Here is a 115,343-nt window from a genome sequence, read left to right on the forward strand (position 1 = left end):
ACTATGCTGCACGCTTTTTTTAGCGGAAGATCACAGCGAATGTCTCCACTTGATGCCTGGCCATTGAGTGTGAAGTCGGCATCTTCAGGAATGTCTAGAGCGGCCTCGCCTGAGCTGACGCTAATTGCGGCTGTTTCAGCTTTTACCTGTTCAACTTGTAAGTCTCCTGAAGAGCTATCATACTGTAGCGTTGCAAGCTGCAGATATATGCCAAAAAGTTTTTTCATCTTTTGTTCCTCTTTCATATAATCTGTTGGTTTTATCATAGTAAACGGCAGCCGTTTATAAAATGCACCTGCGAATGATTTTTGTCTACGACCTGAGGCGGATAAAAACGCTAACTAGGTATGTGAAAAAATTAAAAATTAAGATAATATAGAAAAAGAGGATGTAATGCTACATAAGGAGGAGACAGTGTGCGAGAAGTAGTCATCGTGGAAGCAGTACGTACACCTCTAGGAAGAAGAGAGTAAAGAGAGGAGACTGGACATGGCGACATTTGATGTGCTGCTTCAACACATAGAGCACCAACCTGAGAAAGCGGTTACGATCTATGAAGGAAAAGAAACGAGCTACCGACAGTTGGTAGAGAAAGCCCGGCGGTTAGGGAGTTATTTTCGCAGTAAAGGCTTGAAGCAGGGGGATGTTGTCGCTGTACTGTTGGGCAATTCCGACCTGTTTATTACGTGTTACTTTGCCTGCCAGGCAGCTGGCGTGAGCGTGCTGCCTATTAATACTCGGCTCGCGCCACGGGAAATCGAGTACATTCTCAACCATTCAGAGGCGAAGCTGCTTATATATGGTCAGGAGTTTAGTAGAACGATAGAAGAGATCGCACCTCTCACTCCCCTCATTAAACATTTTATCCATGTAGGGGGAGATGAGGCGCACCGTGGGATGAGCATACAGCAAGCGATTGCGGAGGCTAGTGAGATGTCGGATGAACCATGCCGCGGTGAAGATACGGCTGTCATTTTCTATACATCCGGTACGACAGGAAAGCCCAAAGGCGTACTGCTCTCTCATAATAATTGTGAAGCGATTGCGAAAATGTGGGCCAAAGCAATGGAATTAGAAAGTACGGAGCGGGTTCTTATCGTCGCACCACTGTTCCACTGCGCTGCCGCTCATGTATTCATGCTGCCGACGATACAGGCAGGGGGTACGCTCGTAATTGAGCATGGCTTTAGTCCACGGCAGACCATGGAAGCAATTGAGCGGTATGATATCACGATATTTTTTGGTGTACCGGCTATGTATACGCTGCTGCTTAATCAGCCTGATTTGCATACGCTGCAGGCGCCGCATCTTCGTATGCTCACTTACGGCGCAGCTCCAATGCCGTATGAATTGATTAAGAAGGTTAAGCAAATATTTCCGCAGGCCAAAGTCCAGAACCTATACGGACAGACGGAGAATGCACCAGGGGCTACCACGCTGAAGGATCCACATGCGCTTGATAAAGTCGGCTCTGTAGGCCAGCCGCTGCCGGGATGTGAGATATGTATTGTAGATGATGAAGGATTCGAGCTGCCTGTCGGAGAGGTGGGGGAAATTGCTGTCAAAGGCCCTCATGTTATGAAAGGATACTTGAGAAATCCGGAGGCGACTGCATTTGCAATGCGAAATGGATGGCTGATGAGCGGGGATCTAGGCCGTATTGATGAAGACGGGTTCTTATATATAGTGGATCGAAAAAAAGATATGATTATTCGCGGTGGTGAGAATATTTATCCAATCGAGGTCGAAGAGGTATTGTTTGAAATCCCGACCGTGTTGGAGGCTGCCGTCATCGGTATACCGCATGAAGTGTATGGAGAGGTGCCAAAAGCCTGCGTTGTTGTTAAAGAAGGGAATACAATAACAGAGGAGGAAGTTATTCACTTCTGCGAGAAGAGGCTGGCTAAATACAAAGTACCTGTGCAAGTTGAGTTCCTCAATGCACTGCCGCGCAACGCAAGCGGAAAAGTACTGAAAACGATACTTCGGGAAGAGCAGGGCAGATAGTATAAAGGAGGCGGCTCTGAAGAATAGAGCCGTCTCTTCTGCTGGTGAAGCCGAATTGATAAGGAGAGATTATAGAATGGAGAAGCCACTGTGCATTGGTATGATTGGACTTGATACCTCTCATTGTGAAGCGTTCACTTCGATTCTCAATGATCCCAGACACCCTTACCATGTTCCGGGTGGACGGATTACAGTAGGATTTCCTGGAGGTTCCCCGGATTTTGAGCTGAGCAGCTCTCGTATTGATTCCATTACGCATACGCTGCATCGAACATATGGAATCAGGATGGCTTCTTCCCTTGAATCTGTAGCTGAGCAATGTGATGCCATTCTTTTGACAAGCGTGGATGGAAGAGCGCATCTTGCACAATTCCAACGCATCGCCCCATACCAAAAACCGGTATTCATTGATAAGCCGTTGGCCGTTGACTTTGCATCAGCTCAACGGATTGCCGAGATTGCAGAAGAATACAACGTCCCGTTAATGAGCTGCTCTTCGCTGCGGTTCTCCTCAAGTCTAGAAATAATTCGTAAGAGAGAGACGAATGCGGACGTAACGGGTGCTTATTGTTTCGGACCGATGCCGCTTCAAGCGACACAGCCAGGATTGTTCTGGTACGGTATTCATTCGGTGGAGATGTTATTCACCGTTCTAGGACCAGAATGTTTATATGTAACAGCGGCTGCAACCGATGACAGTGAAGCTGTGATTGGCGTATGGAAGGATGGTCGTATCGGGACCATTCGTGGCTATCGGACGTGGAACAATGCGTTCGGCGCTGTAATCCATAAACAGGATGGAGCGGAGTTTGTGGATATCCAGGCGGATGCGAAGCCGTATTATGCAGGCCTACTAGAGCATGTCCTTCCATTTTTTAATACCGGTATTCCGGCTGTAGAAATCGAAGAGACACTCCAGATCGTCCGCTTTATCGAAGCCGCCAATAAAAGCAGAGCTACAGGCAGTAGGGTCTTTTTAGAGAAGTAAATAGAAAAAGCAGGAGTTAGAATTAAAGGAGAGAATATATATAATAAGCTAGCGAACGCTCAGTCAGTTTGAAAATGAAAACCGGGGGAGATCTTTTATGCAGAATCGATGGAAAATTCTAAGTTATCCAATGGCAAGCGAACAAAAGGTATTTGATCATGTAAGCCAACAATTGCGAGAGGCAGAACAGAATTCAATCGTTGTACTGCCCGAGTATGTAGCATATACAGAAGCAAATGCAGCCAAAGCATTGGAGATGCTGGTCGATGTATGTCAGACAAGGCAAATTAGCGTAATTACAACATTGAATCTTGTCCCGGTTGATTTGCCGCATGCAGCATCAGGAGTAAATTATAATACATTAACGGTTGTGACAAAAGAAGGGAAGGTGCATACACCGCAAGCAAAGATTACACCTCAATCATTTGAACGTGTACAGTACCAGCCTAATTTTCCGCAGATGAATGTGGGGGATTATGAATACTTAAATCGGGTTACCGTAGAAATTGACGGAGAGCAGTTCCACGTATTTTTTGTTATCTGCTCCGATGTATATTGTCTTATGGCTGGAGTTGAGAAGATAGAAGATATCAAAGCTGATTATTGCATTGTTCCGGGGAACTTCGGTAATGGAGCTGAACAGGCTGCAAGACGAACACTGCAGCGCTTTCGCGAAGCCGGTATATTTGGCACGACGATCTTCTCCAATCCATATCAGGTTGTAAAGGAGGGGCAAATCCCGCTTGTTAGGGAGGCGGTTGAGATGATGACAGCCGAAGCGGATTCACCTATCAACGAGCTTACAGATTGGGATCGAATCCAGCTTGTAAAGAACAATGTCGCCATTTATCCAGATGAGCAGGTGCCAAGCTTTGTTCATATGGCAAAGCTAACGCCGATGGATCAAGGAAGAATGACGATGGGGATGAGCCGTTTCTCTGTTACGGTGCAGATCGGCATCTACCCGGAGACAATTATACTATAATTTGTATTTCGCACTTGAATTCTATGCAGCAATCATGTATGATCAGTCTAACATTAAATGGAAGGGTGACCGGGGCGACGATGAACAACTAATCCTATCTCTAAGAAAACATATGTAAATGAAACAACATAATTTTCTGGAATAGGATTGGTCTACCCTTTTCATATACAAAAAGTTCGGTATCGTAGCAGCGCGAAGCTTCTGATGTCTTCGTTCTGTGTCTTTTTGTGACGAATTGACAGCCTCCTGTCCAGAAAAGTGGATCAGGAGGTTTTTTATGTCTAATTTATTTCGAAATCGATTTGTACAGATTATCTTGCTTTCCGGTTTGTTCTTGCAAGTGGGAATCTGGGTGCGCAATTTTGCAATTCTACTCTATGTTATGGAACGCACAGGAGGCGATCCTATCGCCATCTCTATGATTTCGGTAGCTGAGTTTGCGCCCATTTTTATTTTCTCCTTTATCGGCGGCACATTTGCTGATCGCTGGCGTCCGAAGCGTACGATGATCTGGTGTGATATTCTAAGCGCCGTGTCTGTATTTGTCGTGCTGCTAACGCTTGTATTCGGCACATGGAAAGCTGTGTTTTTTGCTACGCTGGTTTCAGCCATTCTCTCACAATTCTCACAACCGTCAGGGATGAAGCTCTTTAAAATGCATGTACCTGCCGAACAGATGCAGGCGGGGATGTCCATGTATCAGACAATGTTTACGATATTTATGATTCTCGGTCCTATGCTTGGAACGTTTGTGTTCCAAACATTCGGTATTAACATAGCAATCGCTATCATGGGTATCGCGTTCCTGCTTTCAGCCGGTGTGCTTCTATTCTTGCCTCCCGACCATCTGCCGGATACAGAGAAACCTAAGGACACGTTGCGTCAGGATATGGCAAGCGGCATTCGGTATGTGTTATCGAAAAAAGTACTGACGCTGCTTGGTTTATGCTTTATGGCAGCAGGTCTCGGTCTTGGTCTGATTCAGCCGCTCAGTATCTTTCTTGTGACCGAGCGGCTTGGCTTGGATAAAGAGTTTCTTCAGTGGCTGTTAACAATCAATGGGATTGGTATGTTTTTGAGCGGCGCACTTGTGATGATATTCGCTAAATCAGTGGCTCCGCAGAAGCTTTTGATGCTAGGGATGTTCATAGATGTCGTCGGCATTAGTTTATCTGGCTTCTCTACTCAGCTATGGCTTACGCTTGCCGCGCAGTTTATCTGTGGCATGGCTCTGCCGTGCATTCAGATTGGAATCAATACATTGATTCTGCAGCATACGGAAGGCGACTTTATCGGCAGGGTAAATGGCATTTTAAGCCCGCTGTTTGTCGGTTCCATGGTCGTCACGATGAGTATAGCCGGTATGTTGAAGGAGATGCTTTCACTTACGGTTTTGTTCCAGGTTGCAGCACTGCTGTTTGCCGTTGGTCTGCTCTTTATTCTACCGCTATCTCGTTCATATGCACAGAAAGAAGCGATAGAGCCGCTCACTGAAAAAGGAGCATAAGCGATTCTGATTGCCGTTTGTATCAGCATAAAATGTGTATCCTTTCTTTTTGATTCAGAAGAAATAGGGAAGGATAAGTATGTGCATTCAACAAGCGAGCAAAAGGAGCGAAGCAATGGCCTATCATACACCACAGAGAATTGCAGAAATTACGGTAGAAACTGGGATCAAAAAAGCGAACCTGCCTATAGGTCCTGTGCTGCTGCTGGGCTTTTTGGCAGGTGCGTTTATTGCATTTGGTTTTCTGCTCGATATTCGTGTTACCGCTGATTTGCCAAAAGAAGTTTGGGGTTCTTATTCCGCGTTTTTAGGAGGCGCAGTGTTCCCGGTGGGTCTAATTTTTGTCGTGATTGCCGGTGGAGAGCTGCTAACCGGCAATATGATGACGGTTGCGATGGCAAGATTCTCCGGGAAGATTAGAACCACACAGCTTGCCCGCAATTGGGCATTGATTACTGTCAGTAATTTTGTCGGCTCGATTTTTGTCGCCTATTTATTCGGACATGTAGTAGGGTTGACAGAAATAGGTCCTTATCTACATAAAACAGTAGCGATCGCATCGTCTAAGCTTGATGAAAGCTTTGTGCAGGCCTTCATCTCGGGGATCGGGGCAAATTGGTTGGTCTGTCTCGCAGTATGGCTGGCATATGCCGCAGAAGATGTCGTAAGTAAGATTGTTGCCATCTGGTTTCCGATTATGGCGTTTGTCGCCATCGGCTTTCAGCATAGCGTAGCCAATATGTTTGTGATTCCGGCTGCTATTTTTGCAGGTCACTTCAAATGGCTGGACTATATCGGAAACTTTATTCCGGTTTTTTTGGGAAATGCGGTCGGTGGTGCGCTATTCGTTGCAGGGATATATTACATGGCCTATCTACGGACTGCGACAGATTAATATTCGAGCTAAAAGACAAAGCCATTCCAATTAGCGGAATGGCTTTGTTTGCTTTATGGGTTCTAAATAAATTAATCGGTCTGTCCGTTCATCGCGGCCCAATCCGAATACAATCCGCTTCCGCTGCACCCGGGACAATCATAGAGGCTGACGTAGGCGAACTCATGGATGGGAAGTGGATGTAATCCGTTTCCGCGACAAGCGGGGCATTTACCTTGTGCCTTCATCTTTTCCATATTTTTTTCATATCGTGTAGCCCTCCACTCGGTTAGGGCATGAAGAAATCGCATGGAAGTCACCTCGGAGTCTGTTTCTCTTCAGTATGTGAAAAACAGAGAGTTTTCAATCCACCGTTGAAACTTTTCTGTAACGATATGTAACGAATCATTAACCACTTTTTAGAAAAACGACAGTATAGTGGAAATAAATTTGAAAGAAGAGAGGAATTCTTATGAAAAAACAAAACGCTATGCTCGCAGGAATGGTTGTGCTTCTATCGACAGTGACGGGTGCTGCACTTGCAGTCGAGCCTGCAAAGGCAGTCACCGCCATCCAGGGTTCTCAAGCTGCCCCAGTGTCATCCAAAGAAGTGTCCGCGCTTGAATTGCAGGTTTCTTTATTGGAAGCGGCGGTGCTTCCGCAAACGGCAAAAGAAGCGTCCGAGAAGTGGAGCAAAGCTCTCTCTATCCGGAACGGAGCGTTCCAATACGCGTTGTTTACCAAGGAATTAAAGGAAAAAGCAGCACCGTATTTTAAAGAAGAGAAGTGGGTCACAGGTGGTTCAAGCCCATGGATTGTAAGCTATCAGTTTACGAAGGAGCAGAAACTAAGGGACGACCTTTATGAATATACCATCACCTTTGACCTTGCGACATCCACGGGCCATTATGGTAAAGAAAGCGCAGTGATTATGGTGAAGCAAGTGGGAGAAAACTGGTATATTGATCATGTTATGATAGGAGCGGACGCGGTGATAAGTGCTCGCACACCTTATCCGTCCATTCCGCCAAAAATGGTAGACACATTTACATATCGTGCGGCCCCCTATGCATTTTCCCTCCCGAAATCTTGGGATCTGAAGTACCATGCTGTAGAAAAAGACGGGAAGCTGATCGTCAATTACAAGCCCAAAAATAATGCAGTAGCTGAGCGGTTCTTATTGAGTATTGAAAAGATTAAAACAGAAGCTTGGAAAAAAGGAGGGTATGAAGACAGTCTTTATAAGAAGGTTGGAGAAAAGGGAGGGTATGTATACGCCATGCTATGGGCCAGCGAAAACCAGTATGCCGACCGGCCCGATAGCGTGGAGTATAAAGAGTTTCACGAGATGTCCCGTTTAAGCAACGCGATTGCCGAAACATTTCAATTGATTCACTGAGTTAGATGGTCAGAGAAGAAGCGCTGGCGGCGGCTCGATAAGTACAGCGTGATCCCACCGCTGCTCAGCGTGCGGGATAGAGTGGATAACCTGGGTCAATCGGAACTTCGACAAGGATAAGACGTACATCCTGCATAGCGTCCGCTGCCACGACCACTTTCGTATTAGATTCGGCCTGCAGGACGGTAAAGTCTTTTTCTGTAAAAGCAGTGGGTGCAGCATTCTGTCCTTCTTCATACCAGATCCCAGATCCCTTGATTGTTAAGGCGGCCAAGGTATAGCCTGAAGAGAGAGGGGGACGATGCACCTGTCCTGCGGATATATGCACATCCCACATCTTTGCATCTGTCGTCAGTGACACGGGCGAACCTTGACCAATGACGGTTTTGGTGTGTACGCCATGCTCGGAATGCGCCGGAAAATCCTCGTGTTCCATTTGGTGATACGTAGGTGACTGTTTGAATGCTTCCTTTAGATGCGGCTCGAACCAGATCTGGAAGCCCTCTGCATCGGGGCCGATCATTCGTTCCTCGTGATATACACCAGAACCGGTCTGCATGACCTGGACTCCGCCTATACCTACTACGCTTTTGGTGCCGAGCGAATCACTATGCTCGGCTTTTCCGTGTACGACATAGGTAAGGATTTCAAACCCCTGATGGGGATGAGCCGGAATGAATCCTTCTTTCGGAGCGTGAAACCATGACCAGTAGAATAAGGGACCGACACGTTGTACGGCTGAACCTTCTCCAGGGAAGCCGATTGGTTTTTGCTCGGTTATTTTTCCGCCGTCAAATGCGCCGAACGCCTGCTGACTTGGTGGATATACATTGGTTTTCATATGTTCACCACATTTCATAAGGATATAATAAGGTAGATTCATTATAACATCCTTTTCTAACTTTAGTGAAGTAACTATAATTTATTTTGTTGTGTCTTCTTTTAGATTGAGGGGTCCTGCCTTGTGCAGTATTGCAGAGCTTTTTCCCAAGACATAGCGATTCGTGTGATGTCTTCCTCCGTCAGCTTTGTTCCGATCTGTACTTCAATACACTCAAGCGTTGTCAGGGCTTTGACGCCATGCTTAGCGCCACGGGGAATGCGAATGACATCACCTGTTTTCACAGCGAAGCATTGATCTTCTAAGATGAATTCACCAGAGCCGGAAGTAATTGTCCACACTTCGCTTCGTTTATGATGCAGTTGGTAGCTTATATTCTTACCGGGCAACAGTGTAATCTTCTTGGTCAATGTTTCAAGACCGGTATCTGTGACAGAGTAATCCAATACATGATAGCTCCCCCAGCGTTTTTCTTCATAGAGAGGGCGTGTTGGCACTCCAGGAATTAGCTGCTTGATGCGGCTGGCGTTTTTTTTGCTTGCTACAAGAATACCATCAAGGCTTGCTGCCACAATCACATTTGAGACATCGAGTACTGTAATCGGTTGTGACAGCTCATTTACGATATGGGTATGTACCGAGTCCTTTGTTATTTCGCCCGGCCCGATTACTGCTGTACCCAGATGGTTTGTGAAAGCTTCCCAACTTCCAAGATCCTGCCACATTCCAGTATAAGGAACGACTGCCGCACAGCGTGCTTTTTCTACGACCTCATAGTCAAATCCCTGCTCAGACAGATGTTCATAGAGCGGTAACCATTCTTCGTAATTCACGGGCAGTTCTTTATGCTGTAGATGTGCAAGCATGAAGGACTGTCGAAAAGCAAATACTCCGCAATTCCACAATGCCCCTTGTTTAATAAGGCGGCGAGCGTGTCGCGTGTTCGGCTTTTCGACAAAACGATGTACGGGCGCGTAAGCAGCCTCGCTGTGAGGTGTAGGCACAATATAGCCAAATTGGTTGGAAGCGGATGTAGGTGTGGTACCGAGCAGGACAAGGTCAGAGCCGGAAGCAGAGAGGATATCCGGCAGGGAAGCGATTGTTTTGAAGAATGTGCTATCCACAAGCAGATCGGCGGGAATTACACAAATGGTCTCGTCCGCCGGTATATGCATGACAGAATGAAAGTAAGCGGTGGCCAGTGCGACGGCAGCGTATGTTCCTTTCTTTAAGGGTTCGCTAATGATAGGGATGTTCTCTCCGACCTGATTTTTCATGATTTCTACCTGATTTTGGTGCGTTACAATAGAGGTGAACGGAAGAAGACCTGCCGCATCCAACTGTCTGCATATCCGCTCCATCATGGATTCCCTTGTGCCATTCTCATGCGGCAGTAATTTAAGAAAAATTTTTGAGCGAATGTCATTTGAAAGCGGCCATAGACGTTTTCCAGAGCCCCCGCACAATAATACAATTCTCAAGATGACTCCTCCTGAACGGATTAATTGAATAAGGACCATTTACGCCTTTCTTTTTCTGATATACCATTTGCGTGCATGCAGGGAGATGGAACGGTATGTGTGGGCCCATTTTTTGATATAAGGGTCAGACGGATTGGTACGATGACGCGGCAGGCTTTTGTTCAGCGCTCTTCGTATAAGCAGCTCACTTCGAAAACGAGCATAATGGAAATTTCCGTACGTTTCGAATTCGGAGAAAGTGATTTGCTTCGACTTATTAATATTTTTGATGATCGCGTTATACCAACTCATGTTATGCTTGGCTTCAATCTCTCGCTTTAGCGCAGCTACTTTCGTTTTTTCAAAGAGCATATAATGGGTGACAAAGGAGGTGGGACGTGCCGCTTTCTTTCCAAGCAGCTTTCTGTACGTGACAAAATATTCGGCACGGCTCCAGTTCCTACAATAAAATATCGTTCGATTGTTTAAGCGGAATGTATGTGGACGAATCAGCACCGTATCAGCGTCAATAACGAGATAGAAGCGCTGGGAGCATAGAGAATCCCCGCTAAGCTTGATGAGCTGCTGAAACAGCCAACCGGAACGATCCCATGAACTTGTGCGGTACACAATGTGCTTTTTGGTAATTGGAAGCACCGTATTCTCATCGACAAACCGACAGCCTTTACCTCTGCATAATGCTTTGATTCGTTCGCTGTTCGGAGAGACGATAATAATGCTGCCAATCGGATGCAGCACATACTTTCTAACGCTGTCAATAACATAGGGAAGTACCTTTATATCCTTTTCGATGGCAGGGATCAATACATCGATTTTGGTGCGGCTCATGACGGGTCGCTTCGCTTTAGATAACATGGTTTCACCTCCGTTCATGCGTATCTGTACCATACTATGTACAGGCAGTATAAGGTGCTTGTGCGTGAGCGGAGCGCCAAAAAAATGTATAAACTAATATGAGAATGATGGAAATTGAAAGGAATTTTATGAGAAGTGGAGAATATAACTGGTATGACCTGTTCTTTCTTCTCGCCGATCTGTCATATTAAGCTCACTTGCAATTTTGGAGCTTATTCTATTCTCAAGGAGGTTATACATGATGTTTAATTTAAAAGAAAAAGAGTATCTTTTGGTATTTACGGGACCGGATGGAGCAGGTCGTAAAACAATTGCGGAGATGATCTTCCGTAGTCTGCACATTCCTCATGTCATTTCGTATACGACTCGTCCGAAGAAGCCGATGGAAGTAGAGGGGCAGGACTATCACTTTGTTACGGAAGAACAGTTTCTTGAGGCGGAGAATGCAGGTGCTTTTTTAGAAAGTGTTGTGCAGGACGGTTATCATTATGGCATCAAAGAGACTGATTTTGCTGCGTTATTTGCAGAAAGCCAAGGTGTCATAATGGTGTTGAACGCAGAAGGAACGGAAAAAGTGAAGAAGTTATACGGAGATAAAGTGATTCGTTTCTTCATCTATGCCGATAGTGAGACAGTTGTCGAAAGACAAAAGCAGCGCGGAGATTCAGAGAAAGATATTGAGCGCCATCTTGCGCATTACGAAGAAGCGATGGGATATAAAGACGCTTGTGAACATATTTTTGAGAACTTTGATTCCTCCCATACAGCTTTCGAGATTACAAAGCTGCTGGAGAAGTATTTGAATGTGCAGTTCCTTGAAGAGTAATGAAGCTTTTATAATGAAGTGAAGCGGGGCGCATGGGGCCCCGCTTTTTGTATGAAAAAAAAGAGCGTGCGCTAGGAAAGGGGCAGCATAATTTCAACGGTTGTCCCTTTTTTCTCCCTGCTCATAATCCGTATAGTTCCTCGATGTGCCTGTACAATTTTATAACTAATCATCAGTCCCAGTCCTGTCCCCTTTTCCTTCGTTGTATAGAAAGGCTCTCCTAATTTTTGAATCCGGTCTTCGGAAATACCGCTGCCCTGATCTATAATACGAACGCGCTGCGCGTTGCGTTCCTGCGTGAGTTCAACAGTGATGACTCCTCCATGAGGCATGGCTTCAAGCGCGTTTTTCAACACATTAATAAACACCTGTTTTAATTGGTTATCTTCACATTTAATCATAGGCAGATCAGGAGCGAAATCTGTTAGGATCTGTACATTGTTCATAAGGGCCTGACTATTGAGTAGATCAATAACCTGCTGCAGCAAAAAGGAAAGCGACTGATATTTCACATTCATGACCTGAGGCTTGGCAAGCACCAGAAATTCATTGACGATCTGCTCAATTCTGTCCAATTCTGAGAGAATCATAGAGAAATACTCGTCCTTACTATGTCCTTCTCGTATAAATTGGATGAATCCCTTAATCGAGGTCAGGGGATTTCTTATTTCATGTGCAACACCGGCCGCCAGCTTGCCTACTATGGAGAGCTTTTCTGATTTCCTCAGCAGTTCTTCCGTTCGTTTTAGGTCGGTAATGTCACGCCCGATCGTAACGATGCCCTTGCGCTGCCCATCCGTATGAAAAAGAGGAACTTTGATAACGTCAAATACTTTGGGTTCCCCTATCCCTTGTGAAATGACTTCCTCTGAGCGCGTTTTGCTGCCGCCTTGCCATACCTGTTCATCGACCTCCGCACAGTGCAGAAACATCTCGCGATACTGATTGTGTAATACTGCTAATTCGTTGTCATGTTTTCCCTGATAGGAGAGAGTGTCCATCTGTAGTACGCGCAGGCAGAATTCGTTCGCTTCAATCCAGCGTCCTTCGGCATCCTTAAAACAAACGATATCAGGCATCGCATTGATTAAGGTACGTAGCTGTGTTTCTCTTTCTTTCAGTGCTTCTTCCATTCGTTTGCGTTCCGTGATATCACACAATGTGGCGACAAAGGCTACGATGTTTCCTTTTGTATCAGAAATGGGAGAAACAAAAACATTCACATCAATGAGCGTGCCATCCTTATTCTGGCGAACTGTCTCATACGATGTCATATGTCTTGTGGATATAATTTCTTGAAACAATGCAATAAACTCATTGTACAGTGAAGGAGGAATGGTAGGCAGCGGACCTCCAATAATATCCCGTTCATTCCAACCAAACTTTCTCTCAAAAGCCCGGTTTATTTTTACGACATTGAACTGAAGATCAAGCACGACGATGGAATCAACTGTATTACGCAGAAATAAGTCCAATTGTTCCTTCGTTGATTGTAAGTCCTCTTCAAGCTGCTTATGGCGGGTGATGTCTTTGAAAATGCCGTATGCTCCAACGATCCCATGATCTGTGCACATAGGAATGCTCTCCACGCTTACATGAATATCATGTCCTTGTCTATGGAGGATGAGAGTCTCGTACTCTTGAATTTTTCCGCCGGCTGCTTGCATGAAGTGCTGTTTATTTATCGTCTGCTCTTCCGGGATGGCGAGGGAATATGCTGATCGACCCTGAAGTTCTTCTGCGGCATAGCCGAATAGCTTCTCGGCAGCAGGATTTGCCTGCAGTATATTTCCTTCTGCATCAAGGCAGAGGATGCCGTGCGGGTTGTGTTTAAAGAGGGAACAATGCCATTCGCTTGACTCCATCTCTCTTTTTGAAGAAGCTTGTACGATAGAAGTTGTAGAGGCAGCAAGCTGAGATTTTTGCATCGTCTTAGCCGGGTGGTTTTTACATTTTTGCGAGAGAGCGTAAGGCTGTGGTGTTCCCCATACGACGGCTCCAATGGGGGCGCCGCCATACATATAGGGAGTAAGTTCAAAATGCCATGTGTGCAGGCTGCACTCCGCTTTCCATTGTCTACTCGTCAGAATAGGAAAAGAAAAAGTGGGAGCGCCGTGTAAAAAGCGATAAGGGGTAATCCAGCCTTGCTCATAAAGCACAGGGGAGGCTTTGACCACATTTCCACCGCGGTCCATCACCAGGACAGGTGAAGCGATACCTAAAGAAATGATATGGTTAAAGTGCTCCTCAAGTCTGAAACGTTCATATTCTAGCAGCGTATATAGGCTTTGTTCTACTGTATGTACCGCTCCCATAACGACAGATAACAACGAAGGATGCTGGGTTTTCCATAAGCCGGTCAGATTGATTACACCCATAATATCTCGCGTCGCCGGGTCTCGAATTGGTGCCGCAGAGCATGTCCATTTCTGGACCTCTTGACAGAAATGCTCTCCGGCAAAAACCTGAATCGGAACGCCGGTAACCAGGGAGGTGCCGATCGCGTTTGTTCCGGCATGATGTTCTGCCCAGGAAGAACCGATGACGAAGTTCATGTCCTCAGCTTTTACAAGCAGCGGGAGTGGGCCGTCTAAATATACGATATCACCAGAATCGTTAGTGATTGTGACCAATTGGTTTGCATCCGTTTTCGTATCTTTTATATGTGTAAGAATCGGTTTAAGGATAGGATGGAGGGACGTAGAGGTTAGGAACTCTTCCGTGCTTTTCTTAGAAAGGCGTACAGGTACTCTGTTATGGAGGGGGTTAATATTTTGTTCTAAACAGCGCCGCCATGAATCATGCATAAGGGGACGAACAGCTGGTTGAGTGCTGCTTCCGTAAACGAATTGTTCCCATTCTTGCTCGAGTTTCATTCTTTCTACTTTTGTATTCGTATAGGCATCAACAGCAATGAAGTGATTCATGATTGACTCCTCCAAATCAATATACTGATTTTTTATTATTTAATAATAATTCAGTCGATAATTCAATGCTTTACTGTCTCAAAAACTGCATTGCTATATGCGAAAAACATTTCTGCTCTTATAGACGTCTTTCTACGTAAGATAATGAGGAGGAGTGACATTAAGGAAACTACTCGTTCTTTTTCTATGTTGTCAACCTTCTTTTCTACAGATAATATATGATAGGGAGATAGTGAATACAGAAGGAGATACGGTTGAATGCAAGTTGTAAAAATAGAGGAAGAACGTTCGTTTCCTAGAAAACAAAAATATCGTAGAAAAAAAAGGAAATGGATAGGGATCAGCTTTCTATTGTGTATGTACCTGGTTTTCTCATCAGGTGCGCTTGTTTTGTACGGACCTTTTGAGAATGTGCGAAGCACGGTAATCGGAGCGGTATTGACCAGTCGTCATCCATGGTATATTGAATATTTTTATCCTGCAAAGGTGCTCGCTAAATACAAGCCGGTTGGCATGGATAAGATGAGCGAAGGTCTAATGGAATCGGCAAACTTCTCGGACGTGAGCGACACTGGGATTGAAGTGATTCCAATTGAAGCAAAGAAATATAACGGCAGCCTGCTTGTGATTCATGATCCCAAGCGTGTGCATGTTGTTGTAACGAAGCACATTAATAATGTGGGGCAGACGGTTAGCGAGATGGTTAAAGATGCAGACGCGATCGGCGGCATTAATGCTGGCGGATTTTATGACGTGGCCGGGAAGGGAACCGGTGGTATTCCGATGGGAATTACGGTTTCGCGGGGCAGCTACATCAGCGGCGATCAGAGTACGCGTCAGCCGGTGGTAGGAATTACAAAGCAAGGTGCTCTCGTTGTAGGAAAATATAAATATGAAAAGCTGCAAGAGCTTGGCATAGAAGATGCGATTTCCTTCGGTCCTCAATTGGTGAAGAACGGTGAACCGTTTCTTGAGGAGGAAGACGGCTCGTGGGGGATTGCGCCTCGCTCAGCAATCGGGCAGCGAAGTGATGGGTCCATCCTGCTGTTAGCTATATCGGGTCGGGGAAGTGACGGTGTGGGAGCTACGCTGCTTGATTGTGAGAAGATTATGTTGGATCATGGAGCAGAGATTGCCGCCAATTTGGATGGTGGATACAGTTCAGAATTATATTATCAAGACGATTTTTTGGTAGCACCCTCTAATCCCCTTGGAGAGCGCTATGTAGCTACCAGTTTTGTCGTAGACGGAGTGAAGAAGTAGTGGCAGGGATGAAGAAAACACGTAAAGCGCTGTTTTGGATTAGTACCATTATGCTTGTCAGCGTTCTTCAGGTAGGTGTTCTGCAGCAGGTTGATGAATTCCTTGCGCCGCCTTCATTAGAGATGAAGCAGGCGGCGGCTGCGGAGAAGACGGAGCGAACGCTTGCGCCTCCGGAAGAAGTCGTGCAGTCTGCCATGACATCCGATGCGCAGCGGCTTGCTTACGTAATGCAGGATAACGCACATACCATTATGATTCAAGATAAAAACGGGACCGTTGACTCGGTGGAAGAAGAGGGAAACATTACGTATATGAAGTGGCTCGGAAAGTCCAATACGCTGCTTTATATGGTAGAGAAGCGCAAGGGACAGGAGATGCGTCTGCTTCAGATGGCGCATGATGAACCTGTTGTCGTATATGAATGGTCTAGCAAGAAAGAAAAGGTAGAGGATGTTTTCTTCTCTCCGTATCTTGAGTTCTTTTATGTGCATATGAAGGATGAGAACCGAGATGAATTATATAAGTATACGGCTTCACAAGGCCTGCAGAAGCTGCAGATCGGCGCCGTACGTATTGCAAGCATTGACTATGATGAAAAAAACGATATCCTGTATATTTCCAATACAAAGGGAAGGCTATGGGAATTTAAGGACGGGGCGATGCATCGATCATCATTGAAAGTGCAGGAGTTTTCGTAAGAACATTACAGCATGATAGTCTGGATACGTTTTCCTAGCTACTAGGTTCTCCCCTTTATCGTACTTATAGAAAACAAGCTAGCCCGAGGAAAAGGGCTGGCTTGTTTTAGGTTGTATAGGGCAGATTCTATTGATAATCTTTAAACTCAATTTTTGTAATGGTTATGTTCGTTTCTCCGCCGGGAGTGACGAGTACCATCTCTTCGTCTAGCGCATGTAGCAGCAGCTGCCGTCCAACCGGAGATAAAAAGGAAATATAGCCGCGCGTAGGGTCGCTTTGTTCTGGAAAGCAAATCGTGAAATGTTCTATATAATTGTCTTCTTTGAACAATACAGCAACCTGGCAGCCGATAAATACCTTTGAAAGAGCCGGGTAGGTACTTTTTTCGTCATCCGATAGAAATGCTTCAACTTCAGCGACATACCGCTTGAAGAAGTTGAAGTCTCTGTCGTGAACCATAGTAGAGGAGACATATAAATCCAAAAGTTCTGTTGTGTTCTCTTCAATGTAAATGAGTTGTTTAATTAGGCTTTTTCGCAAAGGGTAGTAGGTGAGACTATGGTTCATCGTAGATAGCCTCCTTACCTGGATGTAGCCGCTTGCAAAATTTGTTTTTCATGTCCATGTTGCGCCCTCCTTAATAAATAAAAAAATGGAGATTCCCGTAATCAGGGACCTCACTCACATCTTATCATGCTTTCAACTGCGGAGGAACAGCAGAATAAAAGAAGCCTTCTATATGCAGGATGGCACATATAGAAGGCACGGCTTATTATACGGTGGTATGCGTAGTTTCCTTCAACTGCTTTAATTCCCGTTGGATATCTTCTTGCAGAGAGGGAGAGATGGAGTGATGTGATTGGGTAGGCTGTAAGAACTGGGTAGTGGCGTCTGCCTCAGCTTCTAATCGCATGATTCGTTCCTCCATCCGTGCGAACCCTGTCGCTACCTGTCCCGTATTCCATGAGCTATATACTTGATTCATTTGTGTAATGGATTGTGCTAGATTGCTTCTTGAAAGCAGGAGCAGATGCTTATGCTTATATTCATTGTAGCGTTGGATAAGCTGATCTAGCACCTGGCGCAGTTGCTGGGTTTGCTTTTGTATCGTTTGATGCTGCTCGCGGTAGGCAGCAGCTTTCTGTTCGTACAATAGCTTGTCCTGTAACGCTAAGGCAGCAATGGTCTCTTCTCCCTGCTCGACGGCCAATTTGGCCTGACGGCTTCGTTTTGTTATTGTCTCCTCGGCTTCGTGCAAGAAAGCCTGCTGTCTCCTTTCTAGAAAAAGCTGCTGGGTAAGAGCTTTTTGCCCATTAGCAATTTCCTTCTCCATTTCCCGAATATAGTGATTGAGCATATGGATTGGGTCTTCTGCCCGATCAAGCAGGGTATGGATTTCAGCTGTAGCGATGTCCTTCATTCTTTTCATGATTCCCATGAGATGTTTCCTCCTTTAATTTGGTTTGCTTTCGTTCCCATTCATCTAGAAAATCAGGGGGTGAATACGTTTGTGTATACATGTGCTCATTGTGTGCTGCATCAGTCATCACAGAATAGAGCGGACGCGAGGATCGTCTTTTGCGAATCCATAAAAATACGAAAATACCAACTGACAGCCAAAACACCAAGGATAACAGCGACCCAATGTAATGGAAAAGGCTCATGTGATGAGGCCCCCGCGTCACATGGGGCTGGTGAGGGGAGAAATTGGGTTGCATGGCATGGTGATGGCTGGATGCAAAAGCGTTAGACCCTCCAAAAAATTGGATCACCCATACCGCTGCAAGCATCAGAAGGACGCTAAACAACACTCGTTTCCCTAAGGTTGCTCTTTTTTTACTCACTTTTCTTTCTCCTTTCGTTCTATTTGTTCTTATCTTAGAAGAACACTATGGGAGAAGTACGGAAAAAGTGTGGGAAATTGCGGAGTGCACAGGGGATACACACCTCTATGAAATGCGATAGCTAGACTTTTATTCTTTTTCTGTATAGCTGGCGATTCGGTATTGGTATTGGACGAAATAAAAAATGACCCTATGATTAAGATATACAACAATACCAGTTGCCAAATGAAGATGAGCATGGTTTGAGAGTGGGGAGGCAAGGGGATGGATGTTTTATTTCCTATCGTAGTAAATGTAATTGTGCCGGTATTTTCTCTTATTGTGCTGGGGGGGTTTTTGCACAGAAAGTTTCACTTTGATATGAACACCTTATCGAAGCTTACGACATATTTTCTTTTCCCGGCGGTAAGCTTTGTCAATATTTATCAAAGTAACATGGGAGGCGACATCATCGGCAGCATCATTGGCTTTTTGCTGCTGCAAAGTTTATGCCTGATGATCCTTAGTGCTGGCATTGCCAAAATGGCCGGGTTTGATCGCGGGCTTTCGGCCGCATTTAAAAACAGTGTCGTATTGAACAACTCCGGGAATTTTGGATTGCCGGTCAGCCAGCTTGTTTTTCAGAACAATCCGCTTGGGCTGTCTATTCAGGTTGTGGTCGTTATTTTTCAAAATCTCCTCACGTATACATATGGCATCATGAACTCGGTCTCGGTTAATGCTAACGGTACAAAAGCTTTGCGGGAGTTCTTAAAGAATCCGATCTTCTATGCGTTACTGCTTGGTTTGTTGTGTAATGCATTGGCAATTACCGTGCCGACATTTTTATGGAAACCGATTGAGAATAGTGCTAATGCTTTCCTTGCGATTGCACTCATCACGCTTGGCGCACAAAGCGCATATCTGAAGATCAAGCACTTTTCACTGCCGCTTGTGTTAAGTCTTATTGGACGGCTGCTGCTATCGCCGACCGTTGCTCTTCTCATTATCTTATCGCTTGGACTTGATGGCACATTAGCCCAAGCACTTCTGATTGCCAGCTCGTTTCCTACATCAAGAAATAGTGCGCTGTTTGCACTGGAGTATAACAATCATCCTGAATATGCAGCGCAAGCGGTGCTCCTGTCTACGCTGTGCAGCAGTGTAACCGTAACCGTTGTTGTGTATGCATCCAAGCTTTTGTTTTAGGGGGCTGACTCAAAAGAGTGTGAGTTTGGCCCTTTTTTGTGTACATGGTTGAATAAAGATGCCGCTGGTTCGTTTGGTAGGTACGGCAGTGTGGTATGTCTTTACATGTACAGCCTGAGTTCGCTTCGTTTGTATGAATTACATATGCGAGTCTACTACCTTTAACAGAGCGGAGGAATAAAACATGAATAAAGACCAACAGCCAAAGCCTATTAATGAACACAGCAAGGATGAGCAGCTAGAGGAGTACCGCGTAGACAATAACGGAAAAAAGCTTACAACAAATCAAGGTGTACGTGTATCTGATACGGAACATTCCCTAAAAGCGGGCGAGCGCGGACCTACATTGATGGAGGACTTCCATTTTCGGGAGAAGATGACTCATTTTGACCATGAGCGGATTCCTGAGCGCGTGGTGCACGCCAGAGGATACGGAGCCCACGGGTATTTCGAGGTGTATGAATCAATGGCGGAGTACACCCGAGCGAAATTCTTACAGGACCCGTCTGTGAAGACGCCGGTATTCGTTCGTTTTTCTACCGTGGCAGGTTCTCGAGGTTCCGGTGATACGGTGCGGGATGTGAGGGGATTTGCGACCAAGTTCTACACGGAAGAAGGCAACTATGATTTAGTGGGAAACAATATTCCGATCTTCTTCATTCAAGATGCGATTAAGTTTCCAGATTTGGTACACTCCTTTAAGCCAGAGCCGCATAATGAAATGCCGCAAGCATCTACAGCCCACGATACATTCTGGGACTTCGTTGCCAATAATACAGAGACCGCTCATATGATTATGTGGGCGATGTCTGATCGGGCGATCCCGCGAAGCTATCGGATGATGGAGGGATTCGGCGTTCATACTTTCCGTCTCGTCAATGCGCAGGGCAGAGCGCGGTTCGTCAAATTCCACTGGAAACCAGTTCTTGGCGTCCATTCTCTTGTGTGGGATGAGGCACAAAAATTGGCCGGAAAGGACCCTGATTTCCATCGTCGCGATCTTTGGGAAGCGATTGAAATGGGGAATTATCCGGAATATGAGCTTGGTGTTCAGATGATTGAAGAAGAGGATGAATTCAAATTTGACTTTGATATTCTAGACCCGACAAAACTGTGGCCAGAAGAATTGGTGCCGGTTAAAATCATCGGAAAAATGACGTTAAACCGCAATCAAGATAATGTGTTTGCGGAGACGGAGCAGGTGGCGTTCCATCCGGGGAATGTTGTACCGGGAATTGATTTTACCAACGACCCGCTGCTGCAGGGACGGCTCTTCTCTTACACGGACACCCAACTGATTCGTCTGGGTGGCCCAAACCATCATGAGCTTCCGATTAATAGACCTGTATGTCCGTTCCATAATAATCAGTATGATGGCTACCATCGCATGACGATTAATCGCGGGCCTGTCGCCTATCATAAGAATTCGCTGCAGGGAAATTATCCAGAGCCTGCATCAGAAGAAGAGGGCGGTTATGTCCATTACCAGGAGAAGGTGGAAGGTCGGAAAATTCGTCAACGGAGTGAGAGTTTTAAGGACCATTACTCACAGGCGACGCTGTTCTGGAATAGCATGACGGAAGTAGAAAAGCAGCACATCATCAAAGCCTTCCGCTTTGAGGTAGGAAAAGTGAAAAATAAGGATGTACAGCAGCAGGTAGTAGACATGTTCAGCAATGTAGATCCTTATCTGGCAGAGCAAATCGCTATTGGTGTCGGAGCCAAAGCGCCGGCGGGAGCACAAGGAACGGGAGTGACTGCCTCTTCTCCGGCTTTAAGCCAAGAGAATACGGTGAAGGTTCCGCAAACAAGAAAGGTTGCTCTTTTGGCTGAGAATGGCTTTAATGATGCGGATGTAGCACAGGTTATGGAGGCGCTGCAAAAGGTTGGAGTAACCGCAGAGATCATCAGCAATCATTTAGGTACAATCACGGGTACGAGCGGTCAGCAGCTTGAAGTAACCCACACGTTTCTAACGAGTGATTCTGTCTTGTTTGACGCTGTGTATGTAGCTGGGGGACAGCAAAGTGTTAAGATATTAAAAGGGCAGAAAGAAGCGGTGAAATTCATCGACGAAGCCTTCGGTCATTATAAGGCGATAGGCGCTTCTAATGAAGGGGTGGAACTGCTTGCCGCCGCAGGCATCGAGCCTACAGCCCAGGAGCCTGGAGTAGTAATAGGAGCAGGGCAGGAGGCAGGTTCCTTCCATGAGAAGTTGATTGAGGCGATTACGCAGCATCGTCATTGGGCGAGAGCGGTATAGGTATTTTACTAGCTCGATAGAAAAGCCTGAAATGCAGCTACTTTGGCTGAATTTCAGGCTTTTCGCTGTTTCTATAGTATAATGTAGGTGCAATATCGTAGTGGTGTGGAGGCTTGTATATGGAGGATCGAGATTGGGTTATTTTAAAGGTTTTATATGAGGAGAAGAATATTACGAAAGCAGCGCAGCGATTATTCATGTCACAGCCGTCGTTAACGAAGCAATTGCGGCAAATAGAAGAAGAGTTTGCTCTGCAAATTGTGAAGCGAGGCAGAAGAGGGGTTCACTTTACACCCCAGGGAGAATACTTGGCAAGGTGTGCAAACGATATGACGCAGAAGCTGCGCGAAATCGCCGAGGCGGTTAGGGCAATGGAAAATGATGTGGCAGGTACCCTGCGACTGGGTGTATCCAATTATTTTACAAGGTATAAGCTGCCGAGGCTGTTAAAGCTTTTTCAAGATCAATATCCCCGTGTAGAGTTTAAAGTGAATACGGGCTGGAGCCGTGAGATGGGTGCTCTGGTTGCAAATCATGAGGTGCATGTTGGATTTGTCCGGGGCGAGTACAAGTGGTCAGGTGAGAAGCTTCTATTATTTACGGATATGCTGTGCATTGCATCGAGACATCCGATTGATAAGAATGCTCTTCCGCAGCTGCCCCGAATTGATTATAAAACAGAGTATGGATTTAAAACGATTATGGATCATTGGTGGATGGAGAACTATACGGAGCCGCCATCAATTGTGATGGAAGTGGATCAAGTGGAAACCTGCAAGGAAATGGTCAGACATGGACTGGGGTATGCGATTATGCCGCGTCTGATGCTTGAAGATGCAGAAGATATACATACCATTGATATTATGATTAAAAAAGGACAGCCTGTTCTGCGGAAAACATGGATGCTCTATCATAAGGAATCTCTTGATACGAATGTAGTCCGAGCATTCATACAGTTTATGGAGGAGCTTCATGGGCAAAACGCGATATAAAGTTTGGCGTAACGATCAATTGAAAGAGAGTGGGCTATGGAGGAATTCACAAAGAGAGTCATCAAAATTATCGCAAGCATCCCGCATGGGAGAATCATGACATACGGTCAAATTGCGCAGGAGGCAGGGAGTCCGAGGGGGGCTAGGCAGGTGGTCCGCATTCTTCACTCTATGAGTGCAAAGTATAATCTGCCGTGGCATCGGGTGGTAAATGCAAAAGGGGAAATTGGTTTTACAGATCCAGAATCATATCGAATCCAAGCATTGTCTCTTCAAAATGAAGGGATTGAGTTCAGTAAGGATCAACGTATAAGTCTAAGACGTTATCAGTTCCATCCTAGTGAAGGAGAATAAATAAAAAGCAAGGTACAGTTCATAGTGAGCTGTGCCTTGCTTTTTGGACTTATGCATGAAATGAACAAAATAACTGCTGCTTGCGCTCGATTGTGAGCGTGTTCTCCGCAAAAGGAAACAGCACATTTTCTTCTTTATTAAAGTGAAGCAGCAGCACCTGACAGGCATCCATGAGGTAGATCGCCGCTTTCTTCGGATCGGATTCGGGAGAAGAAGCCAGTTCTTCGAATCGGGCAAGCTGGCGCTTCGCTTCCTCATGCTCAAATTCCATTACATGTACAGGACCGAAATCCGTTCCGACCTCTTCCTTCAGCGCAGTGAACAGTCCTCGCTCTTCCTTTTCAGCATGTATATCAAGCTGCAGCTTGAAGGTTTGTTCGCCCATGAAGAGCGCAAGCAGTGCTCGCAGCGTATCAGGGTGCTGCTTCGGCTTTTTGCTGTTGAAGAGTGTACCGGCATCCTCGATCAAATCGCGTATTTTCTGCCGCAGCAAGCGATGCTCATCAAGCAACTGTTGAATGGCGGGGCAGAAAGAAACAGGATGGGATGCTGTTGGGTGGCAAGCAGACGGTAGGGGTGTAGTTTCTGAAAACACGGGGGTTCCTCCTTATATTTGTACGGTTTCATATCTTTATCATACAAATTTTTGGAGAGCTGCGATGTGATGATCATCACATGGAAGCGAGAGGGGTCTATAATAGTAAAATCGAGGAAGCGATTGGGTTCAATCGTTTCCTCGATTCATGTAATAGAAGCATGTTTCTCTAGGGTTGAATGCTACGGCTGCCAAAGTGAAACGCCTGCAGAGCAGGGCGAGAGGCACGAAGGCTTGCCCGCTGCGCTTTCGTTTTTGTATGGTCAATTTCCATCGTGTTCTCATCAATAATAACGCCATAGGAATTAGCGGCTTTGTCTATGCTGACGAGGCTGCGCAGCACATCCAAACGTACGTTTTCTATTGTGCGGTCCAGCGGATCACCCCAGCCGCCGCTTCCCCCGGTAACGAACAGTAGTTGATCGCCCTTCTCCACCTGTACGTTATCGATTTTGGATTCGAGATGTATTTCCCCGCCATTTTTCTTCCGCAAAACTTTATAGGAAGAAGAGCCGGGCTCCCCGCCATTAATGCCCCAAGGCTGAATTTTTGCCCGGTCATCATGGATGGAAACGATGCCTGACGAGAGGAATGTATACAGCTTTTCGTTACAGTTTCCACCCCGATGCAGTCCCGCTCCTCCTGAGTCCATGCCGGTCCGGTAGTATTCGACACGGAGCGGATAATATGTCTCTAAATATTCGGTTGGAATGTTGACGAATGCGGGCCACCAGGAATGACCGTCCAATCCGTCACCGATAGGGCGTCCGGGGAGTCCGCCGTACATGACCTCCATGAGGTGGAACGGACGACCGCTGTCATCGCGTCCCGAATAAATAAAGTAAGGGCTCGTGCCGTAGCCTGCTGCTGGACTGTTTTGCGGTGCATTGATGGAAAGAGCGCCGCTTAGTACGTCAAACAGACGGCTGAGTACGTGGGTGCGGCAGCCAAGTGCGGCTGGTGCTTCCGGCTTGAGCAGACATTTGTCCGGTGTCGTAATATGCAAAAGATCGTAAAAACCGTCATTAAACATGATTGCCGGGTCAAAGACGGAGATAAGAAATGCGCCGATGAACATCCTGAACATGTTCTCGCTTAGGTAGTAGTTGATCGGACCCGGAGCCTGCGGATCAGTACCTGTCCAGTCAAAGTAAGCTTGATTTCCCTCCCGCCAGATGGTTAATTTCATTTTGAATGGACCGTTGCCTAACCCATCATCATCAATATAATCCTCAAAGGAGACAGGCTTTTCGGGAAGGAAGTTCAAAATGAGGTGTTCCATCATCTTATGTGTGCGTACAAGAAGCGAGTCAAGCGCCCCAAGATATACTTCAACACCAAAGCGTTCACATAATTCTTTTACACGCTTCTCTGCTGTTCGGCAGGAGGCAACGATACCCATAAGGTCACTGTAATTTTCGACGGGGGTGCGGGTGTTCGCTTTAATAATAGAAATAATGGCTTTGTTTAGCGTTCCTCCTTCAAAGAGCTTTACAGGAGGATAGCGTACGCCCTCGGCAAAAATAGTGTCCGCTGTAACAGGCATGCTTGATGGAATAGGTCCGCCTACATCCATAACATGACCAAACATGGAGGAGTAGCCAACTAACACATCCTGATGAAAGATCGGAACGATTACCATCCAGTCATTAATATGGGAGATTGAGCCGCCGCAGCTATATGGATCGCTGAGGAAAATGACGTCACCTTCGTGAATGCCCTCCGGGAAGTGTGCTACTACCTCGGGTACGTGGGAACCGAAATTCCCTACTACCATTTTGCCTTCAGGATCAGTAATCATAGGGAAGCAGTCGTGCTGTTCACGAATGACAGGAGACATAGCGGAGCGGAAGAGCGTGACATCCATTTCTTCCTTAATATTTTTCAAGGCATTCTCGATAATATCCACCGTAATCGAATCAAACTTTGTTTTGATCGCCATGATTATACCTCCTCGCGAAGTAAGAGATTCATATGCCGGTCCACTTCTGCTATATATCCAGGAAGAATAAGGGTCGTGCTGTCTTTTTGCATGACAATAGCAGGGCCGTGGATTTTATTGTTGGGCAGAAGCGCAGCGCGGTTATAGAGCGGTGTAGGTATGAATTCACCATCAAAGTACGCGCGATGACCTGCATCGACAATAGCATGTGAAGCATCTTCTGATCCGGGCTCGCTCTGCGGCATATTCGGAGAGGATACACTTCCGACTGCTACGGCTCGCAGGTTAACCGCTTCCATTTCAACATCCATCTTAAAGCCATACGTCTTCTCGTGAATATCATCGAATGTTTCCCGCAGCACATTAAGACCTTGAGCGGTTACGTCATGCAGATTGACGCGGATCGGAATTTCGTAGCCTTGACGGAAGTAGCGCACATCGACCTCATACATAATGCTGCGTTGATCAACAGGAACGCCTTCTTGTTCGAGCCACTCTTCCGCTTCATCACCAAGCCGTACGAGCTGCGCGATTAATGTATTGGTATCTAACTCACTAAACGTTCGAATGAAGGTTTTGGAATACTCATTACGTACGTCGGATTGCAGAAAACCAAGCGCAGATAATACACCGGGCGTAGGTGGAATCATAATCGGAAAGGAACCGGATAGCTTCCCGAGTGCGTTGGCATGCAGCGGACCGGCTCCGCCAAGAGCGAGAAGAGCGAACTGACGCGGATCATAGCCCTTCTCCACAGAGACAACGCGTATAGCCCCGTACATATTCTCGTTCACGATATCATAAATACCTTTAGCGGCCCGATACGGATCAAGCCCCAGGCTATCTGCTACCTGGCTGATGGCTTGCATAGAGGCATCGGCGTTAAGTATCATTTCTCCACCGATAAGTGAAGGCGGCAGATAACCTAAGACCACATTTGCATCGGTCACTGTCGGCGCTTCTCCTCCAAAATCGTAGCAGGCCGGACCCGGCTCAGCTCCGGCGCTTTGCGGTCCAACCCGCAGTGCACCGGATGGTGGGACGTGGGCGATGGAACCGCCGCCTGCACCTACGGTTACGACTTCAAGTGACGGCGCTTTTACGGGAAAGGTACCAACTTTGGTTTCGCGTGAGACGCGCGGTGTACCATTATATGTTAGCGATACATCGGTGGAAGTGCCGCCCATATCAAATGAAATAACATTGCGGTGTCCCGTCTGTACCCCAATCATTGCCGAAGCGGTTACTCCGCCGGATGGGCCGGACAGCATGGTATGGACAGGCTGGGCTGCGGCTGCTGGAATGCTCATTAAACCGCCGTCCGACCGGACAATACTGACCCGGCTTTTCATGCTTTTCTCCTGCAGCTTATGTTCAATATTGTTCAGGTATCGCTGCATAGGAGGCCGTACATAAGCATTCATCACCGTGGTGAGTGCTCGTTCGTATTCGCGGAATTCGGGTAGAATATCGTGGGAGATGGAGACAGGGATGTCGGGATTGATACGCTGCGCAATCTCTTTAATGCGCTGTTCATGCGCAGGATTAGCATAGGAGTTGATTAGGCTGATGGTTAAGCTTTCGATGCCTTGTGCATACAGTTCTTCGATTTGGGTGCGCACGGCTCCTTCGTCAAGCTCTTGCAGAATTTCTCCAGCAGCGGTCGTGCGTTCCACAGCTCCGCGTGTATACGCTAAATCAGCCAGCGGTTCGGGCTTGATAAATCCGATCCAGGCGCTGATGGGAGCAGGTGTCCAGGAGCGTGCCACATGCAGAATTTGCTCGAAACCGGCGGTTGTAATTAATCCCACTTTGGCACCCTTGCCCTCCAATACCGCATTTGTTGCGACCGTAGTGCCGTGCATGATCGTTCGAATTTGCGATGTATCCACGTCGGCTTCTGCACAAATTTTTTCAATTCCTGCCATGAGACCGATCGATTGATCCGACGGGGTAGAAGGCACCTTTGTTACATAGAGGTCACCGGTTTGTTCATTCTGAAGCACAATGTCCGTAAATGTTCCTCCAACATCAATCGCAATCCGATACATAAATTCTAACCTCCGTTTTTAAGAATGGATGGTATGCAAATACTGAACAGCAGTATCCAGGTTGACGACGTCGCCATATTTTGTTCGGATGTCATATAGGTTAGCCTGATGGGCAGAGGGAGAACGGTCGCCGACGCATTCTTTTGGCACCACGACGCGATAGCCATATTGCAGAGCATCGACCACGGTGGCACGAACGCACCCTGATGTTGTACACCCGGTAATGAGCGTCGTATCTACCCCCTCAGATGTTAATAGCGAATGAAGGTGGGTACCAAAAAACGAGCTGGCAAACTTTTTTGTAATCAATGGCTCGTTCATCTCGTCTCTTTTCAGTGAAGGATCGATCGTACTCCATGCGCTTCCCTCAGTAAGAGCTTTTAATGCAGGGACTTTTTTGATAAAGTGGCCGCCGTCACGCAAATGGGCTTCGTAGACGACGGTGGTGAATACGACCAGAACATTGTTTTGTCTGGCTGCTTCTAGCAAGCGAAGAGTAGCTGCAAGTTCTCGGGTGTAATCAGACCCGAGCTCGCAGCGGGGATCAGTAAAGCCTGTAATGAAGTCTACTACAATGACACATGGCCGGGTTCCAAAGCCTGAAGCATGACCAAACCCTGCAAATGTTTCGTGCACCGCAGTCCCTCCTAAATAATGTTTCTCTCCTTCAGTGAGTGCAGCTGCTCAGAAGTGTAGTGCAAAAGCTTCGTATATACTTCTTCATTATGCTTGCCCATCCGTTCTGCCCCAGCCTCTCGCACAGCACCCGGAGTACGGCTGAGCTTAGGTACAATGCCGGGCATGGGGAATTCTCCGAGTGTAGGGTGTTCCACGGATAGAATCATCTCGCGCGCTTTATATTGTTCATCTGCAAGAATTTCTTTGACGCTGTAGATTAATCCAGACGGAACGCCGTGCTCTTCGAGCGTATGCAAGCATGCCTTTGAATCCATCGTCTTAGCCCAGTCAGAGATAAGGCCTTCCAATTCATCGATGTTTGCGCCACGGGCATGGTGGGTTGCATACTTCGCATCATCGGCCAGCGTCGGCTGTCCCATGGCCTGGCACAAGCGGCGAAACACGGTATCGGCGTTGGCGGCGATTAGGACATATACACCGTCTTTAGCCAGATAGATGTTAGAGGGAACGACACCAGGCAGTACATTGCCCATGCGCTCACGCACATAATCGGTGAGCAGATAATCAGGGACAATGCTTTCCATGACTGCGAAGACCGCTTCGTAAATCGCTGTATCAACAATTTGCCCCTTGCCGGAGCGATTGCGTTCATGAAGAGCCGTCAGACAGCCAATCGTTGCAAACAATGCGGCCAATGTATCTCCGATGCTAATCCCGCTTCGTGTCGGAGGACGATCAGGAAATCCGGTGACATACCGCAGTCCTCCCATCGCTTCTCCTACGCTGCCAAAGCCGGCACGCTTGGCATAGGGACCTGTTTGGCCAAAGCCAGAGGTACGAACCATAATAAGGCGCGGATTAAGATCTGCTAGTTGTTCATAGGAAAGGTTCCACTTCTCCATTGTGCCGGGACGGAAATTCTCGATGATAATGTCTGCTTCTTTGGCGAGGTCTCTAAAAATCTGCTGTCCTTCCTCTTCTCGAAGATTGAGGGTTACCGATTTCTTGTTGCGTGATTGGATCGGCCACCACAACCCCTGGCCATCTTTTTGCTTGCCCCATGCACGCATCGGATCTTCTCGATCAGGTGCTTCGATCTTAATGACTTCGGCACCGAAGTCGGCTAATAATCTGCCAGTAAAAGGACCCGCCAGCAGGGTGCCCAGCTCCAGTACTCTTAGTCCGGAAAACGGAAGACCCTCCTGTGCTTCTATCATTTTCATCCCTCCAAAGTAGAAAAGTTGTTGTTAGGGGGATCGTAACATCTTTGTATACAAAGATTCAACAAAAAATTTAAAAAATTATAAAAAATATAAAAAATGAAAGATAATAAGAAAAAAATAGAGAAAAATAGGGGATGAATGCAGAAAAAAAGAAGAAATAAGCTGATTTTGTATAATTTCAAGATGTAAAAATTCTATTTTGACAAAAATAATAAGAATAGTTGCAACTTTATAAATGTTTGTATACAATAACGAAAAAGGAGATAGAGAGATGAATGCATACGATTTTATTCGAAGTGCCATTATTGAAGGCGACTATGCGCCGGGCCAGCGCCTTACGGAAGAAGCATTGGCGGCGGAACTGCACATAAGCCGTACCCCTATTCGCGAAGCGCTCAAGCGGTTGGAAACAGAAGGATTGATCGTATCCTTGAAGCGGGGTGTTTCGGTTAAAACCTTCTCTAGAGAAAGCATCCGCCAAATTTATGACTTGCGTGCCTTGCTTGAAGGATATACAGCTACTCAAGCGGCCATCAATCATACTACCGAAGACATCAAGAGGCTGTGGCACATACATGAAGCGTATGGACAGGCAATTGAGAGGTTGGATGAACATCATCCTATTAATCTCAAGGAAGTAGTTCGCCTGAACAATAAATTTCATGAGGGGGTGTTGCTTGCTTCAAAAAACGAGTATATGGAGTTTCTGCTCTCAAAAGTGTTTGTGCTTCCGTTGGTGTTCCGTTCGTTTTACTGGTATAACAAAGAAGAAATTGAGCAATCGCAGGGTATGCATCAGACGATTCTTGAAGCGATTGAACAAAGGGACCCGGAACGTTCCAAGTCAGCGATGTCCGAGCATATCTATAGAGGTCGCGATCATGTACTGCGTCACATTATTGAAGAAGGTGGGGACGAAGAGAAGGAGGATTGCTTGTGATTCATATTTGTGAAGTTGGACCGCGCGATGGATTGCAGAATGAAGCGCAGCTTCTTACTACGGAAGTGAAGGTAGAGATGATCGGTCGGTTAATCGAGGCTGGCTGCCAAAAAATCGAGGCGGTTTCGTTTGTGAATCCGAAGGTCGTGCCGCAGATGGCGGACGCAGAAGAAGTGCTGCGGTATGCTCCGCAGTATAGTGACGTGGTCTATGCCGGATTGGTATTGAGCCGTTCGGGGTTAGAGAGGGCCAGTCGCACGAATATTGATATGCTTCATATTGTGATGGCTGTAAGTGATGCGTTTAACCAGCGCAACGCACGCCGCAGCGCTGCTGAGTCGGCGGCTGAATTGAGTGCTGTGATTCGGGAAGCAAGCGCGGCGGGCAAACCTTGCATCGGGGTATTAGGCACTGCATTTGGCTGTCCATTTGAAGGTGAGGTATCGATTGAGAATGTCCTTGCCATTGCCGATCAATTCCTTGAAGCGGGCTGTGAAGGTATTACGTTAGCGGATACGACCGGAATGGCTCATCCCTTGCAGGTTCAGGCATGGGTGCGTGCCTTTACAAAGCGTTTTCCTGATGTAGAGCTTGGTCTTCATTTTCATAATACGAGAGGATTAGGTCTTGCCAATGTGTTTGCTGGTTATCAGGCAGGTGTCCGCATTTTTGATTCCTCGCTTGCTGGTCTTGGCGGCTGCCCGTTTGCTCCGAAGGCAGTGGGGAATGTTTGTACAGAGGATATGGTGAATATGTTCAGAGAGATGGGAGAGGAAACGGGGATGGAGGTGGAAAAACTAATCGAGACAGCTTGCTGGATGGAGGAGAAGATAGGGCGTCGTCTGGATGGAATGTTGATGAAGACAGGTACGGTCAAAATGTGAAACCCACTATAATGAAGGAGGACCCACATGGAAGATGCCGCTCGTACAACTGACACGTATGCATTCTATGTCGATATGGTGGAAAACAAATATTTTGCAAATGTAGATGCGAGGAATCTGGAAGGAATATTGGAGTGCTTCAATGAAGACGCCGTGTTTACCATTCAGTCTGCTCATTCTGTACATCAGGGACGAGATACCGAGATTCGTGCGATGTACGTGGAGCTGTTTCAAAACTATCAGCCGAAGATGGTGCACAAAGATTTTCGACATGTTGTAGACGTTGGAAATAGCCGTTGCTCTGCCCAGTTTAATGTAGAACTCATCTCTACAGAGGGCGGAGAGGAGATCTTTCTTACAAACTGCAATTTCTTCTATTTTGAGAACGGGAAATTTAAAGAAGTGTATGTATACATGAGCGACGGTCAAAATGTGCTTGGATAAATGGTATATTCCTAAATAAAGGCCTGAGGCAAGGGAGATCAATTCCCTGCCTTGGGCTTTTATTTTTGTAAGAAATCATCGGGCCTGCCGTATCTTTTTGTTGGTGTTCGTCGTTTACAGTATAACTATGCAAAGGAGTGATATATGTGACGACAATTCCGGTGGTAATTGAACAGACGAGTCGCGGAGAGCGATCGTATGATATTTATTCGCGGCTGCTTAAGGATCGGATTATCTTTTTGGGCAGCGCGATTGATGATCAGGTAGCGAATTCAATTGTGGCTCAGCTTCTCTTCCTCACAGCGGAAGATTCGAAAAAAGACATTCATCTATATATTAATTGTCCCGGTGGATCGACGACAGCGGGTATGGCCATCTATGATACGATGCAGTTTATTAAACCGGATGTATCAACCATATGTGTCGGGATGGCGGCTTCCATGGGTGCGATTCTGCTCGTGGCCGGAGCGCCTGGAAAGCGGTTGGCGCTGCCAAATTCGGAAATTATGATCCATCAGCCCTGGGGAGGAACGAAGGGGCAGGCCAGTGATATGATGATTCATGCAGAGCGAATCATTAAAATACGAAGCATATTCAATAAGATCTTAGCCGATCGTACGGGACAGCCGTATGAAAAGGTGGAAAAGGATACGGACCGGGATAATTTTATGCTGGCGGAGGAAGCAAAAAAATACGGGTTAGTTGATAAGATCATTGAAAAACTATAGCGTATTGTATTATCAAGGGTGTTGATGATTCAGGGTAAATCGTCACCACACCCTGCCCCAAACGGACGTCGGTTCGTCTCCCACACAGAAACATCGAGGGCCGCTTGTTGCCGAGCCAGTCGGAACAGCAAAACATCTGGGCAGATGCAAGAAGGGAGACTGTTGCTGTTCTCTTTCGCCTGGCTAGGGCAACCGCTCGGGAAGGGAGACGAAAGGCCTTGTTTGTGTCCGGTTGTGGTGCTCTTTTCCTCTTGGAGCCATCCACACCTTTGGTATCCATCGATGGATAGAAAAGATGGATGCGTCCAGCATGCGTCCCCTTTGTTTTGAGGGAACATGCGGACGTATGCAATTTGTTTTTTTCAATATATGGATAATAAACAGGCGTATTGCATTATATAAGAATTAAGAGTACCATAAAGGCAATTGGATACAAGTAACCACTAGGGGAGCCGAATGGCTGAGAGAAATATTTCGACCCTTTGAACCTGATCTGCGTAATCGCAGCGTAGGAAAGTGGCGTGAGGATGCTTTCGTTATGGCTGCAAACCACCCGCTTCGGGTGGTTTTTTGTTTTATAATAAGCACAACCAGAACTGCAATATAACATAAGGTGGAATGTGTATGCACACAAACTCAACACGACGTCTTACGATGATGGCGCTTTTGGTCGCCATCGGAATTGTCGGCTCAAGCTTTCTTTGGTTTCCGGCCGGCGTAGCCAAAGCATATCCCGTACAGCATGCGGTCAATGTGATCGCTGCGGTCACACTTGGCCCTGGGCCGGCTGTAATGATTGCGTTTATGATCGCGCTGCTCCGCAATCTTTTGGGCATCGGTACTATACTTGCGTTTCCGGGAAGTATGGTTGGTGCTCTGTTTGCAGGTTTTTTGTACAGGTGGACGCGCAGAGCCTCTATGGGAGCTGTGGGTGAGGTGGTAGGCACAGGGATCATCGGTGCCTTCATATCGGTACCGCTTGCCTCGATTTTTCTTGGAAAAAGTGCGGGCGCATTCGCATTTATTCCTCCGTTTTTCATCAGCAGTCTAGCAGGGGCAATACTGAGTTTACTGCTTGTGCCGACACTGAGAAGAGCGCTCCGTCAGGAAGAGATTCGCCCATCTTCCTCCATCCAAAAGTAAGAAGAGAACACAACAGCCTGGACTGCGTTCTGGGTTGTTTTTTTATGCGTAAAAACATACGTTTATGCGACCTTGCATACGTGATAGGTAACAAACTGCTTACCTTCTGTCATACAGCATTTGGCAATAAAGTTGCATTGGGTATAATTGTTCACCTAATCACGGGTGAAATGATACGAAAGGAATGGTGAAAATATGAGCCTACGAATGCGAATCTCTCTTTCGGCTGCTCTGCTTGTTCTTCTGGTTGTCGGCATCAGTGCTTTTTTCTCCTATTGGAGTGTGAGTCGGGCCGTAGAACAAGGTATTTCGGCATATAGTGCACAGACCGCTACCAATACGGTCGCCTATGTAGATATAAATACGTACAAAAAACTGCTCGCTCATCCTGAAGAAAATGAAGCATATTGGACGATTCGCAATACACTAAACGACGTACGCGAAAAGCTTGGTGCTCTCTATGTTTATACACTTACAGTTGATGGAGATGCGCTGCATATCATGGTGGACGGACAGCCGAAACATTCGAAAACGGCTTCGCCCATTGGTGAAGCTGTTACGGCTACGGCTTTTGAGGATGTAGCACCTGCTCTGCAAGGCCGTACTGCGTATAGCGGCCTCATTCACGATGAGAAGTATGGCGATTATTTTTCAGCCTTTGCACCGATTAAAGATGAAAACGGTGCCATCATCGGTGTGCTTGGCGTCGATCTGCATGCACCATTCGTTGCCTCCCTTACACAAGACATCCTGGCTTCTAATATTCCAACTTTTATACTTTCTAGCCTATTGCTTTTAGCGTTTTCCATTCTGCTGTTTATGTATGTCGTTCAGAGAAGTTTACGTCCTCTGCATTTGATTAGCAAAACAGCGGAAAAAATTGCAAACGGTGATTTGACATCCACTGTAGAAGCAGAACTTGCGATATCCGCGAACAGAAAAGATGAAGTGGGGCAGCTTGCTCATTCGTTTCAGATTATGGAGACGCGTCTCTCACACTTCATTCGGCAGGTGCAGCATACGGTGGATCATGTAGCGGCTTCCTCGGAACAACTAGCGCATGCTACAGGACAGACGGAGCAGGCATCGCATCAGGTGGCAACGACGATGCAGGAAGTCGCCGCAGGCAGTGTGCGTCAGGCAGAACAGACCCAGCATATTCTGCAGATGATGCAGAATATGACAAACCATGTGCACGAAGCTAAGGCGCAGGCGGATCGTAACCTAGACAATACGGGGGCAGCCGTCCAAATCTCGGATGAAGGCAAAAGAGCGATGGATGAGGCGATTGATTACTTGGCCTATAGTATGTCTACTGTAAAAAAAGCAGCGGAAACCATGCAAAACCTTGGCGTACGATCGAAGGAAATCAGTACGATTATTACAGTCATTACCGAAATCTCTGCACAAACCAATCTGCTTGCTCTTAATGCAGCCATCGAAGCCGCGCGTGCCGGTGAGCACGGTCGCGGATTTGCTGTTGTAGCAGATGAAGTGCGAAAGCTAGCGGAGGAAACAAATCAAGCCGCCGGCAAGATTACAGGGTTAATTCAGTCTATTCAATCAGAGACGCTGGAGACAATGACGATCATAAAGCAAAGCGAAGATGCATTCGAACAGCAGATGGAAATGATAGAACGGGGTGGGATAGCGCTTGTATCGATTGTAGAGCGAGTAAAGCACACGCAGGAGGACTCTGCAAGCATGCAGATTATTCTTGATCATGTCAATGCTCATACACAGCAGGTGTTTCATGCGCTCGAAGAAATCTCTTCGATTATCGAAGAGGCCTCCAGCGCTTCAGAGCAAGTATCGGCAGCGGCGGAACAGCAATTAGCTACAGTGGAGGAGATGGCGGCTAGCGTTGCGGAGACAGGCAGGTTATCTCATCAACTGCATGCCGAATTGCGAATGTTTCGGATCGAGCAGCATGTATGATGCAGTCTACCGCTGAAAGAGTGTGGCTGCTACAATGAAAATATGGATAGGATTCAAGCTGATCGACCCTGTTATGGTCAATCGATAGAGAAAGGAAGAGAGTAGTGGAAGAGAAATCAATCGTGTCGATCTGGATTGGTAGATCGGAGGATGAAGAGAAGGCACAGACCTTGATGGAGTACACATATGATGAAGATGGTGATGCGATAGCGCCTGCGTTTGTACAGGTGTATAACATGGAAGATACCTATATTGACGAGGACTTTGTAGAGGTTTCGTTCCGTCCTCTTTCCTCTTCGCTTACAGAGCTTCTTGAAGGGCATTCCTATTGGGAAAGCATTCTTCCCGCACTGCTTACGCGTATAGGAGAGACGCTGCCATTTGAGGCGAATACGATGGTGCTGCTCTATGATTATGTGTATAACGGTGGAGTGGTCGAAGCTGTGCTCGATGGAGTGAAGCTGCGCTATATAGGCGCGGTCCCTTTTGAAGAAGTATAGGCCTCCTCTCTTATAAGATCATAGAGATGATAAAATCATAGCTTTCTTGTATACCTATTGTTATAATTTGTGTAACAAGTACATATGTATTTCAAGGTGCTGCTAATCACAATGATTGATTCATAGCAGCATAAGAGGGAAGCCGGTGTGAATCCGGCGCGGTCCCGCCACTGTAATGAGGAGAGCTGTCTGCAAGTTATATCCACTGCTTCATGGTAAGCGAAGCGGGAAGGAAGCAGCGGCTTTATGATTCTAAGCCAGGAGACCTGCCTTGAGATGATGACACAACAAGCTCACGAGGATGAGAGATGTGCTGCGCTGCGTATGGTTAATGGGATACTCCATTAAGCTTTTTGCGAATGCGGTAACAAGGGCATCTTTTTCCTATGGAGAACGATGCCTTTTTTGTATGAAAAATATTAGCTGCAAGAGGTGAAACACATGGCTACACGAAATTTGCATGGGGTGAGGCATCATCTTCTACTATGCAACGGAGGGAGCTGCATGAAGCGCGGAGGAGAAGAGGTGACGCAGGGGATACGGGAGCAGATCGCTAATCTGGCTGCAGATGACCTCATTCACACTACACGTACACGCTGCAATGGCAGATGTGCGGATGCTTGTGTCGTGATTCAATATCCAGAAGGAATATGGTATCAGGATATGACGGCAGAGACGGGAAAACAACTAATCAATCGGATTGTTAGCGGGGAAGCGGCATATGATGCTCACAACATCACCTATACGTATCAAAAGGGAGAGTTTCTCCCGGCTCAGCAAGCTGAGATAGGCGGAACAAAGAAACAACCATCCTAAGGGATGCATTCACCGGGTAACGCATCGGTTGGCTTGTTTATAATTTCATAGTTTTGCTTTATGGTGCATGTGTGTAATTCATTACTTTGCATGCGTAATAGGGAAACCGGTGCAAGTCCGGTGCGGTCCCGCCACTGTAAACGAGGAGCAACTCTTATGCAAAACCACTGTTCCATGACGATGGAATGGGAAGGTAGAGAGGAGCAAGGATTCGTAAGCCAGGAGACCTGCCATGAAGAACAGCACTGTAAAACCACGAGGATGGGAAGGTGTTCAAGAGATCGGTGGGTGTCTGAACGTATAACGATCTTATTTGAGCATCTTTTCTTTTAGGAAGAGATGCTTTTTTGTATACAAAAGGAGGATATGAAGATGCATGAATTATTTATAGAAGGAATGCGCGTGGAACGCTTTGACGGAATGAGAGGACAAGTCCTTGGCACGCATGAACTTTTTCTTATTGTGCTGTGGGAGAATCACCAGTTGGGAGAATACCACATTGTGGATGATTTACCGCCATACTATTTGTATCCGATTGAGTGCGAAAAGGAAAGAGGTGGTACGCATGCAGGTAAAGAATGAAGGAGTTACGCTGCTTTCTTTATCTATGGAACAATCATTGCCGTATCCTCTGCATGCGGGCTTATCATGCTTTGGCAAGGCGGATGAACAGCATGCTCGTCTGCAAACAATACTCTCACAAGAACAAACACGCATTTGTATTGCTGTTCATCATGACACGATTGTAGGATATGCTACACTTCTACTGCCGGAGCCTGAAGAACGCTGGGCTTCCCTTCCATATGTCCGCATGATGGGAGCGTTGGAAGTAGCCCCTCCCTATCGCTCTCGCCATATTGCCTCTGCTATTCTACAGAAGCTTTTTCAAAGTGAGATAAATATTGAACAATGTATTGTTCTTGCTTTTGAATACTACTGGCACTGGGATTTACAACACGGCACATTAGATGTCTATGAATACAAGCGTATGCTAAAGCGGTTGCTCGTATCAGCAGGGATGGAAGAGGTCTATACGGATGATCCTGATATACAGGCGCATTCTGCTAATTTTGCGATGGCACGTATCGGAAAAAGTGTCTCATCTGAGCAAATGCAGCAATTCTTCTATACCTTACAGCCGCGGATATGGTGAACAAAAGGAGATATAGCGATTTTTTTATAAAAAGGGTTGCAAAGTTCCATCGTATATCATATATTATTAACAAATAACAAATTGTTAATTTAATTTGATTGAGTGAAGCCTTACACTCTACTCAGGGATACTGCCTGAAGTGGTTGAGGAGGAGTCATCCTAATGGCTAGATACAAAGACGAAGCAGAAGCATTGGCGAATTATGACCCAAAACAATATCGTACGCCGGATGGCTATACGAGTGACATCGCTGTATTCACTATCGTTTCTGATGAGAAAGATGAAATGAAGCGTACCGTAAAAATATTGCTTATTAAACGGGCTGCACTTGATGCCGAAGGTGAACCGAACATTGAAGGTGGCAAATGGGCGCTGCCTGGGGGCTTTATTGTACCGCCGGAGACGGCATACGAAGCAGCTAAACGGGAACTGAGAGAGGAAACAGGCGTCGAGAATATTCATATCCAGCATTATGGTGTATATGATGCATGGGGACGCGATCCGCGCGGCTGGATTATTTCCAATGCACATTATGCGATTGTATCAGAGGAGGCTTTGGCGAGGCGGAGAGCGGCAGATGATGCAGCGGAGGTAGCGTTGTTCGACTTAGCGGAGGTTGGCAATATACAGTTGGCTTTTGATCATCGGGCAATCATTGAGGATGCGGTGAAAGTTGTCAAATCAGATATGCTGACAACGACCGTAGCGAAGAATTTTTTGCCTGAGGAGTTTAAGTTAGAAGAACTACGGACCGTATTGCTTGCGGTCATTGATGACCCTGTGATTAGCGTAAAGTCGGCTTTTTTCAGAAAAGCGCCATCATTACCGTTTATCACAGAAGCGCTTGATGAGCATAACAAGCCAAAGGTTACTACACCGACAGGCAGGGCGAAGAGGCCAACACAGTTGTATCGTTTTGTTGATGTATGGATAACGCCGTCGATCTGGCGGTAATATTGTAAAGGGTGGAGATAAATCCATCACCCTTTTTTATACTTAATAATTAACAATTTGATAATTGATAATTTAAAAGGAGATGTGAAAAATGAAAAGAGCATTGCTTGTCATTGACTACACGAGGGATTTTATTGATGGGGCTTTGCCTGTTGGCCAACCGGGTGCAGCGATTGAGAATCGTCTTGCTACCATCACCGAAGAAGCAATTGTGCAGGGAGATTATGTTGTGTTTGCGGTAGATAAACACCAGGCGCATGATCCTTATCATCCTGAGACGACTTTGTTTCCTCCCCATAATATTGAAGGCACGAGCGGACGCGCGTTATATGGTCGACTTCAAAATATATACACGACCTATCAGGATAGGGGGAATGTGATGTATATGGATAAAACAAGGTACAGCTCTTTTGTCGGAACCAATCTGGAAATTCAACTGCGCGCAAGACAGATTCAAGAGATACATCTTGTAGGCGTCTGTACGGATATTTGTGTTTTGCATGCTGCTGTAGATGCCTATAATAAGGGATTTCGCATTACGGTTCATGAGGATGCTGTCGCAAGCTTTAATCAGGTCGGGCATAATTGGGCGCTGCAACATATGAAGCATTGTCTTGGTGCAACGATTTGCAGCCTGTAGAGAAGACATTCACATTCATCATGGGAGGGATTACGAATGGAGAAGCGATACACTGATGACAGTCTGGCATTGCATACCGATTTGTATCAGATAAATATGACAGAGACGTATTGGGAGGATGGTATGCATAATCGAAAAGCCGTGTTTGAATTGTACTTTCGAAAGCTGCCATTTGGAAACGGGTATGGTGTATTTGCGGGACTTGAACGAATTATTGAGTATATGGAAGCATTTTGTTTTACGGAAAGCGATCTTGCATATCTTCGTGAAGAGGCCGGGTATGGCGAAGATTTTCTTTCGTACTTACAAACGATTCGCTTTACAGGTACGATTCGGGCAATGCGTGAGGGAGAAATTGTATTCCATAATGAGCCGATTCTACGTATTGAAGCGCCCCTTGCAGAAGCACAATTAATTGAGACTGCGCTGCTCAATATCGTAAACTATCAGACCCTCATTGCCACCAAAGCGTCCCGTATCAAGCAAGTGGCCGGAGAAGATCGACTGATGGAATTCGGGACACGGCGCGCCCATGAATTTGACGCAGCCATCTGGGGTACAAGAGCCGCTTATATAGGCGGATTTGATGCGACAAGCAATGTGCGGGCAGGGAAGAAGTTCGGCATTCCTGTCTCCGGTACACATGCCCATGCTCTGGTGCAGGCGTATAGGGATGAATATATCGCCTTTCATAAATACGCTCGCCGTCACAAAGACTGCACTTTCTTGGTAGATACGTATGATACATTGAAGTCCGGTATTCCAACGGCCATTAGAGTAGCGAAGGAACTGGGAGAAAAAATAAATTTTACGGCCATTCGCCTAGATAGCGGAGATCTTGCCCGTCTATCAAAAGAAGCAAGGATCATGCTGGATGCTGCCGGATTTGTAAACACGAAGATTATCGCTTCCAATGATCTCGATGAGCATACGATAGCCGCATTGAAAATGCAGGGGGCAAAAATTGACGCGTGGGGAATTGGAACCAAAGTCATCACAGCCTATGATCAGCCGGCGCTTGGTGCTGTATATAAGCTGGCGGCCATTGAAGATGAAAACGGACATATGATAGATACGATAAAAATCTCTTCCAATCCAAATAAAATTACGACGCCTGGAATGAAGCGGCTGTATCGGATCATTAACTCGATTAATCATCATGCGGAAGGCGATTACATTGCATTGGAGAATGAATCTCCACAGAAAGAACCGAAGCTTCATATGTTCCATCCCGATTATCCGCATATCGGCAAGGTAGTAACAAACTTTGAAGCAAGAGAGCTGCACACAGATATTTACCGCGATGGTCAGCTTGTATATGATAAGCCGACGATCCATCAAGTAAAGGCATTTGCACAGCACAATCTCACGTATTTATGGGAAGAATATACACGTATGATGCATCCTCAGGAATATCCGGTTGATTTAAGCCAGGCATGTTGGGATAACAAGATGCATGCGATCGAAAAAATTCAAGCAAGGGTAAAAGGAATACAATAAAAACGTGAAAAAAGGAGAGCGATACTATGGCTCGTTATGGCATCTACGGTTCTGCATTCGATCCGGTGACCTATGCTCACTTGTGGACGGCAAAAACAGTAGCAACAAGACGCAAGCTCGATAAAATTTTCTTCGTTCCTTCAAGTGATGAACGAGAGGACAAAGACCGGCAGCTAACCTCCGGGAAGCATCGGCTGGCTATGCTTCACCTCGCTGTACAGGGCCATCCTTTGTTTGAGGTGTCGGATGTGGAAGTACAAGCGGAGGGATGGGAGCAATACACGTATTATACGATGGAGCACTTCAAGAAGAAGCATCCGGAAGATGAGTTGTTTTTCATCATGGGTGCAGACAATCTGGCGAGTATCTCTTCCTGGACAAAAGGCGAGGAGCTAATCAAGGAAAATAAATTTATTGTGATGGCCAGAGAGGGCTTCAATATGCTTGAAATTATCGCCAAAGATCCGATGCTGCGAAACCACGAGATGGATACGTTTGATCTGCTTCACAAAGGTCTCCAGATGGAGATTAGCTCGACCTATATACGTGAAGAATTCAGCTTTGGCGGCGATCCGGAGTTCCTGCTTCCCGATGCTTGTTATCAATACATTATTGAGCACAATCTGTATGGTCCCTCCACCCGTATGTAATATAATGAGTGGTGGAAAAGGATGGGGGGAACAACATGAACAGACAGATGCCCGGCTTACTCCTGCTCATACTCGTATGTATGGTGCCGCTTGGCTGTGTTCCGAATGGAGAGGTTGCTCCATCACACCAAACAAACACGTCACATACGGCGGGAGAATTGGAGGTACATTACCTTGATATTGGTCAAGGAGATAGCATCTATATCAAAACTCCAGCGGGAGAGGATATTCTCATTGACGGCGGCAAAAATGCGGCAGGAAAGCGTGTCGTTAATGCCCTCAAAAGCTACGGTGTTGAAGATATTGAGATGCTCATTAGTACACATCCGGACTCCGATCATGTAGGAGGCCTTGATGATGTGCTGAAGGCTTTTCCTGTTAAAGCGGTGTACGCGCCAAAAGTAGCCCATACGACAGAGACGTATATGGATTTTCTCCAGGCGGTAAAAGCGGAGGGAGTGAGAATTACATCAGCGAAAGCAGGCGTCATCCTCCCGCTACAAGATGTGACGGCAGCTTTTGTTGGACCGGTAAAAGAATATGCAAGTACGGATTTGAATGATTGGAGTGCGGTTCTTCATCTAACGTATGGTACGACATCCTTCCTTTTTACGGGTGATGCGGAAATCAAGGCGGAAAAGAACATGGTGGCGACGAAACAGCCAATACAGGCAGATGTAATAAAAGTAGGACATCATGGCGCAAGGACGTCAACAAGTGCGGTGTTTATAAAAGCCGTACAGCCAACCTATGCGATCATCAGTGTCGGAAAGAACAGCTATGGCCATCCGCATCCAGAAATTACGAATCGGTTAAAAGCGGAGAAGATAACAACGCTTCGAACGGATCAAAAAGGCACCATTACAGCTATGAGTGACGGGAAGACGATATCTTTTACAACCGAGCGGTAGGGAGGTAGAGTGATGAGGCATAAGAAAATCATTCTGGATCGTTTTGAAGAAAACATAGCGGTACTTGAGATAGAGGGCGAGAGTCGGGATGTGCCTAGAACCCTGCTTCCCAAAGACGCCAAGCCTGGCGATGTACTTGTGCTAACAGATGGAAAGTATATGATTGATGAAAAAACCACAGATGAGCGAAGGAAAGCTGTGCAAAGACTGATGAATGAGTTATGGGAAGACTAGAAATTGAATGAGTCGTACATAAACAACCGACCTTATTTTGGGTCGGTTGTTTTGTGGATAGGATAAATTTTTTGATTATACATGTAAATTAGCGCAACTTTTTCCTTTTATTTGAAGTATAAAATTGTAAAAAAAGGAAGTGGTTAGATGGAGATGAATGATTCAATCATTTTAATCATTGTTGCTATAAATTTCTTGCTAATTGGTATTCTGCCCTTCTTATCTTCGCTTAAAGCTAAATATTATACGTGCTTGATCTATATAGCGTTCAATCGAGAGGAATATACAAAAATTCAAAGCAAGTTGAAATCGAAAAATGTGTCCTTTTTGGTAAAGACCAGCTCTCATAAGGATTATTCTATCGTGACGGGAGCATCAGAGGACACCAAATGCCAACAATACCACATTTATGTTCAGGAGAGAACTAAATATAAAGCTAAGAAAGCGATCCACAGCACCTAATGCTTCGTATCATTGAAATGCGTTAGTCTTTACTCTTTTGAAGCGATAGCTTTTTCTGCTTCATTAAATACGTAAGTGCATATGAAAAATTTAAAAATGTTTTCAGCTTCTGGTACACCGTTTCTTCTAAATGTATAAGTTCGCGCGCAATGGCAGGAGAAAATCCTGTAAATAAAGTTTGAATCCCCATCAGGCGTAATGTACTTGTCAGCTTCTGAATATAAGATCCGAAGATACCCAGATCTAAGCCCTGTATATGTTCTGTTGTAACACCCGTAAAATCAACAACGATCGTCGTGACGTTCTTATTATAGGGGCTTTCTATGATTGTCGAAATGATCATCTCAAGCCGTTGGGCTGTTAGCTTACCCGTGATTGGCACAAGATTCGTCTCAGGAATAATCGAAGGAATGATAGGAACAGATATATGCTCGATCATCTGTTTATACTCTTCGAGTTCATTCCTAAGTTGAATAATCTCTTCTCTCAGTACATCATTTTCATTTGTACTCATATCCCGTAGTATCCTCACATTTTTATTTTTGGTGTGTAGCAAAGTGTACGATTCATTCTTCCTTGTCTCTTTCTTTATAAATGTACTACTAAGGGGGCCTTTTTAACAAGGTTCTTATTGTAGGTGAGTCATTGTATTTTTGTTTTATACATTGGGACACATCGGCTGCATATAACAGGAGCTGCATCGTTTACAATAGAAATGGAATGTATTTTTATATCGAATTATAGAAAGGAAGAGATGCATGCTGCCTGTGATCCTGGTTATTGATGATGATAAACACATACGTGAGCTGCTTCGCTTTTATTTAAATAAAGAGGGGTATCATGTAGTGGAAGCTGAGGATGGGAGCGAGGCGTCAGCTATTATCATGCAGCAAACGGTTACGCTTGCCATTATTGATGTCATGCTTCCACATAAGGATGGGTTTGCTATTTGCCGAGAGATCCGCGATCTTCTTGATATCCCGATCCTAATGCTAACAGCTAAGGGAGAGACGGAAGATAAAGTCAAAGGGTTCCTGTCGGGAACGGATGACTATATGGTAAAACCTTTTGAAGTTGAAGAACTGCTGTTTCGTGTGAAGGCGCTGCTGCGAAGGTATAAAGTCGTATCGGCTAAGGTTCTTACGATTCACGAGGTAGTAATTAACCAGAATACATATGAGGTACATATCGGAGAAGAAATACTGGTTCTGCCGCTGAAGGAATTTCAGCTTCTTTCTACATTGGCTAGCTACCCCAATCAGCTATTTACACGCGATCAATTGCTTGATGCCGTATGGGGTGCAGATTTCGAAGGTGATGCGCGAACGATTGATGTTCATATTAAGCGTTTGCGGGAAAAGTTCTATCCTAGAACCGACGCATTCAGTATTACAACCATCCGGGGGCTCGGGTATAAGTTAGAGGTGAAGGTGTGATACATAGTTTATACACCCGCATTGTATTTATGGTCATATTGATTTCGATCATGAGCAGTATCCTCGCCTTTTTTATCTCCAATGCGTATTATCAGGCGAACCTGAAGGAATACAATGAACAAAAAATCATGCGGATAGGCGAAGAAATTGTCTCATTATATGGCACGAACTCCACGCTATCCATGGATGAATACTTTAAAAAAATCGCCAACATGAACTTTCAACTGTACGTATTCGATGAACGCTATGAACGAAAAATATACGGGGCAAGGCTGGGCGAGGAGGAGATTAGCCGAAGCGTCATACAAGATGTTTTAGGTGGAAACAAATACAACGGAATTTCTCAATATCAAAGCGGTTTATTCGTTACGGGATTTTTCAAAAGCGATATTAAAAATAGCGTCGGCTTACCCCTGCGCATTGGCGAAAATAAATATGCTGTATTTGTACGGCCGAATATTGAACAGCAGTTTGGTGAAGTGCATATTATCTTTGGTATTCTGGTTGCCTTTACGTTTTTATTTACGCTGATGTTTGTTTTGGTGTTTACCCGCTTTCTTGTAAAGCCGCTTCGTGTGTTGAAGGGGGCAACAAGAAAGATCAGTGAAGGGAACTATAAGATTGCGTTGGATTATACGCGCAGGGATGAGTTTGGCGAACTGGCGAAAGACTTTTCAGCGATGGCCGCTTCATTGGAGAAGCTTGAGAGCATGCGACAGGAATTCGTCTCCAATGTCTCACATGAGATTCAGTCTCCGTTAACGTCGATTAAGGGATTTTCTAAGGCGCTGCAATCCGAAGAGTTGCCGGAGGAACAGCGGATATATTATCTGAAGATCATTGAGAAGGAAAGCACACGTTTATCGGCTCTCAGTAAACAATTGCTTATGCTCGCTTCGCTTGATAAAGGAGCTGTGCCATTAAAAAAGACAACATATCAGCTTGATGCACAAATTCGTGAAGTGCTGCTGCTGACAGAATGGCAATGGAGTGCAAAGCATATTAATGTAGAGCTTGAGATGGATGAGGTATCTATCTATGCCGACTACAATCTTTTACAGCAGGTATGGACTAATTTGATTACCAATAGCATTAAGTTTATGGAGCCGCATGGAAAGCTGACGATCCGGTTGCATAGCGGCAAGCATATTCATGTAGAAATCTCAGATACAGGGGTCGGGATTAAAGAAGAAGACCTTCCCCATATTTTCGAACGGTTTTATAAAGCGAGTAAGTCAAGAAGTCGTACAGAGGGAGGCAGCGGACTTGGTCTTTCTATCGTCAAAAAAATTATTGAGCTGCACGATGGTAAGATTACAATTGCTAGCATTCGCCAAGAAGGCACGACCTTTACGATTGAATTTCCTCATTTGTAATCAATTGTTCATATTCCGTTCATTTTCGCATCTTATCATAACAACGTAGAGAAAATAGGAATGGAGATGAACAGCATGTTTCTTGCAATAAGAGAATTACTCTACGCAAAGTTGCGCTTTGTGTTAGTCGGAGCTATTATAGCGCTGGTGGCATGGCTGGTATTTATTATCTCAGGTTTGGCCAGTGGTCTTTCCTTTGATAATGCGGGATCGCTTCAGACGATGAATGCTGATTACTTTGTGGTCGAAAAAGGAGTCGATAACCGTATTGACCGCTCTGCTATTCCTGTTGTCGATGGCAAAAAGATCGCAGAACGCCCTTATATAGAACAAGCTGCCCCGCTTACGATTAGGATGTCCGCAGTTTCAAACGCTGATGAAAGCAAAAAATGGGATATGGCTGTGTTTGCGACAGATAAGAATAGTTTTATGGCACCAGAAGAGATGGGGCAAGCAGATGGTGTGTATGTGGACGAGTCTGTGCAAGAAGAGGGTGCGCGTGTCGGTGACACAATAAAAGACACTTTGACAGGCACGGAGCTGAAGATTGCAGGATTTGTTGCAGGCCAAAAATTCACCCACACACCGGTTATGTATGTCAGCATGGAGCAGGCAAAGGAATTGAATCCCCTTCGAAAAGACACGGCTGAGTATGTCAATGTGATTGCATTGAAGATGGATAAACAGCATGTAGAGACATTTAAAAATGAATGGACCGGTTATGAGGTATTAACAAAGGATGAAGTATTACAGGGAATTCCAAGCTATACGGCGGAACAAGGATCGCTCCAGATGATGATTGGATTTTTGTTTGTTATCGCTGCATTTGTTCTAGCCGCCTTCTTCTATGTTATGACATTGCAGAAGACCAGTCAGTTTGGTGTGCTGAAGGCGTTGGGGGCGAAAACCGGATTTTTGGCTCGTACTATTATCGGGCAGGTTGTTCTTGTTTCCGCTATCTCGATTGCGGTAGGGGTTGGATGCACCTACGCGACGGCAGCTGTGCTGCCGGAGGGCATGCCGTTTTTGTTAGATACGGCTGTTGTAGTTGTATACTCGCTTATTCTGCTCGCTGTAGCGACGCTAGGCTCTCTATTATCCCTGTATCGAGTGACCAAAATCGATGCCATACAAGCGATTGGGAGGGTGGAATAAATGAAACATAAATTGATACTTGAAAATGTCAGCAAAGTATACGACTCTGGTGAGATGCAGGTAAAGGCATTAGATGATGTGTCTCTGGCAGTGAAAGAGGGCGAATTCATCGCTGTGATAGGGCCGTCTGGGTCGGGAAAAAGTACGTTTTTATCCATCGCGGGTGCCTTACTTTCCCCATCTGAGGGACAGATTTTTATTAATGAAGAAAATATTACGGACCTATCGGAAAAAGAACGGAACGAGGTTCGTTTAAATAAGATCGGATTTATTTTTCAATCATCAAATCTTGTTCCGTATTTAACGGTACAGGATCAGCTTCTTCTGCTCCCGAAGTTAGCGGGAACCTTGAATAAGCAGGCAAAGCAAAAAAGCATAGAGCTTCTTGAACATGTAGAATTAGGACATCGGTTAAAAAACTATCCGGAGGCTCTATCAGGCGGAGAGAGGCAGCGTGTGGCGATTGCCCGCGCATTTATGAACGATCCAGATATTATTCTAGCTGATGAGCCGACCGCCAGCCTAGATTCCAAACGCGGGCGCAATGTAGTAGAAATGCTGGCCGCAGAGGTGAAGTCCCGCAAGAAGGCGGCAATTATGGTTACGCATGATGAGCGAATGCTCGACATTTGCGACCGGGTGATTACCATCCAGGATGGTAAGCTTATCCCGCATGTATAAAAAGCAAAGAAAGAGCCTGACATATATCGATGTCAGGCTTTTTTTATTTGAAAGATATCGAAGTGGTCCCAGGTCTCTTCCAAGCGTTCCAATCGTTCCTGCACATCTTTCGTCTTTTCTTTGCCCACAAATGTAATCAAGGCATTAATCAGACTGAGCGGGGCAACAAAGGAATCGATAAATGTCGGCATCTGACTTGAGGCGGTTAGCGAAACGTCAGCATGCGGGATGAGCGGTGAGAGCAGATTGTCTGTAATAGCAATAGTTGTTGCGCCGCGCTCTTTGGCATACGACAGAATTTGAATGGTGCTTTTTGTGTATCTTGCAAAGCTAATCCCGATAACCACATCTTTTTCGCCTACGTCATACAACCGTTCCGAACTAGTTTCTACAGATTGCAGCAGCTCCGCATTTCCCAGAACAATTTGCAGGTAGTAGTGGAGAAAGACGCCGAGCGACCCCGCACTGCGATTTGCCGCGATGTATACTTTTCGCGCCTGCAAAAGCATAGCTACGGTTTTGTGGAAGGCATCGACATCAAGTTTCTCCATGGTGGATCGAATATTGGCGATGTCATCCTGAAAGATTTCGTTGATCCCTTTTTCTCTGTCGTATACTTGCTCGGACATGCGAAGTCTCTCCGGAGTTGTTAGCTGCCGCTGGACAGAATCCTGCATCTGCTGCTGCAATTCGGAATAACCAGAGTAGCCAAGGTGCGCAGCAAAACGTACAATCGTCGCTTCGCTGACTCCGATCATCTTGGCTAATTTACCTACTGTAAAAAATGGGACCGCATTCGGATTCTCTAAAATGTATCGTGCTATTTTTACCTGAGACTTACTCATATCAGGCATGTTCTCAGCGATATATTGATAGACGTTAGACATATAACAGCGTACTACCTCCTTACACGTGCAAGGGCTTGCTCATGTGTTTCTACGGTGCGACGAATATCTTCTTTACTGTGAACGATAGACATGGAGTAACGGTTCAGCGGCTTTGCGTATATGCCAAGTGTAAGCAATTCATAATCAATCTGTTTGCGCAGTTGGGTATTGGCCTTATTCATGTCACGATAATTAGCAATCGGTTCATCAGTTAGAACGATATTAAATATACTGCCAGCTCCGACGGTCTGCATCGGTATGCCGTGCTGACGGTATACGTCTTCTAGCTGTGTTCTAAGCAGTTGTGTATTGGCAAATAACTCGTCCATCACGCCTTCATGTTCAAGTGCTTCGATGGTGGCGAGTCCTGCGGCCATAATTGTCGGATGCCCATTATACGTACCGCTGTGGAACAGCGCGTCGGTCTTATTCTGGTTCGCGGCACCTGCTGTTAAGATGTCACGCCCCTCTGTCGGTGCGCTGATCATCATGATTTCTTTTTTTCCGCCAATGGCTCCTACCGGAAAGCCGCCGCCTAATACTTTACCAAGCGCCGTTAGGTCCGGTTTGATACCATAGACAGCTTGAGCGCCTCCAAGAGATAATCTAAACCCTGTTTTCACCTCATCAAACATCAGCAGAATGCCAAGCTCCTCGGTGATTTGGCGGAGTCCTGTCATAAATTCAGGCTCTGCCGGGATGAATCCGCCTTGGATGGGTTCAAGAATGACACCGGCTATTTCATGGGCATGAGCTCGGAGAATTTTTTCGGTGGCTTCTAGATCATTAAATGGAAGCATGATCGTATTTTCTACATAATAGTCAGGCACTCCTCGCGATTCCGGTACAACATTTGGATGCTGCGCATCCCCTGCTTTGTCTAGGTCAGGGTTTACACTGAGCAGTACCTGATCGTATCCGCCATGATAATGTCCCTCGAACTTTGCTAATTTTGTTTTTCCGGTATATCCCATCGCCATGCGGATGAGCAGGAGGGTTGCTTCGGTCCCTGAATTTGTATAGCGCACCATTTCAATGCCGGGGTAGTGCTCAATGATTTTTTCTGCCATGCGGATTTCTAGTTCGTGCGGGGTACCAAAAATTGTTGTGCCTGCTTCTTGCATTTGCTTTGTGACCGCATCAAAAACAGCGGGATGTCCATGACCAAGAATGAGAGCGCCATAGCACAACAGATAATCAATATATTCATTTCCATCTACATCATATAATTTGCTTCCGTGTCCTTTTTCCATAACGATAGGGTGTGGCGCAATATATTTGATGTTTGCCGTTACGCCGCCTGGCATCACTTCGCAAGCTTTTTGAAATAAATCTGCTGATGTTTTCGTATTGGAGGATAGGAGTGTATTTGGTATTGTCATGGGAATCACCCTTATTTTGAAATTTTTATTTCCTTTTTTGTATTATATGAAATGAATATTTCTTTTTCAAGAGAGAAATCGCATTTCTGTTCCATCTTTTTCATTTAGCAAATAACGGAGCGTTCGTACACTGATATTCAAGCGGCGGGCGGCTTCTTTTCGATTGCCTAAGGTTTCCCGCAATGTTTTCTTGATAAAAGCATGACCAATGCCTTTCTCTAAATCCTTCACAGCACTCATGACAGAAGGTAGATCGATATCTGTATCTGCATTCCACTGCGAAAGGAGGGTGTTTTTCCATTCGTTCAAATAGCTCTCAAAAGATAGGGCAGCTGATGCATGCTCCTGGTGTGCAGGTGAGCATGCAGACAGAGTGCCTTCATGCTGAATTAATGTGTAGGGAAGGTGCTTTGCAGTGATGGTTGATGTTTCTCCTTCCGCTAAAGTAATCGCACGCATTACAACGTTAGAAAGTTCGCGGATATTACCGGGCCAGTCATACTGCTGCATCGCTGCCATTGCATCAGCAGACATTATCATCCCAGGTGGAGCATGCCGTTTGAGGAGATGGCCTACGAGATATGGAATATCTGTTTTGCGCTGACGCAGCGGCGGAATGTACAGCTTTATTACATCAAGCCGATACAGTAAGTCTTCCCGGAATTTTCCTTGCTGTACAGCGGCGGCCAATTGGACATGGGAGGCGGCAATGATACGTGCGTCGGTATGGAGATAGTGCTCTCCGCCAACCCGCATCAACTCTCTTGTTTCAAGCACACGAAGCAGCTTCATTTGAATGGAGGGGGAGGCATCGCCAATTTCATCGAGAAAGAGTGTGCCTTTGCTTGCAATCTCAAACAATCCTTTTCTTGTATGAACCGCACCTGTAAACGCCCCTTTTTCGTGACCGAACAGCTCACTCTCAAGCAGCGTTTCCGTCAGTGCTCCACAATTAACGCCAATGAAAGGCTGGGGTTGGCGAAGGCTTGCCTGATGGATAAAACGTGCAAGAACCTCCTTGCCTGTGCCGGTTTCTCCCTCAATCAGCACGGTTACATTTTTTCTGGCAATCTTATAGGCAAGCGACAGCATATGAAGCATCTCCGGAGTATGGCCGACGATGAAGCCGGTTTGTGCAGCCAGATGAAGCGCGTCGCTGTGTTGCTGGCTTTGCTTTGCTGTTACGAGCCTGGCAATAAGTGTTTCCAATTCATCAATGTTATCAAAAGGTTTTTCGATATAATCGTCGGCTCCGAGTCGAATGGCTTCGAGCGCTGACTTAACGGTGCTGTACCCGGTCATGATCACGACCCGGCATGCGGGCATTTGTTCCTTGATCGTCTTTAAGATATCGAGTCCATTGATATCCGGCAGCTTGATATCGATAAGCGCTGCATCATATGTTCTCGCTGTAAGCTGTGCCTGTACTTGCGCGGCATTTGCCGCAAAGAAGAGTTCAATGTCTTTTGTACGAAGCAGATAGGAAAAGAAATGCTGTACTTCCCGCTCATCATCCACGATTAATAGACGCTTCATTTCATCATGCCTCCTATGACTCGCTTTGTTCGATAACAGCAGGCAGCATCAGGGTGAATTGACTTCCGCCGTCCATCTGGCTTTGAACCTCGATTCTCCCCTGATGCGCACGCGCAATACCAAGGCTGACAGACAGACCAAGTCCAGTTCCTTTTTGAGCCTCTTTCGTAGTGAAAAAAGGATGAAAGATGTCTTCTTTATGCTTATCCGGGATGCCTTTTCCGTTATCGCGCACATGCAGGCAGAGCATGGACGTACCGTTTGGCTGCATAACCTCCTCGGTACATAGAAAAATTTGTTTAGCCTTGTTTTCATTTTCGCTTACAGCGTCTTTGGCATTAAGCAGCAGATTCAGGAGAATTTGCTCGATCTGCTGGATACTGCCTTCGAAGGGAGGGAGCGCTGCCGCAAGCTCTACTGAAATACAAATACCGCTGCGTTCAATTTGATAGCGCACAAGGCTTAGTACTTGCTCTACGACGAGATTGAGTGAGCATTCGCTAAAGGTATAGTCATCCTGGCGCGAGAAGGTAAGCAGGTTCTGAATGATGCTGCGGCAGCGTTTGCCGCAGAGCAGAATATCTTCGAGTAGGCCCTTTTCTCCGTCAGTTTCACATTCGCGCAGCAGCAGCTGCGTATTGCCAAGAATGGCGGTCAGCGGATTGTTTAGCTCATGGGCAACACCCGCGGCCATTTCACCAATGGCTGCAAGCTTGCCTGATTGGATAAGCTGTGCTTCGATATGCAGCTTTTTCGTGACATCTTTTATATAGAGGATCGCCGCATACATCTCCTTTTGTTCATTGAATACAGGGTAGGAGAAAACATCACAGATTCGATTACCGACCAGGGGGAGCTGATGGTATGCGGTTTGTTTTGTCTGATAGCTTTCCTTGATAGGACAGGGTGCGAGCGGATCGGAAGTTCCCTGAAACAATTCGCAAAATGTTCGGTTGTAAATCTGCTCTTCCGCAAGTCCTACAAACGCGCTCACCGCTTGATTGAAGCGAAGAATACGAGTATCCATATCCACGTACAGCAGCAGATCGGTCACCGCACTAAATGTTTTCTCCCATTCTCTTTTTCCGTGCAGTACAGCGTTGTACAGTCTGGCATTCTCGATGCAGACAGCGAGTTGATCGGCAAGCTGCTGTAGAAAGGTAAGGTCTGAGTAATCATATTCCGCAAGAGCCGTGTCACCGAAGCTAAGCACACCGATAGGGCGATGCTTGCTGAAGAGTGGAACATAAAGCATCTGGGCAATGCCCTGACATTGAAAAACTTGTTCGTCATTTGCCGATAGTTCGCTGATCGGACAGCGAATGGCTTTCTGCTGGTGTATTGTCATCTGATAGAGTGAATTTGCTTTGCTTAGGAAGGTACCCGCGGGAAGGGCGGCATACTGCTTTGGATATACGTTGCTTACAACAAGTTCTTCGCTTTCCACCAAGGCAAGAGCGAGGCGGTCAAACGAGAAAATTTTTGTAAGCTTGTCCATTACATTGTGCAGCATATCGTCCATGGAGGTGTCTACATTAAAGCTTTTGACGACTTGATTGATGATAGCTAGCTGCATATTTTGTTTCTCAATTTTTTGCAGGTTCTTTTTTAGCTCATGGTAGTAGTTTCGCTTGGATGATTTGACTCCGGTCAACAACTGAATGATTTCTCGCTTGTCTTCAAGCATCGATCGCTGATCCCTCCTAGAGTGCTTTTCTAAATAGAGATTCTAGTTCAGTCACTGTCATATCACGCGGGTTGGTAATCAGGCACGCATCCTCGCTTGCGGCCTGGCTCATTTGCAAAATCAAATCCTCAGTTAGACCGATATCTGCAAGACGCTGCGGAATGCCGATCTCTTCTGCAAGCTGCTTCACCTGATAGATGGCCCTCTTCCCTGCTTCGGCAACGGTCATTCCTGCAATGCTTTGCCCCATAAGTTCTGCGATGTGCATGAATCGTTCGGGCGTGGCGAGATAATTGTATTCCATGACATAGGGAAGCAGGATGGCGTTTAATTTTCCATGCGGCATGTCTAGATAGCCGCCTACTGCATGTGCCATTGCATGGACGGCACCGAGTATGGCGTTAGAGAAGGCGAGACCTGCCTGCAGGCTGGCCATTGCCATCGCTGTTTTTGCCTCTTCATTGGTGCGGGACGCGGTAGAGGAGCGAAGGTGCTTAGAGACCAGAGAGATGGCATTTTTGGCCTGTACATCTGTCAGCGGGGTAGCTGCCACGCTAACGTAGGCTTCAATGGCGTGAGTCAGAACGTCCATGCCGGTCTCAGCGGTCAATGCTGCATCCTTGGTAATCAGTGTATGGGGGTCTACAATGGCGATGTCGGGAACGAGTGATTTGGAGACGATGGTCATCTTCAGCAGGCGTGTTGTATCAACAATGACAGAGAATTGGGAGACCTCCGATCCAGAGCCTGCTGTCGTAGGAATCATGACGAGTGGCGGCAGTGGAGCGATAATTTTATCGACCCCTTCATACATGTGGATAGGTCCGCCGTTGCTTACCAATATGGCAATCGCTTTCGCGGCATCGATAGCACTGCCTCCACCCACGCCAACAATGGCGTCACACTCGGTCATCCGGTAGCATTCAGCCCCTTTTGCTACCTCATGATCTTTTGGGTTGGCAGTAATATCATAGAATGTTTCATAAGGAAGGTTGCTTGCATGGCAGGTGGCGATGACTTTTTCTACCCAACCGGCATGCAGGACCCCATGATCGCTAACAATAAGCACTTTGTTAGCTCCAAGTCTGCGGCAGCATTCACCTGTTTGTTGTAAAGCCCCTTTACCAAAAATGATTTCCGGTGCTGCAAATTTAAAAATATCCATGATCCCCTCCATCTGTCCGCTATTTTGGTTCATTGTGCCGAAAATTCGGCTGAAATTGCCAAAGTTATGTATGCGTTTTCGTTTTTTTCTGCGTTCTCTGTTTAGATACGATGTCAAAATCATTGAAAACGCTAACTTTTTATTCATTTTTGTATATTCTGAATCGTTGGCATATGATTTGCTCGTACTTATTGGTGTATCCATACATACGAAAGGGGGACGGTTTTGCCGTTATCGTAACCGAGGTCTATGATTTCTATAGTAGAAGAAGGACAGCGTCGATGCAACAAAAAGAAAGCGCTTTAATCCAAAATGAAGGGGAGAAAGAATATGACAGAACAAGTCTATGGATTCTATATGCCGACAGTAAATCTTATGGGGATGGGCGCAGTAAAGGAAATCGGCGAGCGGATGAAGTCATACGGTAAAAAGAAGGCATTAATCGTAACGGATGCCGGTCTTCATAAATTCGGTGTGGCAGATCAAGTAGCCGCCTATGTGGAAGAAGCGGGGCTTAGCGTTGCCATTTTCCCAGGGGCTGAGCCCAATCCGACGGATACGAATGTTGAAGCCGGACTCATTGTATATCGTGAGGAGGGATGTGATAGTATCATTTCCTTAGGCGGAGGCAGCTCGCATGATTGCGCCAAAGGAATTGGGCTAGTGGCGGCCAACGGCGGACGCATTCACGATTATGAGGGTGTAGATAAGTCGGCATTGCCGATGGTGACGCTTTTTGCAGTAAATACGACCGCGGGTACGGCGAGTGAGATGACGCGTTTTTGTATCATTACCGATACGTCCCGCTCTATAAAAATGGCGATCGTGGACAAGCATGTGACACCGACTGTGTCTATCAATGACCCTATGCTGACAGTCAAAAAACCGTCCTCTCTGACAGCAGCTACAGGTATGGATGCGCTGACCCATGCGGTAGAAGCCTATGTATCCACATCGGCAACTCCAATTACGGATGCATGTGCACTGCAGGCCATCCGCCTCATCAGCCGTAACCTGCGTGTTGCCGTTGCGAATGGGGAGAATCTGCAGGCGCGGGAGAATATGTCCTATGCTCAATTCCTAGCAGGCATGGCATTTAATAATGCATCGCTTGGCTATGTTCATGCGATTGCGCACCAATTTGGAGGCATTTACAATCTGCCGCACGGCGTCTGTAATGCAATTCTTCTGCCGCATGTTGAACGGTTTAACCTTATTTCGAAAGCGGAGCGTTTTGCCGATATTGCAGAAGCGATGGGTGAGAACATCAGCGGACTGTCCATGCGGGAAGCGGCAGAAAAAGCGCTCGAAGCGATTATCGCTCTTTCGCAGGATGTGGGCATTCCAAGCGGTTTTGCTGAGCTTGGTGCAAAGGAAGAGGACATTGAAATACTCGCTATCAATGCCATGAATGATGCATGTGCTTTCACCAATCCGCGTAAGGCTACGCTAGACGAAGTAAAAGATATTATTCGGGCGGCGTTTTAAGCAAGCGTAGATAGAAGCGAGAGGAGAGGGGCTAGGCTTATGAGAGAAGATAGTTTATATCGGCGTTCATATTTTGATAGAATTGCTGAATTGGGGACACTTGTACCGGAGTCGTTCCAAGCATTTATGGAATTCGATAAGCAGGCACTGCGACCGGGTCTTCTTTCTGGGAAGGTAAAAGAATTAATTGCGATTGCAGTTGCCCATATTACCGGCTGCCCGTATTGTATTGAAGTACACGTTACGAACAGCAAGCGCCTTGATGTCACCAAGGAAGAGATGGCGGAGGCTATTATGGTGGCGACTGCATTAAAAGCAGGATCAGCGCTTGCACACAGTGTCAATGCGCTGAACGCCTATGACAATCGGTCGGATGATGAGCTGTATCGAAGCGCCTATTTTCAGCGTATGTCTGAGCTTGCGTCGCTGCAGGCGGACGAGTTCTCCGCATTCCTTGCTTTTGATCAAATGGCACTTCAAGATGGCGTGATTGGGCGCAGAGAAAAGGAATTGATTGCGGTTGCGTGTGCACATGTTACGGGTTGCCCGTACTGCATTGACCTCCATACGAAGGCGGCCAAAAAAGAAGGTATAAGCATTGAGGAGCTTGCGGAAGCGATTATGGTAGCCACGGCACTTAAAGCCGGGTCTGCCCTTGCGCATAGTGTCAATGCAATGCAGGCGTATGGGAGAGTGGAGCAGATCGAGAGCTAGGCGGAGTAAGTATAAAAGAGTGAACAAGGTAAGTGAAAGTAGAGAAGCTGTACATCCTTTTGTTCGTGGATGTACAGCTTTTTCGTGTGAGCAGGCAGTTTCGTTTATCTTTCGTTATCATATTATACATTTTTTCACACGTAAATCTATGTTACCATCAGAAGGGATAAAGTATGATCAAGAGGACAAATGTTTTGGAGGAAGCAAACGGTGAAAACTCTTTATTTTGACTGTATATCCGGAATTTCAGGGGATATGTCATTGGCTGCACTGATCGATCTGGGAGCGGATCTATCCTATATCGTGGATCATTTGAAGAAATTACCCATTGATCCATTCGAAATCGAGGTTCGTCCCATTATCAAGTGCGGCATTGCCGCAAAGAAAGTACATATCCATTTTCCGGCATCCGATCATCATCATGAACACAGCCACGACCATGAGCATCACCATCATCACGAACACAGTCACAACCATGAGCACCACCATCATCACGAACACAGCCACGACCATGAGCACCATCATCATCACGAACACAGCCATGACCATGAGCACCGAAGTGCGGCTGACATTTTAGCGATGATCGCGCAAAGCGAACTTCCACCAAGAGTTAAGGAGCGCAGTCTAGCGATTTTTCAGGAAATTGCCATTGCTGAGGGCAAAATTCACGGAATTGACCCGGCCAGCGTCCATTTCCATGAGGTTGGGGCGATGGATTCGATTATTGATACCATCGGGGTCTGCTTAGCGCTTGAAAGCTTGGGCATTGATGAGCTGTATGCGTCGCCAGTGCCTACTGGGTATGGGAAAAAGAGGATGGCGCATGGTCTCTATCCGATTCCTGCCCCGGCTACGCTGGAGCTGCTGAAGGGAATTCCGCTTGCTGAATTACATGTCAAGGGTGAATTGACGACGCCGACGGGTGCCGGAATTTTACGGGCGCTTGTGAAAGACTTCATCCATCCCGGAGCTTTTACTGTGGAGCATATCGGATATGGAGCCGGGGAGAAAGAATTTGATCACCCTAATGTCCTAAGAGCGCTGCTCATTACACCGCCTGAGCGAAATAATAAAACAAACAATACAACGGCGCAGCGAGAGCGGGAATCGGTGATTGTGCTGGAAGCGCAGCTGGATGATATGACAGGGGAAGGGCTGGGGTATGCGATGGAGCGTTTGTTCTCCGCAGGTGCCCTCGACGTTTTTTATACACCGGTCTATATGAAAAAAAATCGGCCGGGTACGCTGATCACCGTTTTAACATCCCTGGAATTAGCTGACCAGTGCGAGAGTGCTTTGCTGGCGGAGACAAGCACGCTCGGTGTTCGCAGAAGCGTCTGGACCCGCACTATTCTTGAGCGGAGGTTTGTCATAGTCGATACTCCTTATGGACAAATCCAGGTAAAGCAGGCATTTATGGGAGATGACAAGCTGCATCAAGCCCCGGAATATGAGGATGTGGCGAGGGCTGCCAGAAAGCACCAGGTTCCGTTCCAAGAGGTGTATCAGCACGCTATGAAATCATAATAGAGAGGCATATATCATGACAATGTAGGAGTGAGTCGTATGTCAGATTCAACCTTAAAGCGCTTTGGCGTTTCCATGGATGAAACGTTATTGAAGGAATTTGATGAAATGATCAAGCGTAAAGGATATGAGAACCGATCCGAAGCCGTGCGTGATTTGGTACGTGATGCGCTGGTTAAACAGTCCTCTGCGGATGATGAGCAGGATGTAGCAGGGAGCATTCTGCTGTTTTATGATCATCACCAAAGTGACCTTATGCAGGAGATTACACATATTCAGCATACGATGCACCATGCCATTCTAGCCACCACACACTTTCATCTTGATTCTCATCACTGTCTGGAGTTGATTGTTGTGAAAGGGAAGGCGGGGGAGCTTCGTGCGTGCAGTGACCAGATGATCAGCATCAAAGGAGTAAAATACGGAAAGTTTACGGTAGCTCCTCTTAAGTAGGTAGCCATGGTGAAATAAGAAAAGAGAGGGGAGGATACACTCCGCTCTCTTTATTAGTTAGATGATAGCGCTGTGGCATCGGCTCTGTGCTGTAATTGCCTAAAGTCGATAATTTTGTCGCAAATCCGCTGTAAAAGGTGCTGTTCATGGCTGATTACAAGCACTCCGATATTTCGCTTTGAGGCGAGAGCAAGAACGGCATGCCAGATCTGGGCTTGGGTAATCGCATCAAGCATTGTCGTCATCTCATCAGCAATAAGAAACCTTGTTTTCGGTCCCAATGCCCGTGCCACACAGAAGCGCTGCAGCTCTCCGCCGGACAGTTCGTTTGGCCAACGCCGCAGCCATTCCTCTTCAATGCCCAGCGAGGCAAGCAACTCTTCATCGGGCGTGCCGCCTTCAGTAAGAATACGATGCATGCGCCAGCGTCCATTTACTGCTTTCTCAGGATGCTGAAATACCATTTGGACGCATTGATAGCTGGATGCCGGCGAATAACCGGTAAGCATAACACGACCCTCCTGCGGCTGCTCATAGCCTGCAAGTATGCGTCCGAAGGTCGTCTTTCCGCACCCGCTCGGCCCCATAAGACCGACTACTTCTCCAGGTGCAAGCGTTAGATTCACCCCCCGGAATGTCCATGCACCTTTCTCATAACCAAATCCGATATTGTGTGCTTCAAGAAGCATGGATACACCTCACCATTCCACCGTGCAACTCTCGCAATTCCGGCTGTGCCGCAGCGCATTCAGGTGTCGCTCTCTCGCAGCGCGGTTCAAATAAACAACCGGGGGGCAGTGCATTCGGCAGGGGCTGGGAACCTGGGATGGGGGTAAAATCATTTTGGGGCAGTGCGTTCCACAACGCCTGGGTATATGGATGCCGCAATGAGGCCCCTTTGCCTATGAAATCAGCCGCAGGTGCTATTTCAACGGTGGTTCCGGCATAGAACACAGCAATTGTATCTGCAATGTGAAGCGCGGATTCGATATCATGCGTAATGAGCATAACGGCGCTTCCGTTATCAGCCAGCTCCCGAAAATAGCCGAGGGCTTCCCGGATGACAACCGGATCGAGGCCGGGCGTTGGCTCGTCCGCAATAATGACCTTTGCGCCGCTGACCATAGCTGTGGAGACGAGTACCCGGCGGGCCATGCCCCCTGAAAGCTGAAAGGGATACATTGTCTCCACTTCGGGATCTAAATGATATCGCGCAAAGACTTTTCTCTGTGCAGCCGCCGCATCCCCAGTATGCACCGATGTCCGAACTTGTGCACCTACACGCATTAATGGGTCCAGAAAGTTAACGGATTGCGGAACGAGCGCAATCTCCCTGCCCCGCACGGCAGCCTGCCTGGCAGGGGTAAGCTCTTCACCGCGATATATAATGGTGCCGCTGACTTTTGCATGCTCCGGCAAAATCCCAAGGATTGCATGTGCCAGCAGGCTCTTTCCCGAACCGCTAGCGCCGACTACAGCGAGAATTTCTCCTTGATTCATTGTAATAGCAAGATTGGTGATGACTTTATTGGTTTTATGTCGAAGCCCGCCCGTATACTGACGGAAAGACACTGACAAATCACGCACTTCAAGGATAGACATAGACGTGAAACCTCCTCTGGTTAATGATGAGCACGATGAGGATCGATAAGCATTCCCAGATTTTCACCAATACTATGAAAGGTCCGCACGACAATAAGCAGGCAAAGACCGGGGAAAAATGCCAGCCACCACATGCCGATCGACAGGTAGCGCATGGACTCTGACAGAATGATTCCAATAGCAGGCTGGTGGGGGGATAAGCCCAGGCCAATAAAGGTAACCGCCGCTTCATGTAAAATGGCATGAGGGAATAGCAGTAAGAGACCGACCAACAATTGGGGAACAAGATGGGGCAGAATATGTCTTGTTGCTATCCACCAGCGCGATTTGCCAAGATGACGGGACACCTGAACAAAATCAGCAGAGCGCAGCTGCATGACCTCCGCCCGGATAATCCGGGCCAGGCCTGGCCAATGGGTAAGGGCCACGCCGATGACGATCCCTTTAAACCCTCCACCGAGTGTAAAGGCAATGAGAATAAGGGCCACAAGGTGCGGAACACTCAAAAAAAGATCGATCAGCCAAGTAATGATACTGTCTACGACTTTTCCCATAGTTGCTGCTGCCATCCCAAGCATAATCGCAATGGATGTGCTGCAAACCGCAGCGAGCAGGCCGACCCCCATACTTAAGACAAGACCCTTGAGAGTACGGGTCAGCATATCCCGGCCAAGCCAGTCGGTGCCAAAGGGATGAGCGAGAGAGGGAGGCGCATTGCGCAGGGACAAATTCGTTGCAAGGCCTTCGCTGCTGATGAACAAGCCGCCCAGCAAGACACCCAGCAGTAATATAGCGGCAGAAACGGTGACAAACAGGGTTCGCTGTCTGCGATTTATCTTTGACAGAAGAGAAAGGGGTTGTTTCCTGTCTGGTTTTAGCATGGTATTCATACAGACTGTCCCCCTCTCATTCTTGGATCGATGACGCGATAGAGCAAATCCGCCAGCAGATTTCCCGTAAATACAAACAGAGCACTAAAGATAACAAGGCCGAGCAGGAGGGGAACATCTCCCCGCAGACCCGCTTCCACCGTAGCCTGACCGAGCCCCGGATAAGAAAATACCTGTTCAGCCAGCACAGCACCGCCAAAAAGTTCACTAAAAGCCGTAAATTGCAGCGTAATGGCTGGCAGCGCTACGTTGCGCAAGCCATGTCGCCAAAACAAAATCAGTCCCTGCTCGCCTTTTGCCCGGGCAAACAATACATAGTCGCTGGCCAATACATCCATAAGCTTTTGTCTTGTATGAAGCGCTATCGGAGCCACGCCGACGATGCTTAATGTCAAAGCAGGCAGGATCAGGTGCTTCATCCGATCCGTGAGGGTGACATCCTCCGCGAGTATGCCGGCCGGTACTCCCATGCCAATGGGGAACCACTGCAGCCATACAGCAAAAACAATAAGCAGAAGGAGACCCATCCAAAATGTAGGCGTGGCAGCCAGCGTATAGCAGTACCATGTAATACATCGGTCGACCCAGGTGTTTTTTTTCATGGCCGCTACGACCCCAAGAGTAAATCCGATCACTCCTGATAACATCCATGCCACAGTCATAAGGGCCAGAGAGCTAAAGAATCGTTCGCTGATGATATCTGCTACAGGACGGCGAAAAATCATGGATGTGCCAAGATCGCCATGCAATGCGGCGGATGCCCAGTGAAGAAATTGCTGCATGATTGGTTGATTAAGCCCCCAATATTCAACTATCTGTTGGCGCTGCTCAGGACTGACCCGCATCATATCGGCTCCCACATAGGCTTGAATCGGATCGATGGGCGAGCTCTTGATAAGCAAAAATGAAATTAGACAGATAGCGAAGAGCAGAGAGAGGACCCGGACGCTCTTCCTTATCAAAAACATCCATATTGATTTGCTGAAAGTGTCCTTCACATTATTCATTCCATTTCCATTCCACAATGTTATCGGTAACAGGCCAGCCGTGTCCATGAGGATGAATTCGCTGGTTTCCAATATCAAGGCGCTCCTTTACTACATAGACGTGATCAATGTTTACCAGCCAAGCCCATGGTGCGTCCCCTTTGGCGCTTAGTCCTGTTTTTCCGTCCCATTGCGCTTTTTTCCAATAGTTCATGGCCTCTTTTTCATTGGTTGCAGCGAGCGCCTTATCCATGTATTGATCGACGGTTGCATTACGATAAAAACCAGGATTATAGTGCTCGACACCAGCACTTTTGCTGTTGTACAGATTATACATTTCAAGCGGGTCATGGCTACCCCATCCAAATAGAACAGCATTGGCATGCATCAAGGATTCTATCTCGTCCCAGCTTTTTCCTTCGACATGAATCGAAATTCCGATGGGTGCTATCATGTCCGCGACGGCAATCGCCAGAGATTGTCGTATCACATCGCCGGCTGGATAAAGGAGGGTAAATTTTGCCTGTAACGTATTTTTCTCGAGAATCGCATCTCCATTCGTATCCTTCCATCCGGCATCGGCAAGGATTTTTCTCGCCCCTTCCGGATCTGCATCCTTAATGACTGTATCGGGATTCCACCAGGGAAGCTTGTCGCTTATCGTGTATGCCGGTGTTCCGTAGCCTTCCAATATACCATCCACCAGTGCCTGACGATCGACCGCTATATTAATGGCCTTGCGGATCGCCGGATCGGCTGTCACATCGTTACCGATCGGCAACCCTTCTTTTGTTTTTTCGCCGGCCTTTACAGAAGGAAACATCATTCCCCGGTTATCTACGCTGTGTACAGCTTCTAGACGCATTCCCGGTATCGGCTGATGGCTAAGCGAGGCAGGAATATACGCTGCATCGACACTCCCGGCTTTTGCAGCAGCAAAAGCAGCATCCTCCTGTAAGAATAAAAATGTGATTTTTTGAAAATAAGGCTTTGTATCATAATACTCCGGATTTGCCTTCACGATCAGCTGCTGCCCCTTGTCCCATTGCACCAGTTGGTAAGGACCCGAACCAATGGGTTTTTCCGCATAATCCTTTCCATGAACATGTTTAGGTACGATGCCTGTTGTAACCAAGCTGTTTATAAAAGTTGATTGAGCTTCCTTTAAAGTGAACCGTGCGGTAGTAGGGTCTAGCGCCTCTACTTTTTGTAAAATATGGAGATCGACCACAGAGCCGCTCGCGGCTGCTTTTTCAAAGGTATACTGCACATCAGCGGCGCTGAGGGGTTTGCCATCCGAAAATTTCACATGATTACGGAGTTTGACCGTCCATACTTTGCCGTCGGGGCTTACTTCATAGCCGGTTGCAAGATCATTTACAATCGCCAGGTTGTTATCGCGTTTCAGGAGGGTGCTCTGGAATAGAGGAGAGCCATACCGTCCCCACCCCGTGGTAGGGTCAAAACCGGCTTCAGGCTCGGAGCCAACCGCGAGCACCAGATCTTGTTTGTTTTGCTCGGTCTGCTTCTGTTCTGTGCCAGTTGGCTTATGTAGTGATGGGGAACACGCCGTGAAGAGGTTCAAAAAAATCAAGCCTGCCACAGCCATCAATCCAAGTGTTCGTTTTTTCAATCTCTACCACTCCTTATTATCACAATATGTACAGGTCTTGTCGTGTTACACGAAGGAGATATGAGAGAGGCACAAACGATATAGTCGAAATCATGCAATGATTTCGACATATATGCGAACAATACGCCGACTTGTAAAGAACAGTCTGTCTTCGTGTTACGATTCGGAAAAATCATAACACAGATTATAGGAAAGTAAAGAAGATAATGTCATAAAAAAATAAACGGAAGGAACGAGGACAAAGACAGCGGCACCGTGTTTACTCTGTTTTTTCTGCACGATCGTACAGAGGAAAAAAATTTTTTTGAATGCCTCTTTTGTTCAACTGACAAATCCAGACGGCCAGCTGTAAAGAAACCCCATCCTGAAATACCTGCGGATTCAGCCCTGTTTCCTGTTTGATTTTTTTTAACCGGTAAATAAGCGTGTTGCGATGAATATACAGCTTTTTGGCTGCTTCACCAATATGCAGGTTGCATTCGAAAAAAACATCCAGCGTTTCAAGCATTCGATCCGAGAGACTGCCTGCGATTCGTTCGATGTAATCCTGCTTCGCCTGTTCATCAATTTGGTTAATTAAAGCCTTTGTCTCAATCTCCGTATATTGAATCAAATCCTGTTCTCTTTTACCCAGCAGCAGAGCCCATTTGGCTTCCTGCAGGGAGAGCCGGATGTGCTCCTGTGCCGTTTTCATCGTACCAAGTCCGATACGAAAAGGGATGGTGATATAGCGCAGCATGGATTGCATGCGCTGCAGCTTTTGTATAAATGCCTTTTCTGTCAGGTGAGAGGCCAGAATAAACAAGCGGTTACCATTTACATACCCGGTAAGCATGTGTGGGTTATGTAGGGTTTCTTCTATTCGTTCGATGAGTTCCTGATTTGTGAGCGTATTGTTTTCTAATTCCACCAAAGCCACCTGAAAAGGAGGGCCAAGACGTATATTGAGCAAAGCCAGTCGTTGTTCGATCGATTCCTGCTTTAGCTGCATGGCGGTTAGCTCTTCAAAAATTAGTTCTTTTACCCGCTGTTTCCATTCCGATTGTGAGGTTAAAAAAGATTGGCTAATCATCATTTCGGTAATCATTTTGACAAGCTCGCCGAATTCCGCGATTTCTTCCGGTTTGCCGGTAATGCCAATGACGCCGATAATACGTTCTTGAAACATAATGGGCAGGTTAATTCCCGGCTCGGCTCCCTTCCAATGGTTCTTGCTGTTTTCATGAATAATCACCGGATTTCCGGTCAGCAGGACTTCCAATGCTCCTTCATGAAGTCGGTTAATACGCTCTGGATTCCCCGACGCAATAATCGTTCCGGTATGATCCATAATGTTAATATTACGATTCAAACGAATCATTGTTTCGCGCACAATCTCACCTGCGATTTTCTCCGTAAGCAATTTTCATCCCGCCTTCTGTGTATGATTACTGTATATGATAAACAAAATAAAATTATTTTTTCAATTATTTTTTAGTTTTTGGAAACAATGACCCTATTTTTCGTTCGCATTATAATAATAGTTAGAAAAATGAAAGCGTTTTATAAAGAGAGGAATAACCTATGAAAATTGTGATTGCGCCGGATTCTTTTAAAGGAAGTATATCCGCCCAAGAAGCATCCTTGGCGATTGAACAGGGAATCAAAAGGGTTCTTCCCGATGCAAAAACCGTTCTAGTGCCTGTAGCGGACGGTGGGGAAGGAACTATGGACAGTCTCGTGGCGGCTACGAATGGCAAAATGATCGAACACAGCGTTACCGGTCCCTTGCATACCCCGGTACATGCTGCCTACGGTATTCTCGGAGATCAAGAGACCTGCGTGATTGAGATGGCCAGCGCATCAGGACTGTGCCTTGTTCCGGTTGAACAGCGAAACCCTCTGCTCACGACAACATACGGAACTGGGGAGCTGATCAAAAGGGCGCTGGATGCCGGTTGCAGGCGGTTTATTCTTGCCATTGGCGGAAGCGCTACCAATGATGGAGGGTGCGGCATGCTGCAGGCTCTTGGCATGCGGCTGCTTGATAAAAACGGAGTTGATATTGGGTTTGGTGGAGGCGAGCTGACGCGCATTGCTGAAATCAATGATGAAGATTTTGACCCGCGCATTGCCCAGTCGGAATTTTTAATTGCAGCGGATGTTCAAAATCCGCTGATCGGCCCGCATGGTGCCGCCTATGTTTTTGGCCCGCAAAAAGGGGCCACGCCGGAAATGGTGGAAAGGCTGGATGATGCCCTAACACATTGGGCAAACCTTATCGAATCAAAGACAGGCATCCGGCTTCATGAAAGACCGGGCGCCGGAGCAGCAGGAGGAATTGGCGGAGCATTCCAAGCCTTTTTTCCCGGGGGAATGAAGCGGGGAATCGATATGATCATTGAACATACTGCGCTTGGTGAAAAGCTGGATGGAGCAGCGCTCGTTTTTACAGGGGAAGGACAAATCGATTTTCAAACCGCATCAGGAAAGACGCCAATGGGCGTAGCGCAGGAAGCACAGAAACAGGGAATTCCGGTTATCGTTCTGGCCGGCTCTATCGGGTCCGGGATTCACACGCTATATGAGCATGGCATTCACAGCGTTCATAGCATCGTTACTGCTCCGATGACATTGGAGGAAGCGATAGAGAGAGCGGCGGAACTGCTGTCATTTACCGCAGAGCAAGTTCTGCGTACGTACCTGGCATCGTCCGGGTACGATCAACCACATGGGGAGGCTGCAGAGTATGCAGATTAAACGAACAATTGAGAAAGTCCCGGGCGGACTAATGGTCATACCGCTATTGCTGGGTGCAATGCTGAATACGATCGATCAGATGCACATCCCGGCCGTTATGGACGCTTTAAAATCACTGGGTGTATCACCGACGGATAAAGGCCATTATGAGTTCCTGCGCATTGGCGGTTTCTCGGAAGAGCTGTTTAAAACTGGAGCATTAACACTTATTGCGCTGTTTCTGTTTTGCTGCGGCAGTCAGATGAATCTGCGGGTCGGTGGAACAGCGCTTAAGAAAGGTGCATTGCTGACCGCCTCGAAATATTTTACCGGCGTGGCAGTCGGATTCTTATGGGGAACCTTGTCCGGCGATATGATGAGCGGCTTTCTCGGCTTATCTACGGTGGCCATCATTGCTGCTATGACCAACGGAAACGGGGGCATGTACGCTGCGCTGACCTCTCAGTATGGAAATCGTTCGGACGTAGGGGCGGTAGCTGTACTCTCCCTGAATGATGGACCGTTCTTTACGCTCATGGCTCTTGGTATGCTGGGTGCAAAGTTTCCGATTATTGCTTTCATCGCTGTTCTTTTGCCGATCGGCATCGGCATGCTGCTCGGTAACCTCGATCCAGAAATTAGAGAGTTTCTTAAGTCGGGTGAAATTTTGCCGGTTCCATTCTTTGCATTCGCACTTGGTGCAGGGATGAGCTTTACAAACTTCTTCAAGCCGGAAGTGGTGACTGCAGGTCTTGCACTTGGTATAATGACGACAGTGTTAACAGGGTTAACTGGCATGCTTGTTTTTAAAATCTTCCGTGAAAAGAGTGGGATTGCTCCTGTGGCAGAAGCCTCTACAGCAGGTAATGCGGTTGGAACACCTGCGGCGATTGCAGCAGCGGCATCCGTAGCGGCCGGTTCAGGAATGATGAGCCAGGCAGAAGCACAGGCCTATCAGAATTTAGTAGAAACGGCTACAGCCCAAATCTCGATTTCAACGTTAACGACAGCCATTCTATGTCCTGTAGCCGTCATTCTTGTGGACAAGTGGCAGAGGAAAAAAGGTATTGATGGAAGAGCGGAAGAGCCCCAGTCGCCGGAGCATCGTTCAAATGCGTCTGCGACATAAATGTAAACCATTCTATTTACTACACAAAAGTGAGGGGACACTATGAAAACGACATTGCTCTATGGAAAAGAAGGCTTATCGATCGAAGCGCCTGAGCAGTCGGTTATTTTAGAGCCGAAGAATCTGCCTGGTCTTGCGGATGAAGAAGGGGCGGTGCGTAAGGCGCTGCGCAACCCGATCGGATTACCCCCGCTGCGTGAGATGGTAAAAGGCAGTGATAAGGTAGCTATTGTTATTAGCGATATTACACGACCAACACCAAATCACAAGCTAGTACCTTGGATTTTACAAGAATTATCTCATGTTCCAAAAGAAAACTTTGTAATCATTAACGGTACAGGGACCCACCGTGATCAAACCCGGGAAGAGTTCGTGCAGATGCTTGGCAATGAAGTAGTAGACAGCATTCGTGTGATTAACCACCACTGCCATAATAAAGAGGAACTGGTCAAAGTCGGGGAAAGCCGATTCGGCTGCGATGTGTATCTAAATAAAGAGTATGTTGAGGCTGATTTTACAATTGTAACCGGCTTTATTGAACCCCATTTCTTTGCGGGCTTCTCCGGCGGACCCAAAGGGATTATGCCGGGAATTGCCGGCATTGAAACGATTATGACCTTCCATAATGCTCGGATGATCGGCGATCCGCTATCAACTTGGGGCAATATGACGGATAATCCGGTACAGGACATGACCCGTGAAGTTAATCGTATGTGCAAGCCGGATTTTATGCTCAATGTTACGCTGAATCGTGAAAAGGATATTACGGCTGTATTCGCCGGAGAGCTGTTTGAAGCGCATGATCGCGGCTGCGCCTTTGCAAAGGAACATGCCATGCTGCGCTGTGACGAGCGCTTCGATGTCGTCATTACGTCCAACTCCGGTTATCCGCTGGACCAGAACTTGTATCAGGCTGTAAAAGGAATGAGCGCAGCCCACAAGATCGTCAAAAAAGGCGGAACAATTATATGTGCGGCCGAGTGTAGGGACGGCCTGCCGAACCATGGCAATTACGCCGAAATTCTGCAGATGCGCAAAACGCCGCAGGAGATCCTTACTATGATAAATGATCCGAAATTTAAGATTTTTGATCAATGGCAGGTGCAGAAGCAGGCGGTAATTCAAGTCTGGGCTGATGTATATGTGTATTCCTCCCTGTCAGATGAGGATGTGGAAAAAGCGATGTTCCATCCTACACATGATATTGAGAATACATTGGCTCTTCTTAAGGAGAAATACGGAGAGAGCATGACTGTAGCTATTCTTCCGCTGGGTCCGCTGACGATCCCTTATGTGGAAGAACAGGGAGAAGTATTGCAGCAGGCGTAAGAGGTTGAAGTTGCACTATGCAAAAGGGGGTAGCATCTAATGACAAGTACGTTGCTGCAGGAGAAAAATCAACGATTGCTATCCATTTTAAAGGAAATGGAGCAGGTGCTCGTCGCATTTTCCGGCGGAGTAGACAGCACATTTTTGCTGGCAAAAGCAAAGGAGGCGCTTGGTGATCGAGTGTTGGCTGTAACCGCAGCCTCCGAGACCTTTCCTACCCGGGAATTCGAGCTGGCGGTTAGTCTGGCAAAGCAGATCGGTGTTACTCATATCCAAACGAGTGTCAGTGAATTAACGAATGCGAATTTCGTTAAAAACGAATCGGATCGCTGCTTTCATTGTAAAGATGGATTATACACGCATGTACAGGAACTGGTTGAACAGTACGGTGCCTCACATACGATTGTAGACGGCTCCAACATGGATGATTTAGGCGAGCATCGTCCGGGGATGCAGGCTGCCCGGGAACGCGGGGTACGAAGCCCGCTGCAGGAGGCCGGCCTTTATAAGGAAGAGATTCGACTTTTATCAAAGGAAATGGGGCTGCCTACATGGAACAAGCCGTCTTTTGCCTGCCTGTCTTCACGCATACCGTATGGAACAAAAATTACGCAGGAGAAAATCGATCAGCTTGATCTGGCGGAAATGTTCCTTTTAAACCTCGGACTCTATCAGGTGCGGGTACGCCACCATGATAAAATCGCAAGAATCGAAGTGATGCCCGAGGATATGCCAAAGGTGCTTGCACATCACGAAAAAATCGACCGTGCGTTAAAATCGTACGGTTTCTCCTACGTTACGCTTGATTTACAGGGGTATCGTTCCGGCAGCATGAATGAAGTGTTGAAGGAGGCGCTGCGCAAATGAAGGATCAGCTCACCGAATGGCTGACTCAGGTGCAGCAGGGAGCCTTATCAGTAGAAGAAGCGCGGGATAGGCTCAAAACGTACGATGCGCTAGGATATGCTACACTCGATACTCATCGTGAAAAGCGAAACGGATTTCCGGAAGTGATTTTTGGGGAAGGCAAGGCGCCGGAGCATCTGCTGGGGATTTTTGCGCGGCTGATGGAGCACCATTCAAAAGTGCTCGCGACAAGAGTGGATGAAGAAAAGGCCGGTGTCCTGCTTCGTAATCTGCAGGAGCGCTATCCTGATGATACCTTCCATTATCATCCGTTAGCACGTACCTTTCATTGGGTTCACTCGGAGTATGTAGAGGAATGGAAAGAAGGTTATATTGCTGTGGTGTCCGCGGGAACATCCGACTTTCCCGTGGCAGAGGAAGCGGCGATTACCGCGCGGCTGATGGGCAATCATGTGAAGACGATTCATGATGTAGGTGTAGCTGGCCTGCACCGCCTGCTCGATCGGCTGCATGAGATTCAGGAAGCCAACGCAATTGTTGTAGTAGCTGGAATGGAGGGAGCGCTTGCTAGTGTTATGGGAGGACTCGTATCCAAACCGGTCATTGCTGTTCCTACCAGTGTGGGCTACGGAGCGAGCCTGAACGGAATCGCTGCGCTGTTATCCATGCTAAGCTCCTGTGCAAGCGGTGTCGCTGTCGTAAATATTGATAATGGATTTGGTGCTGGTTATTATGCTGCTACTATTACTCACACGATAGCAGTTACACAGAAATAATCAGCAGCGGGCAGGGAGTGTTTTGCTGCTCGACCAATACAGTTGTTCAAGGCTGACCTAGGTTATGATGGGTCAGCCTATTTTTGTAAAAAATGTACGAAAAGCGGAAAAAGCTGAATGTAGGTTGCTATCCTTCTATGTGTTTTTTCAGTCAAAAGAAATGTTGTATATGGAACTCTTAGCACGTGAGGGTGAACAAATTGAAAATCAAGTTTGGCCGGCGGTTAATAAAGCTCAGGATATACGTTCAGCCATAAAGATATACTTAAATCAGATGGATTTGGAACTCGAAACTAAGATTTTAACTCAAAGGATGGTTTACGACCTTGAGGAATACAAACTTGTATCTAGGAAGCTAAATCCGGAGTATGTTGGCTCAGAGAATCTTAGAAGCATCGCCCCCCTTATGGAGTTTATCAAGTCACGTCAAGATTCTAAGGAGATTATCGATGAAGACCCAACTGTTATAGCCGGAGTTTTAAGATCAGCTTGGTTATTAGGTTCCCAAAAGGGAGATTTGCAGCAATACAATTATGAAAGGATTAGAGAATTGTTATTCGAAGCTGTTGCTAATCAAATTACTCGGTCATAGTTTGGTCTAGGTAATGATTTTATCAGATGAAAGTAGAAAAGTAGTGATGATTTATAGCAGAAGAAATAATTTGTTTTAATAATGTTTATATCTGTACGGAGAGCTTTGGAGATATTAATAACCCAACTATCTTGTTAATTATGGGGGCTACTTCATCAATACTTTAGTGGGAAGAAGACTTTTGTAAGAGACTAAGCGATCAAGGGTTTCATGTTATACGCTATGACAATAGGGATGTAGGAAAATCAATTACTTACTAACAGAAGCCTTTGCCAAGATCAACATCAACAACTGGCATGATAAAGAGAAAGTGATAGAGTATGTTATCGAATGGATATGTAAAAGGATGGGGATTATATTTATCTAGAACTCATGAAATAAATGTTCCTACACTAGTTATTCATGGAACTAAGGATCCTATCATACCGTATGAGCATGAAGTTCATCTTTCTAAAATTATACCAAATGCTGTCTTAGTCACTCTAGCTGGTGCTAGGCATGAGCTACACTATGATGATTGGGAAGAAATTATTAATGCTATATCTAAGCATGCAGCAAGTTCCTAATTGATATATACAAATTGAGACAGGAGTGATTTTTAATGAGTAAAGATATTAAACAAGTTATTGAAATAACTAAAAAACATAATCTTATTCTTAAGGAAGAAACAATGCAGTTTAATGAATCCGGGCTGGATTTTCAAGTTGTTTTTGCACAAGATGAAAGTGGAACTGATTGGATTCTAAGATTGCCTAGGCGGGAAGATGTGATGCTTAGAACAAAGGTAGAAAAACAAGCATTAGATTTGGCAAATCAATATCCTAAATCTTTTCAAGCGCCAAACTGGATCATTTATACAGACGAGTTAATAGCTTACAAGAGGTTAGATGGTGTGCCAGCGGGGACAATAGATCATAATATAGGAAACTATGTTTGGGAGATAGATATTAACAATGTTCCAGAATCATTTCACAGGTCTCTTGGTAGAGTGTTAGCAGAGCTTCATAGCGTTCCTAGTGATAAAGCCGAGGAGCTTGGCCTAATAGTGCATACCCCAGAAGAAGCAAGGTTGTCAATGAAGCAGCGTATGGATGCGGTAAGAGCAAAGTTTGGTGTAGGAGAAAAGCTATGGGACAGATGGCAGGCCTGGATGAATGATGATGAAATGTGGCCTAAGAAAACTGGACTGATTCATGGAGATGTACATGCCGGGCATACTATGATTGATACAGATGCTAATGTGATTGGATTAATCGATTGGACTGAAGCTAAGGTTACCGATATTTCAAGTGACTTTGTTTTTAACTATAAGGCTTTTGGAGAAGAAGGGTTAGAAGCTTTAATTCTTGCTTATAAAGAAGCGGGTGGATATTACTGGCCTAAGATGAAAGCGCATATTATCGAACTTGATGCTGCATATCCGGTTTCAATTGCTGAGTTTGCGTTGCTATCTGGAGTTGAGGAATATGTTCAGATGGCGAAGGAAGCGTTGGAAGTGAAAAGCTAGTAAGCAGTAACTCAATGCGCTGGCAGAGAAACTCAAAATTCTCTTGCCAACGCATTTTGTTTTTGTATTAATATCAATTACTATCCCTTTATCGGTTAGGTAAAACCCTTGATTTGCAGGGATGGAGGTAAAAGGCTGCCCAATCCCGTCAAGTTCGCTTCCAATTCTAATCTAGCCAAAGGAGCACCAAGGCAAAAATGCGGTCCATGTCCGAATGTCAAATGCTGTTTGTTATTGCTGCAATGTACATTTTTTCGTCCATGTTGGCAGCGCTCATCCATGCAATCATGACATCCCTTTGTTTCAGCTTCAATGCATGTTTAGCCCTTTTTATCTAAGTTGTTTTAGATTTGCGAAAGCCATCAACTACAGAAATCACCGCATAAATCAAAAAAATAACAATGACTCCGCTGACGCCCCAGGCTCTTGTCTGTTCAGCTGTCACAGAAAATGTCTCGGCCATATAGGTGTTAAATCCCGGGTGGATGATATTTTGATTGCTTACTATGACAATGAGCGTAATCATTCCTATCAGCTCGGTTATCGCATTGAATAGCGCCATTTTTTTGGTCCACTGTTTCTGTATTAATTTATAGAGGGCGAGCGCTACTTCGTATATCTAATCATAAACCTAGAAGGGATGACTGAAATGTTTGTAAACACAGCTACTTTTGAAATTGAAAAAGCATGAAAAAGATAAAGCACAACTGGCAAAGTCAAAAGGAATCCAACATAGCTGAGAAAAAAATGGAAGGAATGGATAGGAAGGTGAAGGTACATTGCGATGACGTGCAGAGATGCTTCATTTATCCAGTTTTTATTGAAAAACAAAACACATAACCTTATAATGGAAGTGTATCGAAATGCAACAGTTATTGTGAAGGAGATTGCATATGGCACGCATTATAGTAATTGCTCCCTATTCTGGACTGAAGGATTTATTTTTGCAGGTAAATGAGGATTTGAAGAAAGACATTCATGTAGAGGTAGGAGATTTACATAAAGGGCTCATGATTGCCAAAGAGATGGAAGAGCAGGGCTTCGATGTGATTATCAGCCGGGGGGCTACGGCCCGCCTGCTCCGGCAGCACTGCAATCTTCCGGTGGTAGAGGTGAAGATTTCAGGCTATGATATTCTGCGCACTCTTACGCTAATAAAGGGCTATGAAGGAAAAATTGGCATGATGAGTTATTTCAACACCATTCAGGGGGCGGACGCAATCGGAACGCTGCTAGATATAAACCTGTCCTTTTTTCCGATCCATCATGAAGAAGAAATCGAAAAGGGAATCCGCGAAGCGTATGCCGAGGGCATTCAGGTCATTATTGGCGATGTGATCAGCACCTCTGTAGCGAAACGCTTTGGGCTTCATTCCATTTTGATTACATCGGGCAAAGAGGCGGTGATAGAATCGCTCGAAGAGGCCGAACATATGAGCTTTTACGTGAAGAAAGAAAGGCAGGAAAAGGAGCTTCTTACGTCCATGCTGAATTATTGTAAGCAAGGTATTGTTGCGGCGAATGAGGACGGAAAGCTTATTTTCATGAATACACAGGCAGAAAAACTCTTTGCCACCCAGGCCGAACAAGAGATGGGGCGGGCGGTTGCTGAACTGCTGCCGCAGTTGCAAACGACGGAGGCCCCCATGAGCCAGGGCGAATCTGAAGAGGGGATTGTATCGCTGAACGGTGAAAATATTGTTATAAGAAAAACCCCGCTTACCATAGCCAGGGAGGCCGGAGCATGGATGGTTGAACTGCAGGAGGTTGCCAGCATTCAAAAAGTGGAGAGCCGCATTCGCTCGAAGATTCTCCCGGTGCCGCTGCGGGCAAATATGCATTTTAATCAATTGGTAGCGATAAGTGAAAATATGCACAATGTGATGGAGACGGCTCGTTTTTTTAGCAGGCATGAGCTTCCTGTTTTCATTTATGGAGAGCCTGGAACGGGCAAGGAGAGCTTGGCGCAGGCGATTCATAATGAGAGCGAGCGCAAGGATGCTCCCTTCGTATTTTTTAATTGCGAGGCTTATTCGGAAGAGCAGCTGGAGATTGAGATCTTTGGTGTAAGCGGTGCAGAGGGAAAGCAGGGAATTTTTGAAGCGGCCCATCAGGGCACGCTGTTTATTGATGCCATTGGCCGATTGCCTGCATCCATTCAAGCGATGCTGATTAATGTGCTGCAGGAAAAAAAGGTGACCCGTCTGTATGGGGAACATTCGACCCCGGTGGATGTCCGCATCATAGCGGCCAATGCCCGCAATCTGCAAGTCGAAATTGAAGAGGGCTGCTTTAGGGAAGACTTATTTCATCTGCTGAACGGTGGAGAGATCAGCATCCCGCCGCTTCGTGAGCGAAAAGAAGATATACCAGAGCTTGTGCGGTGGTTTATCGCCTCATTTAATGCAGAGTTTGGCAAGCAAATTGCCGGCATACGGCCTGAAGTTATGGATCGACTCCTGCAGGCCGGATGGCCGGGAAATGTACAGCAGCTTCGAAATACGGTTGAAAAGCTTTGTATGGTATCTGATGGCCCTTTTATCGAGGTGGAGGAGGCGGAAGGTATTATCGAGCAGCTTTCTGCTGAAGTTCCCTTCCGTGCTCATGCGGATGATCGATTTTTGGATATCACCGGTAAAACGCTGGAGCAGCTTGAAAAGGAAATTATTCATCGTGTATTGGAAGAAGAGAATCACAATCAGTCCCACGCCGCCAAACGCCTTGGCATTAATCGTTCCACCTTATGGCGAAAAATCAAAAGTGAAGAAAATAACTAATCGAAAAATAACAGGCGATGATGCCTGTTATTTTTTGTTGCAATAGAAAACAATTTTTATTTAAAAAACTATTGAATTTTGCAACGAATCATGCAATTATAAGGTATAAGAATTAAACATTTTCCATATTGTCTAAAAAGTTGCATAAAGAGACAGCATACGTTTCGATAAAGAGGTGGTGAAGCATTGGCAAAGCTGTTGGTAATTGCTGATGATCTGACAGGTGCAAATGATACGGGGGTGCAATTTGCAAAAAGAGGGCTTGCTACGATTTCCCTACTTGAGATGGAGAGTCCGATAGAAACAGAACATACGGATGTACTTGTTTACAATGCGGAAACGCGCTCTCTTACGACTGTTGAGTCATACGAAAAAATAAAGAAGACCGCTGCATCGTTTTGCCTCTCAAACATTCCGTATATTTATAAAAAAATAGATTCAATGATGCGAGGAAATATCGGCGCTGAAATCGATGCGTTGCTCGAAATGGAAGCGTTTGATATTGCAATCGTTGCCCCGGCGTATCCGAAAAACAGACGGATAACTATAGGTGGGTATCATCTTGTAAATCATCATCTGCTAGAAGATTCGGAAGCGGGCGTGGATGCGAAGTCCCCGGTTCGTGAATCATACCTTCCTACATTGCTTGCAACGCAAACAGAGCATGCTGTAGCACATGTCGAGATTGCAGAGATAAGAAGGGGCGGGTTGCTTGAACGGATACGAAGCTGTCTATTGCAAAAACAGCGCATTGTTGTGTGTGACAGCGTTACGGACAATGATTTGAAATCGATTACAGAAGCAGTATGGCACAGCGGATTGCGTATCTTATGGGTAGGTTCCGCAGGGCTTGCTGAATGTCTGGCTGAAAAGCTTGAGAATCGTGCCGCACCGATAGTAGGAAGCGGAAAGAAAGCGGATACTCAAGAAGTTCCTGTATTTTGCATAGCAGGAAGTGTAAGCGCTGTAACAAGAGAGCAGCTTCAAACTCTTTCACAGCATAAAGAGTTTGTATTCGCGACAGCCAGCCTGTCCTGTATATTCAGTGAAGAAGGCTACAAGCGTGAACAAGAGCGTTTGGTGGCGTACATAATCAGCGCAGCGCAGGCAGGCTGCTATCCGGTATTGACAACAGAGGTTTCGGCTAAAGCTGATGCCGCGGTTAGACAATGGATGGAGGTACACGATGCTAGCGCCTTGGAGGCTGGCAACCGTATCGCAGAATTTCTTGGAGAGACAGGGGCTGCGGTCGTAGGTGGATACGCGTGTAAAGGGCTGATTCTTACGGGCGGCGATATCGCTTATAAAACCTGTGAAAGCCTGGATGTACAGGCTCTGCGTATACTTGGCGAGGTAGAAGAGGGAATACCACTGTGTGAAATCGTAGGGGGGCAGATGTCCGGACTTTCTGTAATAACAAAAGCAGGAGCGTTCGGAAACGCAGACTCTTTATTCCATTCAGTGCAAAAAATAAAAAACATGTAATAAGAGGGGGACATTTTGGATGAAAAAGTGGTTAAGCATTCTTGCAGTCTCATCAATGACGCTTTTGGCGGCTTGCGGAGGAGGCGGAGCTCCGGCAGATTCAAAGAACGCCGGTGCTCAAGGAGGCGGAAGTGCCGTTACATTGAAAGTCGGTCATACGCTTGCTGATACCTCCCACTATCAAAAAGGGATGGAGAAATTCAAAGAGTTAGTAAATACAAAAACAAACGGTCAGGTTACCTTAGAAATCTTCCCGAATGGGTCGCTTGGCGGAGAGCGCGACATGATTGAAGGATTGAATGTAGGCAGCATTGACATGGTTCTGACATCGACCGGGCCGATGAGTGGATTTGCTCCGGAAGTAACGGTTGTTGACCTGCCATTCCTGTTCCGTGATGCAGACCATGCCCATAAAGTATTAGATGGTGAAATTGGTAACGACCTGCGTAAAAAAGTAGAAGAGAAGACAGGCGTAAAAACGCTGGCATGGTGGGAGAATGGATTCCGCAGCGTAACGACTAAAGACAAGGCAGTACAAAAGCCAGAAGACTTAAAGGGCCTTAAGATTCGGACAATGGAAAATGATATTCATATGGATTCTTTCAAGGCAATGGGCGCACAGCCAACACCAATGGCATTTACTGAGCTATTTACCGCACTGCAGCAAGGAGTTATCGATGCACAGGAGAATCCGATTCCAGTTATTATGACATCCCGTTTTTATGAAGTGCAGAAGCATATGACTATTACCCGTCACTTCTACAACCCATCGCTCATGCTGGTTGCAAAAGGCAAGTTTGATGCGCTGACTCCTGAGCAGCAAAAAGCCGTTGAAGAGGCAGCCGTTGAAGCCGGTAAGTATGAACGCCAGGTTGTGCAGGATATGGAGAAGGAATACATGCAGGAGCTAAAAACCAAAGGAATGGAAATCAATGAAAATCCAGATTTAAAACCTTTCCAAGATGCTGTGAAACCTGTTTACGAAAAATATGAACCGAAATTTGGCAAAGAGCTCGTCGACAAAATTCGCAATACACAATAAAAATTACAAGTGGCGGATAGGGAAACCTATCCGTCTGCTTATCCAAGAGGTGAACATTCTTGCAGTCTTTTATTAATGGAATTGATAAAATCAATGTATTTCTGCGTTATTTTGCTGCAAGCCTGCTTGCGCTTATGTCTGTATTGATTGTTTACCAAGTGGTTGTCCGCTTTTTAGGGAGCTATCTAGATCTGGAATTACCCCGCTGGACCGAAGAGTTGGCACGGTACTGCATGATCTGGCTTGTTTTGATAGGGGCATCGCTTGCAGTACGATACAGTTCACTGATCGGTATGGAGGCGATTGCCGAAAGACTAAGTGAAAACGGGCAACGTTTTTTGAAAATTTTAACGATTTTGATTTCCATGGTTTTATTTGTCATTATGATTGTGTTTGGATTTGAGATGCTGCGTCATGTGTCAACCCAGCTTTCTCCCGGCATGAAGCTTCCTATGGGTATTCCGTATGCGGCAGTTCCAGTTGGCGGGGTATTTATGCTGCTGAATTCCATTGCCGTGCTGCTGGAGACGATAAGAGGCAAATCAAATCAGGAAGCCTTTACGGGGAGTGAATAACTATGGCAGGTACGATGTTTATTTCGTTGTTTGTCCTTCTGCTGCTGAGTGTACCGGTCGCGTTGTCACTCGGCCTTGCATCAAGTATTGCCTTTATGGTTGATGGAAATATGCCGCTTGTCGTTTTGATGCAGCGCATGTTTTCAGCATTGGATTCTTTTCCGCTCATGGCTATTCCATTCTTCATTCTGGCGGGTTCGCTCATGGAGACAGGCGGAATCTCGCGCAGATTGGTGAATTTGGCTAACTCATTGGCTGGAGGGCTTACCGGTGGTCTTGCTGTCGTAACCGTTATTACGGCGATGTTTTTCTCAGCCATTTCCGGCTCCAGCGCAGCCACGACTGCGGCGCTTGGTGCCATTCTGATTCCCGCCATGGTAAAAAGAGGATACGATGTTGGATTTGCGGGTGCGACGCAGGCGGTTTCTGGAGAATTGGGGGTTATTATTCCTCCGTCTATTCCAATGATTTTGTTTGGGATCTCTGCCGGAGTATCCATTGGTGACTTGTTTATTGCCGGTCTTCTGCCGGGTATTATGATTGGCCTATCCTTGATTTTGCTTGTGTGGTATTTGTCCAAGCGCAAGGGCTACAAAGGAGAAGCGGGCATTACGGGAGCTATGCGATTACAGGCGTTTAAGGAAGCGTTTCTGGCACTGCTCATGCCGGTCATTATCCTTGGCGGTATTTATGGCGGTATTTTCACACCGACAGAAGCAGCGGTAGTGGCAGTCGTTTATGCATTTATTATTGGTGTATTTGTTTATCGTGAAGTGAAATGGAAAGACCTTGTTGACATCTTTACTCGTTCGTCCATTACGACTTCTATTATTATGATTATTATCGCAAATGCGGGCATGTTTGGCTGGATTTTGACACGGGAAGGGGTTCCGCAGAAAGCTGCGGCCATGTTTACCGCTTTTTCGGACAGTCCGTTTGTTTTTCTGATATTGGTAAACATCATGCTTTTATTTGTCGGGATGTTCTTTGAAACGTCTGCGTCGATTATTATTCTGGCTCCGTTGTTGACACCGATCGCAGTAGCACTCGGCATTGATCCGATCCACTTCGGTATGATTATGATTGTCAATCTTGCGATGGGCATGGTAACGCCGCCTGTCGGGGTAAATTTATTTGTAGCCTGCCAGATTGCAAATATAAAGCTAGAGCGGATAACCAAGGCATTAATTCCGTTTTTCATCGTGCTTATTCTTGATGTCTTGCTCATTACATATATACCTGCGCTGTCAACGTGGCTGCCTTCCTTACTGAAGTAGTACAGCAGGCTGAAAAATAAAAAAGGAGCTGGAACTGTGAAACTGCCGCGAATTGCAAAAGTTAGACAGCATTTCAAGGGACCTGTTGTTCATGATATCGGCGAAGAAATCGCCCGTCAGTTCACCATGATAAAACTGTCAGAAACCGTAAAGCCGGGAATGCGCATCGCCATTACTGCCGGAAGCCGGGGAATTGCGAACATTGCCTTGATTGTGCGTGCCTGCGTGGAAGAAATTAAAAAAATGGGCGGTCTTCCGTTTATTGTTCCCACGATGGGCAGCCATGGCGGAGCCACAGCGGAAGGACAGGTGGAAGTGCTGGAGAGCCTAGGCATTACCGAAGAATACTGCCAGGCCCCGATTCGTTCCTCGATGGAGGTTGTGCATATTGGAGAAACATCGGACGGAATGCCTGTGCACATGGATAAGCATGCATGGGAGGCAGATGGCATTTTATTAATGGGCCGTGTAAAGGTGCATACGGATTTCAAATCGCCTATTGGCATTGAAAGCGGGCTCATGAAAATGGCTGCGATTGGGCTCGGTAAGCATAAACAGGCGCTGCTCATTCACAGCCACGGTGTGCGCGGTATCCGTGATATGATGCCTGAGGTAGCTCAGGTGATGCTTGAGAAGGCAAACATTCTCTGTGGAATGGCTATTGTGGAGAACGCATTTGAACAAACCGCCATGCTAGAAGCGATTCCTACATCGCGCATTCCTTCCCGTGAAGCAGAGCTGCTTGCTCTCTCCGCGTCGCTGATGCCGAAGCTGCCTGTGGAGGACATTGATATTCTGCTGGTGGATGAACTCGGGAAGAATTACAGCGGTACCGGTATGGATACGAATATTATTGGACGCATTCGGATTCACGGGGTAGAAGAACCGGCATCTCCGCGTATCAAGTATATTATTGCAAGCAATGTAAGCGAGGAATCGCATGGCAATGCGCTCGGGGTTGGTCTTGCGGATGTGACGACCCAGCGCTTGTTTTCGCAGGTTGACTTTCAAAAAATGAATGAAAACGTAATTACAAGCACGTTTCTGCATCGGGCCATGATTCCGATTGTTATGGAAAATGATCGGGAAGCGCTGGCTACCGCCATGCGTGCAAGCTGGAACGTATCGGCAGAACAGATAAGGTTTGTTCGCATTCCAAATACGCTTCATCTCGAATATGTTTATGTCTCGGAAGCGCTTCTGCCGGAGCTGGTGGACAGGCCCGATATTGAAATTCTTAGCGAACCACAGGAGATAGCATTTGATGAACAGGGCTACTTTTTAGCATGGCATCAGTAAAGTACATACACATAAAGGAGTGGACAAAACATGAGTACACATAAAACGACCGTTTTTACCTACGGCCATTTCATTAATGGTGAGTGGAAAACCTCAGAGGAGACGCATAGCGTTACAAATAAATACACCGGTGAGGAATTTGCGCGCATCGGAAAAACGAGCCGGGAACAGGTAGTAGAAGCGGTAACCAACGCGCTTGATACATTTAAAACCAAAAAGCTAAGCCCGTATGAGCGTTATGAAATTCTTATGCGTGCAGCGCAAATCTTCGGTGAAAGAAAAGAAGAACTGGCGATGATACTCGTTCGTGAAGTAGGGAAAACATTAAAAGATTCGCGAGCAGAAATTGATCGAGGTATCCAGACCTTCATCGCATCCGCAGAGGAAGCGAAGCGCATCAGCGGCACGGGTATTCCGCTCGGGCAGCCGGGAAATGAGAACAAAATGGCTTTTACCATTCGTGTTCCTGTTGGGGTTATTGGAGCCATTACACCGTTTAACTTCCCGTTCAACTTGACTGCACACAAAATCGGTCCGGCGATTGCGGCAGGCAATACGGTCGTATTAAAGCCGGCGGAAGTAACGCCGATTATCGCTTGCAAAATGGCCGATATTCTTACAGAAGCGGGCCTTCCGGCAGGATATTTGAATGTCGTAAACGGGCTTGGACAGGAAACAGGGCAGTATTTGCTTGAAGACGACCGCATTGCTTTGTTTACCTTTACGGGAAGCGCGGGCGTTGGACGTCACATCAAAAGCACAACAGGCATCCGCCGGGTTACTCTAGAGCTTGGCAACAATTCACCGAACATCGTGCATCATGATGCGCCGGATTTGGATAAAGCAGCTGAGCTGTGTGTGACTCGCGGATATTCAAACGCGGGACAGGCGTGCATTTCTGTACAGCGTGTGTATGTGCATGAGGATATTTTTGAGGCGTTTGCGGAAAAGGCGAAAGCCGTTGCCGGAACACTGCGTGTTGGCAATCCAGAAGATCCGAATACAGATATCGGCCCGATGATTTCAGAGAAAGAGGCAAAACGGGCGGAACAGTGGATTACAGAAGCAGCAGCACAGGGGGCGGTTATCGTATGCGGGGGCAAACGCAGCGGAAGCGTGCTTGAACCAACCATTCTTACCGGAGTAACACCGGAGATGAAAGTGGTTTGCGAAGAAGTGTTTGCTCCTGTGATCAGCCTGATTCCATACCGCGATATTGACGAAGCGTTTGCTCAGGCAAATGCCAGCCGTTTCGGCCTGCAGGCGGGGTTATTTACGACAAACATTCAATTAGCGATGCGCGCAGCGCACGAGCTTGAATTCGGCGGTGTCATCATTAATGATGTATCCACCTACCGGGCCGATGTGATGCCGTATGGCGGTGTAAAAGATAGTGGTATTGGGAAAGAGGGACCGCACCATGCCGTACAGGAAATGACGGATGAAAAAATCGTAGTTATCAATCTATAAATATTATTTGACTGAAAAAGGGGTTAAAATCGTGAGAAATACATGGGAGTTTTACTCAACGGAACGAATTGTTTTTGGAAATGGCGCCATTCATGAACTGGATGCGATTCTTACGCGCATTGGAGCGAAAAATGTACTGCTCATTACCGACCCTGGCATTGTGCAGGCGGGCATTGCCGATCGTGTCATCTCTTTATTAAAGGGTGCAAACTATCAAGTAATTGTTTACGATAAGGTAGTACCGGAGCCGCCGGTATCAAGCGCAATCGAATGCTATGAATTCGCCAAATCACAAATGGAAACGGACGCGATCATCGGACTTGGCGGCGGCAGCAGCATTGATATGGCAAAAATTGCAGCCCTGCTCATCAAATACGGCGGGCATCCGCTTGACTATTATGGTGGAGAAAATCAAATTCCGGGTCCGATTGCACCGCTGATCGCCATTCCAACAACAGCAGGCACAGGCTCTGAAGTAACATCTGTTGCTGTTCTAACAGATACGGAAAACAATATCAAAGCGGGCATTTCTGATAATTACCTGCGTCCTGCGGTTGCGCTTCTTGATCCGGAGCTTACGACCGGCCTGCCGGCCTATGTGACGGCCTGCTCGGGTATCGATGCACTGTCACACGCCATTGAAGCCTATACGGCAAAAGAATCTGCATACATTCAGGCAGAAGGTCCGATTCTCTTTCAAGGCTCGATTCCCATTAGCGATGCGCTGGCCCTGCATGCTATTAAATTGATTGCACAAAATTTAACGCTTGCGGTACAGCAGGGAAGCAACCTTGAAGCGCGGGCCAACATGCTTATGGGAAGCCTGCTTGCCGGAATGGCATTCTCTAATGCGGGTACGGCGCTCGCGCATGCGGTTGCGTATCCGATTGGCGGACTTGTAAAGTCACCGCACGGAGAGACAACCGGTTTGATGCTGCCGTATGTAATGGAGTACAACGCAGCAACACAAGTCACGAAACTCGGTGAAATTGCTGATGCGTTCGGCGTTCAGACAGAGGGACTCGGCGTGAAGGAAAAAGCAGCGGCAGCGGTCGATGCCGTGTTCGAACTGCTTGAGGAAATTGGACTGCCGACGCACCTGTCTGAAATTGGAATCAAAGAAGAGGATGTAGTCGGTATTGCCGAAAAATCATTGGAAATTGCCCGCCTTGTTCGAAATAACCCGCGCGTTCCTACACAAAAGGGATTGGAAGAGCTGCTGCGCCGCGCGCTATAAATCACAAAGGGGATGAACAAAATGGCAGGAAAAAGACCGATTATCGGTATTACGATGGGCGACGGTGCAGGTGTTGGGCCTGAGATCATTATGAAAGCACTTATGCAGGAAGATGTCTATACGATCTGCCGTCCATTCGTTATTGGAGATGTAAAGATACTGGAGCGTGCTGCAAAGATCGTCGGAAATTCAGCGCAAATCCGCCAGATTGCTTCTCCGGATGAGGCTGCGTTTGCTTATGGAACGGTAGAGTGTATTGACCTGGATTTGCTGCCGGCTGATTTGCCTATTGGACAAATCTCGGCAGCGGCAGGCAATGCGGCTTTCCGATACTTAGAAAAAGCCATCCAGCTTGCAAGCGAAGATAAAATCGATGCGATTTGCACTGCGCCGCTAAATAAGGAAGCACTGCATAAGGCGGGGCATGTATATCCGGGCCATACGGAAATTCTGGCGGAGCTTACCGGCACATCGGACTATTCAATGATGCTGTCGGCTCCAAATCTAAAGGTGATTCATGTAACAACGCATATCGGGATTTTGGATGCTGTGAAAAAAATTAATCCATCTCGCGTTTATACAGTGATCAAGCTGGCGCACGACACACTGCAAAGAGCCGGCTACGAGCAGCCGCGTATCGCGGTGTGTGGCATCAATCCGCATGCTGGCGAAAACGGATTGTTCGGATACGGGGAAGAAGAGGAGAAAATTGTGCCTGCGGTGCAAAAAGCACAGGAAGAAGGCATTCTTGTATCCGGTCCTCTACCGGCGGATACGCTTTTTTTCCGCGCAACCCGCGGCGATTTTGATATCGTGGTTGCCATGTATCATGATCAGGGGCATGGACCCGTTAAGGTACTCGGGCTTGAAGCCGGCGTAAACATTACAGTCGGCCTGCCGATTATTCGTACAAGCGTGGATCATGGAACCGCATTTGATATTGCCGGTAAGGCAATCGCTGATGATTTAAGCCTGAGAGAGGCGATTCGCCAGGCGGTAGAACTGGCGCCGGAGCGAGTATAAGCAAAGGGATGGCACCGCTCTGCTGTTCCTTTGTTATCCATCAAAAAATAAAAGGGAGTGAGCGCATGGACAGACCTAAAATTGTCGTAACCAGAAAAATTCCGGAACCGGCATTGCGATTGCTTCGAGAATATGGGGACACGTATGTATGGGACTCGGAGGAGGAGGCGATTCCTGATGAGGTGCTTGCTCGTGAAATGAAAGAGGCAGCGGCAGTTTTTACAAATGTAAGTGACCGTATTGACCGTGCGCTTATTGAGAGCGCGCCTCATTTGAAAGTCATCAGTACGATGGCGGTTGGATTTGACAATATCGATGTAGGGGCAGCACAAGAACGGCGCATTCCTGTGGGCCATACGCCGGGAATTCTCACGGAGGCTACGGCTGATTTAACGTTTGCGCTTCTGATGGCTACGGCTCGCCGCATTGTGGAAGGTTCGGCCTATGTGCACAGCGGACAATGGCAGAGCTGGGGTCCGATGCTGTTGACCGGACAGGACATATTCGGTGCCACTCTTGGTATTATTGGCATGGGCCGTATCGGTGAGGGGGTAGCCCGCCGTGCGCGCGGTTTTGACATGAAAGTACTGTATCACAACCGGAGTCGAAGACCCAAAGCCGAAGAGGATCTGGGTGCTATGTATCGCGAGCTGGATGATTTGCTGCGTGAATCCGACTTTGTGGTGCTGCTGGCCCCAGGCTCGTCGCAAACCAGGCATATGCTCGGCGAGCGGGAATTTGCGCTCATGAAATCAAATGCCGTTTTTATTAATACATCACGGGGGACAAATGTCGATGAGAGCGCATTGTATCAGGCGCTGAAAAACAGAAAAATCTGGGCGGCGGGACTTGATGTCTTTGAGAGAGAACCCGTTGATCCCGCGCATCCGCTATTGACCCTGCCAAATGTGACCGTACTGCCTCATATCGGAAGTGCCAGCATCGCCACTAGGGAACATATGGCGATGACTGCTGCACAAAATATTATTGCGGGCCTGCAAGGAGACCCGCTTCCGTTTGAAGTTACGCTATAGAGAAGGAAAAAAGAGATGCTTTAGCCTTGTGAAGCTGACAAAAGGGCTGATCCTATAAGAGGGATCAGCCCTTTCGCAGTCTCCCGACATACTTCACCACTCTGCACTTGAAACGAGCACATTGTCAGGTTTGAGATGCTTATGGAGATTGATAAAATATAGGTATGGCTTTAATGGGTAGGGTAAAAGTATAAAGTATCCTCAGAATTGGTTTTATAACGAACGTATCATATAAAGAAAGAAGATGAAAAGATGTCCAAAGAATTTTCTAACCATACTAACATGAAGCAGCCATGTGACATTACTTTCTCCATCCTTGATCTTGCGCCGATTGTAGAAGGAGGGACCGCCGCAGATGCACTGCGCAATACGCTGGATCTGGCACAGCATGCCGAAGCATGGGGCTATACCCGCTACTGGCTCGCTGAACATCACAATATGCAAGGGATCGCCAGCTCTGCTACCTCGGTTGTCATCGGGCATGTGGCAGCAGGTACGTCCAGCATCCGTGTAGGCTCGGGCGGCATCATGCTTCCAAATCACGCGCCGCTGGTAATCGCGGAGCAGTTCGGGACGCTTGAATCGCTGTTTCCTGGACGGATTGACCTGGGACTGGGCCGCGCACCAGGCACCGATCAGATTACGGCCCATGCCCTGCGGCGGGATCGAAGAAGCGATGGGCATGATTTTCCTGAGCAGCTAGCTGAGCTGCGCGCTTATTTTGATCCGTCGCTTGCGGAGGGAGGAAGCCGTGTGCGTGCGGTTCCTGGTGAAGGGCTCCATGTGCCGATCTGGCTATTGGGCTCCAGCGGCTTCAGCGCCCGCCTGGCCGGACAGCTTGGCCTGCCTTTTGCCTTTGCCAGCCATTTTTCGCCGGAGAATACGCTGCCTGCCCTTGAATTATATCGGAATTCTTTTGAGGCGTCAGACGTACTTGAGGAGCCGTATGCAATGGTTGGGGTGAATATCATTGCCGCCGATCGTGATGATACGGCTCAGTGGCTGGCCACCTCCATGCAGCAGCAATTCCTGAATCTGATGCGCAACCATCCCGGGAAGCTGCAGCCACCGGTGGAAAGCATCCATGAAATGAGCAGCGAGTATGAGAGAGTAGTCCTCCATAGACAACTGAGCACATCCATTATCGGTGGGCCGCAAACTGTCAGAGAGAAGCTGTCCGCGTTCATACAGGAAACCCAGGCCGATGAAATCATGGTGAATGCCCAGATTTACGATCATCAGGCCCGGCTGCGTTCATTCGAGATCGTCGCAGAAATTGTTAAAGAAAAAAGTCGAGCATAATAAAGGAGCCTGCGTTCTCTTCCAGCTTCTATCGAACAAGCCGTCCGTATGTATTGGACGGCTTGTTTATATTCCACGAGTAGAGGCGGTATCCATACTCACACATGATGAAAAGAGTAAGTTTCAATTTACATTTTGTCGCAATATTGCTACGATTTTAGTGTGATTACTATATTTTCATGCAGGGAGGTCCGCATGTCTTTCGATTCGTTCGTACCTACATTGACGTATGCCCAGAAGCTGGATCAGCATGATGAGCTGTCCTGCTTTCGGCAGGAGTTTTACCTGCTTTCCGATACGATTTATATGGATGGGAATTCACTGGGGCTTCTTTCGCAGCGGGCGGAACAGGCGCTACTTGCTTCATTGCACGATTGGAAGACGTATGGCATCGACGGATGGAGCTATGGAAATCAGCCGTGGTTTTACATGTCTGAAAAACTCGGTGAGATGAGCGCGCCCTTAGTAGGGGCAAAGCCGGAAGAAGTCATCGTCACAGGCTCGACCACGGTGAATCTGCATCAGCTTGTGGCGACCTTTTATCAGCCGCAGGGAACACGCACGAAAATTTTAGCGGATACGCTGACGTTTCCCACCGATATTTATGCGCTGCAAAGCCAGCTCCGCCTGCATGGCTATGAACCGGATACACACCTTATTCAGGTGGAGAGCCGCGATGGCCGCTTTCTTGCAGAAGAAGACATTATCGCAGCGATGACAGAAGACATTGCCTTGGCGATCCTGCCCACGGTGCTGTATCGCAGCGGGCAAATTCTCGATATGGAGCGGCTGACAAGAGCGGCACATGGCCGTGGAATTTTAATTGGATTTGACGGATGCCATTCGGTAGGAGCCATTCCTCACGCTTTCAGCGAATGGGGAGTGGATTTTGCATACTGGTGCAATTATAAGCACCTCAACGGCGGCCCTGGCAGTATTGGGGGCCTGTATGTCAATGAAAAGCATTTTGGACGGCATCCGGGTCTGGCCGGATGGTTCGGCGCAAAAAAAGAAAAGCAGTTTGATCTGGAGCATACATTGACACCGGCGGAGACGGCCGGTGCCTATCAAATTGGCACGCCGCATATATTGAGCTTGGCTCCTTTGCTTGGCTCTTTGGAGATGTTTGCAGAGGCTGGCATGGAGAACATCCGCCGCAAGTCGCTTCAGATGACCGCATACTTGATGGATCTGATAGCATCTGAACTTCCCAATATGGGCTTTGCCATTGGCAATCCGGTAGAGGAGCGGCGTCGGGGCGGTCATATCAGTCTAGAGCATGAAGAAGCGGCACGCATCTGCAAAGCGCTGAAGAAAAACGGGGTCATTCCTGATTTCCGTGCGCCAAATATTATTCGTCTTGCGCCGATTGCGCTGTACACCTCGTATACGGATATTTGGAAAACGGTGCAAATACTGAAAAAAATTATGGAAGAGAAGCAGTATATGCGGTTTGAAAATAAGCGTGATGTCATTGCCTAGGCACATGCATTCCTGAATGGATTTTTGGACGACAAACTAAGAAGAGGAGGGATCGCATGCATGACGAAAAAGAGCAAAAGGTGCATACGGACTTTGCAAAAGAAATGTCCTATAGCGATTATCTGCAGCTTGACACGCTGCTAGAAAGTCAGCAGCGCATCTCGGAGCATCATGATGAGATGCTGTTTATTGTGATTCACCAGGCAAGCGAGCTGTGGATGAAGCTGATCTTGCATGAGCTGTCCGCCGCCATTCACTGCATTCGCAGAGGGGAATTGGAAGCGCCCTGCAAAATGCTGGCTCGCATCTCCAAAATCCAGCAGCAGCTGATTCAGTCCTGGAGTGTCTTATCGACGTTAACTCCTTCCGAGTATATGGAGTTCAGAGATAAGCTAGGACACTCTTCTGGTTTTCAGTCGTATCAAAATCGCTTGATCGAGTTTGCGCTGGGACAGAAAAACGCCCATACACTCGCTGTATTCAAGCATGATCCCAAGCTGTATGCGCGCATGCAGCAGGCGCTGCAGGAGCCGAGCATTTACGATGCAACGATTGAAGCGCTCGCAGCCCGGGGCCTGCCGATTGATCCGGAATGCCTGAAAAGGGATCGCTCGGAGCCTTATCAGGCCAATGCCAGCGTAGAGGCGGCATGGTTAACGGTCTATCGTCATGTAGATCAATACTGGGACTTATACGAGCTGGCCGAAAAGCTGGTGGATATCGGAAGCGGGCAGCAGCTCTGGCGCTATAACCATATGAGCACGGTCGAGCGGATCATCGGCCACAAGCAGGGCACGGGCGGCTCTTCGGGAGTGGCCTACTTAAAACAGGCCCTTCAGTATCATTTTTTTCCTGAACTGTGGAGTCTGCGCACGAAGTTGTAGCCAGACGAAAGAAAAAGCGGGGAGGAAGGTGTCTGCATGACTAGATGGATTGATATTTCACAGCGTCTCGATGATCAGGTGGCCATGTGGCCGGGAGATACGCCGTTCTCCTACCAATTGAACTGGAAAAAGCAGGACAGCGGCTCGGTCAATGTAGGTCAGATTACGATGAGTACCCACGCGGGTACACATATTGACGCCCCTTTTCATTTTGATGAGGAGGGGAAGCGGGTGTTGGAATTGGATCTTGATCTGTATATCGGCCGGGCGCGGGTTATCCATCTGCCGAACACGAGACAGATGGGGATACGGGAGATGCGTGGCATGGATATAGCAGGTGTGGAGCGGCTGTTGATTTATACGGGGGCCTGGCGCAATCGTCAGGTGTTTCCGGAGACGATTCCTCATGTAGAAGCGGAGGCAGCCGACTATCTTGCGGAAAAGGGTGTGCGTTTGCTTGGGGTGGATCTGCCCTCTGTTGATCAGCTGGACAGCAAAACATTGCCTGCGCATCATGCGCTTGCACGTCACGGCATTCATATTCTGGAGGGGATTGTGCTGGACGGCATAGCGCCGGGAGACTATGAATTGGCCGCGCTGCCGCTGCCGCTCGCAGAAGCGGACGGAAGCCCGGTGCGGGCTGCGCTGCGCAAGATTTCTGAAGAGTAACTCTATGATACAGACAAATGATAGCCTACATGATATCATAGCTCTATTCATAGAGGGAGGTAAGAGATTCGTGCACGTACATACTCGTTTTGATGATCGGGTCTGCCTTGTTACCGGTGCAGGCAGCCGCCAGGGAATTGGTTTTTCTACCGCAGAGATTATCGGTAGATTGGGAGGGAAAATCGCCATTGTTGCTACAACGGAACGCATCAATGAGCGGGTAAATGAACTGAAAGAAAGCGGCGTGGATGCGCGCGGATACGTAGCTGACCTGATGGATCGGGATCAGGTGCGTACCTTGGTGCGCTCGGTGCTGAACGACTTTGGAAGGATCGATATTCTCGTTAACAATGCGGGCATGGCGCAGGTAGGCTCTCCTGAGAAGTTCATTTCCTTTGCCGAGCTTGCAGATGAAGATTGGGATGAATCAATTTCCCGCAATCTGACCACATGCTTCAATGTAACGCGTGCGCTGCTGCCGCAGATGATACGCAATGAATACGGCAGAATTATTAATGTGTCTTCTGTTACAGGTCCGCTGGTAAGCAATCCGGGGGAATCGGCTTACAGCGCGGCAAAAGCCGCAATGGTAGGTATGAGCAAAGGAATTGCCATCGAGGTTGCCAAGCATAACATTACGGTAAACAATGTAGCGCCGGGCTGGATTGCTACAGGTTCACAGACAGAGCACGAAGCGGCGGCGGGCCTAAATACTCCGATTGGCCGTAATGGCCGCCCGGAGGAGGTTGGTCATATGATCGCATTCTTGGCTTCCGAGCATGCTTCCTATATTACCGGACAATTGTTTGTGGTCGATGGCGGCAATATATTACAGGATTACAAAGGGCCGAAAGAGCATTATTACTAGATCCCAATATGAAAGCAAAAAAGACGCTATTCTCATTTCAAGAATAGCGTCTTTTTTCGTGCTCGACTTCGTATGAACCTGCTACCTTAATTAGTGGTGCCGCTTTTTGTGGTGACGGCAATGGCAAGAGGGATTCCCGCAAAACTCGTTCTTTACTTTGTAGCAATAGGAATGCTGATACACAGGGACACAGTGATGCCGGTTAATAATTTCGATCGGTTGAATGACAGGAACCGTTTGCGGATGATAGAAGTCTCTGTATACTCTCTTAGGGTCCTGAACGATCGGTTTAGCCGGCGGGCAGTGTGGACGGGAACAGCGACTCATTATGAATCAACTCCTTTCCCGATACTATATGTATATACCCACCATATTGTATGGATTGTAGCCTATCTGTGTGCAAAAAAAAATGAGGAGGACGATCAGGTTGACCAGTAGCTGATCTGAGAAATTAAGCATAATGATCTCCATACCGGATGTGGGAACGTTGTTAAACGAGATCACTCTAGTAGAATACTCCTGTAACGCCTATATGGTTTCAAATAAAGGTAGGTCTTACTAATTAAATTAGTTATAATATTCATAATTTTTAAATATATATACTGTCTTTATGTTATATTAATTTTGTCGACAATCAACAAACAACAATCAACCATTGTACATAAAGAATGGGGGAGTGTGGAAGGAGCGGTAGCGTCTATGAATCAAAAAGTCATGATTAATAATGCCCTGTCAGCCCTGATCAAAGAGAGCATTATCGAAGACATTGTAAAAGGCAAGATTCGCCCTGGTGAAAAGTTAATTGAAGCCAGGTATGCCGAGCAATTCGGTACAAGCCGTGCTCCTGTGCGTGAGGCTTTTTATCTCCTCACACTTGAAGGTGTAGTCGAAAAAATTCCACGCAGAGGCACGATTGTTAAAACATATACAAAGCAGGAAATCGTAGATATTATCGAGATTCGGAACTTCGTGGAAGATTTAGCGGTGCGCAGAATCCAGCATGCCAGAAAGCGCCACTGCATTGAGGAAATGCAGCGCATCATTGAACAGATGGAGGAGCAGCGCAGCAATAATAAAGCGTATGTTCAACTGAATGCTCAATTCCACCAGCAGCTCATTGTCGCCACGGAGAGCGATATCATTCGTGATATGTATGCGGGGATCAGCACACGGCTGTTGTCTTTGCAAATGGTATCCTTTGTTGAAAACAAGGACATCGCCCAATCCCTTGCTGAACACAGACAAATCGTAGCGTTAATGAAGGAAGAGAGGTGGGATGAAGTAAGGAAAACATTATCCGCTCATAATGAGACAATACGCCCACGTGTGGAGCGATTTATCGCGGCGGACCTTCAGCAGCTAGAAGAGAACGGTTGAATGGAATAATCATATAGAAAGAGAAGGAGATTGTATGAGAATCATAATTAACCGCACGTCCGATGGCAAAATTACATTGCAGGAAACGTCACATATTGCGATCGTGACCATAAAGCGTCCGCATGCGTATAACGCGCTGACTGCGAATATGTGGAAAGATCTGAAGCAGATTGCATGCGAAATTAGGGAGCGCAAGAAGACAAGAGTAGTGATCCTGCGCGGAGGTCCCGGTCAGTTTACCGCAGGTGCCGATATTAAAGAGTTCACGGCAATGTCCCATAAGGAAGCAAATGAAGTGTTTGGTTTAATGGAAGAAGCGATTACTGCATTTGAGAATTTGCCAATGCCTGTGATTTGTGCTGTGGACGGTCCGGCTCTAGGTGCGGGCTTTGTGCTTGCGCTAGCCTGTGATATGCGTATCGGTACAGAAAACACCAAGCTTGGCATTCCGGTAGGACGTTTGGGAATTACGCTCGGCCCTTCATTTGTAAGAAGAATCATTCGGATGATCGGCCAGAGCCGGACAAAGGAATTGGTATATACCAATCGGTTGTACGATTACAAAGAAGCAGTTCAGCTTGGGTTGCTAAATAAAGTTGTAAAGCAAGAGGATATGGAGACGTATATGCTTGATTTGGCACAACGAATTGCCGAGCAATCACCTAAATCGCTGCAGGCAGTCAAACAAGCAGCTCGCTTGTGTGAATGGAAAAACGATATTCCGTGGATGTATGCCGATCCTGTAGATTTTGCAGAGGGCTGCCTAGCATTTGCTGAGAAGCGTTCTCCACAGTTTACATAGGTTCGTCGCAAAAAATGTAAGCGCTTAATACTATGAGGAGGCTATATGCTATGAAAAGCAGGAAACTATTTTCCGTTGTTGCGGTTACTCTTTCTTGTGCGCTTCTAGCTGCTTGCGGTCTTGCGAATAAGTCATCCACATCAACGACGGCAGCTTCCGGTAAAAGTGAGTCCTCATCGACTGTAACGCTAAAGCTATCCCATCAATTTCCGAAAGCCGAGCGAGATAAAGGGGACTTTCGCGGGCAGTTGGCTGTCCGATTTGCAGAAGAGATAGAAAAGCGGACAAACGGGTCGATCAAAGTGGAAGTATATCCGTCTTCAGCGTTAGTCAAGCCAAAAGAACAGTGGGATGCGATGCAGCAGGGTGCGCTTGATATGTCTATTTTCCCGCTGGATTATGCGTCCGGCAAAGTGCCGCAGTTCGACATTTCCTTAATGCCCGCACTCGTTCATAACCATGAGCAGGCGAAAGCTTGGCAAACAAGTGAAGTCGGTCAAAAGTTGGAAGAGATCAGCGAAAAGAATGGTGTGAAAATTTTGACATGGGTATGGAATGCCGGAGGGATCGGCAGCAAAGGCGAGCCCATTGTAAAACCGGCTGATCTAAAAAAGGGAATGAAGATGAGAGCGGCCGGCAAACGGGTGGAAGCGATGCTTCAGACGGCAGGTGCAGGCATTACCTCCATGCCGTCCTCTGAAATCTATTCAGCGTTTCAAACCGGCATTCTAGATGCAGCGGTAACGTCCGCTTCTTCTTTTGCCTCATATAAATTGCAGGAGCAGATTAAATCATACGTCTCTCCTAGCGAGAATACGTTCTGGTTTATGTTTGAGCCGTTGGTGATCAGCACCCGTACATTTGAGAAGCTAACACCCGAGCAGCAGACCGCGGTAGTCGAGGTGGGAAAATCCCTGCAATCCTTTGCGTACGAGGCGTCTAAAGCTGATGATGATGCGGTAGATAAAGCCTTTGCTGAGGCGGGAGTGAAAGTTGTACAAATGGACGATGCTTCGTTTACTGAATGGAAGCAGCTCTCCGAACATGTATGGAAGCAATTTGCTAAAGATGTGGAAGGCGGTCAAGAACTCATTGAGCTGGCTCAAAAAGTAAAATAAGCCAATAAGGGGCTGATCGATATGGATGAAGAAATGCTAAAGAAAAGGCCGGGGGTAATCCGCTTCATTGACATGCTAAGCGAATGGAGCGGATATCTCAGCGGGGGAGCGGTTCTGATTTCTACGTTAATTATTGTCCATGAAGTCGTTATGCGTTACTTTTTTGCTCAGCCGGCCATTTGGCAAATTGAAATCAGCATGTATTTGCTTTTGTTTACTTCTTTTGTCGGTGCCTCGTATGGATTAAAGCATGATGCTCATGTAGGGATTGACCTTCTCGTTAGCAAATTAGCGCCTCGCGCCCAGAAAAAGATGCGTATGTTTACATCGCTGCTCTGCATAGGGCTAACCATTCTAATCGGTTGGCGTGCAGGTGTACTGTGGTTGGAAGCGTATGAAAATGGCTGGCGCGCCGAATCGCTTATTTCTACACCGCTCAGTATTCCGTATATCGCTCTCCCGCTGGGCATGCTTCTGATGACGCTTCAGTTCATTGTTCTGCTGTATGAAGATTGGAGTTGGTTGAAAGCGCATACATCATCGCGTACTAATGAAACGGCGGAAGTGCAAAGCATGCGGAAAGAGAAGATGAAAACGAGCTGAGAAGGAGGGAATGTATGAGTTCGCTTGCGATTGGGGCAGGAATCGGATTTTTTGCGCTGCTGGTAATGGTGTCAGGGATGCCGATTGCGTTTGCGCTGGGCATTACCGCGGTTGCTTCCATGCTGTTGTTTTTAGAGATGGATCAGGTCAATATGTTAGCCAATTTCCTATACAGTTCACTCGATGATTTCGCTGTTCTCTCCATTCCGTTATTCATCTTTATGGGGGCGGTCTTTTCTGGTTCAAAAGCCAGCACCGATTTGTTTGAGGCCGTGCAGCGCTGGCTGGGTTGGCTTCCGGGCGGTATGGCCATCAGCAGCATTGCCGCATCCGCCATCTTTGCCGCCATATCAGGTTCAAGTCCAGCCACGGCAGCAGCAATTGGTGGGGCCGCCATTCCAGAAATGAAGAGACGAGGCTACTCCAATTCCATTGCCGCAGGTGCGATTGTGGCAGGGGGAACGCTCGGTATTTTGATTCCGCCCAGCGTTACATTGATCCTCTACGGCGTAGCGGTAGAGCAGTCCGTCGGAAAGCTGTTTATTGGCGGCATCATTCCCGGTCTGCTGATGACACTGCTTTACTGCTTGTGGGTAGTGATTGCCGTTCGGATGGAAAAGAAGAACATTCAGGTTTCTTCCGACCAATACGTGGCGGCAATTACACGCTACTCAGCAAAAGAGAGAATGGCCTCGCTTATTCAGTGCATCCCTTTCCTTATTTTAATTGGCGGTGTGCTAGGTTCCTTGTATCTTGGCATTGCAACGCCAAGTGAAGCGGCCGCGATTGGGGCATTGCTCGCCTTACTGATCGTTGTTATCCTGTATCGTTCGATGACATGGAAAAAGTTAATGGGCATTCTTCTCAGTTCGACGAAAGAAAGCACGATGATTCTATTGATTATGGCATTCTCAGCGCTCTTGGGGACAGTCATGGGATTTCTCTCGATTCCGCAGGAACTGGCATCCTTGGTTGTAGGTCTTGAATGGAATCGGTGGGTAATCTTCTTCGTCATTAATCTTTTTCTCTTACTTCTCGGTTGCTTTCTTCCGCCTGCGGCGATCATTTTGATGACGGCTCCCATTTTATATCCGATCATTGTAGGGCTCGGATTCGATCCGATCTGGTTTGGCATTATTATGACCATCAATATGGAAATGGGACTGATTACGCCGCCGGTTGGATTGAATTTGTTCGTCGTCAAAGGAATTGCGCCTGATATTCCGCTCAAAGATATTATTAAAGGCTCCCTTCCGTATGTGGGTGTGATTGCCGTCTGTATCGTTATTCTTGCCGTATTTCCAGACTTGGTAACCTGGCTGCCAAGTCAAATTATCGGGGAATAAGGAAAGCGGAAATAATGAGAGAAGGAGAGATAGTTCATGGAAAAGAAAAAAGCATTGGAAGGCATTCGCGTATTGGATTTGACGAGGGTGCTGGCAGGACCGTATGCTTCGATGGTGTTGGGCGACTTAGGTGCAGAAATCATTAAAATCGAAACGCCGGATGGTGGAGACGATGCACGCGGTTTCGGACCGTTTTTAAATGGAGAGAGCGTATATTTTATCAGCATTAACCGCAACAAAAAAAGCATTGCTCTGAATTTGAAGAAGGAAGAGGGAAAAGATGTCTTTCGGAAAATGGTAAAGGAAGCGGATGTTGTGCTGGAGAATTACCGCCCAGGCACGATGGAGAAGCTGGGACTCGGCTATGAAGCGCTGAAAGAAATAAACCCGCGCATCATCTATGCTTCTAGCTCAGGCTTCGGGCATACAGGTCCCTTCAGCAGCAAGGCCGCATATGATCTCATCGTACAGGGAATGGGAGGAATTATGAGTCTGACCAGTCTGCAGGAAGGAGGGCCGCCTACACGGGTCGGCGCATCGGTAGGTGACATTACAGCGGGACTGTTCACGGTGATTGGCATTCTGTCTGCGCTGCAGCATAGGAATCGTACAGGTGAAGGAGAAAAAGTGGATGTTGCCATGCTGGATTGTCAGGTTGCCATTTTGGAGAATGCGATCGCCAGATATGCCGTAACAGGTACTTCGCCAAAGGCGACAGGAAATCGCCACCCGTCCATTACGCCGTTTGCCGTCTTTAAAGCGCAGGATGATTATATTGTCGTCGCCGCAGGCAATGACCAGCTATGGCGGAAATGGTGTACGGTAGTCGGGCGTGCTGAGCTGGCGGAGGATTCCCGCTTTGCGACCAATATGCTGCGCACCGATCATTGGACGGAGCTGGAGCCGATTATGCAAGAGGTGATCGAGCAGCGAACGGTAGACGAATGGCTTGGGATATTTGAAGCGGCGGGTATTCCGTCAAGCTGCATCAATGATGTAGAGAAGGTCGTCCAACATCCGCAGGTGCTGGCCCGGGAGATGATTGTTCATCAGGAGCATCCAACCGCTGGCCGCATCATGATGCCGGGCATTCCGATTAAACTCTCTACAGCGCCCGGAAGCATCGACCTGCCTGCTCCTGGCTTAGGAGAGCATACGGAAACGGTTTTACAGGAGATATTGGGGTATACAGGCGAGGAGATTGAGCAACTACGAAGTGCAGGTGTGATATATAACGAAGTGCATAAGGTAGTAAAATAGAAGGGAAGGCCGTGCGATACATTTCGTACGGTCTTTTTTCATATAGAGTTTCAGAGTGTGAGAACGCTTCATTAAATACTGCGGGGAATTGTGCCGTATCGCCTCGATCATGTATTGCTTACTGGAGATGATGTAGAGACTGTCACCCGCTTTTTTATGGAAGTATTAGACTTTCACCAGAGCGAAAAAATTATGACCGTAGATGGAGAGATGATGCTTGCTAGCATCTGCTAGAAGAGCGGGTATCCCCATTCCGCTGGGGACACAGTTCGGCGCGATTATTGCAAGTGGGTTTGCTCCATTGATTTGTACGTTTTTATGGCACGAGCTTGGCAGCGTGTACGCTGTAAGTCCGGCGGCGGTGATTAACCTTCTTTTCTACGCTGCTGCTTCGAAGTGAGGCGACATCAGTCCTTGAAGAGTCGAATGTAGAAGAAGAGAGCAAAGAGGCAGTATCTGTGTAAAGCTGCACAAAATCAAGGGGCCAGGATTGCTTATGTGTCCTGGCCTTTATGCTGCTAGGAAGCAGTGGGATTAAGAGAGAGGAGCTGGCGAGACATGCAACTGCTTTACAAACGTGAAGTTAGATTTTTCAAATCCCATTTTTTCTTCGTAAAAGCGATGTGCGTCTTCTCTAAAAAAAGCAGAGGCCAGAGCAATCGTATCGCATCCCTGCTCTTCTCCCCACGATGCGAGGAAGTGAAGCATCTTCTCTCCGTATCCTTTCGAGCGCTTGTCTGCTTTCGTTACCAGCTCATGCACCCAAATATGTTTGCCATAGTACATGTTATGTAAAACAGCAATGCCTGCCAGTGTAACGATTTCGTCCTGCTCATACAGTGCAAACAAGCGGTATCCTTCTTCTTTCATTTGCCTCATAATCGTGATAAATTCGTCCTCCTGAAGCTCTGTGCGCAGGTCGCGCATTACGGGATAGGCAATGCGCCACTCATCTTCTGAAAAAAATTCTGTAACCATCCTCTTCCTCCTGTGAACATTGCGAATTTTATTGCTTTTTTAGTGTAGCAGAGAAGAGGGATGGCAACCATACGTATAGTTGATAATTTAAGCATAGGTTTATTTGTAAAAAATCTTTCTTTGTTTGCGCTCCTAAAGATAAGATTGACTTGAAGAGGGTAGGAAAAAGTATATCCTTAAAATAAGGAGGTGGAGGAATGGGAAGAGAGATTGGATTCGATGAAGAAAATGTAATCCTAAAATTGAATGGAGCCACCGGCTTCTTCGCTTTGAAATTCGAATTGCTACTGCCCTATCATACAATTAAAAGCGTACATGTGGATTATTTTGACGCTCCTCTATGGATGCTTCGGATGCCGGGAACCTCGGTTCCTCCGCTCAGTATATTTGAAGGAAGCTTCAAATATAAGGATGAGTGGTATTTCCTTTCCTACGAACACAGAGTTCCGCTTGTCATTATAGAATTAGAAGGACATGAAAAGTATACGTATGTCATTTTTGAGATGGATGATCCTATTGCGGTTACCGCGAGTATCCGAAGGCATAGTAACAAGAAGTAAGCACGAAAAAACAAGGCAGATTTCTACGCTGGTAGAAGTCTGCCTTGTATGTTTTTCTAATCGATAGCATCAACAGCCATGCTGGTAAGTGTAATTGGTCCCGCAACGTTAACCGTACCGCAGCACTTCGCCTGTTAGCTGGTACACGATAAATCTGCTCGATGCGGCTGCGTTGAAGTCAATGGTGCTGAAGGATACTGTATAGAAGGCTTCTGCAGGAGCCCCTCCTGTCTGATTGCTCGGTTCAGAAGCTTTGTAATCCAGGATAATTTCTGGCATTGCTTTTCACTCCTTTCTTGAAAATCAGTGTACTTACGTTGTGCCAACTGCCAGGCCGCTAAAAGTAACCGGTCCAATAACCTGAGCAATCGTGAAAACTGCAGGGGCATTATTGGCGATGATGGCTTGGACGACTAATTTATACACATGAAAACCAGAGGGAACGTTCTCATCAACTGTACTAAAGGTAACGTTATACTCTGTCGGCGAGGCAGGTGCTCTCTGTACACCTTCTAACGTGTTGAAAATTTCTACACCATCCCGATAGATACGGAAAATGACTCCGTTGTTAAAAAGAGAACCTACCGCAGCGCTGATGCTTACATCCGCTGACAAATACACCCGGTTGTTTGTTGTTGCTGGAGAGACCTGCGGAATAAATAATCCTAAATCAGCAACTTGGAGTTGGCTTGGTATTTGAGGAATGGGGACAGGGGCGGTTCCACCGAAGGAATTGCTTGGTACGCTGGCTTTATAATCCAATACAATGACAGACAATGGCTCTGACCTCCTTTTTATTGTTAATATGATTGATTATGAGAATGTATAGAAAATGTGAATAAAATGATAGAAAAAGAGGCAGCTCGCTTGAAGATTTTAAGAAGGAGAAGTTATAGTGAGGAAGAATAGGAAGCTTAGAGTTTTATGAGAGATAAGAGGAGGGATTTATTTGGTTATTTCCAAAGGTGGCTGTTCTGTATATCCGATTATGGTACCGGCAAAATATAATTTGCGGACCTTTAATTTTTATATAATAGAAGAGGCGGGTGCTTTATCACTGATTGATGCAGGAATCGATACAGATGACTGTTGGGCATCTCTTAATCAAACGCTGCGTGAAAACGGTTTTAAATTGGGGGACATCAATCAAGTCATTCTTACGCATAATCATGAGGATCATGTCGGACTTTTGAATCGTATTTCTTCTGTAAAGAATATTCCTATCTATGCCCACAAAGAATCCATTCATCGCTTGAAAAGAGACCCTGCCTTTTTTGCGATGCGCGTTGAATTTTTTGCGCAGCTCTATCGGGAAATGGGATGTGAAGCGGCTGGCGAGCAGCAGGTTGAAAAGCTGAGAGAAGCTGTACAAACAAACGAGAGAAGAAAAATCCAGGCGGACATCTTGCCGCTGGTTAATTCGGATAGAATTGCAGGGATGGAGGTTATTGAGACGCCCGGACATTCGCCAGACCATATGGTGCTGCTGCATGAAGAAAGAAAATGGTTGTTTTCTGGTGACCATCTGCTTGGACATATCTCAAGTAATGCGCTTGTAGAACCTGATCAAGAGGGACAGCGTATAGCGACATTGGTGCAGTATGTACGTTCGCTTAAAAAATGCATGGCTCTTGACGCAGAGACATTATATCCTGGACATGGTCGATTGATTCATAATCATCGAGAATTGATTGAGAGCAGATTGCACCGCATTAATGAAAAGGCGGAAAGAATTCGGCAGATGATCCAAAATGGTATGGCAACAGCAGCCCAGCTTGCCTATTCGTATTACAAGGACAAATATAACAGTCAATTTTCGCTGGTTATGTCAGAGATTATTGGACACTTGGATTATTTGGAATCACTACATAAGATTAAGAAAGAACGCAAAAACGGTGTATGGCATTACCAAGTAATAGCCGTATAATACCGCAGCGTAGTGCTTACTATAGAGAGAATGGTGAATGGTATCATCATTCATTGCTCTTTTTTTATGCATAGCAGGTTGATGCAGCTATAAGGTGTCAGATTCATCATATAGTTTGACAAGAAAATGACAAAAGTTATAAATCGAAAGGCATAAAATCATTTCTTAATTTTGTTTTTTGTGTAATAGTATAGAGAGAAAAAACGTTTTTAAAACTGTGAGTACGTTACCAAAGGGAAGTGAGCAGTATGCAAAAACATGATGATACACTTATCGAAACATTAGAGAGTATTAAATATGTTCTTGATCAAACATCCATCTTAGCCATTACTGACGAAAAAGGCATCATTACGCATGTTAATGATAAGTTCTGCGAGATTTCTCAATACAGTAGAGAAGAGTTAGTAGGAAATACGCACCGGGTTATTAATTCCAAACATCATGATCGTGCTTTTTTTAAGGGGATGTGGGACACCATACGAAGTGGAAACACATGGGAAGGATGTATTCAAAATCGAGCAAAAGATGGTTCGATCTATTGGGTCGACACGATTATTGTTCCCTTTCCAGAAGGCTCCCCCAATCCGACCCGCTACGTTTCAATTCGCCGGGACATTACGAAGCAGAAGGCGGCGGAAGAACAAATCTATGAACTTGCCTATTATGATCCACTAACCCATCTCAGAAATCGACGAGGGTTCCATGAATATATGGAAAGTGAAGTTGAGAAAGCCAAAGGTGCGCAGAAGATATTTGCGACAATCTTTATTGATCTTGATCGCTTTAAGCAGGTTAATGACACGCTCGGCCATAAGGTTGGAGATGGCTTATTAGAAGCCATTGCTTATCGCATGAAGGAATCTCTTGATTCGGCGCATACCACATTGTTTCGGATCGGCGGAGATGAATTTACCGTCGTATGGTCTCATATGAAGGATAGAGAGGAAGTCAAAGCCGCGGCGGCTCAGATTTTGCATATATTTGAAGAATCGTTTGAAATCAACGGCTATCAAATCTGCATCACACCGAGTCTTGGTGTCTCTATTTATCCTGAACACGGTGAAGATCCGGAGAGCTTGCTTCGTCGGGCTGATACCGCTATGTATTGTGCCAAGGAGAGCGGAGAGAATCATTACGAGATTTACACGGAAGAGATGGAGAATGATTTTATTCATCGACGCACGCTTGAACAAGAACTGCGAAGCGCTTTACGCTTAAATAAACTTGAGTTGTATTATCAGCCAAAAATTAATATACAGAGCAAAAAAATGGTAGGGGTAGAAGCGCTGCTGCGGTGGAATCACCCGGAATGGGGATTCATTCCACCTGATAAATTTATTCCGATTGCGGAGAATTCCGGTCTCATTATTCCGCTTGGTGAATGGGTCATACGTACAGCATGCAAGCAGAACAAAGCGTGGCAGAATAAGGGCTATGCTCCTTTTATTATGTCTGTAAACTTATCGACACTGCAATTTAAACAGCAGAATCTTGTTGAAGTTGTTGCAGATACACTGCGGGAAGCTGAGTTAGATGCTACCTGGCTTGAAATTGAAATCACAGAAAGCGTACTAATCGATTATGGAAGTGAAGTTATTGATAAGCTGAATCAGCTTAAAAAAATGGGTGTGCATATTTCGATTGATGATTTTGGCACAGGTTATTCATCGTTTAATCATATTAAGAATCTTCCTATCGACATTGTAAAAATTGACCGTTCTTTCGTACGCGAGCTCCCTAACTCGAATGATGAAGCGATTGTAAAGGCCATTATCTCCATGGCACAAGCGCTGAATCTCAAAGTGTTGGCTGAAGGAATCGAAACGGAAAACCAGTGGCATTTTCTAAATGAGGAAGGCTGCCAGGAAGGACAGGGCTATTTATTCAGCAAACCCCTTCCTTCTGATGACGTGGAAAAATTGCTGCATGTAGATTTCCTGCCTGTGTAGATAAAAGAGCATATTTCTCCTGTATGTGAAGGAATAGCATACACCGTCCTAACATACGCTGATAAAAACAGCGGATGGGAGTGTGCTTCTATGATTATTCATTGCATTCCATTTACACTGAAAAGAATTGCTATAACCGACATACGGATCGTATCTGAAGATGAGTCTGTACCAAATGTGCAGGGGGAATCAGGTTTTTTACAAGTAGAGGGTCCGGATAAGGACGGCAGCTACGTATTGCTTACAGGATACAATCACTTCTACAGCCTGCAGCACAGGAGGGAGAAGAGTGTACTGTGCAAGGTTAGGACACTTGTCAGTTCGCATGAATATACGATTATTAAGCGAAAGCATGATGATAAAGAAACGATGATCGGTGTCCTTCTTCCTTACTATGAAGCAGACCAGATCGCAGCCTGGACACATATACCGCTTCATGTAGTGAAGAAATATGAGAAAATGCTGGCACCGACCTTATCTCGTGGGAGAGCAGAGAAAAATGAATTGCGCATGATCCTAGATATTCCGTATATTGGCCTCTCTTTCAAAAGGATGCTATTGCATAACTACGTACGGAAGAATAGGAAAGCCTATGACGTAAAGTTTTTACGGAAATAGAGAGACGCCGGGTAAAAATCCGGCGTCTCTCTTGTTATAGTGTATACTTTTTAATCTGCCGATAAATGGTGCTAAGCGATATGCCTAATAATTCAGCAGCCTCTCTAGCGTTACCATTTGTCTTCTCCAGTGCCTTAATCAGGGATGCGCGCTTCAACTGTTCTTTGTATGAGAGCTGACTTGGTTTGCTTGTATTCTGTTGTTGTATACAGCATTGCTGTAGCATCGAGGAGGGAAGGTGATCTACGGAGAGTATGTCCCCTTCTGAAAGCACACGCAGCCTCTCAAGTATATTGAATAATTCACGTATATTCCCGGGCCATGTATAGCTTAAGAAATACTTCATAATCGAATCAGGAATCTCTATCTGCCACTCATGCTTTTCACAGAAATGAGCGATTAGATACGGGATATCCTCTTTCCGTTCATGTAAGGATGGTGCTTTAATTGAGAAGACATGCAGCCGGTAAAATAAATCCTCACGGAATACCCCTGCTTCTACTAGATCATGTACATTTTTATGTGTAGCTGTAATGATGCGCACATCAATTGCATGCGGAATATGCCCGCCAATCGGTGTGATCTCCCGCTCTTGGATAACGCGCAGCAGAGCGACCTGCATGGACAGCGGCATGTCGCCAATTTCGTCTAGAAAGATGGTTCCACCGTCAGCTTGTACGAATTTTCCTTTATGTCCGCCCTTTTTTGCTCCCGTGAATGCCCCTGCTTCATAACCGAATAACTCGCTTTCCATTAATTCTTTCGGAATCGCTCCGCAGTTAATGGCAACAAAGGGCTTCTTTTTTCTTGGACTGTTTAGATGAATGGATTTTGCAATTAACTCTTTACCTGTACCGCTTTCGCCATGAATAAACACGGTAATATCTGATTGTGCAAGCTTTTGGATTTGCTCTATTGTTTTTTGAAAGGCTCCACTAATTCCGCGCTCACCAACAAATAGCGGAGAAGGCGGCTCTTTATATGGAACAGGAAATACCGGGTCGCTAGTTTTATGAAGCACCTCGATTTTATAGCCCATTTTCTGCCCATGTAAAAGAATCGGATGGCGGCTGTGTTCAACAATAGACAAGTCCGCAACGTCCATCATATGCATGTGGAAATTTACATGCTCTTTCATTCTGGGCATAAGAGATTTACTTGACGTGACAAAGTATCCGTCGTTATCAAAAATAAGGAAATCTTTATCTGCGTCGTTCTCTTTTCTATGCAGGTAGGTCTCAAGTAGATTAAGGCGGTGTTGTTGCTGCTGTAACTTCCATTTATGTTCGATGCTGCATGCTACAGAGAAGACGGCACTTAAGATATCAAGATCATCATGAACCTTCATTGTCGATACATCAATGATGCCTATAATTTCATTGCGGTCGTTGCGGATGGGAGCTGAGAAGCAGGACCAGCGATGACTTGCTTTAGAGTAATGTTCAAAGCCGATAATTTGCATCGGCTCTTTCGTAGCCAGAGCTGTACCAATCGCATTCGTTCCTACCTGGCTCTCGACCATTCAATTCCTTCTACGAGATTCATTGTCTTGGCCAGCTCCTGGATTTCTCGTTCGCCTTGTATATGCAAAACATAACCTTTAGGATCAATGAAAAGGATCAATACCCCTACATCTGTAAGCCATTTCTCTAGCATATGGAAATAAGGTGCAGCCAAATCAAGGATCGGTTTGTAATGAGCTCGTCTGTTTTTCAATTCACTTTCATCAAGAATATGAACAGCTTTCTCCAGATAAGGATTTACGTCATATTGCTTAGAGCGGTACCAAGATTCCATAATTCTTTTTGATAGTCTTGTAGGGTCTAATACGCCCTCTCTAACGAACTTTTTCCACGAAGTTTCCAACATCGTAATCGTCCTCCTGGAAATCGCTAATTAATTTCAGATTTTACTGAATATTTCTATTATATATCATTTTTTCTCATTTTTATAGCAAATCCTATGGCATTATGTGCCGCATGGCAACAAAATTGAACATAAGACAGTCGTATGATCAAAAAAATGCAGATGTAATAAGTCAATGCGAAGGAAAAAACCTAATAATTGTTGGCATACTCTTTGCTTTTTTCTGAGAGTGATGGATTCTCTAGAACAAGAAAGGGGAGTATGAATGATGAAAATAGGATTATTCTTAATGCCATCGCATCCGCCGGAGAGAAGCTTGTATGATGCCACACAATGGGATTTAGAGATGATTAAATATGCCGATGAATTAGGGTATAGTGAAGCTTGGATTGGTGAGCACTTCACTTCGGATTGGGAACCTATTCCAGCCCCAGACTTAATGATTGCTCAAGCCTTGCTTCAAACTAAGAACATCAAGCTAGCTCCAGGCGCACATTTATTGCCGTATCATCATCCTGCCGAGCTTGCTCATCGTATTGCTTATCTTGATCACGTAGCGCAGGGCAGGCTGATGTTTGGGATTGGGTCAAGCGGGCTGCCAAGCGATTGGGCTTTATTTAATGTGGATGGATTTGCGGGAGAAAACCGAAAAATGACATCCGAAGCACTTGAAATTATTCTGAAGCTTTGGACGGAAAAGGAGCGGTTTGAATATAAGGGAAATTACTGGAACGTCAATAAAACAGATACGATGTTTAACCTGCTAGGTCCGCATATTCTTCCATATCAGCAGCCATATCCGCCTATCGGCATTGCCGGACTTAGCCCAGGTTCAGAGACGCTAAAAATGGCAGGGGAATATGGGTTTATCCCACTAAGTCTCGGTGCAAATAATGAATATATAGCAAGCCACTGGGATTCCATTCTTGAAGGGGCGAGGCGCAGTGGAAAAACACCAAATCGTCAAGAATGGAGAATTACACGAGATGTTTTTGTAGCTGATACGGATGAGGAGGCTTATGAATGGTCGTTGGGTTCGATGATGGGACGACAGCATCGGGAGTATTGGTTGCCGTTATTCGGCAGTTTTCGCATGATGTCAGTGTTTAAGCATCGAGAAGATGTACCTGATGAAGAGGTAAGTGCAGAATATATGGCCGAGAACAGTTGGATTATCGGCTCGCCGGATACAGTGGCTCGAAAGCTAGATGAGCTTTCTGAAACGGTTGGTGGATTTGGAACACTGCTTGTAACAGCGTATGATTATGCGGATTATCCAGAGCCATGGAAAAAATCTATGCGCCTGCTAAAAGAAGAGGTTTTACCACGAATGAAAAATAACGATCAGATCCTTCAGCCATAACATTACAAGACCTCCCCTTTTGTTGTATGGAGTATAAAGCCCCAGGATAGAGTAGGCTTTTACTAACAACGAAAGGGGTTTTTTTATAAGTGAAGCAAGAAATGTAGGATAATAGGTGCAAATTTATTGTTGACAAAATAATAAAGGTTCAGTATATTTTGTGTATCATTATCTGGCATGCCAGATGCCACATACCACATACCAGATAGAAAATTAGGAGAGTGCTATGCCGTTTTCAAAAATAGAACAACCGCAGTCTTTTAAGCAGCATGCATATGAAAAAATTAAGAATGCGATTATTGATCATCAGATTTTACCTGGAGAGCCGTTGTTTGAACGTAATTTGAGTGAAAGTCTGGGGATTAGCCGGACGCCGATTAGAGAGGCCATTCAATTGCTAGAGCTTGAAGGGTGGGTGCAATCGATTCCAAGAAAAGGGACATTCGTTTGCAATATTTCAAGACAAGATGTAGAAGAAGTGCTTCAGCTGCGCAAAGCGAATGAAGCTCTGGTGATGGAGTTGCTGATTCCTACAATTACAGAAGAAAAGATGGAGGATATTGACCGTATCTATGGCCATCAATCTGTGGAGAAAGAAAACAATCAGCGGTTCATTTCCATAGATAAGGACTTCCATATTTATCTTGCTGAGCTTAGCGGAAATCGCCGTCTGGCGCAATATATGCAGACATTAAGCGATCAGATGCGCTGGTTTGGTATTCAAGCACTCAATCTACCAGATCGGGCAGAACAGACACTTCACGAGCATGCGGTAATTATTGAAGGGATTAAAAACCGGGATGTTGAGCAAGCCAAGCAAGCAGTCATCGAGCATATTGACCGCACACGTGAAGCCGTTCTTTCCGTACTTCATACAATCAAGGAGGCAGACAGATGAGGTCATTAGCAATCACGATTGAAACAGCCGAAGAAAGGAGTCGAGACAAAGAGGTTGCCATCAAAAAAGTACTGGTCGTCGGCTATGGAGGCCGAGACATCGAGAAAGTAAAGGAACATATTGAAGAATTAGCCGAGATTGGAGTAAAGCCTCCTCAGACCATCCCTGCCATTTATCCGATGGAGCTTGCTGTTCTAAATACGGATGCATCCATTGCAGTAAGCGGGAAGCAAACATCAGGAGAAGCAGAATATGTACTGCTGCATGATGGGAGCGAATGGTTGGTTACATTAGGGAGTGACCACACAGATCGCAAGCTTGAGGCAGAAGATATTCAGAAGTCTAAGGAAGCGTGCCCGAAGCCTGTTGCCCTGCACTTTTGGCGGCTTTCCGATATAGAGAAGCATTGGGATCAACTGCTGCTTCGTTCATGGATGACCGATGAAGCCGGACGTCGTTTATATCAAGAGCATGATCTAACAGCCCTGCTGCCAGTACCAGAACTTTTGCAGAAACTACACGACTTAGGCTATCAGGATCTAGAGCATACCATGATTTTCTCAGGCACGGTTCCTACCTTAGAAGGGTTTGCATATGGCAGTAGGTTTGAAATGGAACTAGAAGACCCTGTGCTTGGACGAGCTATTAAAGCTGAATACAACATTGAAATAGAAGAGGTGAGTCGGGCATGAAAGTTTCACTCATTCAGATGGACGTAAAAATCGGTGAACCGGATTATAATTTTGAGCAAGCCCAGAAGTTAGTGGAGCAGGCAGCAAAAGAAAAGCCGGATCTTATTATTCTTCCTGAGATGTGGAACAGTGGGTATGCGTTAGAGAAGGCGCAGGAAGTGGCCGATAAGGATGGGAGGCGTACACGAGAGCTTTTCTCGGCTCTGGCAAAAAAACATACAGCCGCAATCGTGGCTGGAAGCGTTTTATATGAAGATACGACGAGTGGAAATATCACCAATACGATGCTTGTTTTCGATAAGCAGGGACAAGAAATCATGCGCTATGATAAGCTTCATCTTTTCCGATTGATGGATGAGCATCTATATCTACATGCAGGTGACTCATTCGGCGTGTTTGAGCTTGAGGGTGTAGTGATCGGTGCGATGATCTGTTATGATTTGCGATTCCCGCAGCTTTCCCGCCAACTGGTTCAGCGAGGTGCAAGTCTATTGATCAATGTAGCACAATGGCCTACGCCGCGTGTGGATCATTGGAAAACGCTACTGGCTGCGCGCGCCATTGAAAATCAATCCTATATGATTGCAGTTAATCGCTGTGGGAAAAGTCGTGATACTCAATTCCCGGGAAGCTCTATGGTTTTTGGGCCGTGGGGAGAGGCGCTGCTTGCCGGTGATGATAGGGAACAAATCTATCACATTGATATTGATATAGATAAAGTCGCTGAGACGAGAGGGAAAATCCCGGTGTTTGATGACCAACGCTTTGATATGTATTCCAAATAAACATATACATATGTAATTTAAATTTATAATAAGGGGAAAAAGACATGATGAAAAAACGGATTTTTGCAGGTGTAGCCAGTGCTGTGCTTGCGATGGGAACATTAATCGGATGCTCTTCTAGTGATTCTGCAGGCTCTAAAGAAGGAGGAGCAGCAGGCAACAGCGAGGTTACCATTAAACTCGCACATACAGGGTCTGAAGACCATCAATACCACATCGGTGCCGAAATCTTCAAAAAAGAAGTAGAAGCGGCGAGCAACAACCAAGTAAAAGTAAAGATTTATCCGAACGCTCAGCTTGGAAGTGAAAAGGATGCGGTAGAGGGTATTGCAAACGGTACGATTGATATGTCGGTTGTAGCCGCTGATAGCTCGCTTGCGAACCTCGTGCCTGAAATGAATGTTTTCGGTATTCCATTTTTGTTTAAGGATCAAGCGCACGTATATAACACGCTTGATGGAGACATTGGAAAAGAATTGTTAAAGAAAATGGATGAGAAAAACATGAAGGGTCTTGGTTACTGGGAGATCGGCTTCCGTAACATGACCAACAAAAGTAAACCAATCAATACTCCAGCCGATATGAGCGGATTAAAAATTCGTGTACAGCCTGCACCTGTATGGGAGCAGTTTATGAAATCATTAGGTGCAAACCCGACACCGGTACCATTTAATGAACTGTACAGTGCTCTAGAACAAGGGGTTGTAGACGGACAAGAGAATCCGATTGCTACCATCATGTCCATGAAGTTCTATGAAGTACAAAAGCAAGTAGCCATGACCAAGCACACATACTCACCGGGAGCAGTCCTGATGAGCAACAAAAAATATAATTCTCTTTCCGATGAACAAAAGAAAGCGGTAGAAGCAGCCGTACAGAAGGCTTCACAAGAGCAGCGTAAAGTTCTGGGAGAGAAAGAAGAGAAATCAATCGAGGAACTGAAAGCGAAAGGCGTAAACATTACAGAACCTGATCGCGCCGCTTTTACAGAAACAACAAAAAATGTAGCCCAAGCCGTAGCTGATAAAGTACCACAAGAGTTAATTGAAAAAATTAAAGCGGCAGCAAAATAGTCTTCGATAAGGACTGCCGTACGGTAGTCCTTATTCTTTTACTAACAGAGGTGAAAACATGAAGGTTCTTAAGAATTGGCTTGAGATTGTGACAGGTATGTCTTTAGCGATCGTTGTACTGGCTACATTTGCCCAAGTTCTTCTTCGCTTTGTCTTTAAAATTCCGGCCCCATGGACAGAAGAAGTGTCCCGGATTGCATTTGCTTATATGATATTTCTTGGCTCTGCATTAGGCGTTAAATATAAGGCGCATTTGAGTGTGGATATATTGGCGGCATTTCCTGCTTCGGCACGAAAACCGATTGCTTCGATTGGACATGTGCTGGCAATTATCTTTGTATCCATTTTTACCTATTACGGGTGGGTTCATGCTACAAACTCATGGGAGCAGTTTACTCCTACGCTTGAAATCTCGCTCTTTTACCTTTATCTTGTCCTTCCGATTTCCGGTCTACTTATGCTGTACTACTTATGTAAAAACATGATTGAAGAGATGAAAAGCAAGGAAGAGGTGAAGGGCGCATGATGTGGTTAATCCTTCTTTTATTCGTCCTCTTCCTATTCCGGATTCCGATCGCTTATGGAATTGGAATCGTATCTTTTATCGGCTTAGCCATGAGCGGCACAGACTTTGTTGTCATTGCCCAAAAAACCTTCTCCGGTATCGATTCGTTTGCTTTAGTTGCGATTCCTTTGTTTGTTCTAGCGGGAGAACTAATGACGGTAGGCGGTATTTCTAAGCGTCTAATTGACTTTGCAAGTCTATTAGTTGGTCATCTCCCAGCAGGGCTAGGAATGGTTGCGGTAATGGCAGCGATGTTTTTCTCCGCGATTTCCGGCTCGGCGATTGCAGATGCGGCAGCGATTGGCGGTATTCTGATCCCGGCTATGATCGCACAAGGATATGACCGACGATTTACGTCTACCTTGATTGCATCAGCTTCGACGATTGGGCCTGTCATACCGCCTTCCATTCCGATGATCCTTTTCGGGGTAATGGCAAGCGTATCAATTGGTGATCTGTTCTTGGCGGGTGTAGCCCCAGGCATTTTAATGGGGATTGTCCTCATGATATATGTATATTACATAGGGAAAAAACATAATATTCGAGGCCGTGAAAAGGCCGCTTCAATGGGTGAGATTCTACATGGGCTTAAGGATGCCTTCTTGGCGCTCTTACTGCCAATCATCATTATCGGTGGGTTTAGAACAGGGGTTTTTACTGCTACTGAATCCGGTGTTATTGCAGTTGTATACGCTTTACTAATCGGGACTGTTGTGTATCGTGAGCTTAATATCAAAATCCTGCCGAAGGTATTGCTAGATACGGCGATTAGTTCGGCGACAATCCTTTTTGTTATCGCAAACGCCACGCTCTTTACGTGGTTGCTAGCGTTCCACGATATTCCTGGTCAGCTAGGCGAGATGATCTTAGGTATTTCTGATCAGCCGTGGGTATTGCTGTTAGTTATTAATATTGTTCTATTAATTGCCGGTACATTTATCGATACGATCAGTGCGCTGACGATCTTTACGCCGCTCTTCCTTCCTCTCATTCTAGCAGCGGGAATTGATCCGGTACACTTTGGTATTATCATGATTATTAACCTGACAATCGGTATGATTACGCCACCGCTTGGGGTATGCTTATTTGTCACATCGTCCATTGCCAAAGTAAATCTGGCACAGATGGTTCGTCCGTTAATGCCGCAGCTTCTATTGCTTTTGGCAGTACTCGCTTTGGTTACATACTGGCCTGAATTTTCACTATTCCTACCTAACCTATTCGGTGCCAACTCGTAGTCAACTTCAGGATAGAAACGGGAAATCTGTAAGTTTTTTGACGATCTTTCTTTTGCACCTTTGTTTGTACATAAACTTTGTTCAATTCCTTGCATCATCCCGTGTACAAAAATTTGTTGTGTTAAAGAGGGAAAGAGTATGGATGATCAGCTTTACCAGATTGATCGGAGAATAGAGATGCTTCGGCGAAAAATGAACGAATTAGCAAAAGAGAAACAGCTTACCGATCCCGAGGTTCTTTCGATAAGCGGTTTGCTAGATCAGGTTTTACTTGAGTATTATCACAAAAAAAGTCAGCATGTTATGAAGTGTAGTCTGTAATTACAACGTAGTAAAGGGTCGTATAGACAGGTTCTATACGACCCTTCTTAAAGGAAGATAGCATCATTACCGGATGGAAAAAGAAGAAAAAGGGTGCAAATATGAAGCTTACCATTCAAAGAAAATTGCTGATTGTATTTATTGTTTTAGCTGTTTTAGGAGCTGGCATTGTAGGTTTATCATATAATGTAGCGAATCAGGTGAAGAAAACATACTCGAGTTTACTGAATGTACAAGCCGAGATTCGGTTTAACGCAAAAAGTATTGAAGCGAGTATGTCACAGCAAAATAGCGATCTTCGCGGTTACCTTCTCACACAGGATAAAGAATTTATCACATCATTGCAGCAAGCCAATCAGAATATGAATCAACTGATTGATCGTACCTTACCGTTGCTTACAACCGAGAAAGAAAAGCAAGCACTTATGGAAATAAAGGAATTTAGCGTTCCTTACAAAAAAAACGTAGATTCTGTGGTGCAGCTAACAGCAAGCCGCTTCGATCTGGCTAAAAAAACAGCGGCAGTAACGGTCATTCCGCTCGGAAAAGAGATGGGTGAAAAAGCCGTAGAGCTAGCACAAAAACAAGAGAAGCGTATGCAGGAAGAACGAGAGAAGAGCGATAAGAGTATCGCTGTTGCTATGGGGACGACACTGGTTGTCAGCCTTGTCATTCTGGCGTTATTCCTTGCAATCGGCTTCTATATCGCAAGATCAATCTCCCGGCCAATTAAGCAAGTCAGTGAAGCGGTACAGGTTGTAGCGGGTGGGGATTTAACCCAGTCTGATATTAGGATAAAAAATAGAGATGAAGTGGGAGAACTAGCCGCTTCCTTTAATCAGATGAGTCATAGTTTACGCACGCTGATTGGAGAAGTGGGCGTCAGCGCGGAGCAGGTGGCCGCTTCTTCTGAGCAGCTAACAGCAAGTGCGGAAGAATCGACCCATACAACCACGCAGATTTCAACCGCGATTCAGGAAGTAGCCTTAGGCTCTGAAAATCAGCTGCACGGAACGGAAGGAAGTGCGGCTGCAATGGAAGAAGTAACGCATGGATTACAAAGAATTACAGAGTCGTCCCAACGAATTTCAGAAGCTTCTCTAGAGACAGCGAAGCTCGCAGAACAGGGAAACCACGCGATCCAACAAACCGTAGATCAAATGAATGAGATTCAGCACTCGGTTGATTATTCAGTAACCAAAGTAAGGCTTCTAAATGAGCGTTCTGTAGAAATTAAAAAGATTATCGACGTGATTACAGATATTTCATCACAAACGAACCTGCTTGCGCTAAATGCTGCCATTGAAGCAGCACGCGCAGGTGAACACGGAAAAGGATTTGCTGTTGTGGCAGATGAAGTGCGCAAACTAGCCGAACAATCCAATGCCTCAGCGGTTCAAATTGTTGAATTAATTACAGATATCGAAAGAAACTTAAATGAAACGATCGAGGCCATGGATTTGGTGAACCAGAATGTAGAAAAAGGTGTAAATGTTGCTGGTGAGTCCGGTCAAGCCTTTGAAAAAATCTTATACTCTGTAGAAGAAGTGACAAGTCAAGTACAGGAGGCGACCTCAATTTCGGAGCAGTTATCTGCGAATTCACAAGAGGTAAATGCTTCTGTTCAATCTATTGCAGCCATTGCCAAACAAGTCACATCAAACTCGCAAAGTGTGGCCTCTGCTTCAGAGGAACAATTAGCTTCAATGGAAGATGTTGCTTCCTCTGCTTCCTCACTATCGAAGATGGCGGAGGAGCTGCAGCAGACCATTCGCAAATTTAAAGTGTAAGTATGCTAGATGAAAGGGGCTTAACCCATACGTAATGGGAAGCCCCTTTTTGTTGTGCTTATCATCTGCAATGTTTGTCAAATATTCACGAAATATAACGAATATTGTATCTTTTCACAGTGGTTTGGTGGTAAAATTGACATAGGTCTATTTTCTTTATAAAGCTGGGGAGGGATGGATGATGAGGCTAACGATTCGTAGAAAACTTATTTTTGTTTCTTTATTACTGTTAACCGTACCCGCCTTACTTATTGGGGCTATTGGCTACAATGTGGCTAAGGATGGGCTGAATGAACGGGCGGAAATTGCTTTAAAAAATAATGTCAGAATGGCAATCAATATGATAGAAGTTGCAAATCAACAGGTGAAGAGCGGAAAGCTTTCTTTGACAGAGGCGCAGGAGATGGTCAAGCAACGTTTATTGGGAAAGAAGAATGCTGAAGGTAAAAGAGAGATTAATAAAGATATTGATCTGGGCAAGAATGGGTACTTCTTCATTTATGATGAAAAAGGTATTTCTGTTCTTCATCCTGAACTGGAAGGAAAGAATCTCTGGGATACGAAAGATCCGAATGGGCTATTGCTTGTTCAGGAATTCATTAAGCAGGGGAAGAATGGAGGGGGGTTTACATAT

Annotated in this window: 115 protein-coding genes, 2 pseudogenes and 3 riboswitches (2 of these 120 running past the window's edge); of the genes and pseudogenes, 83 read left to right on the forward strand and 34 right to left on the reverse strand. The window is 46.2% G+C overall.

Features of this window, described 5'->3' with window-relative positions; genetic code table 11:
- Positions 1-227, reverse strand: the 5' portion of a protein-coding gene (locus tag AB3351_RS01400) for a DUF4097 family beta strand repeat-containing protein (protein WP_371145325.1). It extends 58 nt beyond the left edge of the window; only the first 227 of its 285 coding nucleotides appear in the window; its start codon is at positions 225-227; its stop codon lies off the left edge, out of view.
- A 262-nt stretch (positions 228-489) separates the two neighbouring features.
- Between AB3351_RS01400 and AB3351_RS01405 the strand changes: the two genes are divergently transcribed.
- From AB3351_RS01405 to AB3351_RS01425, 5 genes are all read left to right on the forward strand, one after another.
- Positions 490-2,007 (forward strand): class I adenylate-forming enzyme family protein, encoded by a 1,518-nt coding sequence (locus AB3351_RS01405; RefSeq protein WP_371145326.1) that lies wholly within the window; start codon positions 490-492, stop codon positions 2,005-2,007.
- 76 nt (positions 2,008-2,083) lie between these two features.
- Positions 2,084-2,995: a Gfo/Idh/MocA family protein gene (locus AB3351_RS01410; protein WP_371145327.1), complete on the forward strand. Its 912-nt coding sequence runs from the start codon at positions 2,084-2,086 to the stop codon at positions 2,993-2,995.
- 97 nt (positions 2,996-3,092) lie between these two features.
- Positions 3,093-3,980: a hypothetical protein gene (locus tag AB3351_RS01415; protein ID WP_371145328.1), complete on the forward strand. Its 888-nt coding sequence runs from the start codon at positions 3,093-3,095 to the stop codon at positions 3,978-3,980.
- A gap of 277 nt (positions 3,981-4,257) precedes the next feature.
- A complete protein-coding gene (locus AB3351_RS01420; protein ID WP_371145329.1) occupies positions 4,258-5,487 on the forward strand; it encodes an MFS transporter in 1,230 nt (409 codons plus the stop codon).
- A gap of 115 nt (positions 5,488-5,602) precedes the next feature.
- Positions 5,603-6,382 (forward strand): formate/nitrite transporter family protein, encoded by a 780-nt coding sequence (locus AB3351_RS01425; protein ID WP_371145330.1) that lies wholly within the window; start codon positions 5,603-5,605, stop codon positions 6,380-6,382.
- A gap of 71 nt (positions 6,383-6,453) precedes the next feature.
- Here AB3351_RS01425 and AB3351_RS01430 read toward each other — a convergent pair whose 3' ends face one another.
- On the reverse strand, positions 6,454-6,672 hold the full coding sequence (locus tag AB3351_RS01430; RefSeq protein ID WP_371145331.1) for a methionine aminopeptidase: 219 nt from the start codon (positions 6,670-6,672) through the stop codon (positions 6,454-6,456).
- Positions 6,673-6,833: 161 nt separating this feature from the next.
- On the opposite strand from AB3351_RS01430, the gene AB3351_RS01435 reads away from it, so the two are divergent.
- A complete protein-coding gene (locus AB3351_RS01435; protein WP_371145332.1) occupies positions 6,834-7,760 on the forward strand; it encodes a hypothetical protein in 927 nt (308 codons plus the stop codon).
- Between the two features lie 64 nt (positions 7,761-7,824).
- Here AB3351_RS01435 and AB3351_RS01440 read toward each other — a convergent pair whose 3' ends face one another.
- The 3 genes from AB3351_RS01440 to AB3351_RS01450 form a co-directional block, all read right to left on the reverse strand.
- Positions 7,825-8,601 carry a pirin family protein gene (locus AB3351_RS01440; protein ID WP_371145333.1) on the reverse strand — a complete coding sequence of 259 codons (777 nt, stop codon included), beginning with the start codon at positions 8,599-8,601 and terminating at the stop codon, positions 7,825-7,827.
- Positions 8,602-8,702: 101 nt separating this feature from the next.
- Positions 8,703-10,082 (reverse strand): sugar phosphate nucleotidyltransferase, encoded by a 1,380-nt coding sequence (locus AB3351_RS01445; RefSeq protein WP_371145334.1) that lies wholly within the window; start codon positions 10,080-10,082, stop codon positions 8,703-8,705.
- A gap of 39 nt (positions 10,083-10,121) precedes the next feature.
- Positions 10,122-10,937, reverse strand: coding sequence for a DUF6492 family protein (locus AB3351_RS01450; protein WP_371145335.1), 816 nt, complete (start codon positions 10,935-10,937; stop codon positions 10,122-10,124).
- A gap of 238 nt (positions 10,938-11,175) precedes the next feature.
- Here AB3351_RS01450 and AB3351_RS01455 point away from each other — a divergent pair, with 238 nt between their 5' ends.
- Positions 11,176-11,763, forward strand: a complete 588-nt coding sequence (locus AB3351_RS01455; protein WP_371145336.1) for a guanylate kinase — start codon at positions 11,176-11,178, stop codon at positions 11,761-11,763.
- A gap of 71 nt (positions 11,764-11,834) precedes the next feature.
- Here AB3351_RS01455 and AB3351_RS01460 read toward each other — a convergent pair whose 3' ends face one another.
- The gene (locus AB3351_RS01460; RefSeq protein WP_371145337.1) at positions 11,835-14,690 is read right to left on the reverse strand and encodes a PAS domain S-box protein; all 2,856 of its coding nucleotides are present in this window, start codon (positions 14,688-14,690) and stop codon (positions 11,835-11,837) included.
- Positions 14,691-14,948: 258 nt separating this feature from the next.
- Here AB3351_RS01460 and AB3351_RS01465 point away from each other — a divergent pair, with 258 nt between their 5' ends.
- Both AB3351_RS01465 and AB3351_RS01470 read left to right on the forward strand, forming a co-directional pair.
- Positions 14,949-15,953 carry a phosphodiester glycosidase family protein gene (locus tag AB3351_RS01465; RefSeq protein ID WP_371145338.1) on the forward strand — a complete coding sequence of 335 codons (1,005 nt, stop codon included), beginning with the start codon at positions 14,949-14,951 and terminating at the stop codon, positions 15,951-15,953.
- A gap of 8 nt (positions 15,954-15,961) precedes the next feature.
- Entirely contained in the window at positions 15,962-16,651 is a 690-nt protein-coding gene (locus tag AB3351_RS01470; protein WP_371145339.1) for a hypothetical protein, read from the forward strand.
- 127 nt (positions 16,652-16,778) lie between these two features.
- On the opposite strand, the gene AB3351_RS01475 is transcribed toward AB3351_RS01470, so the two are convergent.
- The 3 genes from AB3351_RS01475 to AB3351_RS01485 form a co-directional block, all read right to left on the reverse strand.
- Positions 16,779-17,219 carry a GreA/GreB family elongation factor gene (locus AB3351_RS01475; RefSeq protein WP_371145340.1) on the reverse strand — a complete coding sequence of 147 codons (441 nt, stop codon included), beginning with the start codon at positions 17,217-17,219 and terminating at the stop codon, positions 16,779-16,781.
- A gap of 205 nt (positions 17,220-17,424) precedes the next feature.
- Complete coding sequence (locus tag AB3351_RS01480) at positions 17,425-18,090, reverse strand: PspA/IM30 family protein (RefSeq protein ID WP_371145341.1); 666 nt, start codon at positions 18,088-18,090, stop codon at positions 17,425-17,427.
- Complete coding sequence (locus AB3351_RS01485; RefSeq protein ID WP_371145342.1) at positions 18,050-18,496, reverse strand: hypothetical protein; 447 nt, start codon at positions 18,494-18,496, stop codon at positions 18,050-18,052. Before AB3351_RS01485 ends, AB3351_RS01480 begins: the two co-directional genes overlap by 41 nt.
- Positions 18,497-18,760: 264 nt before the next feature.
- On the opposite strand from AB3351_RS01485, the gene AB3351_RS01490 reads away from it, so the two are divergent.
- From AB3351_RS01490 to AB3351_RS01505, 4 genes are all read left to right on the forward strand, one after another.
- Positions 18,761-19,684 (forward strand): AEC family transporter, encoded by a 924-nt coding sequence (locus AB3351_RS01490; protein ID WP_371145343.1) that lies wholly within the window; start codon positions 18,761-18,763, stop codon positions 19,682-19,684.
- A 184-nt stretch (positions 19,685-19,868) separates the two neighbouring features.
- Positions 19,869-21,947 carry a catalase gene (locus tag AB3351_RS01495; RefSeq protein WP_371145344.1) on the forward strand — a complete coding sequence of 693 codons (2,079 nt, stop codon included), beginning with the start codon at positions 19,869-19,871 and terminating at the stop codon, positions 21,945-21,947.
- Positions 21,948-22,066: 119 nt separating this feature from the next.
- A complete protein-coding gene (locus AB3351_RS01500) occupies positions 22,067-22,939 on the forward strand; it encodes a LysR family transcriptional regulator (RefSeq protein ID WP_371145345.1) in 873 nt (290 codons plus the stop codon).
- Positions 22,940-22,975: 36 nt separating this feature from the next.
- Positions 22,976-23,293 (forward strand): MGMT family protein, encoded by a 318-nt coding sequence (locus AB3351_RS01505; RefSeq protein ID WP_371145346.1) that lies wholly within the window; start codon positions 22,976-22,978, stop codon positions 23,291-23,293.
- A 49-nt stretch (positions 23,294-23,342) separates the two neighbouring features.
- Here AB3351_RS01505 and AB3351_RS01510 read toward each other — a convergent pair whose 3' ends face one another.
- The 5 genes from AB3351_RS01510 to AB3351_RS01530 all read right to left on the reverse strand — a co-directional run bounded on the left by AB3351_RS01510 (position 23,343) and on the right by AB3351_RS01530 (position 29,737).
- Complete coding sequence (locus tag AB3351_RS01510) at positions 23,343-23,888, reverse strand: hemerythrin domain-containing protein (protein ID WP_371145347.1); 546 nt, start codon at positions 23,886-23,888, stop codon at positions 23,343-23,345.
- 169 nt (positions 23,889-24,057) lie between these two features.
- On the reverse strand, positions 24,058-25,830 hold the full coding sequence (locus tag AB3351_RS01515; RefSeq protein ID WP_371145348.1) for a hydantoinase B/oxoprolinase family protein: 1,773 nt from the start codon (positions 25,828-25,830) through the stop codon (positions 24,058-24,060).
- Between the two features lie 2 nt (positions 25,831-25,832).
- Positions 25,833-27,881 (reverse strand): hydantoinase/oxoprolinase family protein, encoded by a 2,049-nt coding sequence (locus AB3351_RS01520; protein WP_371145349.1) that lies wholly within the window; start codon positions 27,879-27,881, stop codon positions 25,833-25,835.
- A gap of 18 nt (positions 27,882-27,899) precedes the next feature.
- Positions 27,900-28,517 carry an isochorismatase family protein gene (locus AB3351_RS01525; protein WP_371145350.1) on the reverse strand — a complete coding sequence of 206 codons (618 nt, stop codon included), beginning with the start codon at positions 28,515-28,517 and terminating at the stop codon, positions 27,900-27,902.
- Between the two features lie 11 nt (positions 28,518-28,528).
- Positions 28,529-29,737: a CaiB/BaiF CoA transferase family protein gene (locus tag AB3351_RS01530; RefSeq protein WP_371145351.1), complete on the reverse strand. Its 1,209-nt coding sequence runs from the start codon at positions 29,735-29,737 to the stop codon at positions 28,529-28,531.
- 277 nt (positions 29,738-30,014) lie between these two features.
- Between AB3351_RS01530 and AB3351_RS01535 the strand changes: the two genes are divergently transcribed.
- The 16 genes from AB3351_RS01535 (at position 30,015) to AB3351_RS01610 (ending at position 43,178) form a co-directional block, all read left to right on the forward strand.
- Complete coding sequence (locus tag AB3351_RS01535; RefSeq protein ID WP_371145352.1) at positions 30,015-30,683, forward strand: GntR family transcriptional regulator; 669 nt, start codon at positions 30,015-30,017, stop codon at positions 30,681-30,683.
- Positions 30,680-31,567 (forward strand): hydroxymethylglutaryl-CoA lyase, encoded by an 888-nt coding sequence (locus tag AB3351_RS01540; RefSeq protein WP_371145353.1) that lies wholly within the window; start codon positions 30,680-30,682, stop codon positions 31,565-31,567. Before AB3351_RS01535 ends, AB3351_RS01540 begins: the two co-directional genes overlap by 4 nt.
- A gap of 27 nt (positions 31,568-31,594) precedes the next feature.
- Positions 31,595-32,011, forward strand: a complete 417-nt coding sequence (locus AB3351_RS01545; protein WP_371145354.1) for a nuclear transport factor 2 family protein — start codon at positions 31,595-31,597, stop codon at positions 32,009-32,011.
- A 146-nt stretch (positions 32,012-32,157) separates the two neighbouring features.
- Positions 32,158-32,739, forward strand: coding sequence for an ATP-dependent Clp endopeptidase proteolytic subunit ClpP (clpP, locus tag AB3351_RS01550; protein WP_371145355.1), 582 nt, complete (start codon positions 32,158-32,160; stop codon positions 32,737-32,739).
- Between the two features lie 435 nt (positions 32,740-33,174).
- Positions 33,175-33,271: riboswitch (TPP riboswitch) on the forward strand.
- Between the two features lie 92 nt (positions 33,272-33,363).
- On the forward strand, positions 33,364-33,882 hold the full coding sequence (thiW, locus tag AB3351_RS01555) for an energy coupling factor transporter S component ThiW (RefSeq protein WP_371145356.1): 519 nt from the start codon (positions 33,364-33,366) through the stop codon (positions 33,880-33,882).
- A 195-nt stretch (positions 33,883-34,077) separates the two neighbouring features.
- On the forward strand, positions 34,078-35,820 hold the full coding sequence (locus tag AB3351_RS01560; protein WP_371145357.1) for a methyl-accepting chemotaxis protein: 1,743 nt from the start codon (positions 34,078-34,080) through the stop codon (positions 35,818-35,820).
- 104 nt (positions 35,821-35,924) lie between these two features.
- A complete protein-coding gene (locus AB3351_RS01565) occupies positions 35,925-36,320 on the forward strand; it encodes an immunity 22 family protein (RefSeq protein WP_371145358.1) in 396 nt (131 codons plus the stop codon).
- A gap of 77 nt (positions 36,321-36,397) precedes the next feature.
- Positions 36,398-36,608: riboswitch (cobalamin riboswitch) on the forward strand.
- Positions 36,609-36,761: 153 nt separating this feature from the next.
- Positions 36,762-37,136, forward strand: coding sequence for a (2Fe-2S) ferredoxin domain-containing protein (locus AB3351_RS01570; protein ID WP_371145359.1), 375 nt, complete (start codon positions 36,762-36,764; stop codon positions 37,134-37,136).
- A 44-nt stretch (positions 37,137-37,180) separates the two neighbouring features.
- A riboswitch (cobalamin riboswitch) is annotated at positions 37,181-37,385 on the forward strand.
- A gap of 123 nt (positions 37,386-37,508) precedes the next feature.
- Positions 37,509-37,718: a hypothetical protein gene (locus tag AB3351_RS01575; RefSeq protein ID WP_371145360.1), complete on the forward strand. Its 210-nt coding sequence runs from the start codon at positions 37,509-37,511 to the stop codon at positions 37,716-37,718.
- Complete coding sequence (locus AB3351_RS01580) at positions 37,702-38,289, forward strand: GNAT family N-acetyltransferase (protein WP_371145361.1); 588 nt, start codon at positions 37,702-37,704, stop codon at positions 38,287-38,289. The genes AB3351_RS01575 and AB3351_RS01580 overlap by 17 nt, the downstream gene beginning before the upstream one ends.
- A 162-nt stretch (positions 38,290-38,451) precedes the next feature.
- On the forward strand, positions 38,452-39,243 hold the full coding sequence (locus AB3351_RS01585) for an NUDIX domain-containing protein (RefSeq protein WP_371145362.1): 792 nt from the start codon (positions 38,452-38,454) through the stop codon (positions 39,241-39,243).
- A gap of 91 nt (positions 39,244-39,334) precedes the next feature.
- Entirely contained in the window at positions 39,335-39,883 is a 549-nt protein-coding gene (locus tag AB3351_RS01590; RefSeq protein ID WP_371145363.1) for a cysteine hydrolase family protein, read from the forward strand.
- A 36-nt stretch (positions 39,884-39,919) separates the two neighbouring features.
- Positions 39,920-41,383 (forward strand): nicotinate phosphoribosyltransferase, encoded by a 1,464-nt coding sequence (locus tag AB3351_RS01595; protein ID WP_371145364.1) that lies wholly within the window; start codon positions 39,920-39,922, stop codon positions 41,381-41,383.
- Between the two features lie 26 nt (positions 41,384-41,409).
- Positions 41,410-42,033, forward strand: coding sequence for a nicotinate-nucleotide adenylyltransferase (nadD, locus tag AB3351_RS01600; RefSeq protein ID WP_371145365.1), 624 nt, complete (start codon positions 41,410-41,412; stop codon positions 42,031-42,033).
- 80 nt (positions 42,034-42,113) lie between these two features.
- Positions 42,114-42,944, forward strand: coding sequence for a ComEC/Rec2 family competence protein (locus AB3351_RS01605; RefSeq protein WP_415708681.1), 831 nt, complete (start codon positions 42,114-42,116; stop codon positions 42,942-42,944).
- A 12-nt stretch (positions 42,945-42,956) separates the two neighbouring features.
- Positions 42,957-43,178, forward strand: coding sequence for a DUF3006 domain-containing protein (locus AB3351_RS01610; protein ID WP_371145367.1), 222 nt, complete (start codon positions 42,957-42,959; stop codon positions 43,176-43,178).
- Positions 43,179-43,662: 484 nt separating this feature from the next.
- On the opposite strand, the gene AB3351_RS01615 is transcribed toward AB3351_RS01610, so the two are convergent.
- Positions 43,663-44,154 carry an STAS domain-containing protein gene (locus AB3351_RS01615; RefSeq protein WP_371145368.1) on the reverse strand — a complete coding sequence of 164 codons (492 nt, stop codon included), beginning with the start codon at positions 44,152-44,154 and terminating at the stop codon, positions 43,663-43,665.
- A 244-nt stretch (positions 44,155-44,398) separates the two neighbouring features.
- Between AB3351_RS01615 and AB3351_RS01620 the strand changes: the two genes are divergently transcribed.
- The 4 genes from AB3351_RS01620 to AB3351_RS01635 all read left to right on the forward strand — a co-directional run bounded on the left by AB3351_RS01620 (position 44,399) and on the right by AB3351_RS01635 (position 48,288).
- Entirely contained in the window at positions 44,399-45,076 is a 678-nt protein-coding gene (locus tag AB3351_RS01620; protein WP_371145369.1) for a response regulator transcription factor, read from the forward strand.
- Entirely contained in the window at positions 45,073-46,452 is a 1,380-nt protein-coding gene (locus AB3351_RS01625) for a sensor histidine kinase (protein ID WP_371145370.1), read from the forward strand. Before AB3351_RS01620 ends, AB3351_RS01625 begins: the two co-directional genes overlap by 4 nt.
- A gap of 75 nt (positions 46,453-46,527) precedes the next feature.
- A complete protein-coding gene (locus tag AB3351_RS01630; protein WP_371145371.1) occupies positions 46,528-47,607 on the forward strand; it encodes an ABC transporter permease in 1,080 nt (359 codons plus the stop codon).
- Positions 47,608-48,288, forward strand: a complete 681-nt coding sequence (locus AB3351_RS01635; protein WP_371145372.1) for an ABC transporter ATP-binding protein — start codon at positions 47,608-47,610, stop codon at positions 48,286-48,288.
- Positions 48,289-48,320: 32 nt separating this feature from the next.
- Here the strand turns inward: AB3351_RS01635 and AB3351_RS01640 are convergent, their stop codons facing one another.
- From AB3351_RS01640 to AB3351_RS01660, 5 genes are all read right to left on the reverse strand, one after another.
- Entirely contained in the window at positions 48,321-49,175 is an 855-nt protein-coding gene (locus tag AB3351_RS01640) for a MurR/RpiR family transcriptional regulator (RefSeq protein WP_371145373.1), read from the reverse strand.
- Positions 49,176-49,186: 11 nt separating this feature from the next.
- Positions 49,187-50,557 carry an aspartate aminotransferase family protein gene (locus AB3351_RS01645; protein WP_371145374.1) on the reverse strand — a complete coding sequence of 457 codons (1,371 nt, stop codon included), beginning with the start codon at positions 50,555-50,557 and terminating at the stop codon, positions 49,187-49,189.
- Between the two features lie 66 nt (positions 50,558-50,623).
- Positions 50,624-52,093 (reverse strand): sigma-54-dependent transcriptional regulator, encoded by a 1,470-nt coding sequence (locus AB3351_RS01650; RefSeq protein WP_371145375.1) that lies wholly within the window; start codon positions 52,091-52,093, stop codon positions 50,624-50,626.
- Between the two features lie 13 nt (positions 52,094-52,106).
- Positions 52,107-53,780, reverse strand: a complete 1,674-nt coding sequence (locus AB3351_RS01655) for an ATP-binding protein (protein ID WP_371145376.1) — start codon at positions 53,778-53,780, stop codon at positions 52,107-52,109.
- Positions 53,781-53,796: 16 nt separating this feature from the next.
- Entirely contained in the window at positions 53,797-54,945 is a 1,149-nt protein-coding gene (locus tag AB3351_RS01660; RefSeq protein WP_371145377.1) for an iron-containing alcohol dehydrogenase, read from the reverse strand.
- 330 nt (positions 54,946-55,275) lie between these two features.
- Between AB3351_RS01660 and AB3351_RS01665 the strand changes: the two genes are divergently transcribed.
- The 4 genes from AB3351_RS01665 to nikR all read left to right on the forward strand — a co-directional run bounded on the left by AB3351_RS01665 (position 55,276) and on the right by nikR (position 59,127).
- Positions 55,276-56,433: an iron-containing alcohol dehydrogenase gene (locus AB3351_RS01665; RefSeq protein WP_371145378.1), complete on the forward strand. Its 1,158-nt coding sequence runs from the start codon at positions 55,276-55,278 to the stop codon at positions 56,431-56,433.
- Between the two features lie 39 nt (positions 56,434-56,472).
- Positions 56,473-57,147 (forward strand): carboxymuconolactone decarboxylase family protein, encoded by a 675-nt coding sequence (locus tag AB3351_RS01670; RefSeq protein ID WP_371145379.1) that lies wholly within the window; start codon positions 56,473-56,475, stop codon positions 57,145-57,147.
- A gap of 210 nt (positions 57,148-57,357) precedes the next feature.
- On the forward strand, positions 57,358-58,674 hold the full coding sequence (larC, locus tag AB3351_RS01675; RefSeq protein WP_371145380.1) for a nickel pincer cofactor biosynthesis protein LarC: 1,317 nt from the start codon (positions 57,358-57,360) through the stop codon (positions 58,672-58,674).
- 39 nt (positions 58,675-58,713) lie between these two features.
- Entirely contained in the window at positions 58,714-59,127 is a 414-nt protein-coding gene (gene nikR, locus AB3351_RS01680) for a nickel-responsive transcriptional regulator NikR (protein WP_227887258.1), read from the forward strand.
- A gap of 53 nt (positions 59,128-59,180) precedes the next feature.
- Here nikR and AB3351_RS01685 read toward each other — a convergent pair whose 3' ends face one another.
- From AB3351_RS01685 to AB3351_RS01710, 6 genes are all read right to left on the reverse strand, one after another.
- A complete protein-coding gene (locus AB3351_RS01685; RefSeq protein WP_371145381.1) occupies positions 59,181-59,816 on the reverse strand; it encodes an ABC transporter ATP-binding protein in 636 nt (211 codons plus the stop codon).
- A complete protein-coding gene (locus AB3351_RS01690; protein WP_371145382.1) occupies positions 59,806-60,729 on the reverse strand; it encodes an ABC transporter ATP-binding protein in 924 nt (307 codons plus the stop codon). Before AB3351_RS01690 ends, AB3351_RS01685 begins: the two co-directional genes overlap by 11 nt.
- A gap of 20 nt (positions 60,730-60,749) precedes the next feature.
- Positions 60,750-61,619 carry an ABC transporter permease gene (locus AB3351_RS01695; protein WP_371145383.1) on the reverse strand — a complete coding sequence of 290 codons (870 nt, stop codon included), beginning with the start codon at positions 61,617-61,619 and terminating at the stop codon, positions 60,750-60,752.
- A complete protein-coding gene (locus AB3351_RS01700) occupies positions 61,616-62,587 on the reverse strand; it encodes an ABC transporter permease (protein WP_371145669.1) in 972 nt (323 codons plus the stop codon). Before AB3351_RS01700 ends, AB3351_RS01695 begins: the two co-directional genes overlap by 4 nt.
- 31 nt (positions 62,588-62,618) lie before the next feature.
- Positions 62,619-64,214, reverse strand: coding sequence for an ABC transporter substrate-binding protein (locus tag AB3351_RS01705; RefSeq protein WP_371145670.1), 1,596 nt, complete (start codon positions 64,212-64,214; stop codon positions 62,619-62,621).
- A 283-nt stretch (positions 64,215-64,497) separates the two neighbouring features.
- Positions 64,498-65,640 carry a CdaR family transcriptional regulator gene (locus tag AB3351_RS01710; protein ID WP_371145384.1) on the reverse strand — a complete coding sequence of 381 codons (1,143 nt, stop codon included), beginning with the start codon at positions 65,638-65,640 and terminating at the stop codon, positions 64,498-64,500.
- A 161-nt stretch (positions 65,641-65,801) separates the two neighbouring features.
- Between AB3351_RS01710 and AB3351_RS01715 the strand changes: the two genes are divergently transcribed.
- The 9 genes and pseudogenes from AB3351_RS01715 (at position 65,802) to AB3351_RS01755 (ending at position 73,156) form a co-directional block, all read left to right on the forward strand.
- The gene (locus AB3351_RS01715; RefSeq protein ID WP_371145385.1) at positions 65,802-66,977 is read left to right on the forward strand and encodes a glycerate kinase family protein; all 1,176 of its coding nucleotides are present in this window, start codon (positions 65,802-65,804) and stop codon (positions 66,975-66,977) included.
- On the forward strand, positions 66,967-68,085 hold the full coding sequence (locus tag AB3351_RS01720) for a 2-keto-3-deoxygluconate permease (RefSeq protein WP_371145386.1): 1,119 nt from the start codon (positions 66,967-66,969) through the stop codon (positions 68,083-68,085). The genes AB3351_RS01715 and AB3351_RS01720 overlap by 11 nt, the downstream gene beginning before the upstream one ends.
- A gap of 42 nt (positions 68,086-68,127) precedes the next feature.
- Entirely contained in the window at positions 68,128-69,414 is a 1,287-nt protein-coding gene (larA, locus tag AB3351_RS01725; protein ID WP_371145387.1) for a nickel-dependent lactate racemase, read from the forward strand.
- A 39-nt stretch (positions 69,415-69,453) separates the two neighbouring features.
- Positions 69,454-70,281: an ATP-dependent sacrificial sulfur transferase LarE gene (larE, locus tag AB3351_RS01730; protein WP_371145388.1), complete on the forward strand. Its 828-nt coding sequence runs from the start codon at positions 69,454-69,456 to the stop codon at positions 70,279-70,281.
- Entirely contained in the window at positions 70,278-71,057 is a 780-nt protein-coding gene (gene larB, locus AB3351_RS01735) for a nickel pincer cofactor biosynthesis protein LarB (RefSeq protein WP_371145389.1), read from the forward strand. Before larE ends, larB begins: the two co-directional genes overlap by 4 nt.
- 64 nt (positions 71,058-71,121) lie before the next feature.
- Positions 71,122-71,649 (forward strand): TetR/AcrR family transcriptional regulator, encoded by a 528-nt coding sequence (locus tag AB3351_RS01740; protein WP_371145390.1) that lies wholly within the window; start codon positions 71,122-71,124, stop codon positions 71,647-71,649.
- A gap of 53 nt (positions 71,650-71,702) precedes the next feature.
- Positions 71,703-71,903, forward strand: a pseudogene (locus AB3351_RS01745) (alpha/beta fold hydrolase); the annotation flags it as partial.
- Between the two features lie 66 nt (positions 71,904-71,969).
- Positions 71,970-72,215: an alpha/beta fold hydrolase gene (locus AB3351_RS01750; RefSeq protein ID WP_371145391.1), complete on the forward strand. Its 246-nt coding sequence runs from the start codon at positions 71,970-71,972 to the stop codon at positions 72,213-72,215.
- A 35-nt stretch (positions 72,216-72,250) separates the two neighbouring features.
- Complete coding sequence (locus AB3351_RS01755; protein ID WP_371145392.1) at positions 72,251-73,156, forward strand: Mph(B) family macrolide 2'-phosphotransferase; 906 nt, start codon at positions 72,251-72,253, stop codon at positions 73,154-73,156.
- Between the two features lie 146 nt (positions 73,157-73,302).
- On the opposite strand, the pseudogene AB3351_RS01760 reads toward AB3351_RS01755, so the two are convergent.
- Positions 73,303-73,469, reverse strand: a pseudogene (locus AB3351_RS01760) (cytochrome P450); the annotation flags it as partial.
- A gap of 21 nt (positions 73,470-73,490) precedes the next feature.
- The gene (locus AB3351_RS01765) at positions 73,491-73,718 is read right to left on the reverse strand and encodes a hypothetical protein (RefSeq protein ID WP_371145393.1); all 228 of its coding nucleotides are present in this window, start codon (positions 73,716-73,718) and stop codon (positions 73,491-73,493) included.
- A 331-nt stretch (positions 73,719-74,049) separates the two neighbouring features.
- Between AB3351_RS01765 and AB3351_RS01770 the strand changes: the two genes are divergently transcribed.
- From AB3351_RS01770 to AB3351_RS01840, 15 genes are all read left to right on the forward strand, one after another.
- Positions 74,050-75,933, forward strand: coding sequence for a PrpR N-terminal domain-containing protein (locus AB3351_RS01770; protein ID WP_371145394.1), 1,884 nt, complete (start codon positions 74,050-74,052; stop codon positions 75,931-75,933).
- 186 nt (positions 75,934-76,119) lie between these two features.
- Positions 76,120-77,418, forward strand: coding sequence for a four-carbon acid sugar kinase family protein (locus AB3351_RS01775; RefSeq protein ID WP_371145395.1), 1,299 nt, complete (start codon positions 76,120-76,122; stop codon positions 77,416-77,418).
- A 19-nt stretch (positions 77,419-77,437) separates the two neighbouring features.
- Positions 77,438-78,460 (forward strand): TRAP transporter substrate-binding protein, encoded by a 1,023-nt coding sequence (locus AB3351_RS01780; protein ID WP_371145396.1) that lies wholly within the window; start codon positions 77,438-77,440, stop codon positions 78,458-78,460.
- A 59-nt stretch (positions 78,461-78,519) separates the two neighbouring features.
- Positions 78,520-79,035: a TRAP transporter small permease gene (locus AB3351_RS01785; RefSeq protein WP_371145397.1), complete on the forward strand. Its 516-nt coding sequence runs from the start codon at positions 78,520-78,522 to the stop codon at positions 79,033-79,035.
- Between the two features lie 2 nt (positions 79,036-79,037).
- Positions 79,038-80,312 (forward strand): TRAP transporter large permease, encoded by a 1,275-nt coding sequence (locus tag AB3351_RS01790; protein WP_371145398.1) that lies wholly within the window; start codon positions 79,038-79,040, stop codon positions 80,310-80,312.
- A gap of 36 nt (positions 80,313-80,348) precedes the next feature.
- Positions 80,349-81,611, forward strand: coding sequence for a nickel pincer cofactor-dependent isomerase, group 22 (locus AB3351_RS01795; RefSeq protein ID WP_371145399.1), 1,263 nt, complete (start codon positions 80,349-80,351; stop codon positions 81,609-81,611).
- Between the two features lie 30 nt (positions 81,612-81,641).
- Positions 81,642-83,081, forward strand: a complete 1,440-nt coding sequence (locus AB3351_RS01800; RefSeq protein ID WP_371145400.1) for an aldehyde dehydrogenase family protein — start codon at positions 81,642-81,644, stop codon at positions 83,079-83,081.
- Between the two features lie 31 nt (positions 83,082-83,112).
- Positions 83,113-84,318: a hydroxyacid-oxoacid transhydrogenase gene (locus AB3351_RS01805; protein ID WP_371145401.1), complete on the forward strand. Its 1,206-nt coding sequence runs from the start codon at positions 83,113-83,115 to the stop codon at positions 84,316-84,318.
- 21 nt (positions 84,319-84,339) lie between these two features.
- A complete protein-coding gene (gene pdxA / locus AB3351_RS01810; RefSeq protein WP_371145402.1) occupies positions 84,340-85,341 on the forward strand; it encodes a 4-hydroxythreonine-4-phosphate dehydrogenase PdxA in 1,002 nt (333 codons plus the stop codon).
- Positions 85,342-85,406: 65 nt separating this feature from the next.
- A complete protein-coding gene (locus AB3351_RS01815; RefSeq protein ID WP_371145403.1) occupies positions 85,407-86,375 on the forward strand; it encodes a 2-hydroxyacid dehydrogenase in 969 nt (322 codons plus the stop codon).
- Positions 86,376-86,627: 252 nt separating this feature from the next.
- A complete protein-coding gene (locus tag AB3351_RS01820; RefSeq protein ID WP_371145404.1) occupies positions 86,628-87,677 on the forward strand; it encodes an LLM class flavin-dependent oxidoreductase in 1,050 nt (349 codons plus the stop codon).
- Between the two features lie 195 nt (positions 87,678-87,872).
- Complete coding sequence (kynU, locus tag AB3351_RS01825; protein ID WP_371145405.1) at positions 87,873-89,159, forward strand: kynureninase; 1,287 nt, start codon at positions 87,873-87,875, stop codon at positions 89,157-89,159.
- 56 nt (positions 89,160-89,215) lie between these two features.
- The gene (kynA, locus tag AB3351_RS01830) at positions 89,216-90,043 is read left to right on the forward strand and encodes a tryptophan 2,3-dioxygenase (protein WP_371145406.1); all 828 of its coding nucleotides are present in this window, start codon (positions 89,216-89,218) and stop codon (positions 90,041-90,043) included.
- Positions 90,044-90,079: 36 nt separating this feature from the next.
- The gene (kynB, locus tag AB3351_RS01835; RefSeq protein WP_371145407.1) at positions 90,080-90,712 is read left to right on the forward strand and encodes an arylformamidase; all 633 of its coding nucleotides are present in this window, start codon (positions 90,080-90,082) and stop codon (positions 90,710-90,712) included.
- 70 nt (positions 90,713-90,782) lie between these two features.
- On the forward strand, positions 90,783-91,580 hold the full coding sequence (locus AB3351_RS01840) for an SDR family NAD(P)-dependent oxidoreductase (RefSeq protein WP_371145408.1): 798 nt from the start codon (positions 90,783-90,785) through the stop codon (positions 91,578-91,580).
- Positions 91,581-91,670: 90 nt separating this feature from the next.
- Here the strand turns inward: AB3351_RS01840 and AB3351_RS01845 are convergent, their stop codons facing one another.
- Positions 91,671-91,907, reverse strand: a complete 237-nt coding sequence (locus tag AB3351_RS01845; RefSeq protein WP_371145409.1) for a hypothetical protein — start codon at positions 91,905-91,907, stop codon at positions 91,671-91,673.
- Positions 91,908-92,279: 372 nt separating this feature from the next.
- On the opposite strand from AB3351_RS01845, the gene AB3351_RS01850 reads away from it, so the two are divergent.
- The 8 genes from AB3351_RS01850 (at position 92,280) to AB3351_RS01885 (ending at position 98,486) form a co-directional block, all read left to right on the forward strand.
- Positions 92,280-92,957 carry a GntR family transcriptional regulator gene (locus tag AB3351_RS01850; protein ID WP_371145410.1) on the forward strand — a complete coding sequence of 226 codons (678 nt, stop codon included), beginning with the start codon at positions 92,280-92,282 and terminating at the stop codon, positions 92,955-92,957.
- A 34-nt stretch (positions 92,958-92,991) separates the two neighbouring features.
- Positions 92,992-93,759 (forward strand): enoyl-CoA hydratase/isomerase family protein, encoded by a 768-nt coding sequence (locus AB3351_RS01855; RefSeq protein WP_371145411.1) that lies wholly within the window; start codon positions 92,992-92,994, stop codon positions 93,757-93,759.
- Between the two features lie 50 nt (positions 93,760-93,809).
- Complete coding sequence (gene dctP / locus AB3351_RS01860; RefSeq protein ID WP_371145412.1) at positions 93,810-94,877, forward strand: TRAP transporter substrate-binding protein DctP; 1,068 nt, start codon at positions 93,810-93,812, stop codon at positions 94,875-94,877.
- Positions 94,878-94,898: 21 nt separating this feature from the next.
- Positions 94,899-95,480: a TRAP transporter small permease gene (locus AB3351_RS01865; RefSeq protein WP_371145413.1), complete on the forward strand. Its 582-nt coding sequence runs from the start codon at positions 94,899-94,901 to the stop codon at positions 95,478-95,480.
- Positions 95,481-95,494: 14 nt separating this feature from the next.
- On the forward strand, positions 95,495-96,826 hold the full coding sequence (locus tag AB3351_RS01870) for a TRAP transporter large permease (protein WP_371145414.1): 1,332 nt from the start codon (positions 95,495-95,497) through the stop codon (positions 96,824-96,826).
- A 36-nt stretch (positions 96,827-96,862) separates the two neighbouring features.
- Positions 96,863-98,086, forward strand: a complete 1,224-nt coding sequence (locus AB3351_RS01875) for a CaiB/BaiF CoA transferase family protein (RefSeq protein ID WP_371145415.1) — start codon at positions 96,863-96,865, stop codon at positions 98,084-98,086.
- A 90-nt stretch (positions 98,087-98,176) separates the two neighbouring features.
- The gene (locus AB3351_RS01880) at positions 98,177-98,320 is read left to right on the forward strand and encodes a VOC family protein (protein WP_370639186.1); all 144 of its coding nucleotides are present in this window, start codon (positions 98,177-98,179) and stop codon (positions 98,318-98,320) included.
- Complete coding sequence (locus AB3351_RS01885) at positions 98,304-98,486, forward strand: hypothetical protein (RefSeq protein WP_371145416.1); 183 nt, start codon at positions 98,304-98,306, stop codon at positions 98,484-98,486. The genes AB3351_RS01880 and AB3351_RS01885 overlap by 17 nt, the downstream gene beginning before the upstream one ends.
- 134 nt (positions 98,487-98,620) lie before the next feature.
- On the opposite strand, the gene AB3351_RS01890 is transcribed toward AB3351_RS01885, so the two are convergent.
- Positions 98,621-99,064, reverse strand: coding sequence for a GNAT family N-acetyltransferase (locus AB3351_RS01890; RefSeq protein WP_371145417.1), 444 nt, complete (start codon positions 99,062-99,064; stop codon positions 98,621-98,623).
- A gap of 197 nt (positions 99,065-99,261) precedes the next feature.
- Between AB3351_RS01890 and AB3351_RS01895 the strand changes: the two genes are divergently transcribed.
- On the forward strand, positions 99,262-99,624 hold the full coding sequence (locus AB3351_RS01895; RefSeq protein ID WP_371145418.1) for a hypothetical protein: 363 nt from the start codon (positions 99,262-99,264) through the stop codon (positions 99,622-99,624).
- A 108-nt stretch (positions 99,625-99,732) separates the two neighbouring features.
- Here the strand turns inward: AB3351_RS01895 and AB3351_RS01900 are convergent, their stop codons facing one another.
- Together AB3351_RS01900 and AB3351_RS01905 are read right to left on the reverse strand one after the other, a co-directional pair.
- The gene (locus AB3351_RS01900; protein ID WP_371145419.1) at positions 99,733-99,903 is read right to left on the reverse strand and encodes a hypothetical protein; all 171 of its coding nucleotides are present in this window, start codon (positions 99,901-99,903) and stop codon (positions 99,733-99,735) included.
- A 33-nt stretch (positions 99,904-99,936) separates the two neighbouring features.
- Positions 99,937-100,401, reverse strand: a complete 465-nt coding sequence (locus AB3351_RS01905) for an exosporium protein C (RefSeq protein WP_371145420.1) — start codon at positions 100,399-100,401, stop codon at positions 99,937-99,939.
- A 172-nt stretch (positions 100,402-100,573) separates the two neighbouring features.
- Between AB3351_RS01905 and AB3351_RS01910 the strand changes: the two genes are divergently transcribed.
- The 3 genes from AB3351_RS01910 (at position 100,574) to AB3351_RS01920 (ending at position 104,118) form a co-directional block, all read left to right on the forward strand.
- Positions 100,574-101,551 carry an MBL fold metallo-hydrolase gene (locus tag AB3351_RS01910; protein WP_371145421.1) on the forward strand — a complete coding sequence of 326 codons (978 nt, stop codon included), beginning with the start codon at positions 100,574-100,576 and terminating at the stop codon, positions 101,549-101,551.
- Positions 101,552-101,799: 248 nt separating this feature from the next.
- On the forward strand, positions 101,800-103,500 hold the full coding sequence (locus AB3351_RS01915; protein WP_371145422.1) for a sensor domain-containing protein: 1,701 nt from the start codon (positions 101,800-101,802) through the stop codon (positions 103,498-103,500).
- 90 nt (positions 103,501-103,590) lie between these two features.
- On the forward strand, positions 103,591-104,118 hold the full coding sequence (locus AB3351_RS01920; RefSeq protein ID WP_371145423.1) for a hypothetical protein: 528 nt from the start codon (positions 103,591-103,593) through the stop codon (positions 104,116-104,118).
- 34 nt (positions 104,119-104,152) lie between these two features.
- Here AB3351_RS01920 and AB3351_RS01925 read toward each other — a convergent pair whose 3' ends face one another.
- Both AB3351_RS01925 and AB3351_RS01930 read right to left on the reverse strand, forming a co-directional pair.
- The gene (locus AB3351_RS01925; RefSeq protein ID WP_371145424.1) at positions 104,153-105,640 is read right to left on the reverse strand and encodes a sigma-54-dependent Fis family transcriptional regulator; all 1,488 of its coding nucleotides are present in this window, start codon (positions 105,638-105,640) and stop codon (positions 104,153-104,155) included.
- Positions 105,622-105,987: a hypothetical protein gene (locus AB3351_RS01930; RefSeq protein WP_371145425.1), complete on the reverse strand. Its 366-nt coding sequence runs from the start codon at positions 105,985-105,987 to the stop codon at positions 105,622-105,624. Before AB3351_RS01930 ends, AB3351_RS01925 begins: the two co-directional genes overlap by 19 nt.
- A 262-nt stretch (positions 105,988-106,249) precedes the next feature.
- Here AB3351_RS01930 and AB3351_RS01935 point away from each other — a divergent pair, with 262 nt between their 5' ends.
- The 10 genes from AB3351_RS01935 to AB3351_RS01980 all read left to right on the forward strand — a co-directional run.
- Positions 106,250-107,347, forward strand: coding sequence for an LLM class flavin-dependent oxidoreductase (locus tag AB3351_RS01935; protein ID WP_371145426.1), 1,098 nt, complete (start codon positions 106,250-106,252; stop codon positions 107,345-107,347).
- Between the two features lie 226 nt (positions 107,348-107,573).
- Positions 107,574-108,245, forward strand: a complete 672-nt coding sequence (locus AB3351_RS01940; RefSeq protein WP_371145427.1) for a GntR family transcriptional regulator — start codon at positions 107,574-107,576, stop codon at positions 108,243-108,245.
- Entirely contained in the window at positions 108,242-108,937 is a 696-nt protein-coding gene (locus tag AB3351_RS01945) for a DUF2848 family protein (RefSeq protein WP_371145428.1), read from the forward strand. Before AB3351_RS01940 ends, AB3351_RS01945 begins: the two co-directional genes overlap by 4 nt.
- Entirely contained in the window at positions 108,934-109,722 is a 789-nt protein-coding gene (locus AB3351_RS01950) for a carbon-nitrogen family hydrolase (protein WP_371145429.1), read from the forward strand. The genes AB3351_RS01945 and AB3351_RS01950 overlap by 4 nt, the downstream gene beginning before the upstream one ends.
- A gap of 44 nt (positions 109,723-109,766) precedes the next feature.
- The gene (locus tag AB3351_RS01955) at positions 109,767-110,795 is read left to right on the forward strand and encodes a TRAP transporter substrate-binding protein (protein ID WP_371145430.1); all 1,029 of its coding nucleotides are present in this window, start codon (positions 109,767-109,769) and stop codon (positions 110,793-110,795) included.
- 58 nt (positions 110,796-110,853) lie between these two features.
- Positions 110,854-111,321 carry a TRAP transporter small permease gene (locus AB3351_RS01960; RefSeq protein ID WP_371145431.1) on the forward strand — a complete coding sequence of 156 codons (468 nt, stop codon included), beginning with the start codon at positions 110,854-110,856 and terminating at the stop codon, positions 111,319-111,321.
- Entirely contained in the window at positions 111,318-112,598 is a 1,281-nt protein-coding gene (locus tag AB3351_RS01965; protein ID WP_371145432.1) for a TRAP transporter large permease, read from the forward strand. Before AB3351_RS01960 ends, AB3351_RS01965 begins: the two co-directional genes overlap by 4 nt.
- A 138-nt stretch (positions 112,599-112,736) precedes the next feature.
- Positions 112,737-112,919, forward strand: coding sequence for a Spo0E family sporulation regulatory protein-aspartic acid phosphatase (locus tag AB3351_RS01970; protein ID WP_371145433.1), 183 nt, complete (start codon positions 112,737-112,739; stop codon positions 112,917-112,919).
- A gap of 101 nt (positions 112,920-113,020) precedes the next feature.
- The gene (locus AB3351_RS01975) at positions 113,021-114,709 is read left to right on the forward strand and encodes a methyl-accepting chemotaxis protein (RefSeq protein WP_371145434.1); all 1,689 of its coding nucleotides are present in this window, start codon (positions 113,021-113,023) and stop codon (positions 114,707-114,709) included.
- Between the two features lie 178 nt (positions 114,710-114,887).
- On the forward strand, positions 114,888-115,343 hold the 5' end (the start) of the coding sequence (locus tag AB3351_RS01980; RefSeq protein ID WP_371145435.1) for a methyl-accepting chemotaxis protein. 1,284 nt of this gene lie beyond the right edge of the window; only the first 456 of its 1,740 coding nucleotides appear in the window; its start codon is at positions 114,888-114,890; its stop codon lies beyond the right edge, outside the window.

Source organism: Aneurinibacillus sp. REN35 (assembly GCF_041379945.2).
Classification (GTDB): Bacteria; Bacillota; Bacilli; order Aneurinibacillales; family Aneurinibacillaceae; genus Aneurinibacillus.

Excerpts from the sequence above, each read along its gene's own strand:
- AB3351_RS01505 (WP_371145346.1), top strand. The coding sequence starts at position 22,976 with ATGGAGGAATTCACAAAGAGAGTCATCAAAATTATCGCAAGCATCCCG.
- AB3351_RS01535 (WP_371145352.1), top strand. The coding sequence starts at position 30,015 with ATGAATGCATACGATTTTATTCGAAGTGCCATTATTGAAGGCGACTAT.
- AB3351_RS01475 (WP_371145340.1), bottom strand. The coding sequence starts at position 17,219 with ATGAACCATAGTCTCACCTACTACCCTTTGCGAAAAAGCCTAATTAAA.
- AB3351_RS01465 (WP_371145338.1), top strand. The coding sequence starts at position 14,949 with ATGCAAGTTGTAAAAATAGAGGAAGAACGTTCGTTTCCTAGAAAACAA.
- AB3351_RS01845 (WP_371145409.1), bottom strand. The coding sequence starts at position 91,907 with ATGAGTCGCTGTTCCCGTCCACACTGCCCGCCGGCTAAACCGATCGTT.
- AB3351_RS01935 (WP_371145426.1), top strand. The coding sequence starts at position 106,250 with ATGATGAAAATAGGATTATTCTTAATGCCATCGCATCCGCCGGAGAGA.
- AB3351_RS01415 (WP_371145328.1), top strand. The coding sequence starts at position 3,093 with ATGCAGAATCGATGGAAAATTCTAAGTTATCCAATGGCAAGCGAACAA.
- nikR (WP_227887258.1), top strand. The coding sequence starts at position 58,714 with ATGTCAGATTCAACCTTAAAGCGCTTTGGCGTTTCCATGGATGAAACG.
- AB3351_RS01895 (WP_371145418.1), top strand. The coding sequence starts at position 99,262 with ATGGGAAGAGAGATTGGATTCGATGAAGAAAATGTAATCCTAAAATTG.
- AB3351_RS01560 (WP_371145357.1), top strand. The coding sequence starts at position 34,078 with ATGAGCCTACGAATGCGAATCTCTCTTTCGGCTGCTCTGCTTGTTCTT.
- AB3351_RS01650 (WP_371145375.1), bottom strand. The coding sequence starts at position 52,093 with ATGAAGCGTCTATTAATCGTGGATGATGAGCGGGAAGTACAGCATTTC.
- AB3351_RS01960 (WP_371145431.1), top strand. The coding sequence starts at position 110,854 with ATGAAGGTTCTTAAGAATTGGCTTGAGATTGTGACAGGTATGTCTTTA.
- AB3351_RS01865 (WP_371145413.1), top strand. The coding sequence starts at position 94,899 with ATGGATGAAGAAATGCTAAAGAAAAGGCCGGGGGTAATCCGCTTCATT.
- AB3351_RS01890 (WP_371145417.1), bottom strand. The coding sequence starts at position 99,064 with ATGGTTACAGAATTTTTTTCAGAAGATGAGTGGCGCATTGCCTATCCC.
- AB3351_RS01645 (WP_371145374.1), bottom strand. The coding sequence starts at position 50,557 with ATGACAATACCAAATACACTCCTATCCTCCAATACGAAAACATCAGCA.
- AB3351_RS01610 (WP_371145367.1), top strand. The coding sequence starts at position 42,957 with ATGAGGCATAAGAAAATCATTCTGGATCGTTTTGAAGAAAACATAGCG.
- AB3351_RS01920 (WP_371145423.1), top strand. The coding sequence starts at position 103,591 with ATGATTATTCATTGCATTCCATTTACACTGAAAAGAATTGCTATAACC.
- AB3351_RS01570 (WP_371145359.1), top strand. The coding sequence starts at position 36,762 with ATGGCTACACGAAATTTGCATGGGGTGAGGCATCATCTTCTACTATGC.
- AB3351_RS01800 (WP_371145400.1), top strand. The coding sequence starts at position 81,642 with ATGAGTACACATAAAACGACCGTTTTTACCTACGGCCATTTCATTAAT.
- AB3351_RS01430 (WP_371145331.1), bottom strand. The coding sequence starts at position 6,672 with ATGCGATTTCTTCATGCCCTAACCGAGTGGAGGGCTACACGATATGAA.
- AB3351_RS01405 (WP_371145326.1), top strand. The coding sequence starts at position 490 with ATGGCGACATTTGATGTGCTGCTTCAACACATAGAGCACCAACCTGAG.
- AB3351_RS01855 (WP_371145411.1), top strand. The coding sequence starts at position 92,992 with ATGAGAATCATAATTAACCGCACGTCCGATGGCAAAATTACATTGCAG.
- AB3351_RS01520 (WP_371145349.1), bottom strand. The coding sequence starts at position 27,881 with ATGTATCGGATTGCGATTGATGTTGGAGGAACATTTACGGACATTGTG.
- AB3351_RS01455 (WP_371145336.1), top strand. The coding sequence starts at position 11,176 with ATGATGTTTAATTTAAAAGAAAAAGAGTATCTTTTGGTATTTACGGGA.
- AB3351_RS01435 (WP_371145332.1), top strand. The coding sequence starts at position 6,834 with ATGAAAAAACAAAACGCTATGCTCGCAGGAATGGTTGTGCTTCTATCG.
- AB3351_RS01765 (WP_371145393.1), bottom strand. The coding sequence starts at position 73,718 with ATGGCGCTATTCAATGCGATAACCGAGCTGATAGGAATGATTACGCTC.
- larB (WP_371145389.1), top strand. The coding sequence starts at position 70,278 with ATGAAGGATCAGCTCACCGAATGGCTGACTCAGGTGCAGCAGGGAGCC.
- kynB (WP_371145407.1), top strand. The coding sequence starts at position 90,080 with ATGACTAGATGGATTGATATTTCACAGCGTCTCGATGATCAGGTGGCC.
- AB3351_RS01660 (WP_371145377.1), bottom strand. The coding sequence starts at position 54,945 with ATGGATATTTTTAAATTTGCAGCACCGGAAATCATTTTTGGTAAAGGG.
- pdxA (WP_371145402.1), top strand. The coding sequence starts at position 84,340 with ATGGCAGGAAAAAGACCGATTATCGGTATTACGATGGGCGACGGTGCA.
- AB3351_RS01705 (WP_371145670.1), bottom strand. The coding sequence starts at position 64,214 with ATGGCTGTGGCAGGCTTGATTTTTTTGAACCTCTTCACGGCGTGTTCC.
- AB3351_RS01695 (WP_371145383.1), bottom strand. The coding sequence starts at position 61,619 with ATGAATACCATGCTAAAACCAGACAGGAAACAACCCCTTTCTCTTCTG.
- AB3351_RS01715 (WP_371145385.1), top strand. The coding sequence starts at position 65,802 with ATGAAAATTGTGATTGCGCCGGATTCTTTTAAAGGAAGTATATCCGCC.
- AB3351_RS01700 (WP_371145669.1), bottom strand. The coding sequence starts at position 62,587 with ATGTTTTTGATAAGGAAGAGCGTCCGGGTCCTCTCTCTGCTCTTCGCT.
- AB3351_RS01470 (WP_371145339.1), top strand. The coding sequence starts at position 15,962 with ATGAAGAAAACACGTAAAGCGCTGTTTTGGATTAGTACCATTATGCTT.
- AB3351_RS01620 (WP_371145369.1), top strand. The coding sequence starts at position 44,399 with ATGCTGCCTGTGATCCTGGTTATTGATGATGATAAACACATACGTGAG.
- AB3351_RS01665 (WP_371145378.1), top strand. The coding sequence starts at position 55,276 with ATGACAGAACAAGTCTATGGATTCTATATGCCGACAGTAAATCTTATG.
- AB3351_RS01655 (WP_371145376.1), bottom strand. The coding sequence starts at position 53,780 with ATGCTTGAAGACAAGCGAGAAATCATTCAGTTGTTGACCGGAGTCAAA.
- AB3351_RS01755 (WP_371145392.1), top strand. The coding sequence starts at position 72,251 with ATGAGTAAAGATATTAAACAAGTTATTGAAATAACTAAAAAACATAAT.
- larE (WP_371145388.1), top strand. The coding sequence starts at position 69,454 with ATGACAAGTACGTTGCTGCAGGAGAAAAATCAACGATTGCTATCCATT.
- AB3351_RS01500 (WP_371145345.1), top strand. The coding sequence starts at position 22,067 with ATGGAGGATCGAGATTGGGTTATTTTAAAGGTTTTATATGAGGAGAAG.
- AB3351_RS01490 (WP_371145343.1), top strand. The coding sequence starts at position 18,761 with ATGGATGTTTTATTTCCTATCGTAGTAAATGTAATTGTGCCGGTATTT.
- kynU (WP_371145405.1), top strand. The coding sequence starts at position 87,873 with ATGTCTTTCGATTCGTTCGTACCTACATTGACGTATGCCCAGAAGCTG.
- AB3351_RS01670 (WP_371145379.1), top strand. The coding sequence starts at position 56,473 with ATGAGAGAAGATAGTTTATATCGGCGTTCATATTTTGATAGAATTGCT.
- AB3351_RS01515 (WP_371145348.1), bottom strand. The coding sequence starts at position 25,830 with ATGGCGATCAAAACAAAGTTTGATTCGATTACGGTGGATATTATCGAG.
- AB3351_RS01820 (WP_371145404.1), top strand. The coding sequence starts at position 86,628 with ATGTCCAAAGAATTTTCTAACCATACTAACATGAAGCAGCCATGTGAC.
- AB3351_RS01635 (WP_371145372.1), top strand. The coding sequence starts at position 47,608 with ATGAAACATAAATTGATACTTGAAAATGTCAGCAAAGTATACGACTCT.
- AB3351_RS01870 (WP_371145414.1), top strand. The coding sequence starts at position 95,495 with ATGAGTTCGCTTGCGATTGGGGCAGGAATCGGATTTTTTGCGCTGCTG.
- AB3351_RS01925 (WP_371145424.1), bottom strand. The coding sequence starts at position 105,640 with ATGGTCGAGAGCCAGGTAGGAACGAATGCGATTGGTACAGCTCTGGCT.
- AB3351_RS01955 (WP_371145430.1), top strand. The coding sequence starts at position 109,767 with ATGATGAAAAAACGGATTTTTGCAGGTGTAGCCAGTGCTGTGCTTGCG.
- AB3351_RS01970 (WP_371145433.1), top strand. The coding sequence starts at position 112,737 with ATGGATGATCAGCTTTACCAGATTGATCGGAGAATAGAGATGCTTCGG.
- AB3351_RS01480 (WP_371145341.1), bottom strand. The coding sequence starts at position 18,090 with ATGGGAATCATGAAAAGAATGAAGGACATCGCTACAGCTGAAATCCAT.
- AB3351_RS01815 (WP_371145403.1), top strand. The coding sequence starts at position 85,407 with ATGGACAGACCTAAAATTGTCGTAACCAGAAAAATTCCGGAACCGGCA.
- thiW (WP_371145356.1), top strand. The coding sequence starts at position 33,364 with ATGCACACAAACTCAACACGACGTCTTACGATGATGGCGCTTTTGGTC.
- AB3351_RS01595 (WP_371145364.1), top strand. The coding sequence starts at position 39,920 with ATGGAGAAGCGATACACTGATGACAGTCTGGCATTGCATACCGATTTG.
- AB3351_RS01640 (WP_371145373.1), bottom strand. The coding sequence starts at position 49,175 with ATGTCTAACGTCTATCAATATATCGCTGAGAACATGCCTGATATGAGT.
- AB3351_RS01875 (WP_371145415.1), top strand. The coding sequence starts at position 96,863 with ATGGAAAAGAAAAAAGCATTGGAAGGCATTCGCGTATTGGATTTGACG.
- AB3351_RS01965 (WP_371145432.1), top strand. The coding sequence starts at position 111,318 with ATGATGTGGTTAATCCTTCTTTTATTCGTCCTCTTCCTATTCCGGATT.
- AB3351_RS01605 (WP_415708681.1), top strand. The coding sequence starts at position 42,114 with ATGGTGCCGCTTGGCTGTGTTCCGAATGGAGAGGTTGCTCCATCACAC.
- AB3351_RS01440 (WP_371145333.1), bottom strand. The coding sequence starts at position 8,601 with ATGAAAACCAATGTATATCCACCAAGTCAGCAGGCGTTCGGCGCATTT.
- AB3351_RS01420 (WP_371145329.1), top strand. The coding sequence starts at position 4,258 with ATGTCTAATTTATTTCGAAATCGATTTGTACAGATTATCTTGCTTTCC.
- AB3351_RS01915 (WP_371145422.1), top strand. The coding sequence starts at position 101,800 with ATGCAAAAACATGATGATACACTTATCGAAACATTAGAGAGTATTAAA.
- AB3351_RS01975 (WP_371145434.1), top strand. The coding sequence starts at position 113,021 with ATGAAGCTTACCATTCAAAGAAAATTGCTGATTGTATTTATTGTTTTA.
- AB3351_RS01580 (WP_371145361.1), top strand. The coding sequence starts at position 37,702 with ATGCAGGTAAAGAATGAAGGAGTTACGCTGCTTTCTTTATCTATGGAA.
- AB3351_RS01930 (WP_371145425.1), bottom strand. The coding sequence starts at position 105,987 with ATGTTGGAAACTTCGTGGAAAAAGTTCGTTAGAGAGGGCGTATTAGAC.
- AB3351_RS01790 (WP_371145398.1), top strand. The coding sequence starts at position 79,038 with ATGGCAGGTACGATGTTTATTTCGTTGTTTGTCCTTCTGCTGCTGAGT.
- AB3351_RS01940 (WP_371145427.1), top strand. The coding sequence starts at position 107,574 with ATGCCGTTTTCAAAAATAGAACAACCGCAGTCTTTTAAGCAGCATGCA.
- AB3351_RS01770 (WP_371145394.1), top strand. The coding sequence starts at position 74,050 with ATGGCACGCATTATAGTAATTGCTCCCTATTCTGGACTGAAGGATTTA.
- AB3351_RS01575 (WP_371145360.1), top strand. The coding sequence starts at position 37,509 with ATGCATGAATTATTTATAGAAGGAATGCGCGTGGAACGCTTTGACGGA.
- AB3351_RS01630 (WP_371145371.1), top strand. The coding sequence starts at position 46,528 with ATGTTTCTTGCAATAAGAGAATTACTCTACGCAAAGTTGCGCTTTGTG.
- kynA (WP_371145406.1), top strand. The coding sequence starts at position 89,216 with ATGCATGACGAAAAAGAGCAAAAGGTGCATACGGACTTTGCAAAAGAA.
- AB3351_RS01690 (WP_371145382.1), bottom strand. The coding sequence starts at position 60,729 with ATGTCTATCCTTGAAGTGCGTGATTTGTCAGTGTCTTTCCGTCAGTAT.
- AB3351_RS01410 (WP_371145327.1), top strand. The coding sequence starts at position 2,084 with ATGGAGAAGCCACTGTGCATTGGTATGATTGGACTTGATACCTCTCAT.
- AB3351_RS01450 (WP_371145335.1), bottom strand. The coding sequence starts at position 10,937 with ATGTTATCTAAAGCGAAGCGACCCGTCATGAGCCGCACCAAAATCGAT.
- AB3351_RS01720 (WP_371145386.1), top strand. The coding sequence starts at position 66,967 with ATGCAGATTAAACGAACAATTGAGAAAGTCCCGGGCGGACTAATGGTC.
- AB3351_RS01780 (WP_371145396.1), top strand. The coding sequence starts at position 77,438 with ATGAAAAAGTGGTTAAGCATTCTTGCAGTCTCATCAATGACGCTTTTG.
- AB3351_RS01545 (WP_371145354.1), top strand. The coding sequence starts at position 31,595 with ATGGAAGATGCCGCTCGTACAACTGACACGTATGCATTCTATGTCGAT.
- AB3351_RS01740 (WP_371145390.1), top strand. The coding sequence starts at position 71,122 with ATGATGGGTCAGCCTATTTTTGTAAAAAATGTACGAAAAGCGGAAAAA.
- larA (WP_371145387.1), top strand. The coding sequence starts at position 68,128 with ATGAAAACGACATTGCTCTATGGAAAAGAAGGCTTATCGATCGAAGCG.
- AB3351_RS01750 (WP_371145391.1), top strand. The coding sequence starts at position 71,970 with ATGTTATCGAATGGATATGTAAAAGGATGGGGATTATATTTATCTAGA.
- AB3351_RS01950 (WP_371145429.1), top strand. The coding sequence starts at position 108,934 with ATGAAAGTTTCACTCATTCAGATGGACGTAAAAATCGGTGAACCGGAT.
- dctP (WP_371145412.1), top strand. The coding sequence starts at position 93,810 with ATGAAAAGCAGGAAACTATTTTCCGTTGTTGCGGTTACTCTTTCTTGT.
- AB3351_RS01530 (WP_371145351.1), bottom strand. The coding sequence starts at position 29,737 with ATGATAGAAGCACAGGAGGGTCTTCCGTTTTCCGGACTAAGAGTACTG.
- AB3351_RS01685 (WP_371145381.1), bottom strand. The coding sequence starts at position 59,816 with ATGCTTCTTGAAGCACACAATATCGGATTTGGTTATGAGAAAGGTGCA.
- AB3351_RS01425 (WP_371145330.1), top strand. The coding sequence starts at position 5,603 with ATGGCCTATCATACACCACAGAGAATTGCAGAAATTACGGTAGAAACT.
- nadD (WP_371145365.1), top strand. The coding sequence starts at position 41,410 with ATGGCTCGTTATGGCATCTACGGTTCTGCATTCGATCCGGTGACCTAT.
- AB3351_RS01900 (WP_371145419.1), bottom strand. The coding sequence starts at position 99,903 with ATGCCAGAAATTATCCTGGATTACAAAGCTTCTGAACCGAGCAATCAG.
- AB3351_RS01495 (WP_371145344.1), top strand. The coding sequence starts at position 19,869 with ATGAATAAAGACCAACAGCCAAAGCCTATTAATGAACACAGCAAGGAT.
- AB3351_RS01585 (WP_371145362.1), top strand. The coding sequence starts at position 38,452 with ATGGCTAGATACAAAGACGAAGCAGAAGCATTGGCGAATTATGACCCA.
- AB3351_RS01590 (WP_371145363.1), top strand. The coding sequence starts at position 39,335 with ATGAAAAGAGCATTGCTTGTCATTGACTACACGAGGGATTTTATTGAT.
- AB3351_RS01850 (WP_371145410.1), top strand. The coding sequence starts at position 92,280 with ATGAATCAAAAAGTCATGATTAATAATGCCCTGTCAGCCCTGATCAAA.
- AB3351_RS01615 (WP_371145368.1), bottom strand. The coding sequence starts at position 44,154 with ATGAGTACAAATGAAAATGATGTACTGAGAGAAGAGATTATTCAACTT.
- AB3351_RS01460 (WP_371145337.1), bottom strand. The coding sequence starts at position 14,690 with ATGAATCACTTCATTGCTGTTGATGCCTATACGAATACAAAAGTAGAA.
- AB3351_RS01945 (WP_371145428.1), top strand. The coding sequence starts at position 108,242 with ATGAGGTCATTAGCAATCACGATTGAAACAGCCGAAGAAAGGAGTCGA.